This is a genomic window from Derxia lacustris, from assembly GCF_002105195.1.
Taxonomy (GTDB): Bacteria; Pseudomonadota; Gammaproteobacteria; order Burkholderiales; family Burkholderiaceae_E; genus Derxia; species Derxia lacustris.
The window spans coordinates 112,213-227,555 of sequence record NZ_MUHU01000025.1; the positions used below are offsets into that span (position 1 = coordinate 112,213).

Consider the following 115,343-nt stretch of genomic DNA (forward strand, 5'->3'; position numbering starts at 1 on the left):
GCACTCACGCCACGATCGCCGCGATGTCGATGGGCGTGCCGGTCATCTCGATCGCTTATTCAGTCAAAGCAAAAGGTCTTAACAAGGACTTGTTTGGCGACACGCGCTACGTGCTAGAGACTCCGAAAGTAAGCAAAGACAGTTTGTGTGACGCACTCGCGCTTCTTGAGCAAGACGAGTCGATCATCAAATCTTGTCTTGCAGACCGCATCCCCGTCTGGCGCAAGAATGCCTTTGGCTCGATTGATGCGCTGCAGCAGGTACTGGCGGTCACGGCCTGATTCCGTCGACGAAGCGCACTCAAAGGTAAGGACCATGGTCCGTGTAAGCGTCATCATCAAGGCCCTGAACGAGGAGAAGGGCATCGCGCGCGCGATCGAGAGCGCGCTGAAGGCCGTCGCCCCGCTCGGTGGCGAGGTCATCCTCGCGGACTCGCTTTCCACCGACCGGACCGTGGAAATCGCCTCGCGCTACCCGATCCGCATCGTCCAGCTCGAATCGCCCGCCGACCGCTCCTGCGGCGTGGGCGCGCAGCTGGGCTATCAGTACGCGCGCGGCGAATTCGTCTACATCCTCGACGGGGACATGGTGATGAAGCCCGACTTCCTCGTGAAGGCGGTGGCCGCCATGGCCGACCGGCCCGAGGTGGCGGGCGTGGGCGGGCTGGTGGTCGAGTGCAATACCGAGAGCCTCGAATTCCTGGCGCGCAAGAAGCGCGCGCCCAAGAACATGTCGCCCGGCGAAGTCGACCGGCTCGACATGGGCGGCCTGTACCGCCGCAGCGCGCTGGAGCGCGTCGGCTACATGACCAACCGCCATCTGCATTCCTACGAAGAGCTGGAACTCGGCGTGCGGCTGCGCGCGCGCGGCTATCGGCTGATGCGCATCGATGTGGAAGCGGTCGACCATTACGGCCATTCCACGCCGGCCTTCCAGCTGCTGCTGCGGCGCTGGCGCACCAACTACATCTGCGGGCTGGGCGAGCTGGTGCGCAGCTCGCTGGGCCAGCCGCATCTGCCGCTGATCCTGCGCGAGCTGCGCGAGCTGTGGCTCTACATCGGCGTGATCGGCTGGTGGGCGACGCTGGCGACGGTGCTGGCGCTGGGCGTGGCGCTGCCCGACGAGGCGGCGGCAATCTGCGCGGCCGCCTTCATCGCGCTGCTGGCCGCGCCGCTGCTGGCGATGACGGTGCGCAAGCGCTCGATCCACGAAGCCGCCTACTCGGTCGTGTCCTGGAGCTTCAACGCGGCCGGTCTGGTGAAGGGCTTCTTCACGCGGCCGCGCCCGGCGGCCGACGCGATTCCGGCGAGCGTGATCCGCGATTGAGCGGTGACGGCCAGCCGCGCCTTCGCGGGCTGGCTGCTGGCCGGCGCACTGCTGCCGGCGCCGGCGTTCTGCGCGGCCGCGTCGATGGCGGCTGACGCCGGCATGACCGCCCAAGCCATGCCCGCGACGCCCGAAGCTTCGGCCCTGGCCGGCATCGCCGCCGACTACTGGGACGCCCAGTTGCGCGAAGACCCGTTCTACGCCAGCAGCCTCGGCGACCACCGCTTCGACGACCGCGTGCCCGATGCCTCGCCCGCCGGCGTGGCCCGGCGCCGCGCCTTTGCCGCCGGCCTGCGCCAGCGCCTTGCCGCACTCGACCGCGCCGCGCTCGCGCCGGCCGACCGCATCAGCGTCGACGTGCTCGACACCGAACTCGGCCGCCGCGCCCGCCTCGACGCGCACTTTGCCGGCCTGCCCTTCGGCCCCGACGGGCTCGACGACTGGATGCCGTTCAAGCCGATGGAAGGCCCGCAGTTCGATCTGGCCCAGCTGGCACTCGCCACCGACCTGCCCGATGCCGCCGCCGCGCGCCGCTATATCGCGCGGCTCGCCGGCCTGCCCGGCTGGCTCGGCCAGCTGCGCGACCGTATGAGCGCCGCGCGCCGCGCCGGCTGGATGCCGCCCGCCGTCGCCATGACCGAGGTGCCGGCCCAGTTCGACCGCCACCTCGGCGCCGACCTCGATGCGCTGCCGCTGTTCGAGCCCTTCACGCGGCTGCCCGCCAGCCTGCCGCCGGCCGAGCGCGACGCCCTGCGCGCCGACGCCCGCCGCGTGCTCGCCAGCGCAGTCGTGCCCGCGCTGCGCAGCACGCAGACCTTTCTGCGCCGCGACTACCTGCCGCACGCCAGCCAGCGCAGCGGCGCCAGCGCCCTGCCCGGCGGCGCGCGCTACTACGCCGACCTCATCGCGCTCGAAACCACCACCGACTTCGCGCCCGAGGCCATCCGCGACCTCGGGCTGGCCGAAGTCGCGCGCATCGACGCCGCGATGAATGCGGTGCAGGCCCGGCTCGGCTTTGCCGGCAGCCGCGCCGACTTCGTGACCTGGCTGCGCGCCCGGCCCGACCAGCATTACGCGACGGCCGACGAACTGCTCGCCGGCTACCGCGACCTCGCCAAGCGCATCGATGCCGCACTCCCCAAGCTGTTTGCCGAGCTGCCGCGCCTGCCCTTCGGCATCCGCGCGATGGACCCGAGCGAAGGCGACAACGCCGAGCACTACACCGAAGGCAGCGCCGACGCGGGCCGCGCCGGCTTCTTCGAGGTGAATGCCAACAACCTCGACCGCCGGCCGCGCTACGACATGGAAGCGCTGCTGCTGCACGAGGCCGCGCCCGGCCATCACACGCAGATCGCCCGCGCGCAGGAACTGACGCAACTGCCCGAATTCCGCCGTCACGCCTGGTTTGGCGCTTACGGCGAGGGCTGGGCGCTGTACGCCGAAAGCCTGGGCGAGGAGCTGGGCCTGTACACCGACCCGGCGAGCCGCTTCGGGCGGCTGTCGGCCGAGATGTTCCGCGCCTGCCGGCTGGTGGTGGACACCGGGCTGCACGCCTTCGGCTGGACGCGGGAACAGGCCGCCGACTACCTCGTGGCCAACGCCGCCATCGACCGCGACGTGGCGCTGGCCGAGGTGGATCGCTACCTCACATGGCCGGCGCAGGCGCTCGACTACAAGCTCGGCGAGATCACGATCCAGCGGCTGCGCGCACGGGCGAGTGCGGAGCTGGGGCCGAAGTTCGATGTGCGGCGGTTTCACGGCGCCGTGCTGGATGAAGGCGCGCTGCCGCTTGCGGTGCTGGAGCGGCGGGTAGGGGCGTGGATCGAGGCGGAGCGGGCGCGCTAACCGGCATCGCAGCGCGCAAGGCGCCGCCGCAGTTCCGGGCTGGCCACCTCGTCGAGCCGGCGGAACGCCGACGCCACCTGATCGAGCGTGCTGCCCGCCACGCCCCATTCCTCGAAGCGCTGGCGCCATTCGCGCACGCCGCGATAGACGCGGTCCATGAGCGCCAGCGCCTCGCCTTCCGACGCCAGAAAGGCGCTGCAACCGCTGAGCGCGTTGTCCAGCGTGGCGGCACGCCCCTGCAAGCCGACGCCCAGATGCAGCTGGCGCTCGAAGGCCAGCGTCGGGCGCGGCAGCACGTCGTAGAGCGGACTCAGCCGCCAGCCGCGACCGACGGCATCCCACAGGAAGCCGTGATTGCGCAGATAGTCGTCGTCGTTGGTCACCAGCAGGTTGAAGACCATGCGCGCGAACAGCTCGTGGCAATCGGCCTTCAGACGGTCGAGCCGGCAATGACGGCGCATGGCCTGCGCCAGATCGAGATAGCTGCGAGCCTGCGATTCGGTCTCGTCGCAGCCGACCAGCGTCAGCCCACTGATGAAGGCCAGCCGGCGCTCGGCGCGATCCGGGCCGGCATCGGTCTGCGGATCGTCGTCCGACCACACGCGATCGAAACGCCGGATCAGCATCACCGGCCGCCCGCCGATGTCGCGCGTGCAGACCGGCGGCACGCTCAGCCCGCAGGCTTGGGCCAGCCGCAGCGTCGCCGCCTCCACGGTGGGAATGTCGAAGCGGTCGCCCCGGCTCGGGAACTTGGCCAGCCACAGCACGCCTTGCTCATCGCGCACCGTGACCTTGGGCCGCGCGCCGCCCAGGGCGGTGCCGCCGACGAAGATGGCTTCGAGCGCCGCCGGTACCGGCTCGCCGGCCTCGATGCGCTCGGCGGCTTCCAGCAGATAGTCGAGCGCTGCCCAGGACTGCGGCCCGGCGCTCTCGCCCTCGGCGAGGCCGGCGCGCACATCGAGCGCGCCCACCCGCTGCGAACCGGCATGCAACAGGTACTCGGACTCGGGCAGGCTGTTGGCCGGCCGCTTCAACTTGGCCTCGATGACGCGCCGGCCCCAGGCGTCGGGTGCGGCATCGCGGATGCCGCCGAACTGCGCCAGCCCGTTTGCCGGCACCACCTTGACGCCCGCCTGCCCCGCCGGACCGCCGAGCGCGAGGCTGACCGGATCGACTTCCAGCGCATTCGGTCGCGCGAGATAGCGCGTGCCATAGCCGAATTCCGACGCCCTGACTTCGGGGCCAGCCTCGTCGAGCGTGAGCAGACCGGCTGGCGCCCAGCCGTCGTCGAGATGGGCAAAGACCGCCAGCGTGCTGGTCTGGGTGCGGGTCGCCATCTCAGAAATCCAGGTCCTGCAGCTCCTTGCCGGACAGGCGGCGCACGCGCTCGGTGCGCTCGCGGCTGGCGAGCAGATGCAGCGACGGATCGGTTTCGCCAAGCAAGGCCAGCAGCGACACCCCGGGCGCGATGGCCGCGAGATAGCGCAGCACCTGCCCGATGGCCACGCCCGGATCGCCCTTCTCCAGCCGGTAGGCGGTGTTGCGCGACAGGCCGCTGCGCATGGCCGCGTCTTCCTGACGCAGCCGCCGCGCCTGCCGCAGCCGGGCCAGCGCCGCGCCAAGCTGCTGCGCTTCAAGCTGGAGTTCGGCCGGCAGCGTATCGACGTATTTCGTTCGCATGATCGTTAAATCGAGCGTTAAAGCGCTAGCGCTTGATTTAACGAGTGTCGAAGCTTGCCGTCGTCCGGTCAAGAAGCCTTACCCGCAAGCCCCGATGTGCCCGCAAGCCGTGCAGTACTCGCAGCCATCCTTCTTGATGAGCGCCGCATTGCCGCATTCCGGGCACACCTTTCCATGCATTGCCGGGCGTGATTCGGGCCGGGCCTGCTCGGCCTTGGCGGCGGCCACGTCGACCAGCCCGACCGGGTTCAGCGGCTGGCCGGTCTCGTCGAGGATGCCGAGCATCTTGTAGCGATGCAGGATCAGCGCGGCCACATAGGCCACGGTGCTCGGCCAGGTCTGCGAGCGCGGATGCTGGCCGGTATCGCCCGGCACGCGCGCCATGAAATCGCCGAGCGGCTCGGCGAACTTGAGCAGCTTGCGCAGCTTGAGGCCGATCCACGCCGGGTCGATCACATGCATGTCGATCGACAGCACCTTGCACAGCCCGTCGAGCGCGCGCGGATATTCGCCGGCGAGCCACATCGAGTACGGCCGGCGCAGGCCGTCGCCCAGATCCAGCTCCTTGAGGCCGAGCACGAAGTCGTCGCCGGTGGCGTCGTTGCGCACGTCGACGGTCCAGCTCAGCGTGCCTTCGGTGCCGGTCTTGGGCTCGCGCGCAAACATCAGCGCATCCATCAGCGGCGTGGGGCCGCCGGCGTCGTCCCAGGCGCGCAACTGCTCCAGCCGCCACTTGACCAGATGCGCGAAGCCGGCGACGAGGCTCGGCATGCGGCGCAGCTCTCCATCGGGCGGCACGGGCATCTCGAAATAGTCGTCGCCGCGCAGCCGCATCAGCGCCTCGACCTTGCGCCGCACCCAGGCGCGGTCCTGGCTGCGCAGATCGACCGACAACGTCTTGGCCAGCGCGCCGAGCGCACGCGGCTGCTCGCTGCCGTTGACCCACACCTCGAAGGGCTGGAGCGCCGAGCGCCCCTTCTTGAGATGGCTGACGAACACCGCGAACGCGCCCATCGGATGCTCGATGAACTCGCTGACCCAGCCTTCCGCGCCCTTGGGCAGATGCGGCCGGTCGGGCCATTGCAGCGTGCCGACGACATGCTTGTGCGGCACTTCCACGCGCAGCCGGCGGTCCACTTCGGCGGCGTAGGCGTAGGTGGCGGCGCCGCCCGGCGCGGGCGCGGTGCCGTGGGCGCCCGCGCCGATTTCGGGGAAGGCGGTCGTGCCGTCGCCGGGCAGGTCGAAGCCGGGCAGCAGCCCTTCGGCGCCGCCGGCGGCGGCATGCGCGGCGTCGGCCGGATGCGCGCCGGTCTGCGCCTCGGTCGCCAATGCGCTCGCCGCGCCAGCGCCGGCCGAGCCTGCCGTCGCACCGCCCGCCGCCTCGGCCGGCTTGGCCGGCGCATCGGCAATCAGCACCGCGCCGAGCACGCCATTCGGCCGGTAGGTGGTGATGCCCTTGAGCCGCCGCTTCCAGGCATCGAAGTACAGGCTCTTGAAGTCCTCGAACGGATAGTCCTCGGGCACGTTGACCGTCTTGCTGATGGCGGTGTCGATATAGGGCGCGACAGTGGCGACCATTTCAAGGTGGTCGGCGGCGCTCATTTCCAGCGCGGTGACGAACCACGGCGGCAGCGGCACGGGCTTGCCGTCGGCGCCGCCGTGCAGCGCCTGATACAGGCGGTAGGCGTGGTCCTCGACGCGGTACTCGCGCATCGAGTTGTCGGGCTCGCGCTTGCGCCGCGTGTACCACCAGGAGAACGGCGGCTCGATGCCGTTGCTGGCGTTGTCGGCGAAGGCCAGGCTGATGGTGCCGGTCGGCGCGATCGACAGCAGATGGCTGTTGCGCATGCCATGCTCGGCGATGGCGGCCTTCAGCTCGTCGGGCAGGCGCGCGGCGAAGTTGCGGCCGCCCAGATACTGCTCGGCGTCGAACTTGGGGAAGCGGCCCTTCTCCTTGGCCAGTTCCACGCTCGCGCCGTAGGCGGCGTCGCGCATGGCGATGGAAATGCGTTCGGCCATCGCCCGGCCCTCGGCCGAGTTGTAGGGCAGGCGCAGCATCGGCAGCGCATCGCCGAGGCCGGTGAAACCGAGGCCGACGCGGCGCTTGGCCTGGGCCTCGGCCTGCTGCTGCGGCAGCGGCCAGACGGTCGCGTCGAGCACGTTGTCGAGCATGCGGATCGCCACGCCCACCGTGTCGGCAAAGCGCTCGAAGTTGAAGCGCGCGAATTCGGTGAACGGGTTGTCGACGAAGCCGCAGAGGCTGATCGAGCCGAGGTCGCAGCAGCCGTAGTCGGGCAGCGGCTGTTCGCCGCAAGGATTGGTGCTCTCGATCCGCTCGCAGTACCAGAGGTTGTTGTCCTCGTTGATGCGGTCGAGAAACAGCACGCCCGGCTCGGCATGGTTGTAGGTGCTCTCCATGATCTGCGACCAGATCTCGCGCGCCTTGACGCGCCGGTACACGTACTGGCCGTCGGTGCGCTGCTCGGGCTGCTGGCCGGCCGGCACGCGCGGCGCGACGGCATGCACCAGCTCCCAGTCGCCATCCGCCTCGACCGCCTGCATGAAGCCGTCGGTCACGCCGACGCTCATGTTGAAGTTGGTCAGGCTGCCGTCGCGCTTGGCGTGGATGAAGTCGAGCACGTCGGGGTGATCGACGCGCAGCACGCCCATCTGGGCGCCGCGCCGCGAGCCGGCGCTTTCCACCGTGGAGCAGCTCTGGTCGAACACGCGCATGTAGCTGATCGGGCCGCTCGCCGCGCTCTGGGTGCCGGCCACAAAGGCGCCCTTGGGCCGGATGCGCGAGAAGTCGTAGCCCACGCCGCCGCCGCGCCGCATCGTCTCGGCCGCCTCGAGCAGCGCGCCGTAGATGCCCGGCTTGCCGTCCTTGACCGACGACACCGAATCGCCGACCGGCTGCACGAAGCAGTTGATGAGCGTGGCCTGCAACTCGGTGCCGGCAGCCGAGTTGATGCGCCCGCCCGGGATGAAGCCCTGCACCTGCGCCTGATAGAAGCGCTCCTCCCAGTCGCCCGGGCGGGCCTCCACGGCGGCCAGCGCGCGCGCCACGCGGCGGCGCACCTGCTGGATCGTGGTTTCGTCGTTCTTGGCGTACTTCTCGATCAGCACATCGCGGCTGACTTCCTGCGCCGGCAGCTCGACGGGCGTGTCGAACAGCGGGGCCTGGGCAAGCGCCCGGCGGGCGGTGGAAGCGGTCGGTGCGGGGTCGGTCAGTCGGGCGTCACTGAGCTTCATGGCGAGTCCGAAAGCGGGGGAAAGAGGCGGGAAATCCGGCAACCCGCCATGCTACCCGCCCGCCGCCACCAGCCCGCGCTTCACCCCACCGTCCGCACCGGCGGCGCGCCCGTCCGCCACCGCACCGGACACACAGCGCCATGACGCCGACGGCCGGCGGGCAAGGCAGTGCGAACCACCTCCCACGAGGTGACAAAATTCACGATGCTGCAAGAAATCGTCACCGCGCGGCAGGCGTCGGCAGGCCTGAAGACACTGGCGATCGCATCAGGACAGACCAAGAACATGAGTACTCCCCAGCGCGCGACCGCCGCCGTCGCCGCGCCCGCGCTAGCGGGCTTTTCCGTCGGCTACGCGGCCTGGCTCGACCTCATCCGAGGCGCGATGGCGCTGGTCGTGCTGGCACATCACGTGGCGATCCTCGCGCTCGGCGTGCCCGAGCATGCCGATGCCATCAGCTATGCCGAGTGGTACCAGCAGGCGATGGTGCTGTTCGCCAACGCGGGCCACGGCGCGGTGATGGTGTTCTTCGTGCTGAGCGGCTTTCTCGTCGGCGGGCCAATGCTGGCGCGCGAACGGGCGGGCAGTTTCTGCTGGCGCCGCTATCTGGCGGCGCGCATGGCCCGCATCCTGCCGGTATCGCTGCTGGCGACGCTGACGGCGCTGATGGCGGCCTGGGCGATCGGCGCGCTCCAGGCCGGCGATCCGGTGCTGTTTCGCGCCGACTTCTACTGGGGCATGGCGACCGCCGACGCCTTCGAACCGCTGCGCGTGCTGGCCCACCTCTTCCTGCTCCAGCCCTTCACCGAGCTGATGCCGACCAACGCGCCGCTGTGGAGCCTGCCGAACGAGTGGTGGTACTACCTCGTCTTCCCCTGCCTGGTGATCGGCGTGGGCCGGCGCCGCGTCGGCTGGCTGCTGCTGGCGCTGCTCGCGGGCTGGCTGATGCTGCGCACGCGCCAGCACTGGATGTTCGTCGGCCGCTTCGGCGTGTGGATGCTCGGCGCCTTCGCCCACGCGGCGGTGCTGAGGCTGGCGGCGCTGCCGGCGGTGCGCTCGCGCGGTTACTGGTCGACGCTGATCGGTGGCACGGCGGTGCTGCTCGCGGCGGGTCTCGCCTGGCTGCCGGCGCGCTGGGAGGACGGCTATCTGCGCACAGACCTGCTCACGGGTCTGGGCACGACGCTCGTGCTGCTGCTGCTCGCGCGCTTCGGCCGGCCGCTGTGGACGCCGGTCGCGCACGCGGCCGAGCGGCTCGCGAGCGTGAGCTTCTCGGTGTACGCCTTCCATGTGCCCTTGCTGCTCGTGCTGCTGACCGCGGTCGGCTACGGCGACCGTTACGTGGAGTTCGACGCGGCGGGCGTGGCCTTCGGCTTCTCGCTGATGGGCGTGCTCATCGCCGCCTGCCTCGGCTTCTGGGCCATCGGCGAACGTCACACGCCGCGCCTGCGGGTCTGGCTCGAAGGCCGGCTCGAACGGCTGTCGACGCGCATGCGCGCGTCGCTGGCGCGCGGCTGAAACCGGACGGTCGGGCGGCGCGGCCGCGCCGACCCCGCTGCTAGACTCGCCCGCACCCGCCACCGGCGCGGGCCGATGCGCGCGGCGCGTCGCCCGCGCCGGCGCGCATTCCCCGCCGCCCTCGCGCGGCGCGCCTGCTCCACCTCCGCAAGCCTCCCGCCATGACCACCGCGCTCAACATCGTCGTCCTCGCCGCAGGACGCGGTAAACGCATGCATTCCGACCTGCCGAAAGTGCTGCACGCACTCGCCGGCCGCCCGCTGCTGGGCCATGTGCTCGACACCGCGCGCAGCCTCGCGCCGAGCCGGCTGACGGTGGTGATCGGCCACGGCGGCGAGCGGGTGCGCGCGGCCTTCGACGGCGGCGCCGGCGATCCGGTGCCGATCCGCTGGGCGACCCAGGCAGAGCAGCTCGGCACTGGCCATGCCGTGATGCAGGCGCTGCCCGAACTCGACGACGCCGCGCCCACGCTCGTGCTGTACGGCGACGTGCCGCTGACGCGCCTGGCCACGCTGCAACGCCTGGTCGCGCTGGCCGGCGACAGCAAGCTCGCCATCCTCACCGCCCACCTCGGCGACCCGACCGGCTACGGCCGCATCGTGCGCGAGGGCGGCAGCATCGCCCGCATCGTCGAGCACAAGGACGCGAGCCCCGAGGAACGCGCGATCGCCGAGATCAACACCGGCGTGCTGGTGCTGCCCACGCCGTTCCTGCGCCGGGCGCTGGCCGCGCTGCGCAACGACAACGCCCAGGGCGAGTACTACCTGACCGACGTCATCGGCATCGCCGTGGCCGAGGGGCTGGCCATCGAATCGACCCAGCCCGACGACAACTGGGAGATCGAGGGCGTGAACTCGCGCGTGCAGCTCGCCACGCTGGAGCGCGTGCATCAGCACAACCTCGCCGCCGACCTGCTGGAGCGCGGCGTGGCGCTGGCCGATCCGGCGCGCATCGACATTCGCGGCACGCTGGTCTGCGGGCGCGATGTGTTCATCGACGTGGGCTGCGTGTTCGAGGGCGCGGTGAGCCTGGCCGACGGCGCGCGCGTGGGGCCGTATGCGGTACTGCGCAATGTGACGGTCGGCGCCGGCACGCGGGTGGATGCGTTCTGCCATCTGGAAGACGCGGCGGTCGGCGCGAGCGCGGTGATCGGGCCCTATGCGCGGCTGCGGCCCGGCACGCGGCTGAGCGACGAGGTTCACATCGGCAATTTCGTCGAGGTGAAGAACGGGCAGTTCGGGCGCGGCAGCAAGGCCAATCACCTGAGCTATGTCGGCGACGCGACCGTGGGCGAGCGGGTGAACATCGGCGCCGGGACGATCACCTGCAACTACGACGGGGCGAACAAGCACCGCACGGTGATCGAGGATGACGTGCATATCGGCAGCGATACGCAGCTGGTGGCGCCCGTGGTCGTGGGCGCGGGCGCGACGGTGGCGGCGGGGACGACGGTGTGGCGCGACACGCCGGCGAATGCGCTGATCCTCAACGGGAAGACGCAGGTGGCGCGGGAGGGGTGGCAGCGGCCGGTCAAGAAGAAGGGCTGAGGGCTTTGTGAGGGGTCCGGCGCGGGGTGGGGATGAGCGGGGCGCGGGGTGACTGGAGCGGCCTCGCGCATCGCGCGAGGCCGCTCCAGTCACCCCGCGCCCCGCTCATCCCCACCCCACCCCACCCCACCCCTCCGCGCTGCGTTGACGCCCATTGGGCCGCTGTGCGGCCCTCGGGCTCGTGCCACGCGTCGACTGATTGGTGGGTGGGTTGCTTGCTCACTCGCCTGAGCCTGACGTTGAGCCTGCTCTTCGCGACTGCGACTGCGACTGCGACTGCGACTGCGACTGCGACTGCGACTGCATTCAACAGTCCCGCACATCGCCCGAGCCCATGCAAGGGCCGCGCAGCGGCCCCATCAGCCGTCGAACCTTAACGTTGTCGCGGAGCGGGGAGGGGCGCGGGCGGGGCGTCTGGAGCGCCGAGCGTACGAGGTAGGCGCGGGAGAACGGCCGCAGGCCGTTCAGGCTTGCCTGTTTGAAGCCCGGCTACGCCGGGCTGAGTTGGCAAGCCGGGCCCGCGAGCTACCGAAGGCAGCGAGGGAAGCCTCGCGCACAGCGCGAGGCCGCTCCAGCCACCCCGCCCGCGCCCCTCCCCGCTCCGCGACACAACCCAAAAAATCAGACCGCCGCGCGCCGCCCCGAAGCCGCCGCCGGATACCGCTGCACGAACCACTCCGCCGACTGCCGCACGCCAATGTCGTCGCTGGTCCACCGCAGCCCCAGCAGCCGCGTCGCCTTGTCGGGGCACAGCACGATGTCCTGCTGCCACACCGCAAACACCGACGGCGGAATCGGCTCCGGCCAGCCCGCCACCTTCAGCCCGAGCTTCTTGAACACGATCTCGCCGATCTTCAGCGGCGGGCCGAACAGCTTGCTGTCGAAGCGCACGCGCCGCGCCGAAAGCCTTTGCAACGGCGTCGCGCCGATCGCCACCGCGAGCCGCGCGAAGAAGCGGTTCCAGGTATCCGGCCCCGGCGCCGCGAGGTTGAAGGCCTCGCCGATCGCCTCGCGCCGCGTGAGCGAAGCCAGCACCGCCGCGCACACGTCGTCCACATGCACGAGGTTGCAGATGCCATCGCCCAGCTCGCCGATGTCACCCAGGCGGCCCGCGCGCAGCCAGCGGCCGGTGCGGCCGATCCACAGCTCGCTGCCCGGCCCGTACACGATGCCCGGCCGCAGGATCACCACACGCCCGCCCTTGTTGTGGAAGTCGCGCGCCATCAGTTCGGCCTTGACCTTCACTTCGGAATACCAGCCGATGTCCGCCTTGAGTTCGTCGCTCTCGCGCACGAGGCCGGTCGATGAGCCGTACACGGCCATGGTGCTGAAGTGCACGACGATGGGCTTGTGCTTCGCCGCGAGCGCCGCGTCGAACAGCACCCGCGCGCCCGCCTCGATCGAATGCCCATCGCCCGCGACGCAGTTCACCACCGCGTCCACGTCGGCGAGCGCCGCCGCCACCTGGGCGGGGTCGGTCGCTTCGAGCGTGATCTGCCTGCTCACGCGCAGCGAGGCGCGCGGCCTGCGCACCGCCGCCACCACTTCCCATTGCGGCCCCTGGAGCCGCATCAGTTCGCACAGCCGGCTGCCGATGTAGCCGCTGGCGCCAATCACGAGAACCCGCATCTGTTCTGCTCCTTCGGCCCGGCGCGGCCTTGCGCGCGCGGGCATGTGCATGCGCCCGGCGCGAGGCGGCCGGGCGGTCGGGCCGGCGTCATGCGCCGGCCGTTGTTGATCAGGCCAGCGCGCCCTGCCCGCCCGGCAGCGCGCCGCGCGCAGCCACCGGCAGCTCCACCGGCGCGGCCGTGGCGCGCGCGGGCTGGCCGGCGAGGGTCGCGCCGGCAACGCCATGGCGCGCGCGCAGGTGATCGCCGAGCCGCAGCGCGAGCGCGATCACGGTCAGCGTCGGATTGGCCTGCGACGAGGTCGGGAACACGGCGGCACTCGCCACGAACAGCCCGTCCACGCCATGCACCTGACAGTTGGCATCGACCACGCTGCTGCGCGGATCGCTGCCCATGCGCGCGGTGCCGATGTGATGGCCGCCGTAGGCGCCATAGCGCATCACGTCGCGCTCGATGGTGGCGCGGTCATAGCTCAGTTCGCCCACGCCGGCGCGCCGCAGTTCCTCGCCGATCACGTCGAGCGACGTGCTCACGGTCTCGATGTCCTTCTGCGTGTAGCGCCAGTCGATGCTGAGCTGGGGCATGCCGAACACGTCGCGCTTGTCGGCCATGAGCTTCACGCGGCTGGCCGGCTGCGGTTCCTGCTCGCCATGCACTTCGAGGCTGAAGCGGTTGCTCTTGTTGCGCAGGATGACCGACGGAAACTTGCGCGTCGCCAGCGTGCGCTTGCGGATCCAGTGCGACAGAAAGCCGAGCGTGTCGACCGAGTCGAACAGGATGTTGCGGGCATGCGCGACATAGCGGCCGAGCGTGGCCTTGTCGCCGCCATGCAGTCGCTTGCTGTACTCGTAGCTGATGAAGAACTTGGCCATGTACAGACCCGACAGCACGCCGATGCGATGCGACGGATCGATGATGGTCGGGAAGTGCAGCCGCGCCACCAGATTGCCGACCTTGAGCCGGCGCTGCTCGTCGGGCACCAGCGCCATGCGGCGCCGGCAGTAGATGCCCTCGGGCGACAGCTCGTAGCCGTGGCGCACCTTGCTCGTCGGCCCGCTCACCTGAAGCTCGCCCACATTGCCGGCGATGTGGCACTGGTAGTAGCGGCCCACCACGTCATGCGCATTGCCGATGCCGTCGGCATGCACGGCGCGGCTGGCCAGCAGCAGGCGCGGCACTTCGAGCCCGCCGGTCGCCAGCACGATGGACTTGGCCTCGACGGTAAAGCGCTTGCCGGCCAACGTGGCCACCGCCACCGAGCGCGCCTGCGTGCCCTCGGCATTCAGGCCGATGTCGATCACGTTGGCATAGGTCAGCACGCGCAGCTTCTTGGCCGCCGCGAGCTTGTGGCGGTAGCGCGCGCCGAAGTTGGTCGGCAGCGAAAAGCGTTCGAGCGAGTCGGTCGTGACGCGCGCGCTGTAGAAGCCGGCGAACATCTCGGGCGGCTTGGGGCCGAAGGCGGTGGCGCCGTCGAAATCGTTCTCGCCGGTTTCGGCGAGGCGGGTCGCGCCTTCGTAGTAGGGCGCGACCGCGTCGTAGCCGATCGGCCAGCCGCTGTTGGCGATCCAGGGCCGGGCCTCGAAATCGATCGGGTCGAGCGGCATGCAGCGCCCGCCCCAGATGGTGGTCGAGCCGCCGAAGCGGCGCTGGCGGTACTTGTCGGGCGGCGAGTGCATCGCCTCGTCCACCGTCTCGCCGTTGTAGAGCGCCTGGGTCTCGGGCTCTTCCTTGTCGCCGCCCGACTCCAGCACGATCACGTCGAGACCGCTGTCGATGAGGCGCAGCGCCAGGCTGCTGCCGGCGGCACCGGTGCCGACGATGCACACGTCGGCGCGCAGCGTGCTGCCGTGGTTGAGGTCGTTTGCGTTGTCGATCAAGGCGGGCCTCAGACGGGAAGCGGCTCGGGCGGGAAGGCTTCCCGGTCGAAGTGGCGGCGGTAGATGGCGAGCAGGTTGCGGAAGAACACGCCCATCGCGTAGCGCTCCTCGTAGAGCGCGCGACCGGCCAGCGCCAGCCGCACGCGCTGGTCCGGATCGCCGATCAGGTCGGCCAGCGCGACGGCGATGCCGGCCACGTCGCCGGGCGTGACGAAGACCGCGTTGCGGCCATCGCTCAGCTCGTCGGGAATCTCGCCGACCGGCGTGCAGACGACGGCGGTGGTACGCGCCAGCGCCTCCAGAATCACCAGCGGCAGGCCTTCGTCATAGGACGGCAGCACCAGCATGTCGGCGGTGTCGAGCAGCGCGCCGGCCTGCTCCTGGTTGTGCCAGCCCGGAAAGCTCACCCGGTCCTGCAAGCCGCGTTCGGCCACGGCGGCGCGGTACTTGTCCACGTCGCCGCCGCCGGCAAAGGTGGCTTTCCAGTGCAGCTTTGCCAGCTCGGGCCGGGCCAGCGCATTGAGCAGGTCGGTCACGCCCTTGCGCTCCAGCAGATTGCCCAGAAAGACGATGTGCGGCGCGCCGTCATGCCGGCGCGGCTCGGGCCGCTGCGCCGGGCCGGGCACGCCGTTGATGAGGATGGTGATGCGCTTTTCCGGCACCTTGAGGTCGTCCATCACGAAGCGCTTGCCGGCCTTGCCGAGCACCACGATCTCGTCCGACACCGCAAACACATGGCGCAGCAGCGCCTGACCCCAGCCCGGCAGCCCGCGATAGAACAGATGCAGCTGGGCCGCATGCAGATGCAGCACCACCGGCAGCCCGAGGTGATGCGCCAGCAGGATGATGACGCCCTTGCGCACCACGCTCAGCCGCTCGGCCACGTTCACATGCACGCCGGCCACCTGACCGGTGATGCGGGCCCAGATCAGTTGCAGCAGCGCCTTGAGCAGCACCAGCGGCGTGAACCACACCCGCCCGCCGCCGCGCGAATCGAGGATGCGCAGCTCGGGCGAGCCGGGGTATTGATGCTGGGCCTGGATCAGGTAATCCATGACCTTGTACATGCCGCCGCCCATCGGGGCGAAGGGGCAGACGAGATAGATGAAGGGGCGTTTTCCGCCGGCGCTCATGGGCGTGTCGTCCGTCTAGGCAGTGGAGGGAAAGGGGCGGCGCAGTTCAGAGCCGGGGCGTGTCCGGCGCGGCGTTCGCATCGCTGCGCGCCACCGGCGGCTTGGTCGGCGGCTGGATCGGCGGCACCACCCGGCGCAGCTCGGCGCGGCGCGGCTCGACGATGCGGCGCAGCCAGTTGGTCAGTGGCTGCTCGACCAGCCTGTAGATCGCCACCGAGGCCAGCACGCTCACCACCGAGGCCGCCGTGACGGCCAGCGCCGGCGTGCGCGCACCCAGCTTGACGAACACCGCGCCGGCCGCCATCACGAAAGGATGGAACAGGTAGAGCGCGAACGACGCATCGCCGAGCGTGCGCAGCCAGCGCGGAATGCGGCTGCCGACCGTGCCCTCGATGGACGTGACGCCGAGCACCACCGCAAAGCCGGCCAGCCCATACATCAGGTTGTGCACGAAGTCGTCGGCAAAGAAGGCCGGCCAGGCACTCGCGCCCCAGAAGCCGAGCGCGATCACGGCCACGCCCGCCGGCAGCGGCAGCCGCCAGCCGCGCAGGCAGAGCTTGGCGATCAGCATGCCGGCCGAGAACTCGAACAGCAGCGGCGAGAACAGCCGGAAGAAGGTGACCGAGGCTTCGAGATCGAGCCCCTGGTTGAGCGCGTTGAACACGCCGAACAGCGCCACCGACGCCGCGATGCGCGGCCAGCCCAGCGCCAGCAGCGCCGAGAACACGAAGTAGAAGAAGAACTCGAACGACAGCGTCCAGCCCACGCCCAGCAGCGGGAAGGGCTCGCCGAAGGCATCGAGATGCGGGATCAGCAGATAGGACAGCGCCAGATGGCCGAAGCTCAGATCGGCATGCAGTGCGGCCGCCGGCACCGCCAGCACCGCCGCCAGCTTGAGCGTGGTGGCGATCCAGTACATCGGCAGGATGCGGATGACGCGGCGCTGCATGAAGCGCTTGAACACGCCGGGCTCGGGCTTCCAGTCGTGCGTGCTCAGCGCCATGACCACGCCGCTGATGACGAAGAAGATGTGCACGCCGAACGAGCCGTAGACCCAGTAGTCGTGGCGGCCGCCGGGCACGCCCAGGCGTTCGACGGCCATCTGCGTGCCGTGCATGGCAACCACCAGCATCGCCGCGACAAAGCGCAGGGCCTGGATGCCGACAAGGGTGGGAACGGAGGGCGCCCGGGCGGCGTTGGCAGCGGTCATTGGCGTAGTCGACGGAGAAAGGCAGGCGCACCGTCTTGTGCGATGTCTCGGAACATTGTGGGGTGCTGCACTGCAAGAAGGCGCCAGTCACAAACGCTGAGCGCCTTTCGGCCGACCAACGGATCGCAGCTCACGGCAGGCGGCCAAGAGCGAGTCTTGGCTCGAACTTGCTGCGGCGCACGCTGAAGAAACTGCGCAGGTTGCGCACATTGGCCTCCGCCGTGAAAACCGCATGAACCAGAGCGTGATACGCCGCCATGTCGGTCAATTGCACGATGAGCACGAAATCCGGCCCGGTGGTCACGCGATAGCACTGCTGAACCGCCGCCTCGTCGGCCACGCGGGCCTCGAAGGCGGCCCAGGCTTCGGGCGTCTGGCGGTCCAGCGTCACTTCAAGAATGGCGGTCAGGCCGGCGCCGAGCTTCTCGGCCGACAGCAGCGCCACGCGCCGCTCGATCACGCCCGCTTCCACCAGCCGGCGCACGCGGCGCAGGCAGGTGGGCGGCGACACATGAACCAGATCGGCCAGCGCCTGGTTGGTCAGGGCGCAATCGTCCTGAAGCAGATCGAGGATGCGCAGGTCGATGGCGTCCAGCGCGACGGCCGGAAGCTGCGGCGCGGCGGACGGCGACGGATCGGCACTGGCGCCGGCCGGCGCGGGCAAAGGGCTGTCGATGGGCGGCATGCGAAAGATTCTTTCGTCAGATTCAGATCGCGGAAGATTCTTTCATCTGCAAGCCGATTCAGAAAGCCTGTTTCAGGCAGCGCCGGCTAGCATCGTCCATCGCTTTTCAAACGGATGGAGTCGGTCATGTGCGGAATCGTCGGCGCGGTGGCGCAACGGGATGTGGTGCCCCTGCTGGTCGAGGGCCTGCGGCGGCTTGAGTACCGCGGCTACGACTCCTGCGGCGTGGCGGTGTATGCCGACGGCCAGCTCAGGCGCGCGCGCTCGGTGTCGCGCGTGGCCGAGCTGGACGAGCAGACCCGTGACCTGCACGCCTTCACCGGCATCGCGCACACGCGCTGGGCCACGCACGGCGCGCCGACGCAGGACAACGCCCATCCGCACTTCAGCAACGGCCCGCACGGCGCGCGGATTGCGCTGGTGCACAACGGGATCATCGAGAACCACGACGAGCTGCGCGCGCGCCTGAAGGCCGCCGGCTACCAGTTCGTGAGCCAGACCGATACCGAAGTCATCGTCCATCTGGTCGACAGCTATTACGACGGCGACCTGTTCGCCGCCGTGCAGCGCGCGGTGGGCGAGCTGACCGGCGCGTTTGCCATCGCCGTCATCTGCCGCGACGAGCCGCATCGCGTGGTCGGCGCGCGGCGCGGCTCGCCGCTGGTGGTGGGCCTGGGCAAGAACGAGAACTTTCTGGCCAGCGATGCGCTTGCGCTGGCCGGCACGACCGACCAGTTCATCTACGCCGAGGACGGCGACGTGATCGACGTGCAGCTCGGCCGCGTGTGGATCTTCGACGCCGAGGGCAAGGAAGTGCGGCGCGAGGTGCGCACCGTCGCCGCCTACACCGCCGCCGTGGAACTGGGCCCCTACCGCCACTACATGCAGAAGGAAATCTTCGAGCAGCCGCGCGCCATCAGCGACACGCTGCAAGCGGTGGAAGGCATCGGCCCCGAGCTGTACGGCATCGCCAAGAACAAGAGCCCGTTCCGCAGCCTGACGCGGGTGCTGATCCTGGCCTGCGGCACCAGCTACTACGCCGGCTGCGTGGCCAAGTACTGGATCGAATCCATCGCGCGCATTCCGTGCAACGTGGAAGTGGCGAGCGAATTCCGCTACCGCGATTCGGTGCCCGACCCGTCGACGCTGGTGGTCGTCATCTCGCAATCGGGCGAGACCGCCGACACGCTGGCCGCGCTGCGCGAGGCGCAATCGCTCGGCATGAAGCAGACGCTCGCCATCTGCAACGTGGCCACCAGCACCATGGTGCGCGAGACGACCTGGCAGTTCATCACCCGCGCCGGCGTGGAGATTGGCGTGGCCTCGACCAAGGCCTTCACCACGCAGCTGGTGGCGCTGTATCTGCTCACGCTGATGTTTGCCAAGAGCCGCAACCGCCTGAGCGACGAGGAGGAAGCCGAGGCGCTGAAGGCGCTGCGCCACCTGCCCGCCGCCGTGCAGAGCGTGCTGGCGCTGGAGCCGCAGATCATTGCCTGGGCCGAGCGCTTTGCGCGCAAGGAGAACGCGCTGTTCCTGGGGCGCGGCATGCACTACCCGATCGCGCTGGAAGGCGCGCTCAAGCTCAAGGAGATCAGCTACATCCACGCCGAGGCCTACCCGGCCGGCGAGCTGAAGCACGGCCCGCTCGCGCTGGTGACCGCCGCGATGCCGGTGGTGACCGTCGCGCCCAACGATGCGCTGGTCGAAAAGCTGAAAAGCAACATGCAGGAGGTGCGGGCGCGCGGCGGCGAGCTGTATGTGTTTGCCGATGCCGGCGCGCAGATCGAGCCGAGCGAGGGCGTGCATGTGATCCGCATGCCGGAGAACTACGGGGCGCTCAGCCCGATTCTTCATGTGGTGCCGTTGCAGCTGCTGGCGTATCACACGGCGACGGCTCGGGGGACGGATGTGGATAAGCCGCGGAATCTCGCCAAGAGCGTGACGGTGGAGTGAGGGTCGACAAAGTTTTCGATGATCAATACAAAGGACACTAAGAATGAAATCTGATTTTCAAGATGCCCACACTCGTCATACCCATGATGCAGGCCTGTTGTTTGAACAGAGCCGTTGGGCCAATGCAGATCATCTGTACGGCGTAGCAGCAGAATGCGGCCTCAAAGCATTGATGCAAGCATTCGGAATGGAAATAAATCCACAAACCGACGCGCCTGCAAAAAGAGAGGATCGGGACCATATCAATGCGATATGGGCGCGCTTTGAAAGCTATCGGACAGGCCATCACGCCGGAACTGAATATGCTCTATCATCAGAAAATCCCTTCGAAAACTGGACCATTTCACAGAGATATGCAGGACAAGCAAGTTTTAATGAAGCCATTGCAGCCACACACAAATCCGGTTGCAATAGTGTAGCCGAATTAGTAAAAAAAGCGCGTACCGAAGGACTGCTTCCATGACTACATTTGACCAAACACTGGAAATTGTGAGCAATGTATTTATTGCCCACAGCGACTGGATCAACACACTCCCGTGGATGCTAGTCAACCGCGACCTTTATGGCCGCATACGACTAATCATTCCAGAAGACGCGCAAGAAACATATGACAATGGAGCGCAATCAATCACTCAAGAAGCGGAGGCTGTTGCAAGCGAGCTATCTAATGCTCTCGGACCGCACGCATTTACTCCAAGCAACATGCTCCTATATGAAACGACGCTCGAACAGGCAAAGCAAAATGCAACTGTATTTCAATTAACCAGCTTTGCAAATGTGTGGGTCGCCGATCGACTAGCCACAGAAAGCTGCTGGGAAAAAATTGCCCCGATTTCAAATGGCGCACCTCGCATAGTATTCTATTCAATCAAAGGGGGAGTCGGGCGATCTACCGCCCTTTCTGCACTCGCATGGTCTTTAGCACAAGAAGGCAAGCGCGTTCTCATTGTAGACCTTGATTTGGAATCCCCTGGCCTTTCTACCTCTCTACTACCAGAAGATCGCCAACCTAAATTCGGGGTGACCGATTGGCTTCTCGAAGATCTCGTAGACAACACCGAGATTGTTATTGAATCCATGATCGCGACGAGCGACTTAGCCAGAGATGGCGAGATATTTGTCACACCAGCACATGGAGCAGAACCCGGGGATTACATTTCGAAGCTGGGCCGCATTTGGATGCCCAAAATCTCCAAAACTGGAAAAAAAGAAGGTTGGTCTGAACGTCTTAATCGCCTAATCAACGAACTGGAACTCAAGACAAATCCAGATGTAATCCTGCTTGACTCTCGCGCGGGAATCGATGAGGTGGCATCCACCTGCCTAACAGACTTGGGCGCAAAGCTTATTTTGTTATTTGCGGTGGACGGCAGTCAAACTTGGTCTGGCTATCAAATACTCTTCGAGCACTGGTTGCAACGAAATGCAGCAACCACCATACGCGAACGTCTACAGCTAGTTGGAGCACTTATCCCTGAGACAGAAGAAGTTGAGTATGTGATCGGCCTGCGGGAACATGCAGCAGATCTATTCTCATTGCTTTATGATGCCGTACCAGCAGGTGAACCGGCAGCTAACAGGTTTCATTTCGAAGAATCTGACCCGTATGCCCCTCATTCACCTTGGGAAATAAGATGGCACCGGAGCTTTGCTGCTCTAAGTTCGCTAGCCGGCCGACTTGCGGTGATTGACAAGCAATTGATTAATCAACTCTTCGGCGCCATTATCACCGGTGTGAATGACACCTTGGAACTGACCCCTCCCCATGACTGATGCTACTGCTGTTCGAAAGGCCATTCTCGACGCACCTCTCGAGACCAGCAATCACGGCGAAACCCCACAACCTGACACCATTTACGCGCCACTGTCTCATATGAAGGCGCTTCGATTAGACGCGCATGTCGTTGTTGGTGGCCGCGGCGTCGGCAAGTCTTTTTGGACAGCAGCACTTCAGTCTGACAGCCTTCGAAAAACTCTTCGATCGAGCCTGCGCGAGCTTGATAACGTTGTTATTCACACCGGATTTGCAAGCAAAGAATCCCCTGAATTTCCAAATGCAGATGCACTCGCCAAATCGCTTGCCGCCGGAACAGAGCCTTATGACATATGGCGAGCCGTTATTTTGCGCTGGGTCAGCAAGGTTTCCAACATATCAATTCCAATGGAAAATTGGAATGCCACTGTCACATGGCTAAAAGAAAAGCCAGAGGCCGCAGTCAATCTCATGCAGCAACCTCGATCTTGGCGAGGATTAATTATTTTTGACGCACTGGATCGCACCAGCGCCGATTGGCAACAAATGGACAACATCGTCAGGGGCTTATTGAGAGCTGTTCTGTGGCTTAAGACGCATCCTGGGTTGTATGCGAAAGTATTCTTGCGCGAAGACCAAGCTGAGAGAACCGTCTTCAATTTCCCAGACGCATCAAAATTGCTTGCAACCAAAGCAGAACTATCATGGGCAAGACACGATCTTCATGGACTACTCTGGCAACGATTGGCATCAGCACCTGACCCTGGGGGGCAAATAATCAGAGAGATTTGCTCCGCAAGCTTCTCCGATGGCCGATGGCAGCTTCCAGACGATATGAAGAGAGAGTCTGGCGCCCAAAAAATAGCTTTCGAAAAAATTGCGGGGCCATGGATGGGGCGAGACAGAAGACGCGGCATCCCTTATACGTGGTCAATCGGTCACCTAGCAGATGGGCGAGGCCAAACCTCGCCGCGATCTTTTCTTGCTGCGATCCGCCAGGCGGCAGAAGATTCCGAGGAACGCTATCCAAGCCATGAGTTCGCGCTACATTTTGAGAGCATTAAGAGAGGTATACAAAAGGCCTCAGACATACGGGTAGCAGAAGTCGCCGAGGATTATCCTTGGGTCACCGATATTTTGAATACACTGCGGGCGCTAAATGTGCCTTGCAACTACTCAGAACTGGTTACCCGCTGGTCGGAAAAGTTCCCTCACGGGCTCAGCAGCGCCGACTCGGACCGACTTCCGGCACAGCACACTGACAGAGGCTGGGATGGAATTCGGGACGACCTGCAACGACTGGGATTAATTGAGACAAAGAAGGATGGAAGAATTGACATGCCAGATTTATACCGAGTCGGATTCGGCCTGGGTCGAAAAGGCGGCGTTGCGCCTAAGGCGTGAAATATGAGCATCCCTTACGTTTGAGGCTGCATAAGAGCTTTATCAAGACCAAAGGTGATGCTCAACTCCTCAACCGAAGACAATCAACTCTTTCTAAGCCGTCATAGAGGTAGGTGTAATTAGTGGAGGCGTCATGATTTCAATAGCCTGTCTGCGTTCACCTACACCACTTAAAGTGGCCGAAGTCCGTGCCCTGACACTCCCATCTACAGCAGCATTGCATCGACCTCCACAAGATCGACGCTATCGGCACTGGCACCAGATCACGACTGACAGCGTTTTAACTGGCAATTGGCGCAGCCTATTCCGCATCCCGACTACCAACCGGTTACACGCTCTCATCAACCCCACTGCGAAGCTCAGATCCGCAATCTTCGCATCGCTAAAAGGCGCCTTCAGCGGCACGAAGTCCTCGCCGGGCGCATGCGTGCGCGCCACCGTCGGTGAGCGATTCGGCCAAGGCCAGCGCGGCACACTCGCGGCGCTGTGTTTACCGACGCGGCCACACAGATCGAATCGAGCGAAGGCGTGCATGTGATCCACATGCGGGTGCGCTGCGTCGCGCTCAGCCCAATCTTGCATGCGCTGTCGTTGCCGCCCATCCCCGCCGGCAAGCCCGACTATCCCGTTTTATCTCGATCTGGATAAAGCATCCCCATCAGAGACAAGAAGAGGCAATCGCCTGATCACGTACCACCGCGCCGACCTCGCGCAACAGTTCGTGCTGGCCTTGCAGGGCCGCTCCCTGCTCGGCGACGCGCACAACGGCCTGTTCCTCGCCGCGCCCCGCCGCACCGGCAAGAGCACCTTCCTGCAAGGCGATCTGGCGCCTGCCCTGCAACAGGCTGGCGTCGAGGTGGTGTACGTGGACCTCTGGGCCGACACCCGCCGCGACCCCGGCACCCTGATTGCCGAGGCCATCGCCCGGGCGCTGGAGGCGCATCTGGGGCTGGTGGCCCGGACGGCCAGAAAGGCCGGCCTGAAAGCCGTGAAGGTCGCCGGCGCGCTTGAAATCGACACCGGCAAGATCGGCCAGATCGACGGCCTGAACCTGGTGGACGCCCTGCGCAGCCTGCAACAGGCGGCGGGCAAGCCGGTGGCGCTGATCATCGACGAAGCCCAGCACGCTCTGACCAGCGAGGCGGGCGAGGCGGCGATGACGGCGCTCAAATCGGCGCGCGACCAGATGAATCAGCCGGGCCGGGTGAACCTGATGCTCGTGATGTCCGGCTCCGACCGCGACAAGCTGCTGCGTCTGGTGGTCAATGCGGGGGCGCCGTTCTATGGCTCGCAGATCCAGGCGCTGCCGCCGCTCGACACCGGTTTCATCGCCCACGTGGCCGGGCTGGTCGAGGCCCAGCGGCCCGATCTTGTGCCGGTGGACCGGGCGGCATTGCAGGAGGCGTTTGCCGCTTTCGGCCATCGGCCCCAGTTCTTCATGGCGGCGATGGGGGCGGTGCTCAGCCCCCTGTCGGGTCACAGCGGGCGCTTCGAGCCGGCGCTGCAACAGGCGGCGCGCGACCAGCAGGCCCAGGATGAAGCGCAGATGGAATCCGACTATCTGGGCCTCAAGCCGACCGAGCAGGTGCTGCTGTGGCGGATGCTCGACCAGGGGCCGCGCTTTCGCCCGTATGACGCCGAGGCGCTGCGCTTCTATCGTGACAAGCTGGGGCGCCCGGTGAGCGTGCAGCAGGCGCAGAAGGCGCTGGAATCGCTCCGGCAGCGCACGCCGGCCCTGGTGTGGAAATCGGCGCGCGGCGAGTACGCGGTCGAGGATGCGGCCATGCATCGCTGGTTTCAGGCGCGCCGGGATGCCGGGACGTGGCCGCCCGATCCGCAGCAAGGCAGGCTGCTGCCGGACGATGCGTGAGGCGCTGGCGGAATCGACCCGAGGTTCGGGGCGCTGGCGGCGAGCCGGCCAGCTATTGCCGCATCCCGATCGCCAGCCGGTTGAACGCACCCATCAGCGCGACCGCGAACGTGAGGTCCGCAATTTCCACATCGCTGAAATGCGCCTTCAGCGGCGCGAAGTCCTCGTCGGGCGCATGCGTGCGCGCCACGTCGGTGAGCGATTCGGCCCAGGCCAGCGCGGCGCGCTCGCGGTCGCTGAAATGCGCGCTCACGCGCCAGCCGGCCACGCCGTCGAGCTTGGGCGCGGGCATGCCGCCCTCGCGCAGCGCGGCGCTGTGCATTTCGAGGCAGAAGGCGCAGCCGTTGATCTGCGAGACGCGCAGGTACACCAACTCGACCAGCGGTCGGCCGAGGCTGCTGTGCGCGAGCGCCTTCTTGGTGGCGATGAAGCCCTGATAGGCCTCGGGCGAGAGGGTCGGATAAGGCAGGCGCAGCGCGGTCAAGGTGGTCTCCAAGGGCAGGCGCGGCGGCTTGCTGCGCTGCGGGCACTCTAGGAAGCTCATGTCCCGGCCGACAGGGCCAAGAAACGCACGAATGACCAGGACATGCCGATGCCACAGGCGCCACTCGCCCCCGCCGCCGGCGACGGGCCGATCCATCTGCGCCTTTGCCGGCGCATCCGCGAGGCGATCGCGGCCGGGCAGCTCGCGCCGGGCGCGCGTCTGCCGTCGGTGCGCAGCCTCGCGAGCGAACTGCACCTGTCGCGCGGCACGGTCGAGCTGGCCTATCAGGTGCTGGCGACGGAGGGCTTCGTCGCCGCGCGCGGGCCGGCGGGGAGCTTCGTGGCGCCGGGCGTGGCGGGTTGGGCGCGGGCCAATCGGGGCGCGGCGCGGGCGCCGGGGGCCATCGCCGCCCCCGGCGTGACGGCCACCGGCACGGCCCTCGACCCGACGCCGCCCGATGCGCCTGCCCCGGCTTCGCCGCTTCCGATCGCGCCCGCACCGGCTTCGCCGCGCCTGATCCCGTCCGTCGAGCCGCGCATCGAATCGGCCACGCTCCTGCCCTTCCAGCTCGGCCTGCCGGCGCTCGACGCCTTTCCGCGCAAGACCTGGGCGCGCATCGCCGGCCGGCAGGCGCGCGCGCTCGACGTCGCGGCCATGGGCCATCCCGATCCGGCCGGGCATGCGCCGCTGCGGCGCGCGATCGCCATCCACGCGGGCATCGCGCGCGGCATCGCCTGCGCGCCGGAGCAGGTGTTCGTGACGGCGGGCTATCGCGCCGCGCTCGACCTGGTCTGCCGGGCGCTGCTGCGGCCGGGCGAGGGCGGCTGGTTCGAGGACCCGGGCTATCCGTTCGCGCGGCGGCATCTGGAACTGGCCGGGCTGAAGCTCGCGCCGGTGCCGGTCGATGCCGAAGGGCTGGACGTGGCGGCCGGCGAGGCGCTGGCACCGCGCGCCCGCTTCGCGGTGGTGACGCCCGCGCACCAGAGCCCGACCGGCGTGGCGCTGAGCCTGCCGCGCCGACTCGCGCTGCTTGCCTGGGCGAGCCGCGCGGGCGCCTGGATCATCGAGGACGACTACGACAGCGAGTTCCGCTACCACGGCCGGCCGCTGCCGGCGCTCACCAGCCTCGACCGCGACGGGCGCGTGCTGTTCGCGGGCAGCTTCAGCAAGCTGCTGTTTCCGGGGCTGAGGCTGGCCTATCTCGTGGTGCCGGCGGCGGAGGTCGGGCGCTTCGCGGCGGCGGCGCAGACGCTGCACGGGCCGGGGCCGGTGGCGACGCAGGCGAGCGTGGCCGACTTCATGGCGCAAGGGCATTTCGCGCGGCATCTGCGGCGCATGCGGGCGCTGTACGCCGAGCGGCGCGGCTGGCTGGCCGAGGCGCTGGCTGAGGCTGAGGCGGTGGTGCCGGCGGACGAGCCCGCTTCGGCTGGCCCGGCGGTGCCGACCGACACGCCGGCGCCGACCGGTGGCCCGGGCTGGCGGGTGGCGCCGCAGGCGGGCGGGCTGCATCTGCTCGCGCGGCTGGCGGCGGGGCGGGACGACCGGCGCATCGCCGCCGAGGCAAGGGCGCGGGGGCTGGCGGTGCAGGCGCTGGGGGACTGGCGCGTGGGTACGGGCGACACGGACGACGGAAGCGGCGCCGAAGACGGCGGCCTGCTGCTCGGCTTCGCGAACTTCACGTCGGCGGAGGAAGCGCGGAAGTCGGTGGCGCGGCTGGCGGAGGTGGCGGGCCTGCGGTGATGCCACCCATCGCCATCTGCACGACCCTGCCGGGATCAGGGCACCACGTCGGCCGTCATGGCAGCATCCCCGCTCCTCCCCCGCTCCGTGCGAGAACATCCATGGCAGCCCGCACCAGCCTCACCCACCCGCTCCAGATCGCCGAAGTCCGCGCCTGCGCCGATCACGGCCGCATCGGCATCACCTTCTGCCCCGGCAAGCACGACAAGGCCGCCGCCACCGGCGCCTGGGCGCGCGATCTCGGCCTCGACCTCGACGTGATCGAGGCCTGGGGCGCGCGGCTCGTGCTCACGCTGGTCGAGCCGCACGAGCTGCTCGAACTGCGCGTGCCGCTGCTCGGCCAGGAAGTGCGCCGGCGCGGCCTCGACTGGCGCCATCTGCCGATCGCCGACTACGGCGTGCCGACCGAGCATTTCGAGCGCGACTGGCTCGTGCACGGCGCCCACATCCGCGCCCTGCTGCGCGCCGGCGACAGCATCGTCGTGCATTGCAAGGGCGGCCTCGGCCGCGCCGGGATGATGGCCGCGCGCCTGCTGGCCGAACTGGGCATGGAGCCCGAGCAGGCGATCCGCGCCGTGCGCCGCGCGCGCCACGGCGCGATAGAGACGCCGGGCCAGCTCGCCGTCGTGCGCCGCGCGCGGCCGCTGCCGTGAGCCGCGCGCCCGCTTCCACGCCGCGCGCGCCCGCCGCGCCGGCAGCCGCCACCGGCACGACAGCGCCCGCAACCGCGACGACGCCCACGTCGGCCATCGTCCCGCCGCCGCTCGACGCCACCCGCCTGCGCCGCGTCGGCCGCCAGCTCGGCAGCAATCCGGCCGCCGTGTTCGAGGCCGACGACGGCAGTCGCTACTACATCAAGACGCTCGACACGCCCGCCCACGCGCGCAACGAATGGCTCGCGGCCCAGCTCTACCGCCTTGCCGGCGCGCCGACGCTCGACTACGTGCAAACGCTTTCACCGGACGAGATCGCGACCGTGTTCGTGCCGCTCGACAAGAAGACGATCGCCCAGCTCGACGAGGCCGAGCGCCGCGAGGCGCAGCGCTGGCTCGGCGTGCACGCCTGGACCGCCAACTGGGACGCCGCCGGCTTCAATGGCGACAACCAGGGCGTCGCGGGCGGCCGCGTGCTCACGCTCGACGTCGGCGGCGCGCTCGAATTCCGCGCCCTCGGCGACCCGAAGGGCAGCGCCTTCGGCACCACGGTCGGCGAGCTGGACAGCCTGCGCGCCGATCCCGACAACCGCCGAGCGCGCGCCGGCTGTTCGGCGACATGAGCGAGGACGCGGTGCGCGCGGCGATTGCGGTGGTTGCGGCCATCGACGACGACGCGATCCGCGCGACCGTGCGCGATGCCGGCGGCAGCGCCGCGCTGGCCGAAAAGCTGGTGGCGCGCAAGGCGGACATGGCGCGGCGGCTATAACGTTCTGGTGGAATTCACCGGGTTCTCTAGCAAAATGGCAGCCCCGATAGCGAAATACGTCCGCCATGCCTGACTTTCCCATCGGTTTCCAGCGCCTCGCCGAGCGGTACGGCATCACCACCGTGCAGCCGCTTTTCACTCGCAGCCAGGTTGGCAAGCTGCGCCGACGCGAGCGGGTTGCGGGCCAGGAGCTGCTGACCTGGCCCGCGCAGTACGAGCCGGCGGACTCGTTTCGCGGTCATTTCGAGTTCGGGCTCAAGTACGAGCGGCTGAACTTCGAGTTCTTCTCGCGCCTGTTTGCCTGCGTCGATCCCGAGGAAGTCGCCGCCTGGGTGCGCGAGGCGCCGACCGGCAGCTATGCGCGCCGCACCGCCTTTTTCTACGAGTGGTTCACCGGCGGGCGCCTCGATGCACCGGACACGGCGCCCAATGTGCCGTACACCGATGCGATCGATGCCGGCGAGTACCTCACCGCGGCACGAGCCGATCTGGTGCGGCGCTGGCGCGTCAAGAACAACCTGCCCGGCCCGAGCGGGTTCTGCCCGATGGTCCATCTCGGCCCCGAACGTGAGCGCGGCTGGCTTTACGACGTGGCTGCCGGCGTGCGGCAGCTCGACGAGACCTACGGACCGGAACTGCTCCTGCGCAGCGCCGCCTGGCTGACCTTCAAGGAGTCGCGGTCAAGCTTCGCGATCGAGCACGAAGGCGACCGGAGCGACCGTGTCGGCCGCTTTGCGGCAGCCATCGCCGAGTTCAGCGGCCGCATGGACGATGTGCTGTCGCCTGCTAGCCTGCTCGTGCTGCAACGCGCCGTGCTCGGCGATGACGCCTTGCGGCTCGGCATTCGGCGCTCGCCGGTATTCGTGGGCCAGAACAGCTTCCGTGCCCAGATCGTCCATTACGTCGCACCATCGGAGGAACTGGTGGATGGCATGACACAGGCACTGCGCGAAGTCGAACGGCGCACGCGTGGCGCGAACACGGTCGCGCGTGCAGCGGCGGTGTCGTTCGCGTTCGTGTATCTGCATCCGCTCACCGACGGCAACGGGCGGATTCACCGCTTTCTCGTGAACCATCTGCTCGCCGCCGATGGCGCGGTACCGGCCAACATCATCGTGCCGGTGTCGGCAACCATCGCCGGCACGGCCAAGGGGAGCGCCGACTACGAGCAGGCGCTGGAAGTCTTCTCCCGGCCGTTCATGCGCCGTCATGCCGGCAGCTATCGCTTCGGGCAGCAGCGCATCTGCGCCGATGGCGTGCCGACCGATTTCGAGTTCACGCAAACCGCCGACGCCGAGCATGCGTGGCGCTATCCCGATCTGACCGAGCACGCCCGCTATCTGAGCGCGGTGCTGCGCCAGACGGTCGAGCACGAAATGGCGAACGAGGCGCTGGCATTGCGCCAGCACGACAGGGCACGGACAGCGATCAAGCAGCTGGTCGAAATGCCCGACGCGGATGCCGATCGCATCATCCGGTCGCTCAGACAGGAGAACTGGACCGTCAGCAACAAGCTGCGCCGAGCCTTGCCTGAGCTATTCGACTCGGGTGGCGCGCTGCATGCCCGTCAGGAAGCGATCGTTGCAGCGGTGCGCGCCGTGTTCGACGACGCTGCGCCAGACACGCAAGGCGGGCTGGAAGACGACGAGCCTCTGCCCTGATGCGAGCATGGCCGCGCACGAGTCGTGCGCGGCCATGCAAGCCTCGCTCAGACCGGCTTCGCGCCCGTCTTCACGATCGTGCCCACATGCTCGCCGCGCAGCGCAGCCGTCAGCCGGCCCGGCACCAGACCGTTGACGATCTGCACCCGCTCCAGATGGCGCGCATTGGCCATCACCTCGACCAGCACGCGGTCGAAGGGCAGCGTGCCGGTGTGCGAGGCCAGTTCGGCGGCGCTGGTCTCGGGCAGGAACTTCGCGCTGGCAGCGTCCGCGCCCTTGGGGTCGGTGGTGTACACGCCGTCCACGTCTTCCACGATGGTCAGGCCGGCCGCGCCGAGCGCGTCGGCGAGCAGGAAGGCGCCCACGTCGGCCCGGTGCGACGGAATGCGCGAGCCCGGGAATTCATGGTGGTGGTAGGGCGGGAAGGCGCTGCCCACCACGGCGCGCGCGGCGGCCAGGTGGATGGCGAGCTGGTTGGCGATGGTCGGATGCTCCACATACGAGACGCCTTCCGGTGCCAGCAGCGAGGCCAGGATGTGGCCGTTCTGGCCGGCTTCGCTCGCGGCCAGCGGCGCCAGCGAGCCGACCGGCAGGCCCAGGTCGAGGCCCACGCCGTACAGGTGGCGCGCGCGGATGCCGGCGCCGGTCAGGATGAGCATGCGGTGCTCGGGCAGCAGGCGGCGCAGCTCGTCGACGATGGGCAGGATGGCTTCGGCGCCGCGATCCATGATGGCGCGGCCGCCGATCTTGACGACCTGCAACCAGGGCAGCAGGCGGATCGGGCGACCGCCCGCGACCGGGCGGGTCAGGCTGCCGTCGAGCAGGGTCTGGCGCGCGAGCGGCGAGGCAACATGCTTGATGTCGTTGGTGGTGTCAGACATGGTCGGTCCTCAGCTCGCGGTGATGATGGTGCCCACATGCTCGCCGGCGAGCGCGCGGGTCAGATTGCCGGGCACGAGGCCGTTGACGACCTGCACTTCGCGCACATGCAGCGAGTTCTTGAGCAGGTCGAGCATCGGGAATTCGAGGATCGAGTCGTGCAGGCCCTTGGCCTTCATCTCGTCGACGCTGATCCTGGGGATGAAGGTCGCGTGCTTGTCGGTCTTGGGATTGCCGGTGAACAGGCCCTGCTCGTCCTTCACGTAGATCATGGCCTTGCAGCCGAACTGCTCGGCCACCAGGTAGCAGCCAGCGTCGGTGCGGTAGGGCGGGATCACGCCGTCGGCAGCCGGGCGCATCCACAGCTTGTAGGGCGGCATGCCGCTGAACACGACGGCATTCACTTCGGCCAGAAACAGCGGCACGGCCGACATGCCGGCGGCCTCGACCGCCGAGATGCCGTGCTTGGCCAGCAGCTGGCCCAGCATCGCAGCGTTCTGGTCGGCCACCGAGGCGCCCAGTTGCGACAGCACGCCGGCCGGCAGATTGAGGCCGGCGGCGATCGAGTACAGATGGCGCGCGCGGGTGCCGGCGCCGGTGCCGATCAGCATCTTGTGCTGCTTGCGCGCGGCGACGATCTCGTCGACCAGCGGATAGACGGCGGCGCGGCCGCGGTCGATGACGCTCTGGCCGCCGATCTTGATGACGGTGGCGTCCGGCAGGATGCGGTAATCGGCCGCTTGCGCCGCCTTGGCGAGCAGCTCCGGGTCGCTCAGCGAGCGCTGCATCAGGAGCGTTTCAAGCTCCGCGGTGGATTGGGTCATGGGGCGATCCTTTCGTTGATCTGACGCGAGGATAGCCGCTTGCGCCCAGGCTTGCCCACGGCAATTGCAGGCATTTATCGCTCAACATCAACTAACTGCCGCGATCTGCATCAGGTTGCCGTTCGCTGCAAGCGGTTTCACATCGCTTCGCCGCAGCGACTCGCAATCGGCTGCCTATCGGGTCGGCGAGCGCCGCATGCTTCTTGCCTGAGGACCGGCGCCCGGGCGCGGCGCGCGCGCAAGTGGCTGATCCGGCACGCGTTCTGGCGCGTTTGTCGGTGCCGCGCGCGACATTTGCGCCAAGCCGCCCGGGGCCGTCCAACCCGCACCTTCCAGGCTCCTCATGAACAAGATCGGCATCTTCTTCGGCACCGAGACCGGCACCACGCGCCTGATCGCCAAGAAAATCCACGCCCGGCTCGGCGACGAGCTGGCGGCCAAGCCCGTCAACGTCAACCGCATCGAGCCGGCCGACCTGCTGGCCTACGACGCGCTCATCCTCGGCTCGCCGAGCTATGGCGTGGGCCAGATTCCGGGCCACGCCGCCGGCTGCCTCGAATCGAACTGGGCCGAATTCCTGGCCAAGATGCCGGGCGGCACGCCGCTGGCGGGCAAGCGCGTGGCGCTGTTCGGCCTCGGCGCGCAGGAGCGCTACACCGAGCGCTTCGCGAGTTCGCTGCGCAAGCTGCACGACGTGCTGCTGGGCTACGGCGCCGAGATCGTCGGCGACTGGAGCACCGAGGGCTATACCTTCGAGCACTCGGCGTCGGTGATCGACGGGCGGTTTGTGGGGCTGGTGCTGGATCAGCGCACGCAGGGCATGCACACCGACGCGCGGCTCGACGCCTGGGTGGCGCAGGTCAGGCCGCTGCTGGTGGAGAAGATCGAGCAGGCCGCCTGAGCGGGCCGGTCAGCCCGCCGCCTCGTCGCCCATGCGGTCGAGGTTGGCGTTGAGCCGCTCCAGCAGCGTCATCAGCTGGGCGGTTTCCTCGGCGCTGAAGCCTTCCAGCGCCTCGCCGGTGCGCTTGTCCATGATCGCCTTGGCCTTGGGCATGCGCCGCGCGGCATCGGCCGTGAGCGAGATGAGCCGGCTGCGCTTGTCGGCCGGATCGGCCACCCGCTCCACCAGCCCGTCGCGCTCCATGCGCGCCAGCAACTGGGCCATGCTCGGCTGCTCCACGCGGGCGATGCGCGCCAGCTCGGCCTGCGACAGCGCCTTCTGGTGCTTGAGCGCCACCAGCACCGGAATCTGACCCGTCGCGAAACCCATCTCCCGCAGATCGCCATCGGCGATGCGCGTGAAGGCGCGCGCCGCGCGGCCGATGAGCTTCATGGGATTGGAGGGCAGGTGGTCGGTCATGATCGCCTTGACGTTGCATAGGTGACTATGCTTTTATGCATAGGAACCTATTCTATCGCCAAGGAGCACGGCCCATGTCCACGCAACCCAGCATCGCCATCGTCGGGGGCGGCCCCGGCGGCCTCGCGCTGGCCCGCATCCTTCATGTGGCCGGCATCGCCGCGACCGTGTTCGAGCGCGAATCCGGGCCGCTCGAACGGCCGCAGGGCGGCACGCTCGACCTGCACGAGGAATCGGGTCTGCTGGCCATCGAGCGCGCCGGGCTCGGTGCCGGCTTCAAGCGCATCGCACGCTACGAGGACCAGGGCACGCGCGTGCTCGACAAGTCGGCTCGCCTGCTGTTCGAGGATGCCGGCAGCGACGGCAACCGCCCCGAGGTGGACCGCACCGACCTGCGCGCGCTGCTGCTCGATTCGCTGCCGGCCCGCACGGTGCGCTGGGGCGCTGCGCTGGCCGATCTGCAAGCCGGGCCCGACAGCCGCTGGCATCTCGCGCTGACCGACGGCCACGCCGGCAGCTTCGATCTGGTGGTGGGCGCGGATGGCGCGGGGTCGCGGGTGCGGCCGCTGCTGTCGCCGTACCGGCCGCAGTACAGCGGGCTGACCTTCGTCGAGTTCGGCATCGACGATGTCGACGCGCGCCATCCGGCGCTGGCGCGGCTGGTGGGCCACGGCAAGATGGAAGCGCACGGCGACGGCATGGAGATCATTGCGCAGCGCAACGGCCATGCGCACATCCGCGGCTACGCCATCTTCCGCGTGCCGGCCGACTGGGCCGAAAGGCGCTTCGACTTCAGTTCGCCGGCGGCGGTGCGCGCCGGGCTGGTGGCGGAATTCGCGGGCTATGCCGATGCCATCACCGACCTGTTCCGCGCCGCCAACGACAGCTTTGCGGTGCGCCACATCTGCGCGCTGCCGGTCGGCCATCGCTGGGCAAGCCGGCGCGGGCTCACGCTGATTGGCGACGCCGCGCATCTGATGTCGCCGTTCGGCGGCGAGGGCGTGAACGCGGCCATGCTCGATGCCGCCGAGCTTGCGCGCGAGCTGATCGCGGGCGAGGACTGGGCCGAGGCGGTGGCGCGCTACGAGCGGGCGATGTTCGAGCGCGTCATGCCGGCAGCGGAGGGTTCGGCCGAAGGCGCGGCGACGCTGCTGTCGCACGAGAGCGCTGCGCTGGCGGTGGCTCAGGCGAGGAGTCATGTTCTGGCCGAGTGATGCGGGGCAGCTGGGGACGTCGCACCAGGATGGCGGCCTCTGGCGCCGATCCGGCTTGATCGGCGCGGCGGCAATCGGTGCAACGCCAGACGGCGCCCGGCTCAGTGATCGTGCTCTTCGCCCGCCGCCTCCACCCCCACCCGCGTCAGCGCCCCCTTCAGGAACCGCGCGATCGCATCGATCCCGGCCTCGGTCAGCCCGTGCCAGTCGCCCGGGCTGGACTGGCGCTGCACCGTCCAGCCCGCCTCGACGAGCAGCGCTGCGCTGGCCGCGACATCGGGCGTGCCGGCGGGTGCCGGATCGGCGCCTTCCACCAGCAGCAGCTCGGGCAGCGACTCGGCGCCAGCACCGACCGGCGGCGCCGGCACCGCACCCGCCACGCCACCGCCGATGGCGACCACCGCGCCCAGGCCGGGCCGGCTCAGCCCGGCGCGCAAGGCCACGGTGGCGCCGGCGCCAAAGCCGAGCAGCCCGAGCCGCTCGGCGCCCAATCCACGCTCGGCCAGCCAGCCGTCGGCGGCGGCCAGCACGGCGGCGGCGGCCGCGTCGAGCGCCGCCGGATCGGGCTGGCCGTCGGCATCGGCGCCAAACCAGTGCCGCGCGCGACCTTCGCCGAGCGGTGCATGCGGCGCGATGAATTCGGCCTTGAGCAGATTGGGCGCCCAGTCGAGCGCCAGCTCGACGACATGGTCGCCGTCGCTGCCGTGCTCATGCAGCAGCACGACGAGCCAGGCGGGCTTGCCGCAGGACAGCGGCGCGTGATTGGGGCCGGAAAGCGGAGCGGTCATGACTATCTCTCTTGGGGTTGGAGGAGCGGCCTCACTCTAGCCCCGACCGCGCGCTCAGCGCCTGAAGTAGCGCTCCGCCGGCGGTGCGTTGCCGGCCTGGTCGAGCGCGATGAACTCGGCCGCGTCGCGGTCGCCGCGCGCGCTGGCCCGGGCCAGCCAGTCGAGCCCGGCGGCGGCATCGCGCGCCACGCCGAGGCCGTAATAGAGCACCAGCCCGTAATAGAACATCCCGTTCGCGGCATAGCCTCGGCGCTGCCGGTGGCGATGCGATGGAAGATTTCCGCCGCCTTGGCCGGGTCGCGCGCCAGATGGCCGGCGCCCACCTCGTAGTACACGGCGAGCGACAGCAGGCTGAAGTTGTCGCCGCGCTTCGCGCAGTCCTCGTAGATGTAGATGGCCGAATCGTGGTCGCCCGAGCTTTGCGCCACATGCCCGACCATGCAGCGCATCGGATGCTTCGGGTTGTCGTCGTAGAAGCGGCGGTAGTTCAGGTCGCCCACGGCGCCGCCGTCCTCGCCGTCGGCACTGGCAAGACTGCTGGCCGAGCCTGCCGCGGCGACGACCGGGCGGGCCGTGGACTTCCGCTGCACCGGCGCCCGGGCCGGGCCGGCATGGGCTGCGGGCCGCGCGGCCGCCGGCGCCGGTACTGACGGCGGTGCCGGCTCGGGCGCCGGCAGCAGCCGCAGCGCGAGCCGGGCCGGCGGCTCGGGCGCAGGCGGCGCCGTCGGGCGCGCCGGCAGCCAGACCAGCAAGGCCGCATGCAGCGCCACCGACAGCGCGAGCGCGAGCGCGCGCCCGGCCTCGCCGCCCGGCAGCGACAGGCGCGGCATGCCGCGCAGCGCAAGACCCGAATCGCCCACGGCGCGGGCGCTACTTGGCCGGCGCCGCTTCGCCGAGCGCGGTGCGCAGGCCGTCGAAGCCGGCGGTGTAGATGCCGGCGATGATTTCGCGCGCCTTCTTGTCGTCGACATCGGCGGCGCTCTTGGCGCGCAGGAAGTCGCCGGTCCACACCACGCGCGAACCGCTGCCGTCGGCCACCACCTTGAGCGTGGAGACGTAGTCGGTCACCGGCAGCGGCCAGTCGACGACGCGGTAGCGCATCGAATGCGCGCTGGCGTCGTAGTCGAGCAGCTCCTCCACCAGCTTGGCGCCGTCCTTGGTGGTGATGGAGCGCACCGCGCCCTTGCGGTTGTTGCTGCCCTTGGTGATCTCGGTGCTCGCGACGACCGGATGCCACTTGGCCAGCCCGTCGAAGCTGCCGAGCACCGCCCACACCTTGCTCACCGGCGCGGCCAGCTTCACCGACTCCTCCACATGCAGCTTGGGCTCGGCGGCGGCCGGCACGGCGGCCAGGGCGCCGGCCACGGCGGCAGCGCAGACCAGGGTGCGCCGGAGCGCGGAAGCAGAGCGGCTTGCAGTCATCTCGATGTCTCCTCCGGCCTCATGGGGCCGTGGTTGTGGTGGGAAAGGCGGGTCCGCCTCAGCGCAGCACGCTGCTGGCATCGGCCTGGGAAATCAGTCGCGCCGCATCCTCGGGCAGCAGCAGACGCTGGCGCTGGAGCTGGCCGGCGGCCAGGCGCACCGCATGCACATAGCCGGCGTGATCGCCGTAGCGCTCCACCAGCGACAGGCGCGGATCGACATTCGCGGCGCGCTCGGCGGCCGTGGTGGCAAACGGGAAATAGCCGCCCTGCAGGCCGCACAGCTCGCCGTCGCCGAAGCCCGGCTTGCGCAGATTCCAGCCGGTGTGGGTGGCGAGCGGCGCCAGCAGGCTCACCGAGCGCACGCCGTCGACCTCGTTGCCGTCGGCATCGACGCGCGGCACCAGCAGCGTGGCGGCCGGGCCGGTCTCGCGCGGCGGCTCGACCGTGATGACACCGCTCTCGTCATCCACATCGAAGCGGTTGCCGAAGTGGAGCCGGCGCAGCCCGTTGATCTGCCCGGTAAAGCTCACGCCCGGGATCGCCGGCCAGCCGACCGAGGCCGCATCGGGCGCGACCAGACTGCCGGCGCGCACGCGCGGATAGCGGCTCGGCGGCGGCAGCGCCCGGCCGGCGACCCAGTCGTGCAACGCCACCAGCAAGGCGCGCTGGCCTTCCTGATACGAATTGGGATTGTTGGGATAGCGGCAATTGATTGCCTGACCGCCGCCCGGCACATGCTGGGTGCCGGCAAAGTGATATAGCCGCACATTGTCCGGCAGAGCCAGATCGTGCAATCCATTCCGGCTTGCCGTATTGAGCGACATTCGCCCCTGCCAATATTCGATCGAACTCACTGTCTGGACGATTTTCGGGCAGGTGGCGGTCTGCTTGCAGCGTTCCAGCAATCCGTCGGTTTCGCCGAATCGGGCGTTTTCTTCGCGGCCCCAGCTGAATGGCCCTTCGGCCGCCGGGTAATCGTGGTCTTCATGCTGGCCATAAGCCCGGCCGGGCTGGCCAAATCGCACATTCAGCGGAATCAATTCCGGCGCGATATGCGGATTCATTCCGTCGAAGACTCTCCGACCCGATTCGTCGGCATTGAATCCGAGATGCAGATAGGCGCGCATGAAGCGCCCCGCCTGCGAAAGTCCGTAGGCCAGCGTGGTGTCGATGCGATTGGCCAGCGGATTGGCATTGCCGTAATCGTCGGTGAGCGAATGGCGCAGGAAGGACACCAGATCGCGCGTCGCCGCAAAGCCGGCGCCGAGCACGCGCGGGTCGCGCGCGGTGTAGATCAGCTCGTACAGATAGTCGGGGTCGAAGCCGTCGCGCAGGCAGATCTTGCCGCTGTCGGGCGTGCCCGGAAACGCCGTCGCGAGGCAGTCGGCGAAGCGCCAGTCGGCCGCGTCCACCGGCTCGCGCGCATCGGTTTCATGGCGCCGGCGGGTCAGCGTGGCGCCGGCGGTGTCGAGCGTGACGCTCGGATAGCTGGCGTGCGTCATGCCGGTGAAGGAGCCGCTGCTCAGGTTGAGCGTGGCGCTGCGCGCGGTCACCAGAAACTCCGAGCGCACCCGGCCGGTGATGACGGCGCCGCCCGCGCCCTGCGCCAGTGGCGCGTCGAAGCGCAGCCGGTTGGGCGCGGCGAGCAGGTCGCCCTGCCAGCCGGCCCAGGCCACGGTGTAGCCGCGCGCCTGGAGAAAACCGTCGCCGGCGCCGTCGAGACTGGCGCCCGGATCGCTGGTGGACACCGCCGGCACGGTGCCGACGTTGAACGAGAAGTGCGCGTACTTGTTGCCGCGATTGGGCATGTCGAACAGCAGCGCGCCGTTGCCGCGCGCGGCGTCGCGCGGCCGCAGCAGATAGACATCCATCGCGTACTCGACCTGGCCGCGCGCATTGCGCGGCGCGAGTTCGAGGTCCTGGATCGCGCGGTTGGCCGGCAGGCGCGGATCGAGCTCGCCATACACGCGGCCGACGATGCGGTCGAACTTGCCGACCGTGCCGAAGCTGGCATCGCCGAAGGCGGGGCCGGTGACGAGATCGATGCGCGTGATGCGCGCCTCGACAGGCGGGCTCGCCACGAACGCCATTGCGGCGAACGCGAGCGCGCCCGTCACCCGGCGAACCAGGTTTGGGTGCATGTCTGTCTCCCTGACGGATATTTTTCTTCGAGCGGCAATCCGGTCCTCGTGGCGGGACCTGGGTGATTTGCCGCGTCAGTCTGGCGCAAGCTCCATGCCATTTGAATTCGGCCGCAATTCCTAGGGAATACGCGAATTGGAATTCGTCGGCTGCAACAGAAAAGCGTTCACCGACATTTCGCCGCCTGTTGCAGCCGGTGACACCTGCGCCGCGGTGAAGCAACCGCCGTTTCACCCCGCCAGCGAATGGCAATTCGTTTTTTGGGCGCTCATTCCCAGCAAGCGACGGTCAATTCAATTTGATGGCATGGCTGCTGCTTTGAATTGAATCAATCAGACGGCCGCATGCCGCTCATTCAAATGGATGATCCAATGAATGAACGGTTACTTTCAAATAGCGCCGCAATTCATTCCGCCCTCTCCTCCCCGGTTTTCATATCGACGCTGCCTGCGGCAATCCGCCCCGGGCAGCGCCGCATTTGCATTGGGAGATAACGCGTGACCGAATCCTGGAGCGCCATCGAGCGCCGCCTTGCCGAATTGCTGAGCGAAGTCACCGGCATTGCCGCCGACCTCTTTGCGGCCCAGGCCGAGTTCGACGAGCTGGGCATCGACTCGATCGCGATCAACCAGTTCAACGCCGCGCTCGCGCGCCATGTGCCGGGCGTGACGCGCACGCTGATGTTCGATTGCCACCGGCTCGCCGACATCCGCGCGCATCTCGAAAGGCATCACCGCGACGCGGCGCTGGCCGGATTGGCGCCCGCCGCGCCGGCCGCCGCGCAAACGCTTGCAGCGCCTTCCGACTGGCCGGTGCTGCGCCCGCGCACCCGCCCCACCGAGTCTCCCCGCCTGGCAGCCGCCCGCCTCTCCTCCACCTCGACCGACGACATCGCGATCGTCGGCCTGGCCGGGCGCTATCCGGGGGCCGACGACGTGGCCGCGTTCTGGCGCAACCTGGCCGCCGGCGTGAACAGCGTGCGCGAGGTGCCGGCCGCGCGCTGGTCGCTCGACGGCTTTTACGAGGCCGACGAGACCGCCGGCCAGCGCGGCCGCAGCTATTGCAAGTGGGGCGCCTTCCTCGACGACGTGGACGGCTTCGACGCCGACTTCTTCGGCATCGCGCCGCGCGAGGCCGAGACGATGGACCCGCAGGAGCGGCTGTTTCTCGAAGTGGCCTGGCAGGCGCTCGAGGACGCCGGCCTCGCGCTCTACCGCCATCGCGCCGGCGCGGATGCGCGCGACGGTTTTCCGGTGTCGGTCTACGTGGGCGTGACGACGCAAAGCCATGCGCTGGCCGGCGCGGCGCTGTGGCAGCGCGGCCAGCCGGTCTTCCCCACGTCGATGCCGTGGTCGGTGGCCAACCGCGTGTCCTTCCTGCTCAATCTGCGCGGGCCGAGCCTGCCGGTCGATACCGCCTGTTCGGCCTCGCTCACGGCGCTGCATCTGGCCTGCGAAGGCCTGCGGCGCGGCGAGGCCGAGATGGCGCTGGTCGGCGGCGTGAACGTCTATCTGCATCCGTCGAAATTCGTCTGGCTGTCGCAGCAACGCATGCTGACCGCCAGCGGCCAGTGCCATGCGTTCAGCGACGACGCCGACGGCTTCGTGCCCGGCGAGGGCGCGGGCGCGGTGGTGCTCAAGCCGCTCGCGGCGGCGCTGCGCGACGGCAACCGCATCCTCGGGCTGGTGCGCGCCACCGGCATCAACCACGGCGGCAAGGCCAACGGCTACACCGTGCCGACGCCGGCTGCGCAGGCGGCGCTGATCCGCGCCACGCTGGCCTCGGGCGACGTGGCACCGGCCAGCATCGGCTATGTCGAGGCGCACGGCACCGGCACCCGGCTCGGCGATCCGGTGGAAATCGACGGGCTGACGCGCGCGTTTGCCGAGTCGGCCGAGGCGCGCGGCGAGCCGCCGCTGCCGGCCGGCCACTGCGCCGTCGCGTCGACCAAGACCAACATCGGCCATCTCGAATCGGCCGCCGGCATCGCCGGGCTCACGCGAATCCTGTTGCAGCTCGATGCCGGGCGCTTCGCGCCGCTGCTCAACTTCCGCCGGCTCAATCCCAACATCGATCTGGCGCGCACGCCGTTCCGCGTGCAGACCGAGGCGGCCGACTGGCCGGCGCCGGCCGACGGCGGTCCGCGACGCGCGGCGCTCAGCTCCTTCGGCGCCGGGGGCGCGAATGCGCATGCGGTGGTGGAGGAGTACCGCGCGGCACCGGTAGCCGCCGCGCCGCTGGCGCTGGGGCTGTTTCCGCTGTCGGCGCGCACGCCGGCGGCGCTGGCGGCGCGCTGCGCCCAGCTGGTCGCCGAGATCGACGCCGGCCGCATCGACGATGCACGGCTGGCGGCGCTGGCGCGCACGCTCCAGCTCGCGCGCGAGCCGCTGCCGGCGCGCCTGATCGTGACCGCGCGCGACTGCGCCGGACTGCGCGCGGCGCTGCTCGCCGCGCCGGCCGCCACGCTGGTGCGGCGCGCGCAGCCGGGCCCGGCGGTGGCCGCACCGGCCGCCGAGGCCGAGACGATGGCAGCCTGGCTCGCCGGTTGCGCGGTGGACTGGGCCAGCTGGTGGGGCGAGTCGCGCCCGACGCTGCTGGCGCTGCCGCCCTATCCCTTCGAGCACCAGGACTGCTCGCTCGCGCGGCATCTGCTGGCCGAGCGCGCGGGCGCCGCGTTTGCGTGGAGCGGGCTGGCCGCGACGCCGGCGGAGCCCGCACCGGCGCCGGCGGCCGCGCGCTTCACCGTCGTCGCGCCCGACACCGTCGCCATCGCGCCGGCGGCCGACGCCTTCTTCCTCGCCGATCACCCGATCCACGGCGAGGCGGTGCTGCCGGCGACCGGCTGGCTCGAACTCGCGCGCGCCGGTGCCAGCCTCGCGCTGGGCCGGCCGGTCGGCGCGATCCGCAACGCGAGCTTCGGCCGCCCCTGGCGCGCCGGCCGCGATGGCGCCATCGCGCTGCATCTGGCGCCCGCCGACGCCGACGGCAGCGCCGGCTTCGAGCTGCGCTCGCAACCGCGCGACGGCGGCGCGCCGCTGCTGCATGCGCGCGGCCGGGTCGAGCCGGTCGGCGCCTCGGCGCAGGCACTGACCGAGGCGCTGCGCAACGCCGGCGGCGCGCCCGCCGGCAGCGCCGAGCGGCTCGATCACGCCACGCTCTACCGCCGCTTCGCCGACTGCGGCTTCGGCTACGGCCCGGCCTTTGCGCCGCTGCGCGAGCTGCGGCTCGACGACGCCAGCGCCGACGCCAGCCTGGGGCTCGCCGAGGCCGACTGGCAGCGCGGCGCCGGCTGCGGCTGGCATCCGGGCCTGCTCGACGCCTGCCTGCAAGCCATCGTGCCGCTGCTGCTGCGCCACGGCGCGCCGGCCGGCGCCACCTTCGTGCCCTTCGCCATCGGCGCGCTCGACATCGCTGGCGACCTGCGCAGCGCGCGCCGCCTGCTGCTGCGCAGCCGCACGCCGGGCCGCGACGCCGGCCTTGCGCATCACGACGCCTGGCTGCTCGATGCCGACGGCGCGGTGCTCGGCGCCATGCGCGACATCGTGCTCAGGCAGCTCGACGCGGGTACCGCCACGCCGGCCGTGCAAGCCTTTGCAGATGGCGCCGCGCCAGCGCCCGCCACCGCCGACCGCCTGCGCTGGATGCGCCCGGTCTGGCGCGCCCGGCCGCTCGCCGCCGAAAGCCTCGCCGCCGCCGTCGCGCCCCGGCTGATCGGCGCCGACGCCGGCTGGTCGGTCGCCTTCGCCGCCGCGCTCGCCGCCGAGGCCGCCGCGCCCGCCACCGATGCCAGCGCCCCGCTCATCGTCCTCGACGCCCTGCTCGCGCCGCCGCTCTCCGCTGCCGATCCCGACCTCACGGCCGCGCGCCGCCACGGCCTCGACGCGCTCTGGCGCGCCAGCCGCGCCGCACTTGCCGGCGCCGCCGGCAAGCCGCTGCGCATCGTCTTCGGCTACCGCGACGACGCCAGCCTGGTCGCCGAGGCCCATGCCGCCGTCATCGGCTTCGCGCGCAGCCTGCACCGCGAAAGCCCCGCCAGCGTCGTGCGCGTGGTCGGCCTGCCGGCCGCCTGGGCCGACGACCCGGCGCGCACCGCCCGCGCCCTGCTCGCCGAAAGCCGCGTGCTGGCCGACCGCCCGGCGCTGCTGCGCCTGCATGCCGACGGCCGGCGCGAGATCGAGGCACTCGAGCTCGTGCCCGGCACCGACGCGCTCGGCGACGCCGCCACCGCCGCGCCGGCACCGCTCGCGCGCGCCGGCGGCGTCTACCTCATCACCGGCGGCGCCGGCGGCCTCGGCCTCGACTTCGCCCGCCGGCTCGCCGCCTCGGCGCCCGGCATCGGCCTGCTGCTCTGCGGCCGGCGCCCGGCCGATGCCCGCATCGACGCCGCGCTCGACGGCCTGCGCGCGCTCGGCGCCCGCGCCCGCTACCGCGCCGCCGACATCGCCGACGCCGCGCAGCTGCGCGCCCTAGTGGCCGACGCCCGCGCGCTCGGCCCGCTGGCCGGCGTGCTGCACGCCGCCGGCACGCTGCGCGACGCCTTCGTGCTGCGCAAGGACCTCGCCGACCTCGACGCCGTCTGCCAGCCCAAGATGGACGCCGCCGTGGCGCTCGACCGCGAGCTGGCCGACGACCGGCTCGACTGGTTCGTGGCCTATTCGTCGCTGGCCGGCGTGCTCGGCAACCTCGGCCAGGCCGACTACGCCACCGCCAACGCCTTCCTCGACCGCTTCGCGCGCTGGCGCTGCGCCGAAGTGGCCGCCGGCCGCCGCCACGGCGCCACGCTGGCGCTGGCCTGGCCGCTCTGGCACGACGGCGGCATGCAGGTCGACGAGGCCACCCGCGCGCGCCACCGCGCGCTCGGCATCGCCACCGTCGGCCGCGACGACGGCGCGCGCCTGTTCGACGTGGCGCTGGCCGCCGCGCGCGACGGCCGCGCCGACGGCTGCGTGTTCCCGGCGCGGGTCGAGCCCTGGGCCGAGGCCGGACTGCTCGATGCCGGCGGGCCGGTGGTCGGCATGCCGCGCGCGGACGGCGCCGACCGGATCGCGCCCGCCACCGGCTGGCTCAAGCCCGCCATCGCAACCGCCCCGGTTGCGGCGCCCGCCACCGACTCCACCACGCTGCGCCACGCCCTGCTCGACCACCTGCGCGGCCTGCTCGCGCGCACCACCGGCCGCCCGGTCGAGCGGCTCGACAGCGCCGCCGCCTTCGCCGATCTCGGCCTCGACTCGGTGATGGTCATGGAGCTGAACGCCGCGCTCGACGCCGACTTCCGCGACCTGTCGCGCACGCTGTTCTTCGAGTGCGACAACCTCGACGAGGTGGCCGACCGCCTGCTCGCCGACCATGCGGACGAGGTGCGGCAAGGCTTCGCGCCGGCCGCCGCCGCGCCCGCGCCGACCGGCCGCGCTGCGGGCGCCGCAAGCGCCGAACCGACGCTCCCGGCCGCGCCAGCCGCAGCCGCAGCCGCAGCGCCCGCCATCGCAGCACTCGTCGCCGAGCCACCCGCCGCGCCCGCCACCAGCGCCGCGCCGTCCACCACCGCCCAACCCGCCCGCCACGCCGACATCGCGATCATCGGCGTCGCCGGCCGCTACCCCGGCGCAGCCACGCTCGCCGAGTTCTGGACCCTGCTCGCCGACGGCGTCGATGCCGTCACCGAGGTGCCGCCCGAGCCCTGGCCGCTGCCGCCGGCCGACCCGGTCGCGGGCCGCGCCAAGCGTGGCCACTCCGCCCCCTGGGGCCTCTCTCATGGCATCGACCGCTTCGATCCGCTGTTCTTCGGCATCGCCCCGCGCGAGGCCGAGCGCATGGACCCGCAGGAGCGCCTCTTTCTTGAAACCGCCTGGCATGCGGTCGAGAACGCCGGCCACACGCCGGCCTCGCTCCAGCAGCCGCTGGCCGGCGCCGCGCGCCAGCGCATCGGCGTCTACGCCGGCGCCATGTACAGCGAGTACCAGTTCCTCGGCGTGGAAGCGATGGCGCGCGGCGAGCGCGGCCTCGGCATGTCGTCGTTCGCGTCCATCGCCAACCGCGTCTCCTACTGCCTCGATTTCGACGGCCCGTCGATGGCGGTGGACACCATGTGCTCGTCCTCGCTGAGCGCCATCCATCTGGCCTGCGAGGCGATCCGCGCCGGCAGTTGCGACGCCGCCATCGCCGGCGGCGTGAACCTGTCGCTGCATCCCTACAAGTACCGCACGCTCAGCGAGCTGAAATTCGCCTCCACCGACGGCCGCTGCCGCAGCTTTGGCGAGGGCGGCGACGGCTATGTGCCCGGCGAAGGCGTGGGCGCGGTGGTGCTCAAGCCGCTCGACCGCGCACGCGCCGACGGCGACCGCGTGCTGGCCGTCATCAAGGGCAGCGCGGTCAACCACGGCGGCCGCAGCAACGGCTACACCGTGCCCAATCCCAATGCGCAGGGCCGGCTGGTCGGCGATGCGCTGGCCCGCGCCGGCGTCGATCCGCGCGCCGTCAACTACATCGAGGCCCACGGCACCGGCACGCCGCTCGGCGATCCGATCGAGGTGCGTGGCCTCGTGCAAGCCTTTGCAGGCGCCGGCGGCGACTGCGCGCTCGGCTCGCTCAAGAGCAACCTCGGCCATCTCGAATCGGCCGCCGGCATCGCCGCGCTGACCAAGGTGCTGCTGCAACTGGAGCACCGCACGCTGGTGCCCACGCTGCATGCCGACCGGCCCAATCCGGCGATCCGCTTCGCCGACACGCGCTTTCATGTGCAGACGGCGCTCGGCCACTGGCCCGCGCCGCTCGATGCCGACGGCCGGCCGCTGCCGCGTTGCGCCGGCATCAGCTCCTTCGGCGCCGGCGGCTCCAACGCCCACCTCGTGTTGCAGGAAGCCACCGAGGTGCCATCGCCGCCGGCCGCCGCGCCGGGCGCCCGGCTGTTCGTGTTCTCGGCCGGCAGCGCGGCGCAGTTGCGCCAGCAGGTCGCCGACTTCGCCGACTGGCTGCGGCCCCAGCCGCGCACGCCCGAACTCGACGCCGCCGCCCAGGTGCTGCGCGCCGGCCGCCTCGCGCGCCCGGTGCGGCTGGCGGTGGTGGCCGACGACGGCGCCGCGCTGCTCGCCGGCCTCGACGGCTGGCTCGGCGCGGGCGACGGCGCGACGGCGCCGGCCGGCGTCACGCTCGCCAGCGGCCAGGCCGAGGATGGTCGGCGCGCCGACGCCACGCTGCCGGCCGACATCGACGGCCTCGACGCCGCCGCGCTGACCCGCGCCGCGAACGCCTGGGTCGCCGGCCGGCTCGACTGGAGCGCGCCGCGCGCCGCCATCGCGCGGCTGGCGCTGCCGGGCACCCGCTTCGCGCGCCGCCGCTGCTGGATCGAGACCGTGCCCGACACGGCGCCTGCGGCCATCGCGCCGGCGGCACCCGCCGCGCAAGTCACCGCCGCACCAGCCACGTCGGCCGCCACGCCCGCGCCCGCCACCCCGTCCAGCCCCGCCGACATCCTGGCCCGCGTGCGCGCCGGCCAGCTCGATGCCGCCGAGGCCATGGCGCTGCTGCGCGCCAGCGTCGGCCAGCCCGCGCTCGCCTGAGCGCCGCCCGCCCCACCACAACAACCGACGCGGCCGCACGACCGGCCGCCACCTCAGGGAGGAAGACATGCAACAACCCTCACGCGTCTGCATCATCGGCGCCGGTGCCTCGGGCATCACCGTGGGCAAGACGCTCGCGCGCGCCGGCATCGACTTCGACATCGTCGATGCGGCCGAGGACTTCGGCGGCAACTGGCAGCCCTCGGGCCCGGCCTCCAAGGTCTATGAATCGACCCATCTCATCAGCTCGCGCAGCAACACCCAGTTCTCGGATGTGCCGATGGCCGCCGACTGGCCGGCCTATCCGCGCCACACGCTGTTCTGGCACTACCTCAAGCAGGTGGCCGCGCATTACGACCTGCAACGCCATGCGCGCTTCGGCGTGGCCGTCGAGCGCATGCAGGCCGCGCCCGGCGCCTGCAACGGCGCCGACGGCTGGCAGCTGCAACTCTCGGACGGCAGCGCGCCGGTGTACCGCGACGTGGTGGTCTGCAACGGCCTGCTGCGCAAGCCGCGCCGCATCGCCTATCCCGGCGAGTTCACCGGCCAGCAGCTGCACTCGGGCGACTACAAGACCGCGACGATGTTTCGCGGCAAGCGCGTGCTCGTCATCGGCGGCGGCAACTCGGGCTGCGACATCGCGGTGGACGCGGGCCAGAACGCCGTCGCAGCCTTCCACTCGACCCGGCGCGGCTATCACTACCTGCCCAAGTTCCTCGACGGCAAGCCGACCCAGGAATGGCTGATGAACGAGGCCAAGCGCTTCGATTCGCCGGCCGACTACTGGGCCCATGTGAAGGCCACCATCCGGCTCGCCGGCTTCGACGGCACCGCCTTCGGCCTGCCCGCGCCCGATCACGACATCGACCAGGCGCACCCGATCATGAATTCGCAGCTGCTCTATCACGTCGGCCACGGCGATGTCGTGCCCAAGCCCGACGTGGCGCGCTTCGACGGCGGCCGGGTGCATTTCACCGACGGCAGCAGCGCGGACATCGACGTGGTCGTGCATGCCACCGGCTTCGAGGTGTCGCTGCCCTTCCTCGACAAGTCGGTGGTGGACTGGACGCGCGGGCTGTCGGGCATCTTCTTGCACATGGTCCCGCCGAAGCACGACAACCTGCTGTTCTTCGGCTACCTCAACGCGCCCTCGGGCTACGGCAACGTGGCCAACACCACGGCGCGCTTCATCGACGGCTACTTCAAGGCACGCCAGCGCCAGTCGCGCGGCTGGCAGGTGCTGCAACAGCTCAAGTTGCGCTGGAACGAGCTGGACCTGGGCCAGGACCGCTACATGCGCACCGAGCGCCATGCCCATGAGTTCGACCTGTGGAAGTACCTCGCCACCGTCAACTTCCTCGCCGCCAAGCTCGCCGCCTGAACCGCCACCGGACCGCTGCCATGAACGAACTGATCGCCGACGGCGCCGCGCGCGCCGACCTCACCGCCCTTGAGGCGCTGCAACTGCTCGAACGCCTGACTGGCGGCGCCAGCCCGGCCGCGCAACCCGCCGCGCCGGCTGGCGCCGATGCGCTCGACGCCGCCGTCTGCCGCGTGCTCGCGCTGATGACCGCCGACGTGCTCAAGCTCGACCCGGCCGAAGTGCCGGCCGCGCGCCCGCTGGTGGAACTGGGCCTCGACTCGATCGGCGCCACCGACCTGATGGGCCGCTTCAACGAACGCTTCGGCCTCAACGTGCCGTCGACCGTGCTGTTCGAGTTCGACAACCTCGCCGATCTGGCGCGGCATGTGACGGCGAACCATGCGGCGGAGTTGCGGGCGCAGCTGGGGCTGGCGGTGGCCGCGCCGGTGGCGGCTGCGGCTGCGGCTGCGGTCGTCGCGCCGGCGATTGCCACGCCGGTGATTGCCCCGCCGACGATGGTCGCGCCGGCGAGCACGCTCGAAATGCTGGCGCCGGTGGCGCCGCCCGCCGCCGTGCCACTGGCCGCCGAGACGCCCGCTGCCGCATCGCCCGCAGCCCCGTCGGCCGCCGGCGCCGCACCGGCCACCGCCGCCGCCCCGCGCCGCCGCGAGGTGCAATCGCTGTGGGCCGAGATCGAAGCGCAACTCGACGCCCAGGCCACCCTCGCCGCAGCGGCCGCCTCGGCCGCCCCGGCCGCCGCCTTCTCCCCCGCGCCGCCCGCCGCCGCGCCCGTCGCGCCGGCCACCGACGCCGACCCCGCCTGGGCCGACTGCCAGCGCCACCTCGCGCGCCTGTTCGGTCGCGGCCGCGCGGTCGCCTTCCCGGGGCCGGCGCTGGCCGACGCCGCCCTGCCCGCGCTCGCCGGCCTCGGCGCCCATGCCGGGCTGCTGCTGCTGAGCGCCGCGCCCGGCCCCGGCGACCGGCTCGATCCGCATCACGAAAGCGCGCTCGAAACCCTGCTCGCGCGCGCCGGCGGCAGCGCCGCGCCGCTGTTCCTCACGCTCGATGTCGCGCAGCGCGGCGGCGGCACGCCGACCCATCTGCTGCGCGCCATCGAACGGCTGCGCGCGCGCGGCGCCCTGCTGCTCGGCCTGGCCGACGCCACGCTCGCCGATCCGGCCGCGCTCGCCGGGCTGGCGCGCGCGCTCGAACCCGACTACGCGCTGATCGGCGCCGCGCCCTTCGTCGCGCTGCACCTGAGCGCGCCGCTGCTGGCCTCGGCCGACGCCGCCGCGCTCGACCGCCATGCCGCGCGCTATCGCAACGACTACGCCGCCGCCGAACTGGCCGCGCGCCTCGCCGCGCTCGACACCGTCGCGGGGCAGCCGGCATGAGCGGCGCCACCGCTCCCGACCGGCCGGCCAGCGCTGCGCACGCCGCCATCGCCATCGTCGGCATGGCCGGCGCCATGCCCGGCTCGCACGACCTGGCCGCCTACTGGTCGCATCTGCTGGCCGGCGACGATCTCGTCACCGAGGTGCCGCCCGAGCGCTGGGACTGGCGCGACTTCGACGGCGATCCGCTCGGGCCGGCCAATGTCACCGCGTCGCGCTGGGGCGGCTTCGCGCCGCTGGTCGACGGCTTCGACGCCGCCTTCTTCGGCATCGCGCCGCGCGAGGCTGCGTCGATGGACCCGCAGCAGCGGCTCATGCTCACCGCCGCCTGGGAGGCGATCGAGAACGCCGGCGTCGCGCCGGCCACGCTCGCCGGCCGGCGCGTCGGCGTGTTCGTCGGCGCCAGCGGCAGCGACTGGAAGGGCGCGATCGAGCAGCCCGACCGCCCGCGCGAGCCGCATCAGGCCTCGGGCACGCACCAGACCATGCTGGCCAACCGCATCTCCTACTTCCTCGACCTGCGCGGCCCGAGCGAGACGCTGGACACCGCCTGTTCCAGCTCGCTGGTGGCGCTGCACCGCGCGGTGACGGCGCTGCGCAGCGGCGAGGCCGAGCTCTGCCTGGCCGGCGCGGTGAACCTGCTGCTCAACCCGGAGATGACGATCCAGTACGCCAAGGCCGGCATGCTCAGCCCCGACGGCCGCTGCCAGACCTTCGACGCCGGCGCCAACGGCTATGTGCGCTCCGAAGGCTGGGGCTGCGTGCTGCTCAAGCCGCTGGCGCAGGCGCTGGCCGACGGCGACACCGTGCATGCGGTGATCCGCGGCAGCGCGGTCAACCACGGCGGCCGCGCCAATTCGCTGACCGCGCCCAATCCGCGCGCCCAGACCGCGCTGGTGGCCGACGCGGTCGCCAACGCCGGCGTGGCGGTCGATTCGATCGGCTATGTGGAAGCCCACGGCACCGGCACCGCGCTCGGCGATCCAATCGAGATCAATGCGCTCAAGGCGGCCTGGCGCCAGCTCGGCGCCGGCCCCGAGGCGCGCTGCGCGCTCGGCGCGGTCAAGAGCAACGTGGGCCATCTCGAAGCCGCCGCCGGCATGGCCGGGCTGTTCAAGCTGGTGTTTGCCATGCAGGCGCGCCGGCTGCCGGGCAACCTGCATCACCGCAGCACCAATCCGCACATCGACCTGGCCGGCTCGCCGTTCGAGCTGGTCACGGCAGGCCGCGCCTGGACGCCGCCTGAAGATGCCGACGGAATGCCGCTTCCGCTGCGCGCCGGCATCAGCTCCTTCGGCTTCGGCGGCGTCAATGCGCATCTGGTGCTCGAACAGGCGCCGCCGGCCGTCGCCGCCACGCCCGATGGCGACCCCGCGCTGGTCCTGCTGTCCGCGCCCGATGCCGAGCGGCTGCGCGACGCGGCGCAGGCCCTGCTCGACTGGCTCGCGCCCGGGCGCGGCGGCCGCGCGGCGACGGCGGCCCGGCTGCTCGATCAGCTGCGCGCGGCGCAGGCCCAGCGCGCCGGCTGCGCGCCGGCCGCGCTCGACCCGGCGCGCGATTTCGGCGCGCTGGGCATCAGCCCGGCCGGCATGGCGCGGCTGGTCGCGCAGGTGGCCGAAGCCACCGGCACCGCGCTGCGGCTCGCCGATCTGGGGCCGGCGCGCAACCTCGACGAAGCGGCGCAGGCGCTGGCCGCGCGCGTGCTGGCCCAGCCCGCGCTGCCCGGCGACGGCGGCATGCTGACGCGGCGCCTGCCCGATCCGGCCGGGCTCGGTACGCAGGCCGCGCTGCACGACATCGCATACACGCTCCAGACCGGGCGCCAGCTGTTCGACGAGCGGCTCGCCATCGTCGCCAGCTCGCGCGAGGAACTGATCGCCGCGCTCGACGCGCATGTCGGCGCGCGGACGGCAGATGGCGCCGGCTGGAGCGCGGCCGGCAATCCGCGCCGCAAGCCGGCCGATGCGGCGACCGGCGCCAGTGCTGCCGACCCTGGAAGCGCCGCCGCCACGCTGCGCGAACTGGCCCAGCGCTGGCTCGCCGAGCGCCGGCTGCGCATCGACTGGAACGCGCTGCACGCCGGCCGCACGCGGCGCCGGCTGCCGCTGCCCGGCACGCCGCTGCGGCTGGTCATGCTCGCGCGGCCGGTGGGCGACGGCCATCTGCGCCGGCCGCCCGCGCCCAGGTCCGCCGACTGCGCGCTGCTCGGCACCAACGTCTCGGGGCTCGACGGCCTCGGCTTTGCGCGCCGGCTGGTCGCGGGCGCCGCGCCCTGGCTCGCCGGCCGGCCGGCCGATGCCGCATTGCAGGCCCGGCGCGGCCTGCTGCTGCTCGACGCCGCCCTCGGCGCGGCGCGGCGGCTCGGCGGCGCCGGCAGCCTGACCGCGCGCGACGCGGTCTGGGCCGCGCCCGCCGACCTCGCGCCCGGCGCCTGCCTGCGCACCACGCTCGCCGGCGCGCGCGCCGCGACGACGGTCGAGATCGCGCTCGACGACGGCCCGGTGCTGTTCCAGGCCGAGCTGACGGTCGAGCCCGGCGCCGACTCGACGCCGGCCGCCGCCAGCCTGCTGCCGGTCGATGCGCTCGCCGCCGCCTTCGCCGCGCTCGGCCTCGGCGGCGCGCTGCCGTTCCGGCTCGATGGCGCCTGGGTCGCACCCGACGCGCACGGCGACGTCCGGCCGCAGTTGCAGCGCCGCCCGGGCGCCGCGCCCTGCTTCGACGTGCAGGCGCGCGACGCCGCCGGCCGGCTCGTGCTGCGGCTCGACGGGCTGGAGCTGCGCCCGGCGGCTGGCAGCGCCGCGCCCCACGCCGGCCCGGCTGCGACGGCGGTCGCGTCCGCTGCGCCCGCCGCACCCGTCGCACCCGCCGCGCTCGTTGCGCCGACCGCCGCCAACGCCGAAGCCCCGACCGCCCTCGCCCATCCGGTCTGGATCGACGCCGGCCCCATCGCCGACGGCACGCCCGCGCCCGCCGGCAGCCTGCTCGTCTTCGACGCCGACGGCCGGCTCGCGCGCGACCTCGCCGCCAGCCCCGGCGCGCCCTGCGTGATCGCGCGCCTGCCCGACGCCTTCGAGGACTGGGCCGCGCTGCTTGGCGGCTTTCCGGCCGATGCGCCGCCGCGCCTAGTCGTCGACACCGCAGCGTTCGCCACCGGCGGCAGCGGCAGCGCCCCGGCGCCCACCGCCACGCTCGCCGCCGCCTGCGGCCTGCTCGACTGGCTGCGCAACCTCGCCCGCGCGCTTGCCGGCCAACCCGCCGGCGCCGCGCTCGACCTGCTGCTGGTCAGCCGCCGCGACGATCCCGCGCTGGCCGCCGCGCTGCGCGGCTTCGCGCTCGGCCTGGCCGACGAATCGGGCCGGCTTGCATTGCGCGTGCTCGATGCCGACGCGCCCGCCGGCGCCGCCCTGCCCGCCGCCGACCTGCTCGCCGAACTGGCCCGGCCCGCCGCCACCGCCCCCCGCAGCGCCACCGCCCAGCCCGACGCCCTGCGCCACCGCGACGGCCGGCGCCAGCACCGCATCTGGCGCGGCAGCGCCGTGCCCGCCAGCCCGCCCGCGCCGCCGCTGCGGCCCGGCGCCATCCTGCTCACCGGCGGGCTCGGCGGCCTCGGCCGGCAACTCGCGCTGCACCTGGGCGCGCGCGGCCATGCCATCGAAACCTGCGGCCGCTCGCCGGCCGACCCGGCCACGCTGCGCGCGCTGGCCGACGCCGGCATCGCGCTGCGCCATCACGCGCTCGACATCGCCGACGCCGACGCGGTCGCCGCGCTGCTCGCCGAGCTGGCCGCGCGCCACGGCCGCGTTGCCGGCATCGTCCACGGCGCCGGCGTGCTGCGCGACGACCGCTTCGCGCGCCAGGCCAGCGCCGACGCGCGCGCCGTGCTGCATCCCAAGCTGGCCGGCGCGCTGACGCTCGACCGCGCCAGCGCCGCGCTCGATCTCGACTTCTTCGCCGTGTTCGGCTCGGTGGTCGGCGTGCGCGGCAATGCCGGCCAGACCGCCTACGCCTTCGCCAACGGCTGGCTCGACGGCTTTGCGCAGGCGCGCGCCGACGCGGTCGCCGCCGGCCGGCGCCACGGCATCAGCCTGGCCATCGACTGGCCCTGGTGGGCCGACGGCGGCATGCCGATGAGCGAGTCGCAGCAGGCGCATTTCCTCGACCGCCACGGCCTGCTGCCGCTGCCGGCCGCGCGCGGCCTCGCCGCCTTCGACGCCGCGCTGGCCGCCGGCCACGCCCAGGCGCTGGTGCTGCACGGCCCGGCCGCCGCGCCCTTCGCATCGCCCTCCGCCAACCGCCTCGACGAGGAAGCACTGTCATGACCACGCTGCTCTTTCCGGGCCAGGGCTCGCAATTCAAGGGCATGGGCGCCGAGCTGTTCGACGCCTATCCCGACGCCGTCGCGCAAGCCGACGCCGTCCTCGGCTGGTCGCTGCGCGAGTTGTGCCTCGACGATCCGCGCCGCCAGCTCAACGACACGCGCTTCACCCAGCCGGCGCTGTACGCGGTGAGCGTGCTGGCGCTGCGGCGCCATCTCGACAGCGGCGGCGCGCCGCCCGACCGCGTGGCCGGCCACAGCCTCGGCGAGTACGCCGCGCTGCATGCGGCCGGCGTGTTCGACTTCGAGACCGGGCTGCGGCTGGTGCAGCGGCGCGGCGCGCTGATGTCGGCCGTGACCGGCGGCGCGATGTGCGCCGTCATCGGCCTGGACCGCGCGGCGGTCGAGGCCATCGTCGCCGAGCAGGCGCTCGACCTCGATCTGGCCAATCACAACAGCCCGAAGCAGCTGGTGCTGGCCGGCAGCGTGGCCGGCATCGAGCGCTTCGAGACGCTGGTGAAGGCCGGCGTCGCGCCGGGCGCGCGCTGCGTGCGGCTGCGCGTGAGCGGCGCCTTTCATTCGCGCGCGATGGCGCCAGTGGCCGGGCAGTTCGCGCCGGCGCTGGCGGCGGCAAGTCTTGCCGCACCGCGCATCGAGGTGGTGGCGAATTGCAGCGCGCGGCCGTATGGCGCGGGCGACATCGCGGCCAACCTCGCGCGCCAGCTGCATGCGCCGGTGCGCTGGGTCGAGACGGTCGAGTACCTGCTCGACGCCGGCGAGACGGTGTTCCACGAGATCGGGCCGGGCGAGGTGCTAACGCGGCTGCTGGCGGAGGTGCGCGCGGGGTGGCGGGGGGCTTCGGCTTCGGCACAGCCTGCGACGGCCGCCGCGCCGGTGCCGGCGCCGAGCCAGCCGCTGCCACCGCCGACACCGACCGCAGCAGCCCCCGCAGCCAGCGCGCCCGCCATGCCGCAACCCGAGCCCGGCCCCTTCGAGCGCGCCTGGCGCTGCCGCAGCCCGCTCGTCGCAGGCGGCCTCGGCGGCGACGTGGCACCGGCGCAGATGCTCGCCGGCCTGCTCGCCGCCGGCTGCCTCGCCTTCGCCGGCAGCGCCGGGGTCGAGCCCGGGCTGCTCGCCGTGCGCCTGCGCGCCACGCGCTCGCTCGCGGGCACCGCCGCGCCGGGCCGGCTCGGGCTCAACCTCGTCTGCGACGGCAGCGATCCGGCGCGCGAGGCCGCGCTCTGGCGCGTGGCGGCCGAGACCGGCATCGACGCCATCGAGCTGGCCGGCGCGCCCGAAATCACGCCCGAGCTGCTGGCCTGGCGTGCCGCCGGCCTGCCCGCCGACGGCGGCCCGAGCCGGCACCAGCTGCTCGTCAAGCTGCGCGATGCCGACACGGCGCGCACCTTCCTCGCGCCGCCCACGCCGGCCCAGCTCGACCGCGCCGGGCTGCCGGCCGCCGCCCGCGCCGCGCTGGCCGGCGCGCCGCTCGCCGATGCCATCTGCCTCGACCGCTCCGACTGGCGCGCCGCGCCGGCCGACCGCGCCGACGCCAGCCTCGCGCGGCTGATCGCATTGCGCGACGACGCCGTCGCCGCCGGCCGGCCGCGCATCGCGCTCGGGCTGGCCGGCGGCATCGCCACGCCGGCCGATCTGGCCGCCGCGCGCGCCCTCGGCGCCGACTTCGCGCTGCTCGGCTCGGCGCTGCAATGGACCGCCGACGCCGGCCTGCCCGCGCCGCTGCGCGAGCGTCTGGCCGCCGCCGATGCCGCCTTCGTGCTGCGGCCCGATCCGCATCTGCCGGCCTACGGCCTCGAGACCGTGGTGCTGCGCCCCGACCCCGCCGACCCGGCCGCGCCGCTGTCGCCCTGCGGCCCGGCCGCGCGCGAGGCCGCGCGCTGGTGGGCCGCGCATGCCGCACGCGCCGGCGCCGCGCCGGCCACGCCCACCGCCGGCGAGCTGCTGCAAGCGCTCGCCGCCGCCTGACCTTTCACCTCAACAAGGAGACGACATGAACCAGCACGATTCCATCCGCGACAAGCTCAAGGACTTTGTCGCGCGCGAGGCCGACCTGGCCGGCGACGACATCGACGACGACGCCAACCTCGGCGACTACGGCGTCGATTCGAGCGCCGCCGTCGCGCTCATCGGCGAGATGGAAGACGCCTACGGCGTCGAGCTGTCGCCGACGCTCATCTACGAGCACCCGACGCTCGATGCGCTGGCCGACGCCATCGGCCAGTCCGTCGCCGACGCGCGCAAGGACGACGCGGCCGCCGCATGACGCCGCTCGCCCGCGCCTGCTGCGCCGTGCCGCACACCGCGCCGCCGCCCGCCCTGCGCGACGGCTGGCTGGTGGCCGGCGTGTTCGCCGTCGGCACCGACGCCTTCATGCTGCCCGGCCTGCTGCCGGCCATCGCCGCCGACCTGGGCCTCGATCTGGCCGAGGCGGGCCGGCTCGCGGCCGGCTACGGGCTGGCCTATGCCGTCGGCGCGCCGCTGCTGGCGGTGGCGACGGCACGCTGCGCGCGGCGGCCGGTGCTGCTCGGCGCGCTCGGCGCCTTTGCGCTGGCCGGGCTGGGCGCGGCGCTGGCCGACGGCCCGGCCGCGCTGCTGGCGGCACGGCTGCTGCTGGCGCTGGCGGCGGCCTGCTATTTCCCGGCCGCCAGCGCCTGCGCGGTGGCGGCCAGCCCGGCGGCGTTGCGCGGCCGGGCGCTCACGCGCGTGTACGGCGGCATGACGCTGGCGCTGGTGGCCGGCGTGCCGCTCGCCACCGCGCTGGCGGCGCAGTTCGGCTGGCGCGCGGCGTTTGCGGCCACGGTGCTGCCGGCGCTGGCCGCCGCCGCCGGCATGGCGTGGCAGCTGCGCGCGCCGCCGCCCGATGCCGGCGCGCCCGGCCTCGCGGCACGGCTGCGGCCGCTCGGCGATGGCGCGGTGCTCGGCACGCTGCTGGTCACGCTGGCCGGCGTGGGCGGCAGCTTTGCGGTCTACACCTATCTGGCCGCCACGCTCGGCGCCATCGATGCCGACCTGCCGGGCTGGCTCGGCGCGCTGCTGCTGGTGTTCGGTCTGGCCGGCGCGGCGGGCAACCGGCTGGCCGGCCGCCTGGTCGATGGCGGCCGCGCCGCGCTGGCGACGGTCGCAAGCCTCGGCGGCAAGGCGCTGGCGTTCGCGCTGCTGGCACTGCTGGCGCAGGGCGCGGACGGCGCGGCGGCGGGCGAGCCGGTTGCGCTGGCCGCCGTCGCGGTCGTCGCGCTCTACGGCTTCGCTGGCTGGATGTTTCCGCCGCTGCAACAGGCGCGGCTCGCGCGGCTGGCGCCCGGCGCGCTGGCCACGGCGCTGTCGCTCAATGCCAGCGCGCTCTATCTCGGCATGGCCGGCGGCGCGCTGCTCGGCGGCCAGGCGCTCGAACGCTGGGGCGCCGGCCGGCTCGGCTGGGTCGGCGCCGGCGTCGAGCTGCTGGCGCTGGTCCTGCTCGCAACACTTCCGCGCCCCGCTTCCGCTGCCCGATGACCGCGCCCGACCATCCCCATCTCGTCCTGCCCCGGCCGCGCCCCGATGCGCGGCTGCGGCTGTTCCTGTTCCATCACGCGGGCGGCTCGCATCTGGTGTTCCGCGACTGGGCCGCGCGCCTGCCCGACGACTGGGAGGTCTGCCTGCTGGCCTATCCGGGCCGGCTGCGGCTGCACCGCCTGCCGCTGCCGCCCAGCCTTGCCGAGCTGGCCGCGCTGCTGCGGCCGGCGCTGGACGGGCGGCTCGACCGGCCGTTCGCCTTCTTCGGCCACAGCATGGGCGCGCTGGTCGCCTACCAGCTCACGCTCGAACTGCTGCGCGACGGCGCGCCGCTGCCGGCCTGGCTCGGGCTGTCGGGCTTCGAGGCGCCGAACCGCGCGCCGAAGAAGACGCGCGAACGCTCGCTGCACCGCTTCGACGACGCCGGCCTGCGCCGCGAACTCGCCGCGCTCGGCGGCACGCCGGCCGGCTTTCTGGACGACGAGGCCAACTGGCAGGCGGTGGCGCGGCTGATCCGCGCCGACCTGGCGCTGTTCGAGACCTGGCGCGCCGATCCGCTCGCGCCCACGCTGCCGATGCCGGTGTCGGCCTTTGTCGGCGCGCAGGACCGGCTGGTGACCGAGGAGGGCGTGACGCACTGGGCCTATTTCACGCAGCGCTGGCTCGGCCATCGGCGCTACGAGGGCGATCACTTCTACTTCGCGGCCGACCCGGCGCCGCTGCTGGCGGCGCTGCAAGCCGACGTGGCCCGGGCGCTTGCCTGACGTCGGACGGCAGCGGCGCCGTCATCGCCCTGCCTTGCAGCCTGCGGACCATGCGCGACCCCCACTCCGGACTCCGCCCATGCGCCCGACCCGTCTCGCCCTCGCCGCCGCGCTCGCGCTCGGCAGTTTCTGCACCCTGCCCGCGCAGGCCGTCGATCTGATCGCCATCGGCAAGCTGTCGGCCACCGCCACCGACTTCTCGGGCCAGACCGGCACGCTCGAAAACGGCGCGCGCGGCGACCTGTTCGGCGGCGTCGGCTCGGGCCTGGCCTGGGTCGGCGGCAGCCGCTTTCTGGCCCTGCCCGACCGCGGCCCCAACGCCGTCGACTGGAACGCCAGCGTCGACAACACCACCAGCTACATCCCGCGCTTCCACACGCTCGACCTGGTGCTGACCCAGCGCGCCGACGCCGCCACCGGCCTGCCGTTCACGCTCACGCCCAGCCTCGTGGGCACCACGCTGCTGTACAGCCGCACGCCACTCAAGTACGGCGGCACGGTCGGCGGCCATGCCGCCACGCCCACCAAGAACGACGCCACCCACTACTACCTGAGCGGCCGCTCCGACAACTTCGACCCGGCGACCACCTCGGCCAGCACCGCCGACGCGCGCTTCGATCCCGAAGGCATCCGCGTGTCGCGCAACGGCAGCACGGTCTACATCTCGGACGAGTACGGCCCCTACATCTATCAATTCGACCGCGCGACCGGCGGCCGTGGCCGCACCGTGACGCTGCCGGCCAACTTCGCCATCGCCAGCAAGTCGGCCGTGGGCGCGACCGAAATCGCCGCCAACGCCACCGGCCGCGTGACCAACAAGGGCATGGAAGGCCTCGCCATCTCGCCCGACGGCCGCGTGCTGTTCGGCTTCATGCAGAGCCCGCTCGCGCAGGACGGCGGCGACGGCGGCCGCGCCAACCGCATCATCCGCATCGACATCGCCAGCGGCGCGAGCAAGCAGTTCGTCTACGACAACTTCCTGGCCGACAAGAACAAGGCCTACAACTCCAGCGAAGTGCTGGCGCTCAACGACCATGAGCTGCTGGTGCTGGAGCGCGACGGCAAGGGTCTGGGCGACGACAGCAAGGCCGACGTCAAGCGCATCTACAAGGTCGATACCGCCGGCGCCGCCGACGTGAGCAACCTGACCGGCGCCGCCAACCTGCTGCCGCTGGCCATGCCCAAGACGCTGTTCCTCGACATCGCCGCCAAGCTGCTCGCCGCCGGCCTCAAGAACACCGCCATCCCGGCCAAGCTCGAAGGCATGACCTTCGGCGCCGACGTGGTGATCGGCGGCAAGGTCAAGCACACGCTCTATGTCGGCAACGACAACGACTTTCTGGCGGTGACGCCGGGCGGCCTGAGCAACCCCAACCAGTGGTTCGTCTTCGCCTTCGACGACGCCGATCTCGGCGGCTCGGTCTTCGTCAACCAGACCTTCGGGAACTGATCGCCATGAACTTCAAGCATCTCGTCATCGCCCTGGCCGGCTGCGCCTGCATCGGCAGCGCCCAGGCCGCCTTCACCGGCAGCAGCGCGCCGGGCAACTGGACGCTCGGCAATACCAACGGCGGCAACGGCAGCGCCAGCAACGACGGCAGCACGCTCACGCTCAGCTCGGCCAATTTCGCCGACTTCGACGCCGCGCCGCTCGACGGCAGCACGACCAGCTACGGCATCAGCTTCGCGCACGCCGGCACGGTCAGCTTCGACTGGAGCTATCTCACCGCCGACGAAGGCGGATCGAGCTACGACCGCTTCGGCTATGTGCTCGACGGCACGGCCTACCAGCTGAGCAGCGACGGCCTGTGGGACGCGCAGAGCGGCCACGCGAGCTTTGCGGTCGCGGCCGGCAGCCATTTCGCGTTCACGATGAACAGCGATGCGATCTGGGGCGGCGCCGTCGCCACGGTCAGCAACTTCAGCGCGATCAGCGCCGTGCCCGAAGCCGATCCGCTGGCGATGCTGGCGCTCGGCCTGCCGCTCGCGGTGCTGGCGGCGCGCCGCCGTCGCGCGGCCTGATGCACGCGCCGGGCTGCATCGTGGCGCGCCTGGCGCGCGGCCGCGCCTGAGCCGCGCCGTCATGGCCGCCGGCGCGCCCGCTGCCAGCTATGGCAGCGACGATCACGGGCTGATCTGCGGCTGGCATTTCCGGCCCGGTCGGCCGGCCACGGCGGTCGACTCGGCCAGCGCGGCGGTGGCGCTGCTGGCGGCGTTCGAGGCGGCGGGCGGCATGGCGGACAGCCAGCCCGGCGGCAGCGACGCGGCTGGCGGCCGGCCCGACGGCGCCGACGTCACCGGCTTTCTGTGGCTGCACTTCAACCTCAGCCACGCCGGCGCCGAGCCCTGGATGCGCGCCCACACCGGGCTGGAAGAGAACTTCTTCGACGAGCTGCACTCCGGCTCGCGCACCACCCGCATCGAGCGCGACGGCGAACGGCTGTTCGGCGTGATGAACGACGTGGTGTTCGACTTCGCCTTCGATGCCGGCGATGTGGCCACGCTCTGGCTGAGCCTGGGGCCACGGCTGTTCGTGAGCGCGCGGCGCCATCCGCTGCGCGCCATCGACCGGCTGCGCATGGCGGTGCGCCACGGCGCGGCGCCGGCGTCCACGGTCGAGCTGCTCGACCATCTGCTGCACGATCAGGCCGACGAGCTGCAAGCCATCGTGCGGCAGGTGGTCGAGCGCGCCGATCTGATGGAAGACGACCTGCTGGCCGGCCGCCATGAGCGTCATCTGCCCGAGCTGCCGCGCCTGCGCCGGCTGATGGCGCGGCTGCAACGCCTCCTCGCCCCCGAGCCGAGCGCGCTGATGCGCATGCTGGCGCGGCCGCCGGCCTGGGTCGCGCCCGACGACATCGCCCAGCTGCAAGCCGCGACCGAGGACTTTGCCCTGGTGCTGCGCGACATCGCCGGCGTGCAGGAGCGCATCAAGCTGATGCAGGACGAGGCCTCGGCACGCATGGCCGAGGAGAGCAACCGCACCCTGTTCACGCTCACGCTGGTGACGGTGCTGGCGCTGCCGATCAACCTGGTGTCGGGCATGTTCGGCATGAACGTCGGCGGCATTCCGCTGGGGGAGAACGATCACGGCTTCTGGATCATGGCCGCGATCATCGGCGCGCTGACCGGCGCGATCGCCTGGGTGGTGGCGTCGCGGCTGCGGCGCCGGGGCTGAGGCGCAGGGCGGCGGCGGCTTGAGGCCGGCGCCTTGAGGCCAGCGCCGCTGCGGCGTCAGCCTTCGCCGGCCTCGCGCTGGCGCCGCATCTCTTCCTCGCGCTTGGCGTCCTCGATCACGCCGAGCACATCGCGCAGATTCACCGGGCGATGGTCGGCGCGGAAGCGGCCGGTCAGCGGCGTGTCGGGCGTGAGATGGCCGTGCTCGTACAGCGCCCAGATCTCGTTGCCGTAGTCGCTCGCCAGCAGCTCGGGCGCGAAGCGGCCGAAGAAGTCGCGCAGGTTGTCCACGTCGCGCAGCAGCATGCGTTTGGCGTGGTTGTTGCCGGCCGCATCCACCGCCTGCGGCAGGTCGATGATGACCGGGCCGTCGCCGGCCAGCAGGATGTTGAATTCGGACAGGTCGCCATGCACGACGCCGGCGCAGAGCATGCGCACGGCCTCCTTCACCAGCGTGGCGTGATGGCGCCGCGCCTGCTCGGGCGAGAACTGCACATCGTTGAGGCGCGGCGCGGCATTGCCGTCGGCGTCGGTCACCAGTTCCATCAGCAGCACGCCGTCGTGGAACAGATGCGGCTTGGGCACGCGCACGCCGGCAGCGGCAAGGCGGAACAGCGCATCGACCTCGGCGTTCTGCCAGGCCTCCTCGCGCGCCTCGCGCCCGAAGCGCGTGCCCTTGGCCATCGCGCGCGCCTGCCGGCTGTTCTTGACCTTGCGGTTCTCGGTGTAGTCGACGGCCTGGCGGAAGCTGCGCGCCGTGGCCTCCTTGTAGACCTTGGCGCAGCGGACTTCCTCGCCGCAGCGCACGACATACACGGTGGCTTCCTTGCCGCTCATGAGCTGGCGCACGACGGAGTCGACGAGGCCTTCTTCGATGACGGAAAGCAGTCTCTTGGGTGGTTTCATCGCCGCATGATGCACGGGAAGCGCGGCGTCACGGCAGGCGGCCGACAGTCAGCGCCGCGCCGCCCGGCTCACAGAAACATCCCGCCCGACGCCTCCACCCGCTGGCCGTTGATCCAGCCCGCGTCATCCGACAGCAGCGCGCAGACCGCGCCGCCAATGTCGTCGGGCAGGCCGACGCGGCCGAGCGCGGTCTGCGCCGCGATGTGGGCATTCATCTGCGGGTTGTCGCGCACCGCGCCGCCGCCGAAGTCGGTCTCGATGGCGCCGGGCGCGAGCGTGTTGACGGCGATGCCGCGCGGGCCCAGTTCGCGGGCCAGATAGCGCGTCAGCACTTCCACGCCGCCCTTCATCGCCGCATAGGCCGCAAAGCCCGGCAGCGCAAAGCGCGTGAGCCCGGTCGACACATTGAGGATGCGGCCGCCGTCGGCGATCAGCGGCAGCAGCGCCTGGGTGAGGAAGAAGGGGCCCTTGAGCTGAATCTTCATCAGCTCGTCGAACTGCGCCTCGGTGGTTTCGGCGAAGGTCGCGTTTATGCCGATGCCGGCGTTGTTGAGCAGCCAGTCGAAGCGCTCGCGGCCAAAGCGGTCGGCGAGCGCGGTCTTCAGGCCGGCGGCAAAGGCCGCGAAGCTGGCGCTGTCGGCCACGTCGAGCGGCAGGGCCAGGGCGCGCCGGCCGAGCGCCTCGATGGCGCGCACCACGGCGTCGGCCTCGTCGGCGCGGCTGCGGTAGGTAACGACCACATCGGCGCCGTGCGCGGCGAGGGCCAGTGCGGCATTGCGGCCCAGGCCGCGACTGCCGCCGGTGACGAGGGCGATCTTGCTGTTCATGGCGGTCACTCCAGACAGGATCCGCTGGGTTGCATTGCCGGAAGCGGCCTCGGCGGCCAGCGGCCCGCGCGATGAAAACCAGTCTATTGTTGGCTAACAGACGAATAAACCCGTCGCAGGCGAATAGACTGTTCAACACCCAAGAACAATTCGGAGCCCGCCCATGGATCAGCTCGACGCAATGCGCATCTACACGCGGGTGGCCGAACTGGCCAGCTTCACCGACGCCGCCACCCGGCTGGCGCTGCCCAAGGCCACGATTTCGACCGCCGTGCAAAAGCTCGAAGCCCAGCTCGGCACGCGCCTGCTGCATCGCACCACGCGGCGCGTGCAGATGACCCAGGACGGCCAGGTGTTCTACGAGCGCTGCAAGGATTTGCTGGCCGACATGGATGAGCTGAACGGCCTGTTCCAGCCCGAGGCGGCCCGGCTCGACGGCCGGCTGCGGGTCGACATGCCGGTCGGCGTGGCGCGCGATCTGGTGCTGCCGGCGCTGCCCGATTTTCTGGCCGCGCATCCGGCCATCGAGCTGGAGCTGAGCGCGACCGACCGCCGCGTGGACCTGGTGCGCGAGGGCTTCGACTGCGTGCTGCGCGTCGGCGCGCTCGATGAATCGAGTCTGGTGGCGCGGCCGCTCGGGCGCTGGCCGCTTGGCAATTTCGCGAGCCCCGATTACGTCGCGCGCCACGGCCGGCCCGAGTCGCCGGCCGATCTGGCGCGGCATCGGCTCATCCACTACCAGCCGCTGCTCGGCGCGCGCACGCCGGGCTTCGAGTATGTGGATGGCGACGGCGCGACCCAGTTCGTCGCCATGCCCGGCGCGCTGGCCGTCAACAGCAGCGAGTGCTACACGGCGGCCTGTCTGGCCGGGCTGGGCATCGTGCAGTCGCCGGCGTCGGCGCTGCGGCCGCTGGTGGACGCGGGCCGGCTGGTCGAGCTGCTGCCCGAGCATCGCGCCGCGCCGATGCCGGTGCAGCTGCTGTTCGCCCACCGGCGCCATCTGCCGCGCCGGGTGCGGGTGTTCATGGACTGGATCGAGGCGCTGCTGGCGCCGCAGCTGATCTAGCCGGCGGTTGTGGCCGCGCCCGCCCGGCGGCAGGCTTGGCGCCTTCGCCCACCGCCGCAAGGAAGACCGCATGCCCACGCTCCATCCCCTGCTCGGCACCGCCCTGCCCATCGTGCAGGCGCCCATGGCCGGCGCCCAGACCGCCCGGCTCGCGCTCGCGGTCGGCGCGGCCGGCGGCCTCGGCTCGCTGCCCACGGCCGCGCTCGACGCCGCCCGGCTGCGCGACGAACTCGCGCTGCTGCGCGCCAGCAGCCTGCCGTTCAACGTCAACTTCTTCTGCCACACGCCGCCCGCGGCCGATGCCGCGCGCGAGGCGGCCTGGCAGGCGCGGCTGGCGCCGTTTGCGCGCGAGCTGGGCCTGGACCCAGCCGCGCTGCCGTCCGGCCCCGGGCGCCAGCCGTTCACGCCGGCGCTGGCCGAGCTGGTCGAGCCGTTCGCGCCGCCGGTGGTGAGCTTTCATTTCGGGCTGCCGGCGCCCGAGCTGCTGGCGCGCGTCAAGCGCTGGGGCGCCCGGGTGCTGGCCTCGGCCACCACGGTCGACGAGGCGCGCTGGCTCGAAGCGCACGGTGCCGACGGCGTGATCGCGCAGGGGCTGGAGGCCGGCGGCCATCGCGGCCACTTTCTGAGCGCCGATCTGGCGCGCCAGCCGGGGCTGTTCGCGCTGCTGCCGGCGGTGGTCGATGCGGTGCGGCTGCCGGTGATCGCCGCCGGCGGCATTGCCGATGCGCGCGGCGTGCGCGCGGCGCTGGCGCTCGGCGCGAGCGCGGTGCAGGTCGGCACCGCCTATCTGCTCTGCCCCGAGGCCGATACCGGGCCGCTGCATCGCGCCGCGCTGGCCGGGCCCGACGCCGCGCACACCGCGCTGACCGACGTGTTCACCGGCCGGCCGGCGCGCGGCATCGTCAACCGCGCCATGCGCGAGCTGGGCCCGCTGTGCGCCGACGCGCCGGCATTTCCGCTCGCCGCCGCCGCGCTCGGCCCGCTGCGCGCAGCCGCCGAGGCGCTGGGCCGCGCCGACTTCACGCCGCTATGGGCCGGGCAGAACGCCGCCGGCTGCCGCGAGATGGGCGCCGCCGAACTCACGCGTGCGCTGGCCGCCGGGCTCGACTGAGCCGGGCTGCATCTGGAAACACACTTCAGCCGGCGTTCAGCCGGCACGGCGCGCGCCGGACTAGGCTAGGCCGGTCATCACTGCCCGGGCCTGACCATCGTGAATCTCCGTCTTACGCAAACCACCGGCCGCCGCGCCTTTCTGCGCGCCGGGCTGGCCGGCGCCGGCGCACTGGCGCTGACGCGCGCCCTGCCCGCAGCGCAGGCCGCCGACCTTGCCAGCGCCAATCCGGCCATCGGCGAGGACACCCATGTGCTCGCCCGGCTGGCCTTCGGCCCGGCCGCGCCCGACCGCGCCCGGCTGCGCAGCCTCGGCATCGACGGCTGGATCGCCGAGCAGCTCACGCCCGAGCGCATCGCGCTGCCGGCCGATCTGCAAGCCGATCTCGATGCGCTGCCCACGCAGAAGCTGTCGCAGTACGGGCTGCTGACGCGCTACCGCGAGTCGCTCGCCGCCGGCAAGAAGGACGACGCCGGCAAGGCGCTGCGGCGCGAGCTGGTGCAGACCGTGGCGCTGGAGGACGGCCAGGCCCGGCTGCTGCGCGCGCTGCGCAGCCCGCGCCAGCTGGAGGAGGTGATGACCGAGTTCTGGTTCAACCACTTCAACGTGTTTGCCGACAAGGGGCCGATCAAGCTGCTGGCCGGCAATTACGAGCGCGAGGCGATCCGGCCGCATGCCTTCGGCCGCTTCCGCGACCTGCTCGGCGCCACCGCGCGCCATCCGGCGATGCTGTTCTATCTCGACAACTGGATCTCGGTGGCGGCGGGCAAGACCCTGCCCGGCGGCCGCAACTCCGGCCTCAACGAGAACTACGCGCGCGAGCTGATGGAGCTGCACACGCTCGGCGTGGACGGCGGCTACAGCCAGAAGGACGTGACCGAGCTGGCGCGCATGCTGACCGGCTGGACCTACAACGCGCAGAAGGACGCGCCCTCGGTGTTCGGCTTCGATCCCAAACGGCATGACGACGAGCCCAAGGTCTGGCTCGGCCAGACGATTGCGCCGGCCGGCGAGGCCGAGGGCGAGCGCGCGCTCGACACCCTGGCGCGCCATCCGGCCACGGCGAAGCACATCGGCTTCAAGCTGGCCCAGACCTTCGTCGCCGACGCGCCGCCGCCGGCGCTGGTCGACCGGCTGGCGCGCCGCTTCGGCGACACCGATGGCGACATCCGCGAAGTGCTGCGCACGCTGTTCGCCAGCGCCGAGTTCCGCGCGCCGGCGGTGCGCGGCGCCAAGTTCAAGACGCCCTACCGGCAGGTGGTGAGCGCGGTGCGCGTGGCCGGCATCGCGGTGGAAAACGCGCTGCCGCTGCGCGCGGTGCTGACCCAGGCCGGCATGCCGCTGTACGGCTGCGTCACGCCCGACGGCTGGCACGACACCGAGGAGGCCTGGCTCAATCCCGACGCCGTCGCGCGCCGGGTCAACTTCGCCAGCACGCTGGCGGCCGGCCGGCTGCCGCTCGGCAGGCCCTTCGAGGCGCTGGTGGAAGCGCCGGTGCCCGACCGGGCGATGGCCGAGGATGCGGCGCCGGCCCGGCCCACGCCGGTGCGCGCCGAGCCGCTCGACGCCGCCGCGCTGCTCGCCACGCTCGGCGACGCGATCTCGCCGCGCACCCGCGACGCGGTGCAGCAGGCGCGGCCCGAACTGCGCGCCGCGCTGGTGCTCGGCAGCCCGGACTTCATGCGCCACTGAGGGCGCGCCAACGCCACCGACAGCGCGCCAACCCGCGCCGCCCCGTACATCGCCCACCGCGCCGCCGCATCCGCCGCGCCAGCCCACATCGCGCCGCCCATGGCGGCGGCGCCCATCGTTTCGCAGGAGGTTCCATGCACCGTCGCAACTTGCTCAAGGCCGTGGCGCTCGCCGCCGGCGGCCTCGCCCTGCCCGTGGGCCGCAGCGCCTGGGCGCTGATGCCGCCGGCCGGCCGCGCCAGTGCCGCCGCGGTCGATGCCGCCGCCAGCGGCGCCGGTCGCGACGACAGCGCGCCGCGCCTGGTCGTGGTGTTTCTGCGCGGCGCGATCGACGGGCTCAGCATCGTCGCGCCGCATGCCGAGCCGAGCTATGCGGCGCGCCGGCCGACCATCGCGCTGGCCGCGCCCGGCAAGGATGGCGGCGCGCTCGACCTCGACGGCCGCTTCGGCCTGCATCCGGCGCTGTCGATGCTGCTGCCGCTGTGGCAGTCGGGCACGCTCGGCTTCGTCCACGCCAGCGGCTCGCCCGATGCCACGCGCTCGCATTTCGACGCCCAGTTCTTCATGGAATCGGGCACGCCGGGGCGCAAGTCGACCGCCGACGGCTGGCTCAACCGGCTGCTTGGCGGACTGCCGGCCACGGCCGAGCAACGCGCCGCGCCGGTACGCGCGGTGAGCATCGGCCAGTCGCTGCCGCAGATCTGGGCCGGCCGCGAGACCGTGGCCAACATCGCCAGCGGCCGCAGCGCCACCGCGCCCAGCGTGCTCGACCGGCCGGCCGTGGCCGAAGCCTTCGACCGCCTGTATGCCGGCGACGATGCGCTCGGCCGCGCCTACCGCAAGGGCCAGGACGCGCGCCAGGAGCTGCTCGACCTGAACGACGCCGCCAGCGTCGACCGCGAGATGAAGGCCGCCAGCAATGGCGCGCCGCTGCCGGCCGGCTTCAGCGAGGACTGCCGGCGCCTGGGCCAGATGATGCGCAAGGACGCGCGGGTGCAGCTCGGTTTCATGGCCGTGGGCGGCTGGGACACCCATACCGGCGAAGGCGCGGCGACCGGCCATCTGGCGGCGCGACTGGCCCAGCTGGGCAAGGGCCTGGCCACGCTGCCCGAGGCGCTCGGCCCGGCCTGGGCCAATACCGTGGTGGTGGTGATGTCGGAATTCGGCCGCACCGCCGCCGAGAACGGCAATCGCGGCACCGACCACGGCCACGGCAATGCGATGTGGCTGCTCGGCGGCCCGGTGGCCGGCGGCAAGGTGCACGGCCGCTGGCCCGGGCTGGACGACAGCGCGCTCTACGAGGGCCGCGATCTGGCCATCACCACCGACTTCCGCGACGTGTATGCCGCGCTGGCCGAGCGCCATCTGCGCCTGCCGTCGGCGCGGCTGGCCGAGGTGTTTCCGGATTTCCGGCCGGGGGATGGGGTCGGGAAGGGCGTGCTGCGCGGGTGAGGTGGCGAAACCATCGGCGCATCCTCGGCGGTCGGGCCATCATCCGGCCTTGACCGCGCCGCCGGCGCTGCCCGTCACGCCGCTCACCACAGAGGAAGCGCATGAAATTCGGCTACACCATCGTCTACGTCAGCTCGGTCGCCGATGCGCTCGCGTTCTATGAAGCGGCCTTCGGCTTCAGCCGGCGCTTCCTGCACGAGTCCGGCAGCTATGGCGAGCTCGACACCGGCGCCACCACGCTGGCGTTTGCCGCGCACGAGCTCGGCGCCGCCCACTTCCCGGCCGGCTATCGCAAGGTCGACGACGGCGGCACGCCGCTCGGCATCGAGCTGGGCCTTGTCTGCGCCGACGTGCCGGCCGCCTTCGACCGCGCGGTCGCCGCCGGCGCCGAGCCGCTGGTGGCGCCGGCCGCGATGCCCTGGGGCCAGACCGTGGCCTGGGTGCGCGGCAAGGACGGCACGCTGGTCGAGCTGTGCACGGCAATCGGCTGACATGGCGCGCCGCCCACCGCAAGACCGCAACACAGCCTCGCTAGCCTCGGGCGCCCGCCTCCACCCTTTGCACTGCCGCCCATGACACGCATCGAGGTCCAGCTCGAACTGCATTACGAGGTCGATGCCTTCGGCGCCGATTTCGTGTTCAACCTGCATGCCGCCTTCACGCCGCAGCAGGCGGTGTGGAACGAGCGGCTCACGCTGAACCAGCCGGTGCCCACGCTGCTGCATGCCGATCCGGCCACCGGCACCCGCTTTCTGCGCCTGAGCGCGCTGCCCGGCCCGCTCACGCTCGGCTACAGCGCCGCCATCGAGCTGACGCACTTCTTCGCCGATCCGCTGCTGCTGACCGAGCAGCCGGTGCCGGCGCTGCCGCCCGAGGTGCTGCCCTATGTCTTCCCGAGCCGCTATTGCGAGTCGGACCGGCTGGTCAAGTTCGCCATCGCCGAGTTCGGCCATCTGCCGCGCGGCCACGGCCGGGCCCAGGCCATCTGCGACTGGGTGCGCGGCCATGTGACCTATGCCGCCAACACCACCGACACCAACACCTCGGCCGCCAACACCCTGCTCGACCGCGTCGGCGTGTGCCGCGATTTCGCGCATCTGATGATTGCGCTGTGCCGCGCGGTCAACCTGCCGGCGCGCTTTGCGACCGGCACCGATTACGGCGCCATGCCCGCCAACGGCCGGCTCGATTTCCACGCTTACGTTGAGGTGTGGCTCGGCGACCGCTGGTATCTGTTCGATCCGGCCGGCACCGCGATTCCGATGGCGCTGATCCGCTTCGGCACCGGCCGCGATGCGGCCGACGTGGCCTTCGCGACCATCTTCGGCAACGTGATCTCGCGCGCGCCCGATGTGCGCGCCGTCGCCATCGAGGACCTGGATCGCGGCGTGACCCTGCCCTGGCATTGCTGGCAGGCGCTCAGCACCGACGCCGGGCCGGGCCGGCGCTACTGAACGCCGCCGCGCGTCAGATCTTGAGTTCCCAGCGCACCGACACCACCGGATTGGTCCGCTGCGTGGTGCTCGTGGTCTGGGTGATGCCCGAGGCGGCGACGATGCTGCCGCCGCTCAGGTAGTCGCGGCCCGACACGTTGCTGGCCGCCAGCCGCAGCTGCGAGGCCGGCGTGAAGGCCCAGACGCCGAACACGTCCACGCCGATCTTGGTGCCGCTGCGGCTTTCCTGCGTGGGCGAGGTCTGCACCACGGTCACCGGCGTCCAGGTGACGCCGCTGCCCAGCGTGAGCGGCAGGCCGGCCACCTTGCCGTCGGCGCTCAGGCTGCCCTGGGCCTTGGGCTGCTGGTCGAGCCGGTTGTCCGGGCCCGGAATGCCGTCCACATGCGAGCGGTAGAAGCTGACGCTCGCCTTCAGGTTGACCGGCGTGGCGCCGGTCCACAGCTCGTCGGTGCTGGCGCGCGCCTCCAGCTCGATGCCGCGCGTGACCGCATCGCCGACGTTCTCGGGCCGCGTGAACCAGCGCGGCGTGTCCGACCACGGCACGCTGCCGAAGCTCGTCACCGAGCGGATCAGGTCGGTGATGCGGCGCTGGAAGAAGCCGATGCTGGTCACGCCGCGCCGGCCGATGTAGTGCTCGTAGGCCAGGTCGATGCCGGTGGCGAGTTCTGGCTTGAGATCGGGATTGCCGACGCTGTCGGCATTGCTCGGATCGTTGGGCCGCACCGACAGCGTGGGCAGGCCCGACAGCTGGCCGAGCTGCGGCGCCTTGTAGCTGCGCGTGAGGCTCAGGCGCACCTGGTCGCGCGTCGATTCATCGGGCTTCCAGGCCACATGGAACAGCGGCGACCAGACCGAGCTGGTGTTGTCGCTCTGGCTGCCGGCGGTGCGGCTGGTGGTGGCGATCTGCTCCCAGCGCAGCCCGGCATAGGCCGACCAGGCCGGCGAGAACTCCCATTCATCCTGGGCCCAGCCGGCCAGGGTGCGGATGGTGGAATCGGTCTCGGTGCCAAAGCCGGCCAGCTGCGACACGCCGTTTTCGACCGAAGTCTTGGTCTGGCCGCGCTTGGCGCGTTCCACTTCCCAGCCAGCCACGAGGCTGTGGCCGCTCTCCAGCGGCAGGCTGACCTTGCCCTTGTTGTTGATCGTGCGGTCGGTGCTGCGGTTGTCGGTATCGAGCGTGCGGCTCTGGCTGCCGTTGGCGCCGAACTCGTCGCGCGCCGCCTTGTTGCGGTTCTCCGAGCCGCCCAGGCTCAGATCGAGCTGGAGCCGCGCGCCATCGTCATTGAGCCGGTGCTGCCATTGCGCGCTGATGCGGCCGTTGGCATCGCTGTTGTCGCCGTCGGTATGGCTGGTCGCGTAGGGCGCGGTGCCGAGCGGCTGAGTGAGCTGGCTGCGCGTGTCGGTCGTGCCACGCAGCGCGAACAGGAAGGGCATGAGCACGAACTGGTCGCCGCCGGCCAGCCGCCATTGCACGCGCGAGCCCAGATGCAGGCCCTGGCGCTCGCCGATGGAACGCGCGGTCTCGTTGCGGTCGGCCAGCAAGGCGCCGCTCGCGGTGTCGAAGGTCTGCGTGCGGGTCGAGGTCTCGGTGAGCTGGTCGGAATGGAACACCGAGGTCGAGAAGTTGTAGGCGTTGCCGTCGCCGAAGCGGTCGTTGCGCGTCAGCGAGGCGCGCGGCGAGAAGCGGCCGTGCTCGACCGAGGTTTCGAGCTTGACCTCGGTGCTGCTCAGGTTGAGCGCCTCGCGCAGCACGATGTTGATGACGCCGGCGATGGCGCGGGTGCCGAACTCGGCGGTCGGCGCCTTCATGATCTCGATGCGCTCGATCTGCTCGGGCGAGAGGGTGTCGATCGAGAAGCCCGGCGGGATGCGCTCGCCGTTGATGAGCACCATCGTGTAGCCGTTGCCGAGGCCGCGCATGCGCACATCGCCGCCCGGGCGCCCGGGCGGGCCGCCGAGCGTCACGCCGGGCAGGCGCCGCAGCACGTCGCCCACGTTGCTGTCGCCGAACTGGTTGATCTCGTCGCGGCCGATGACGGTCTTGGGCGCGGTCGACAGGCGCCGCGCATCGACCTCGCTGCGCTGGCCGCCGGTGATCTGCACCGTGTCGAGCGTGAGGTTGCCGGGCTTGGCGGCGCTGGCCGGGCGCGCGGCGTCGGCGGGCTTGGCGGCGGGATCGGCCGGCACGGCGGCCTGCTGGGCCAGCAGCGCGGGCGAGGCAAAGGCCAGCACAAGCGCCAGGGCAAGGCGCGACGGACGCGGCGCGCGAGCGCCGGCAGGGCAAGGAAGGGAGGGCATGGGGGTTCTGCGCGCGGAAGGCTATCGGTCCCGTACTCCGTACGGGTGTTGGGCGCGCGCGAGTTTGCCGCAGTGCGGGGCAGGTTTTGCGCCGGCGGCGCAGGAAGTTTTCCCGGCTGCCTGCTTTGGGCGGCGACGCCGTTGGCTATGGGCGGCGCCGACGTTGCGGCAATGCGTCAGTGGCCACTGCGCCGCCCGGCCCGGGCTCAACGATTCACATCCACCACCACGCGGCCGCGCAGCTTGCCGGCCATGATCTGCGCGGCGCTATCGATGACTTCGCCGAGCCCGATCTCGCGCGCGATCGCGCCGAGCCTGGCCGGATCGAGGTCGCGCGCGAGCCGGTCCCAGGCCGCGATGCGATCGGCCCTGGGCCGCATCACGCTGTCGATGCCGGCCAGCGTGACGCCGCGCAGGATGAAGGGCATGACGGTGGCCGGCAGATCGGCGCCGCCGGCCAGTCCGCAGGCCGCCACCGTGCCGCCGTACCGGGTGCTGGCGAGCACGTTGGCCAGCACATGGCTGCCCACCACGTCGACCGCGCCGGCCCAGCGCTCGCGCGCCAGCGGCTTGCCCGGCGCGGCAAAGTCGGCGCGCACCAGCACCTCGCGCGCGCCGAGCGCCTTGAGGTAGTCGGCCTCCTCGGGCCGGCCGCTCACGGCCACCACGTCATAGCCGAGCTTGCCCAGCAGCGCGACCGCCACGCTGCCCACGCCGCCGGCCGCGCCGGTCACCAGCACCTCGCCGCTGGCCGGCACGACGCCGTGCTGTTCCAGCGCCAGCACGCAGAGCATCGCGGTATAGCCGGCGGTGCCGATCTCCATCGCCTGCCGCGCGGTAAAGCCGGCCGGCAGCGGAATGAGCCAGTCGCCCTTGAGCCGCGCGGTCTGCGCCAGCGCGCCCCAGTGGCCCTCGCCCACGCCCCAGCCGTTGAGCAGCACCGCATCGCCGGGCGCGAAGTCGGGATGGCTGCTGATCTCGACCGTGCCGGCCAGATCGATGCCCGGCACCATCGGGAACTTGCGCACCACCGGCCCCTTGCCAGTGATGGCGAGCGCGTCCTTGTAGTTGAGCGTGGAGTAGGCCACGCGCACGGTCACGTCGCCGTCGGGCAGGCGGGCCGGGTCGATGTCCTGCAGCGCGGCGCGATAGCCGGCGTCGTCCTTCTCGATGAGGATGGCTTTCATGAGGTCTCCTTGGGGGCGGGATGGGGCTCAGGCCGGCTTGCGCCGCTTTGGTGACGGCTTTCTGCAAAGGCTTGCAACATAGCCGTCGATGAACAGGTCGAGCGCGTCGGGACCGCGCTCCAGCCGGGCGCGCAGCACCGCGCCTTCCCAGCCGATCCAGAACAGCCGGGCGGCGCGCTCGCAGTCGGTGGCGGGCGCGATCTCGCCGGCCGCCACGGCGGCGCGCAGGCAGTCGGCCACGCGCGCTTCCCAGTCGGCAAACACCGCCAGCAGCCGGGCCCGAAAGCCTTCGGGCAGCGCCGACATCTCCTGGCCCAGGTTGCCGACCAGGCAGCCGCGGCGCCAGTCGTGGCGCGCCATGCCGGCGGTGGCATCGGCGGCAAAGGCGCGCAGCCGAGCCAGCGGCGAGGGCTCGTCGACAGCCAGCAGATGGCGATCAAGCTTGCGCGCGAAGTAGCCGGCATAGCGCTCGACCAGCGCCGCGCCGAAGGCTTCCTTGCTCGGGAACCAGTGATAGAACGAGCCCTTGGGCACGCCGGCGGCACGCAGGATTTCGTCGATGCCGGTGGCGGCGAAGCCCTTCTCGGTGAGCGCCGCCACGCCGGCGCGCAGCAGCGCCTCGCGGGTGGCGTCGGGCGCGAGCGCATTGCGGGCGGGGCGGCCGCGCCGGCGCGCGGTGGTGGATTCATCGGTCATGCGGCCGATATTAGACCGACCGGCTAGAAATACCCAAGCGCTCACTCCCCGGGCGCCGTGCATCGGTGGGCAATCGGTGGGAGGCCGGCTCGCAGGCTGCGCCCGGTCGATGCCGCTGGCACCGGCACAAAAGCCGCAGAACAAATGCTTCTTAAACCGGCATGCGGCACCAGTACACCCTCGGAGGGGACAAGCATGTCCATCAACAAACTGCTCGTTGCGGCCGGCATTGCCGGCTGCGCCTTCGTCGCCCAGCCGGCGGCGGCCACCAATGTGAGCATGGGCTGCGTCGAGCGCTACAGCGACGCCCAGGGCTTCACCAGCAAGGACGACGTCACGCTCACCTGCGACGCGGCCTCGGGCTTCTACGGCATGTTCAACCTGTTCGGCGGTCATGCCTTGCGGCGCTTCTGGCAGAACACGCTGGTCTGGCCGAGCGACTACCGCGAGGACAGCCTTGGCGGCAGCGACAGCGTCGAGGCCGACTGGTCGAGCGCCGACCTGCAAGTGTTCTCGGGCCACGGCAGCTGCCAGAACCCGCCGGTCGCGTCCTCGCCCGACTTCATCGTGACGGCCAAGAACGGCATCGGCCGCAATGCCAACTTCGTGAACATCGGCAGCTCGCTGCGGCTGGGCGAATTCCCGGGCTCGGGCGTGTTCGGCTCCAACGGCAATCTCAATGCGCTGATGCTCAACGCCAGCTGCCCGATGGATCTGGTGTCGCTCACGACCCAATGGTGGCCGGTGTTCCAGGGCCTGCATGTGGCCATGGGCCATGCCGGCGACGTGAACCACGACAACCTCGACAGCGCGACCAAGCTGCCGACGGTCGGCATGTGGCTCGGCATGCTCGGCGGCCCGTTCGGCAATGTGAGCTACCGCCAGGCCTGGATGAGCGCCGGCCTGATCGATGTGCAGAGCGGCGTGTGCGCGGTGATCGCCGGCACCGGCCGCACCGAGGCCGAGGCGGTGCAGCGGCGCGATGCCGAAACGCCCACGCAACGCCTGGCCGATGCCCTGCCCGCGAGCTGGATCGCCTGGCGCTGGGTCTGCAATTGAACGCCGCCCGTCAACCCGCCAAGGAAACCGCCATGAACATCCTCAAGCCGGGCGTGCTGCTGATCGCCGCCGCCCTCACGATGCAAGCCTTTGCACAAGTGCCGGGCGTGCCCGCGCCCAAGCCGCGCGAAGTGAGCCTGACCGAGCGCAGCGACCTGGCGCGCAGCATTGCCGCGCGCTTTGGCCGCAACCTGCCGACCGATACCAGCTATCAGGCCGCCGGCCCATTCCGCATCGCGTCGAACAAGCAGTTCAGCTATCTCGAACGCAGCGACAACCCGACCAGCAGCGCCATCGAGCTGCCCGACTACGGCCTTGGTACCAAGCCGCTCGACCCGGCCGCCAACAGCCGCGACGTGCTGCTGCCGCGCGCCCTTACCGTGCTCAAGAAGGCCGGCTATCCGGTCGACGAACTGAGCTTCGCCAACTTCCAGGACGAGTACATCGGCGCCGGCCAGCCGCAGCTGCTGCCCAAGGACTTCGATCCGCGCAAGGACGCGCTGCTGGTGGCGCGCAGCCTGCGCTTCGAGCGCATCTCGGCCGGCCTGCCGGTGTTCGGCTCGGAAGTGCTGGTGGGGCTGCTGCCCGACGGCAGCATCGGCCGGCTGCGCTATCACGCGCCGCCGCTCGATCCGGTCGCGCTCAAGGCCGCCAGCGAGCTGGCCCGGCAGGTCGCCGCCGGCGGCTGGAAGCTGCCGCCCGAGCTCGACGCCGACGGCATCAAGGTGCTCGACCTGCGCGCCGGCCTCGGCGTGTCGAGCTTTGCGAGCGTGCAGCCGCGCTCGGCGCCGGTGGTGCGCGTGACCTTCCGGCGCATCGGCAGCGACGCCAGCCTGCCCCTGCAAAGCACCCGCGCCGCCTACTACGACGCCAAGGGCGTGGAAGTGGTGCTCGACGATGTGATCGCCACGCCGCCGACCGCCGCCACGCTCAAGACCGGGCGCTGACCGCCGCAACCCGCGCGCTGAACCCGCCGCCCCGGCGCGCGGTCGAAGCGCGCATGAAACCCTCCAGCCGCTTCGCCCTGCCCTTCGCGCCCACCGACGCCGCCCTCGCCGAGCGCATCGCCGCCGTGGACGTGCGCGGCTATGCCCGCACCCGCAACCATCTGGGCGGCGCGGTCACGCGGCTGGGGCCATGGATCGCCCACGGCTTTGTCGACCTGCCGGCGCTGCGCGATCACCTGGCCGCCTGCAACGGCCTGGGCGACGACGACAAGCTGCTGTGGCAGCTGGGCTGGCGTGAGTTCTTCGCCGACAGCGCCGAGCGACTCGGCGAGGCGCTGTTTGCCGACCGGCGCCCGGCCCTGCCCGGCGTGCGCTACCGCCCCACGCTGCCGGCCGATCTGCGCTGCGGCCGCACCGGCGTCGCCGCCATCGACCGCGCCGTCGCCCAGTTGCACCGCTGCGGCTGGCTGCACAACCATGCGCGGCTGTGGCTGGCGAGCTATGCGGTGCATGTGCGCCATGTGCACTGGCGCGCCGGCGCCGACTGGCTCTACGGCCATCTGCTCGACGGCGACCTGGCCAGCAATCACCTGAGCTGGCAATGGGTCGCCGGCACCTTTGCCAGCAAGCCCTATGTCTTCAACGCCGAGAACGTGGCGCGCTTCGCCCCGGCCGACTGGCACAGCGCCGGCAGCGTCATCGACCGCAGCTACGAGGCGATGGAGCAGCTGGCGCGCGGCCTGCTGCCGGCAAGCGGCCCGGGCGCCGGACCGGCCGCCGCCGACGGGCCGGCTGCCGCCGCCGACCGCAATCCAACCGCCGACGGCAGCGCCGCCGACAACCCCGACTCAGCCGACCCGCCGCTGCTGCCCGCGCCGCCCGATGCGCTGCTCGCCGACTGGCTGCCGCTGCCCTGCTGGCGCTTCACCCGGCCCGCCGATCTGCCCGAACTCAGCGCCATGCTCGCCGCCGAGCCGGCGCGCCCGGTCGAGCTGGTCCATCCGTGGATGCTGCTGGCGCGGCCCGGCGAAGGCCCGGCGCTGGCCGCCACCGCCGATGCGCTGCCGCTGCCCGGCGCGCTGCGCATCGGCGTGATCCATCTGCCGTTTCACGCGCGCTTTCCGTGGTCGGCGCTGCGCTGGCGCTTCGTGCTGGCACGCATGAACGACATCTGCGACGTGGTGCTGCTCGGCGATCTGACCGCGCTGACGCCGCTGCTGCACGACCGCGCCCGGGTGGTCACGCGGCGCAGCGTCAATCCCGGCTACGACAGCGCGCTGGCGGCGCTGGCCACGCAGCTGCTGCCAGTGCCGCGCTGCTTCGGCCGGCCGGCCGGGCCGTGCGACTCGTTCAGCAAGTTCTGGAAGCAGGTCGGGCCGCAGCCGCTGCCGGCGCGCGGCTGGCATGCGGGCAGCTAAACCCGGGTGCTAGGCTCGCCCCGCTCGAAACAACGCAGACAACGACGGGAGTGCAGCCATGCTGATTACGCGGCTGGCATTGAAGAACTGGCGCAACTTCAAATCGGTGGACGTGCCGCTGCGCGAGCGGGTCTATGTCATCGGCCCCAACGCGTCGGGCAAGTCCAACCTGCTCGATGTGCTGCGCTTTCTGCGCGACATCGCCCGGCCCGAAGGCGGCGGTCTGCAACTGGCAGTGAAGGCGCGTGGCGGCATGACGCGGCTGCGCTGCCTGCTCGCGCGGCGCGATCCAGAGGTGGAAATCTGCATCGAACTAGCCGACCGCCCAGATCAGCCGGCGCGCTGGCGCTACACGCTTGCGTTCGGCAGCGAAGGCAAGGGCGCGCAGCGCGTGCTGGTCACACGCGAGAAGGCCGAGGCGCTCGACAGCGGGTATGTGCTGCTCAATCGCCCCGACGCCGCCGACAAGAAGGACGCCGCCCGCCTCACCCAGACCAGCCTCGAACAGGTCACGGCGAATCAGTCGTTCCGCGAAGTCGCCGAATTCTTCGCTGCGCTCACCTATCTGCATCTTGTGCCCCAGCTGCTCAAGCACACCGAGCTTGCGGGCGGCCAGATCGGCGGCGATCCCTTCGGCCAGTCCTTCCTGGAGCGCATCGCACGTACCACGCCGCGCACTCGCGATGCCCGGCTGCGCAAGATGGAAAGCGCGTTGCGCGCCTGCGTGCCCAACATGCGCCAGCTGCAATTCAAGCGCGACGAGGTGACTGGCCGGCCGCATCTCGAAGCGCTGTACGAACACTGGCGCCCTGATGCCGGCTGGCAGCGCGAGGACCAGTTCTCGGACGGCACGCTGCGGCTGCTGGGCATCATGTGGAGCCTGCTCGACGGCGATTCGCTGCTGCTGCTCGAAGAGCCCGAGCTGTCGCTCAACGAGCGCATCGTCCGGCAGATTCCGGGGCTGATCGTCGACATGCAGCGCAAGGCCAAGTACCGCCGGCAGGTGTTCATCACCACGCACAGCGCGGCCATGCTCGAACACTCGAGCGTCGATCCGCTCGACGTGCTGCGGCTCGATCCCACCGGCGACGGAAGCCAAGTGCGGCTTGCCACCGAGGAAGAGCGCGATCTGGTGCGCGCCGGCTACACGGTCAACGAGGCACTCGGGCCGAAGGGCGATCCGGCGCCGCCGGCCCAGCTCAGCATTTTCTGACGCCGATGACGGTCTATCTCTCGGTCGTCGTCGAGGACGAGTTGAGCGCGGCCGTGATGCGCCGGCTGGTTGCGCATGCAAGTCCGGCACTCGTCATCAAGCGCCTGCTGGTCAAGCGTGGCGTCGGCAACATCCGCGCCGAACTCGACGTGTATCGCAAGGCAGCGGCGGTGCTGCCGCATGTGGTGGTCGCCGATCTCGACAATGCCAAATGCGCGCCGACGGCCTTGCAGGCATGGCGGCTGGCCACGCGGCCCGCCGATCTGCTCATGCGCTTTGCCGTGCGCGAGACCGAAGCCTGGCTGCTCGGCGACCGCGCCGGCATCGCCGCATTGCTGGGTGTGCCCGAGCATCGCGTGCCGGCACAACCCGAGCAGGAAAGCGATCCCAAGGACTGCCTGCTCAAGCTCGCGGCGCGCGGCCGCAAGCAGGCGCGCAACCTGCTGCCGGAACGCGGATCGAGCTGCCCCATCGGGCCGCGCTACAACGAAACGCTGAGCGCCTTCGTGGCGAGCGACTGGGATGTCGATGCCGCCCGCGCGGCGGTCGACAGCCTCGCGCGCACCTGCCGCCGCTTGCACGAGCTGGCCGCTCGGCGCGCGCAAGGCGGCTAGTCCAGCCCCGCCTCGGCCACCGCCGCCTCCAGCGCATCGAGCAGCACCCGCGTCTTGGCCGGCATCAGCCGGCGCCCGGGCATCACCGCCCAGCAGGTGGTGCAAGGCAGCGTCCAGTCGGGCAGCAGCGGCTCCAGCCGGCGCTCGGCCAGCGCCGCGCGCGCCACCTGCACCGGCAGCGCGGCAATGCCCAGATCGGCGAGCGCGAAATCGAGCATGAGCAGCGGCGAATTGACCATCGCGCGCAGCTTGGGCAGGCCGTCCCAGCGCGCCGGCTCGGCGCCGTCGGCGGCCGGGCCGGTCAGCCGCCAGCCGGCCGGCTCGCCGGTGCGGCCGCGCAGCGCAATGCCGTCGTGCTGCGCCAGATCGGCCGGCTCGCGCGGCCGGCCGCGCAGCGCCACATACACCGGCGATGCGTAAAGCCCCCAGCCGTGGCCGAACAGCCGCCGCGCCACCAGCGTGGCGTCGTCGGGCAGCTCGCCCATGCGGATCGCCAGGTCGTAGCCCTCGGCGATCAGGTCGACGCGGCGCGCCGACATGTCCACGTCGAGCACGATTTCGGGATAGCGCTGGAGCAGCCCGGCCAGCACCCGGTCGAGCGCGATGCCAAAGCCCTCGGACGGCACCGAGATGCGCAGCCGCCCGCCCGGCCGCGCCTGCCGGTGCAGCGCCAGGTTGGCGGCGGCGTCGGCCTCGTCGGCGATCTGGCGCGCATGCACCAGCAGATTGGCGCCGAAGTCGGTGAGCGTGAGCCGGCGCGTGGTGCGCAGCAGCAGCCGCTCGCCGAGCGCCGTCTCAAGCTGGGTCAGCCGGCGTGACACCGTGCTTTTGGGGCAACCGAGCCGGTCGGCGGCGGCGGTGAGCGAGCCGGTCTCGATCACGCGGGCAAACAGCAGCAGGTCGTTCGGTTCGATGTCCATTGATCCATCAATGCAACAGTGTTGTGCTGCAAACTGGGTTTATAGCGCGGATTGCGATCAATACAGTTCACCCATCGACTCACCACCCGCCCAGAAAGGCCCGCCATGAAGATCCTGCAAATCCTGTCCAGCGTCCGTGCCGCCGATTCCAACTCCACGGTCGTCGCCAAGCGCATCGTCGACAAGCTGGTGGCCGCCAATCCGGGCGCCGAAGTGACGCTGCGCGACCTGGGCGCCCATTCGCCCGCGCTGCTCGATGGCGCCGCCGTCGGCGCGCTGTTCACGCCCGCCGACCAGCGCACGCCCGAGCAGGCCGCCCGCGTCGCCATCGACGATGCCTACATCGCCGAGATCCAGGCCGCCGACGTGGTGGTGCTGGGCGTGCCCATGTACAACCTGAATGTGCCGGCCCAGCTCAAGCTGTGGTTCGACGCCATCAGCCGCGCCCGCGTCACCTTCCACTACACCGCCAACGGCCCCGAAGGCCTGCTCACCGGCAAGAAGGTCTACGTGGCGTTTGCGCGCGGCGGCAAGTACCGCGACACCGCCTTCGACACGCAGACGCCCTATCTCAAGGTCGCGCTCGGCTTCCTCGGCATGAGCGATGTGCAGTTCGTCTACGCCGAAGGCTTTGCGATGGGCGCCGAGGCCGCGACCGCCGCCTTTGCCGACGCCGATGCGCAGATCGCCGCGCTGAATGTGAGCGCCGCATGAACGCCATCGCCCAGCCGCGCCGGGTCGAGCGCGTGGTGACCGGCCAGCGCACGTCGGATGGCGCCGGCGTCAAGCTCACCCGCGTCATCGACCACAAGCTGCAACGCCGGCTCGATCCGCTGCTGATGCTGGACAACTTCAGCAGCGATGCGCGCGACGACTACATCGCCGGCTTTCCCGACCATCCGCATCGCGGCTTCCAGACCGTGACCTACATGATCGCCGGCCGCATGCGCCACCGCGACAGCGCCGGCCACGAAGGCCTGCTGCGCAACGGCAGCGTGCAATGGATGAACGCCGGCAGCGGCCTGATCCACAGCGAAATGCCCGAGCAGGAGGAAGGCCGGATGGAAGGCTTCCAGCTCTGGATCAACCTGCCGGCGCAGCAAAAGATGAGCGCGCCGGCCTACCGCGACATCGATCCCGAAGACGTGCCCGAAGTGCATCTTGAAAACGGCGGCACGGTGCGGGTGATTGCCGGCAGCGCCGCCGGCGTGGCCGGCGCGGTGCAGGGCGAGTTCACCGAGCCGGTCTATCTCGATCTGCATCTGCCGGCCGGCGCGCAGTTCGCGCAGCCGCTGCCGGCCGGCCACAACGCGGTGCTGGCGGTGTATCGCGGCACGGCCGAGGTGGCCGGCACGGCGGTGGCGTCGGCGCACATGGCCATTCTGGCCAACGACGCCGCCAGCGACGGCGTGACCGTGGTCAACGCCGGCAGCGAGGAGCTGCGCGCCGTGCTCATCGCCGGCAAGCCGCTCAACGAGCCGATCGTGCAGTACGGCCCGTTCGTGATGAACACGCAGGAAGAAATCCTGCAAGCCATGGCCGACTACCGCGCCGGCAAGTTCAACGGCTGAAGCCGGCCGGCGCGGCGGCTTGCAAGCGCGCCGCGCCGGCCTGACCGGACGCGGCCGGCGCACTTGCCACCATGCGCAAACCCAAGCAGCGACGCCGGCCATGCTGCTGCAAGCCAAGCACGCCGGCGCCGGTTCTGGCTGCATTGCGACCGTCAAGCCCCTGAAACACCGTGGAACGGGAGTTGCCCGGGCACGCCTCAAGCGCGTGCCGGGTTTCGCCCGGCCGCATCCCGTTTCCAGTCCCGGCCCGAGGTCGCGTCATGTCCATCCGCTTCTCCGCTCTTCCGCTGTCCGTCGCCGCCGCTGCGGTGCTGTCGGCCTGCGCATCGCTGTCGCCCGTCTCGCTCGATACCGCCGCGCAGGCGCTCGATGCCAACGGCGTCGGCTCGATCGAATTTGCCGGCACCGGCCGCTGGTTCCAGTTTGGCCAGGCCCCCGCGCCCGGCGAAGCCTGGCCGCCGTTCGACGTGAGCCGCTATGTGGCCGACATCGACTACGCCAAGCAGGCCGCGCGGGTGCAGATCGTGCGCAGCCAGGTGGTGGAACTGCCGCGCGTGCGCCCGGCGCCGGTCGAGCAGCGCGCCGACCAGTACGTGCTCGGCAAGACGGCGTGGAACCGCGTCGCCACGGCCAATGCGGCGCCCGGCAACGCCACCGCCCAGCCCGCCGCCGTGATCGACCGTCAGGCCGAAATCTGGTCGACGCCGCAGGGCTTCATCAAGGCCGCCAAGGCCAATGGCGCGACGCTGACCGGCGGCTTCGGCGGCACCGAGGTGAGCTTCACCGTCGACGGCAAGTACAAGTACGTCGGCAAGCTCGATTCGCAAGGCCGCGTCGAGCGCATCCAGACCTGGACCGACACGCCGGTGCTCGGCGACACGCTGCTCGAAACCCGCTTCAGCGGCTACAAGGACTTCGGCGGCGTGGCCTTCCCCACGCGCATCGTGCGCAGCCAGGGCGGCTTCCCGGTGCTCGACCTGACGGTCACCGACGTCAAGCGCAATCCGGCGCTCAACTTCGAGGTGCCGGCCGAGGTCGCCAGCTTCAAGCCGGCGCCGATCAAGGTCGATGCGCAGAAGCTCGGCGACGGCGTCTGGTACCTGACCGGCGGCACGCATCACAGCGTGCTGGTCGAGGAGAAGGATTACCTGGTGCTGGTCGAGGCGCCGCTCAACGAGGATCGCTCGCTGGCGCTGATCGCCAAGGCCAAGGAGCTGGTGCCGAGCAAGTCGATCAAGTGCGTCATCAACACCCATGTGCACTTCGACCATTCGGGCGGCCTGCGCACCTTCGTGGCCGAGGGCGCGACCATCGTCACGCTCAAGGGCAACGAGAGCTATTACGAGAAGGCCTGGGCCGCGCCGCACACGCTGGTGCCCGACCGCCTCGCGCAATCGGGCAAGGCGCCCAAGTTCCAGACCGTGAGCGGCAAGTTCGAGTTCGGCGACCGCAAGGTCGAGGTGCACGAGATCGTCGGCTCGGGCCACAACGACGCCTTCGCGCTGGTCTGGCTACCCGAGTCGAAGGTGCTGGTCGAGGCCGATGCCTACACGCCGGTGGCCGCCGGCACGCCGGTGCCGCCGCCGGCCAATCCCTACACGGTCAATCTGGCCGACAACATCGCCCGCCTCAAGCTCGACGTGGGCCAGATCGCGGCGCTGCACGGTCCGCGCGTGACCACGCTGGCCGATCTGCGCGCGGCCGTCGCGCCCGGCACGAGCGCGGCACGATGAGCGGGCCGGCATTCACCGCCACGGCCGCCGCGCCGCCGGCCGGCGGCGCGGGCCGCAGGCCGGCCACGCAACCGGCAATGGCCAGCGCCCTGCCGCGCCGGCTCGCGCTGGCGCTGGCGTTCGCGCTGCTGCCGGCCGGACTGGCGCTGGCCGCCGATGCGCCGGCAACGGCTGTCGGCGCCGCGCCGCTGGTGCGCGGCCTGCCCGACTTCGCCGATCTGGTCGACCGCGTCGGCCCGGCGGTGGTCAACATCCGCACCGTCTCCGCGCCGCATGCCGGCGTGCCCGGCGGCGCCGATCTCGACGAGCTGCTGCGCAAGCATTTCGGCGCGCCCGAGGAAGCCGAGCCGGCCAAGCCCGCGCCGCGCGGCAAGACGCCGCCGCGCGCCGACAACAAGGGCAAGGCCGCGCCCGACGCCAAGCCCGACAGCAGGACGCCGGGCCCGCTCGCGCGCCCGGCGCCCGAGGCCGAGCGCCCGGGCGGGCCCCAGCCCGACGCCGACGAACCGCGCGCGCCGCGCGGCGTGGGCTCGGGCTTCATCGTCGGCAGCGAGGGCGAAATCCTGACCAATGCCCATGTCATCGCCGATGCCGAGGAAGTGATCGTGCGGCTGACCGACAGGCGCGAGTTCAAGGCCCGCGTCATCGGCACCGACAAGCGCACCGACGTCGCCCTGCTCAAGATCGAGGCCAGCGGCCTGCCGACGCTGGCCTTCGGCGATGCCGACCGGCTGCGCGTCGGCGAATGGGTCATCGCCATCGGCTCGCCCTTCGATCTGGCCAACACCGTCACCGCCGGCATCGTCAGCGCCAAGGCGCGCGAGACCGGCGAGCTGCTGCCCTTCATCCAGACCGACGTGGCGATCAACCCGGGCAATTCGGGCGGGCCGCTCATCAACCAGCGCGGCGAGGTGGTGGGCATCAACTCGCAGATCTTCAGCCGCTCGGGCGGCTATCAGGGCATCTCCTTCGCCATCCCGATCGAGGAAGCCGGCCGCGTCGCCGACCAGCTGCGCGAGCACGGCCGCGTGATCCGCAGCCGCATCGGCGTGCAGGTCGCCGAGGTCACGCCCGACGTGGCCGGCACGCTCGGCCTGCCGCGCGCCAGCGGCGCGCTGGTGCGCGGTGTCGAAGTGCAGAGCCCGGCCGACAACGGCGGCATCGTGCCCGGCGACGTGATCGTCGGCGTTGACGCCAAGACGGTGGACAAGTGGAACGACCTGCCGCGCATCGTCGGCGCGGGCGTGCCCGGCGGCCGCCACAAGGTCAGGCTGCTGCGCGCCGGCCAGCCGGTCGAAGTCACGGTGCGCTATGCCGAGCTCGAGCCGGAGAAGGTCGCCGCCGCGCCGGCAGCGCCGGCCAAGCCGGTGGTGGCGCCCGCCGAGCCGCCGCGCGATCTGGGCCTGACGGTGTCCGACATCACCGCCGCCGACCGGCGTGCGCTCCAGCTCGATCGCGGCGTGCAGATCACCGGCGTGGAAGGCCTCGCGGCGCGCGCCGGCCTGCGCACCGGCGACATCCTGCTGAGCCTGGGCGGCACCGGCATCCACGGCGCCGAACAGCTGCGCGCGGTGCTCGGCCGCATCGATACCGCCAAGCCGGTGGACGTGCTGCTGCGCCGTGAACAGTGGGTGCGCTGGTTCGTCATCAAGCCGCGCGGATGAAGCCAGCAGCCGGCACCTGAACCGCCGGCACGGCGGTTGATTTGCAGCAGCCGCGTGCCGCGCCGCTGCTGGCATGGCCGCAACTGTGCAGCCGGCAACACCCCTCGGGCCCGCCACGCGCAAGCGTGTAGCGGGCCTTTTTCGTCCGCCTGAAAAACCCGGTTTCCCCTGGGCAGGGCCGCGTTTTCGGTCACGTCCGGACGCATCTGTTGCGCCCTCGTTTCGGCATGGCATGCGCTTCGCTCAAAGAGGCGTTCTCCGTATGCCTTAGCCCTCAAAACAAAACGGAGGGGAAAACACATGAACCGACATCTCGACACCCGCCGGTCGCGCCCGTCCGCGACCCTGCGCGACGACGCGCGACTTTTCCGCCTCTCCCCGATTGCCGCCGTCGTCGCCGGCATGACCCTGCTGGCCTGCAATCCCTTGCATGCCGCCGAAGGCGATGCGCCCAAGGCCGAGGAAGCCCCGGCGCTCGACGCCGTGACCGTGCGCAGCCGCAACCGCATCGAGCGGCTGCAGGACGTGCCGCTGTCGGTCTCGGTGGTGCAGGGCCAGGAACTCGAACGCCTGAGCGCCTACGGCATCGACGCGATCACCAAGCGCGCCGCCAACGTGTCGTGGAACCTGGGCAACCAGCGCACCAGCAGCCTGTCGATCCGCGGCCTGGGCAAGATCGGCCAGACCGAGGCGCAGGACCCGAGCGTCGGCGTCATCGTCGACGGCGTGAACTTCGCCTACAACGCGCTCACCTCCAGCTTCGACTTCGTCGACGTGGACACGGTCGAAGTGACGCGCGGCCCGCAGGGCACGCTGCTGGGCAAGAACGCCAGCGTCGGCGTGGTCAACATCACCACGCGCCGGCCGTCGTTCACCGCCACCAGCGACTACTCGGTGCAGTTCAGCCAGAAGCAGGGCCTGCTCGCCACGGCGGCCGTCGGCGGCCCGGTGGTCGACGATCTGCTGGCCTGGCGCGGCACCTTCTCGGCCAATCGCCAGCAGGGCGACATCGTCAACCAGTACAACCGCGACATCACCTACACCAACACCGACCGCATCTCGGGTCGCGTGCAATTCCTGCTCACGCCCACGACCGACTTCAGCGCGCGCCTGGCCTTCGAGCTGCAACCGCGCGCCGGCGAGACCACCAACGGCCGCACGGTGTTCACGCCCACGCCCAAGACCTATTCCAACGGCAGCGCCAATACCGCCATCGACAACGGCACCCGCCTGTCGCGCCGCTGGTTCACGCAGAACACCGGCTATTCGCTCGGCGACTACTACGCCGAACTGAGCAACGACAACCAGCGTCCGCTGGTGACCGGCAGCCGCGGCACCTCGGCCGAGCTGAACTGGAAGCTGGCCGGCGGCCACACGCTGACGTCGATCACCGCGTACAAGGACTACCACTTCAACGCCGTCAACGACGAAGGCACGCCGTTCGACGTGATGCGCAATTCGGGCGGTTTCTGGAACGACTACCGCCAGCTGAGCCAGGAGCTGCGCATCTCGTCGAGCACCGGCGGCTTTGTGGACTATCAGGGCGGCATCTACCTGATGGACGTGAAGAACGTGGCGCAATACCAGCGCAGCTGGGGCAACGACGCCGGCGCCTGGTGGGCCAACAACGGTCAGTACAACCGCCTCGACGCCGACGGCGCGGGCCGGGCGCTGATGGTGGCTTCGCTGGCCAATCTGGGCATGTATTACAACTCGCCGGCCGGCGTGCAGAACATCCGCAACAAGAACGCGGCGATCTTCGCCCAGGCCAACTGGCATCTGAGCGAGCCGCTGACCGTCACCACCGGCCTGCGCTTCACGCGCGAGAACCGCAGCAACGAGAGCAGCAGCTACATCGTCAGCAACGGCAGCGCGCCCGAGCTGAATCCGTCGTCGGTCAACGGCGTGACGCTGGGCGGCTTCGACTCGTACTACAACACCGGCACCGCCTCGCGCTGGGTGCTCAACGGCAACGTGGTGCCGGCCGGTACCGCCGGTGCCACGCAAGTGGCCGCCGGCGCCGTGGCGCTGACCACCGACACGACCAACGCCGCCGCGCTGGCCGCCGCCAGCGCCCAGGCCGATGCCGCCGCCAAGAAGTACTTCAACGCCGCCAACTGGGCCGCGCTCACCGATGCGCAGAAGCGTCAGCTGGCCGATGCGCAATCGATCCGCAAGTCGCAGATCGGCGTGCTGTTCAACTCGACCGAAGCCAAGACCTTCAACTCGACCCAGCCCGCCCTGGTGCTGAGCCCGAGCTACAAGTTCAGCCGCGACCTGACCGGCTATGCGTCGTTCCAGCACGGTGAAAAGGCCGGCATCTCGCAGCTGGTGAACGGCGTGTCGACGCCGGTCAAGGCCGAGAAGACCGACTCGTACGAGCTGGGCCTGAAGTCGGTGCTGCTCGACCGCACGCTGGTGCTGAACGCCGACGTGTTCCTCAGCAACATCAAGGACTATCAGCAGTCGGTGCGCGTGGTCGACCAGTACACGACCGCGCTCAACAACGACGGCACCTTCTACTACACCTCGGCCACCGGCAACGTGCCCAAGGTGCAGGTCAAGGGGCTCGAGTTCGACGGCGTGTACGCGGGCATTCCGCGCACCACGCTGCGCTTCTCGGGCGCCTGGAACCGGGCCATCTACAAGTCGTTCACCAACGCTGCCCAGCCGGTGGAAAACGGCTACGCGGGCGCCGCGCCCTACCGCGATCTGAGCGGCAAGCAGCTTGCCGGCGCGCCGACCTTCAGCGCCAACATCGGTGCCGACTACCGCCAGGCCGCCTGGGGCGATCACGAGTTCCACACCAGCGCCAACGTGGCCTACACGTCGAGCTACAACTCGGACGTGGCGCTGTCGTCGTATGCGGTGATCCCGTCCAACTTCCTGGTCGATGCGGCGGTCGGCGTGGGCCATCGCAACAAGAGCTTCGACGTGAGCCTGGTGGTCAAGAACCTGCTCAACGACGACACCCCGCGCAGCAAGACCTGGAACAGCTATGTGCCGGCGATCCCGCGCGTGGTGGGCGTGCTGTTCACCAGCAAGCTGTGATGGCGTGAGCTAGATGGCGGGCCGGTGACACGGCCTGCCGCCAAGCGGTCGCGCCGATGCGGCCGTGCAGAAGGGGGGCGATGCCGCATGCGGCTCGCCCCCTTTTTTATCGGCTTTGCCGATGAATGATGGTTATCGGGTTTGGCGATAAACTGCATTTATCGAGTTTTCCGATGGATTTCGTCATGCGCCAGCGCCTCATCAACCCCAGCCAGGCCGGCCAGCTGCTGGCCGCCCGCCGCAAGTCGCTGCGGCTGCCGCAGGCGGGTCTCGCGGCCCAGCTCGGCATCAGCCAGAACCGGCTGTCCGAACTCGAAGCCAGCCCCGAGCGCATCACGCTCGACCGGCTGCTCATGCTCGCCAATGCGCTCGGGCTCGAATTCGTGTTGCAGGACAAGGGCAGCGACGATCCACCCGCGCGGCTGCGCCAGACCCCGCCGGAGTGGTGATGGCACGCCGCTCGCGCGAACGCGCCCTGGCGCTGTGGATGAACGGCACGCGCGTGGGCGAATGGCGGCTGCCAGCGCGCGGCCCGATGGAACTGCGCTACGACGACGACTGGCTGCGCTCGCCGGAAGCCCGACCGCTCTCGCTGTCGCTGCCGCTCAACTTCGACGGCGTGCCGCTGCGGGGCGCAGCGGTCGAGGCGTGGTTCGACAATCTGCTGCCCGACAGCGACGTCATCCGCAAACGCTTGCAAGGCCGCTTCGGCACCACGACGCAAGCCGCCTTCGACCTGCTCGAAGCCGTCGGCCGCGATTGCGTCGGCGCGCTGCAATTGCTGGCGCCCGACGCCGAACCGGCCGACCTGCGCTGCATCGATGCCGAACCGCTCGACGATGCCGGCGTGGCACGGCTGATCGGCGCCGCCATCACGCCCGGCAGCGCCTGGAGCATGGCCGGCGACGCCGACGATTTCCGCATTTCCATTGCCGGCGCGCAGGAGAAGACCGCCTTCACGCGGCACGACGGCCGCTGGTGTCGGCCGCGCGGCGCCACGCCCACGACCCACATCTTCAAGTTGCCGCTCGGGTTGGTCGGCAACCGTCGCGCCGACATGAACAGCTCGGTCGAAAACGAATGGCTGTGCTCGGAACTGCTGCGCGAATGCGGGCTCGACATCGCGCGCACCCGCATCGGCCAGTTCGAAGATCGCAAGGTGCTGATCGTGGAACGCTTCGACCGCAAGCTGGCGGCCAGCGGCGACCATTGGCTGCGCCTGCCGCAGGAAGATTTCTGTCAGGCCCTGGGCGTGCCCGGCATGCGCAAGTACGAAAGCGACGGCGGCCCGGGCATCGACGCGATTGCCGGCGTGCTGGCGTTCTCCGAGCAGCGCGCCGGCGATCTCGACAGCCTGCTGCGCGCGCAATTGCTGTTCTGGCTGCTGGCCGCAACCGATGGCCATGCCAAGAATTTCAGCATCGCCTTGCATGCCGGCGGGCGCTACCGCCTCACGCCGCTCTACGACGTGCTCTCGGCCTGGCCGGTGATCGGCAAGGGACCGAACCTGCTCGACTACCGCAAGCTCAAGCTGGCAATGGCGCTGCGCGGCAAGAACGCCCACGACAAGCTCGCCGAAATCCAGCGCCGGCATTTCGTGGACACCGCCGCGCGCTGTGGCCTGGGTCAGGCCGCGATGGAAGCCGCCATCGACGCGCTGGCCATCCGCCTGCCGGCCGCACTCGACGCCGTGGGCCAGCGTCTGCCCGACGGCTTTCCGCCGGCGGTGTTCAGCAGCATCGACGCCGGCGTGCGGCAATCGCTGGCGCGGTTGTAAACCGATTCGCCCGCACAAAAAACAAATCGGTCGCGTCGCCTGCCCGCGACGCGACCGACCGGCCTGCCAACCCCCGACTTCAGCGCGCGAACGCCACGTCGAGTGTCACCTGCACTTCATCCGCACCGCCCGCCGAGCACTTCATGCGCTTGATGGCGGCCTGCACGTACTTGTAATACTCCTTGGGACCCGAAACCGGCGTCGCCTCGACCACCTGACTGCCGCGCACCGTGATGCGGGTGCGCACCGTGCCGACCACGCCCACGCGGTCGAACGCGTCTTCGAGCGAGCTGGCCAGCACGCCCTGGTAACCCGGGCAGGCAAGGCTGATCTCCTGCTTGACCGGCTCGGGCTTGGCTTCGACCTTGGGCTCGGGCGGCGCGGGCGGTGCCGGCGGCGCGATGACGGCCGGCTCCTTGGGCGGCTGGGCCTGCACCGCGGCGATCACCGGCGCCTGCTGCACCACCGGCGCCACATCGGGCGGCGGCACATAGGCCGGCGGCGGCGGCGTCTTGACCTTGGGCGTCTCCTTGATCTTCTCGACCTTGGGCGGCGGCGGGGGCGGCGGCTGGTCCGGGATGATCGTCATCGTGATCGGCTTCTTCACGATCTCGATCGCCTGGCGCGCCAGCCCCGAGGCCAGGGCCCAGCCGAGCAGCAGGTGAACGGCGATGACCACCGCCAGCCCCACGCTGCGGTTGCCGGCGGGCGTCTTTCCGTAGGCCGCCGAGCGCGGCAGCGTGGCGGCTGCACGGGCGCTCTGCGGGATGACATTGGGCAAGGCATTCGCACTCATGGAGTCCTCACTGATCGATGAACTGCTCGCTGCCGATCACGCCGAGCTTTTGCAGCCCCGCCTGATTGACCGCGATCATCACGTCGGCAAACACGTCGTACTTCGATCCCTTGTCGGGGCGCACATGAATCTCGGGCTGCTCCGCCTGACCTGCGGCGGCGGCCAGCTTGGCCTTGAGGTCGCCCTGATCGGCCACCGGCAGACCGTTCCAGAACACGGTGCTGGCCGGATCGATGTCGATGCGCACCACCTCGGGCTTGAAGTCGCTCGGCGGCGGATTGCCGACCGGCAGATTCAGATTCACCGAATGCAGCTGGATCGGGATGGTGATGATGAGCATCACCAGCAGCACCAGCATCACGTCGATGAGCGGCGTGGTGTTGATGTCGGCCACGGGAAGGTCGTCGACGATCTCGCGGCGCTTCTTGCGCAGTCTGCTCATGGCGTCATCCCTTCGGCGGCGGTTCGGTGATGAAGCCCACCTTCAGGATGCCGGCGCGCTGGCAGGCATAGAGGATGCGGCCCACGGCGGCGTAATCGCTCTTCGAGTCGCCACGCACATGCACTTCGGGCTGCGGATCCTGCACCGCCACCTTCTTGAGCTTCTCGACCAGCGCATCGGTGCTTTCCACCTTGCCGTCGAACCAGAAGATGCCGCCCTGAGTGTCGACCGACAGCACGATGTCCTGCGGCTTGCTTTCGCGGATCTCGTTGCGCTTCTTCGGCAGCTCGACCGGCACCGAGTAGTTGGCCACCGGAATCGTGATGAGGAAGATGATGAGCAGCACCAGCATCACGTCCACGAGCGGCGTGGTGTTGATGGCCGATACCACCTCGTCCTCGCCGCCACCGGCGGCGGGAATGTTCATTGCCATGACTGGCTCCTTCGGCGCCGCGCGGGGCTCAGGCGGGCTGGAGCTGGCCGTTGTGCGGCACGGCGGCAGACGAGGAAGACGGATTGGATTGCTGGGCCACGGCGCCGCTCAGCAGCACCGAATGCAGTTCGCCCGAGAAGTCGCGCACATCGTCGAGCGCGGCCACGTTGCGACGCAGCAGCCAGTTGTAGCCGAGCACCGCCGGCACCGCGACCGCCAGACCGATGGCGGTCATGATGAGCGCCTCGCCCACCGGACCGGCGACCTTGTCGATGCTGGCCTGACCGGCCACGCCGATGGCGGTGAGCGCGTGATAGATGCCCCAGACCGTGCCGAACAGACCCACGAACGGCGAGGTGGAACCGACCGTGGCGAGGAAGCTCAGGCCGGCGCCCAGGCGGCGCTGCACGCGCTCGGTGGCGCGGTGGATCGAGAGGTCGACCCAGTCGTTGAAGTCGACATGCGCATGCAGGCCGCTGTGGCGCTGGGTGGCTTCGAGGCCGGCTTCGGCGATGAAGCGGAACGGGCTCGATTCGGCCAGCTTGCCGGCGCCGGCCTGCACCGTGCCGGCATTCCAGAAGTCGCGCGCGGCGGCCTTGCCATGCCGCCCGATGCGGGTCTGCTCAAGCAGCTTGGTGATGATGACGTACCAGCTGCCGGCGCTCATGACGGCCAGGATGCTGAGCACCGCCTTGGCGACGAAGTCGCTCTGGGTCCAGAGCGCGCCGATGCCGTAGGGGTTGTCTACCTGCACCGGAGCGGCGGTCTGGGCCTGGGCCAGCGAGGCGAAGGCGAGGAGGGCGGCAGCACCACCGATGCGCCGGAAGGTGGAGAGGGTCGAGGGCTTCATCTTCATCTGCTTGTTGTCGTGTGAACGGACGAGGTCGCCACGGCGGGCCGGCATGGTCGGCGCGGCGCGATGGCCCTCGGAGACTGCTGCCCCCGACAGTCGGCCCCCGGCGATTGAAGATGCATTTGCCGTACAGCTAAATTGGCGGCGGCGGGCCCGGTTTTCGGACTGGCATCGAATCATCCCGGCGGATGTGTACTGCGAGGGAACGAGTGGCCAGTGTCGCGAGCGCACCCGGACCGGTAAAGAACGCGATTCGCAGATGAATATTCGGGATCGGGCGCGGGCTGCGTGTCAGGCCGCAGCAGCCTGCCCAACATGCAGCAGCACGGCTTCACCCCTGATCGATATGCAGCAGAGAGCTCGCCGGCGGCAGCTCAGCCGGCGACCCAGGCGGCGACGGCGGCCGGCGCGCGGAAGTCGCCGGCCGAGCGGGCCGCGTCGCCGCCGATGACGCCGCCGGCCAGCCGCGACAGATCGCTGCCCGGCCCCAGCTCCAGCGCGCGGTCGATGCCGGCTTCGGCCAGGGCGTCGTTGCAGATGTCCCAGCGCAGCGGCGCGGCGATCTGGGCCGCGAGCGTGTCGATGGCGGCGGCGCGGGTCTGCACGCGCCGGCCGTCGATGCCGGCCAGCACCGGGCAGCGCGGCGCGGCCAGCGCGCTGGATTCGAGCGCGGCGCGGAAGGCGGCGGCGGCCGGCGCCAGCCAGCGCGTGTGCGACGGCACGCCGACGCGCACCGGATGCAGATGGCCCGGCGGCAGACCCGGCGCGGCGAGCAGCGCGGCCAGCGCCGCCGGCGGCCCGCCGATGACCAGTTCGCCGCCCGGGCGGTGGATGGAAACGGCGGCGCCGGCCTCGGCGAGCGCGGCATGCAGCCGGGCCTCGCCAGCGCGGGCGCGCGGACCGCGCCACAGCAGCAGGCGCGGCGCGTCGGAGGCCGGTTCGAGCGCGGCGGCGGCTTCGTCCATGAAGCGCGCGCGCAGCCGCACCAGATGCAGCGTCTCGGCGGCATCGAGCGCGCCGGCGACGTGGTAGGCGACCAGCTCGCCGAGCGAATAGCCGGCCACCAGCGCCGGTGCCGGCAGCAGCGGGCCGAGCCGCGCCCACGCGGCAAGCTGGAAGAAGGCGATGGCGAACTGCGCCGGCCCGTTGCGGTAGAGCGCCGCCGCGTCGAGCCCGGCCCACCAGCGCGCCACGTCCTCGCCGAGCGCGGCGCTGGCGGCATCGCGCAGCGCCGCGAGGTCGGGCGCGGTCATCAGCGCGTCGAGCATGCCGGGCTGCTGGCCGGCCTGGCCGGGGCAGAGGATGGCGAGCCGGCTCATGGCTGGCCGTCGAGCGCCTCGACCACCAGCGTCGCGGCGACCAGATCGGCGCTGCCGCCCGGGCTGAGCCGGCGCGCGACGAAGTCTTCATGCAGCGCGCACAGGCGCGCGGTCCAGCCTTCGGCCAGCACGCCGCCGTCGGCCTCGAAGGCGAGCGCGGCGGCGCGTGCATGGGCCAGCCCGTCGGCGCCGCCGCGCCAGAGCAGATTGGTGTCGTCGAGCCGCGCCATCAGCGCCATCAGGCAGCCGACGACGGCGCGCTCGCCGTCCACGCCGGCGCCGCGCAGACGCCGCAGCGCCGGCAGGCCGACGCCGTGCACGGTCGGAAAGCCGGCCGCCGCCTCGGCGCGCGCGCCGCCGGCCGCATGCGCGCGGAACACCGCGTTGCCATGCGTGCCCGGCGCCTGCGCGCGCGCCGCGACGATGGCCGCGCCCCAGCGCCGCGCCACGATCCGTCCGCAGCCCTGCCCGCCCCAGCGCGCGGGTTGCGCCGCGCGCAGCCCGGCCGCCGCCGCCAGCAGGCCCAGGTTGAAGATGGCGCCGCGATGCGTGTTGACGCCGGCGGTCGCGGCGCGCATGCGCAGCTCGGCGTCGATGCCGATCTGCTGCAGGTCGGCGAGCGGCGCGTCGGCGGCGCCGGCCTCGGCCATCGCGGCGAAGGCGCCGTCGAGCGCGGTCACGCTGGCGAGGAAGGTGCGGATGTCCATGTCGCGGTGGCTGCCGGCGTCGCGCGGCGTGACCAGCCCGGGCTTGGGCCAGGCCAGCGCCTCGTCGCGCAGCGCGTGCAGGCAGAGCGCGTCGATGCGGCGCGCGAGCGTGGCGGCGCGCACCCCGGCGTGGCGAGCGGGCCGGATCGGCGCCGTGGGCGCGACGCGCGCGAGGGCCAGTGGCGGTGTCGGCTCAAGCGGCATGGCGTGCTCCGTCGACGGCGCCCGCGAGCCAGTCGTCGAACGCGATCAGCGCGACCGCCGTGTCCGACTTGGCGAGGCAGCTCGCCGCGCCGCCGCGTGCCAGCGCCGCAGCAGCCTCGCGCCAGGCCACGGCCCAGTCGCCGAGCCGCAGTTCGCCATCGAGCGGCAGCATGCGCGCGGCAACCGGCAGCCAGTCGAGCGCGCGGCGCAGCGCAGCCGCATCGGCGCAATCGACCACCAGGTCGATGTCGCTGTCGGGCCGCAGGCAGGGCTCGCCGGTGAAGTGCTGGTTGACCAGCGAGCCGCAGACGCCGACGCGCAGGCCCAGCGCCTCGGCCTCGGCATCGAGCCGCTTGAGCGCGGCGCGCCAGCCGGCCGGCGCGGCGTCGACCAGCTCGCGCGGGCGCGGCGGCTCGGCGTGCCACTGCACCGACTCGGGCGGGAAGGCCAGCGCCACGCGGCGCCGCGCGCCGGTGCCCGGCAGCGTGAAGCCGGCCGCGACACCGGCGGCCGGGTGGGCGCCCGGCATCTGGCGGCTCACGACCACCGGCCGGCCCTCGGCGATCCAGGCTTGCAGCGCATCCCGGTCGGCGGGCGCGGCGACGGCGGCGGCCGGGCCGTCGGTGCGCAGCCACACCAGATCGTGCCGGCGCCAGCGCTTCATGCGCGCGCCTCGCGCAGCACCTGCGCGGCCACGGCGGCGGCGAGCTTGCGTCCGCCGCGTTCGGCGCCGAGCGCGGCGCGTTCGTCCGCCGCATGCCCGTCGTCGGCCGCGAGCGCCTCGGCCAGCAGCGCCGGCCAGCCGGCCTCGGGCCAGATGTCGTGCACCGCGCCCATGCGCCAGTAGTTGTCGGCGCCCGGCGCGAACACCGGCGAGCTGAGTGCAAGGGCTTGCAGGTCTTCGAGCGGCAGCTTGGTCACGCGCGCCATCGCGCGCAGATCCATCACCCGCACCTGGGCGCCGGGCAGCGCGATCGCGCGGTCGGCCAGCAGCCCGAAGGCCAGAAAGCCGCCGCTGACCGCCTCGCCATGGATCAGCGCCAGCGTGCGGTGGCCGCGCCGCCGCGCCAGATCGACGCAGCGCGCGATGTGCGCGAAATAGCCGTTCACGCCCAGCAGCTCGTCATGCCGCGACAGCGCCTGACCCGAGGTGCTGGCGATGAAGACGATGGGCCGCGCCGCCTCGGCATCGGCGGCCATCGCGTCGAGCACCGCGCCGGCCACGCGCAGCGCCAGCGTCACATCCACCGCCGCGCGGTCCCAGGTGCCGATCACATGCACCGGGCCGGCATCGGTCTCGGCGCTGCCGCACACAAAGCTGCCTTCGACCGCGATGCGATGGCGCCCGGCGCCGAACAGCGCGTCGAACAGCGCCGGCGCATCGGCCGACTGATTGAGGTCGTCGCTCATGTCGCGCTCCCGTGGGCGCCGGCCTCGGCCAGCGCGCGTTCGAATTCGGCCGCCGCCAGCATCGGCACCCGCGCGGGTTCGGCAAAGCCGCGCGCGCGCCACACCTCGGCGCCGTCGCGGGTGTCGGCAAAGTGCGTGGCGCGCTCGGCCAGCGCCGCGTGCGCGCCGCGCAGCGCGGCCAGCTCGGCATCGGGCGCCGGCGCGCCGGGCCATGCCGCCAGCCAGTCGAGCGCCGCCGCGCGGAAGGCCGCCACGTCGTCTTCCACCAGCCGGTCGGCCTCGCCGAGCGCGCGGCGCAGCTTGCCGCCGGTCACGCGCCACACCAGGGCGCGGTCGCGCGAGTCGAACTCCTCCACGCCCTTCACCGTCTCGATCACCTCGGGGCCGGACAGGCTCAGCCGGCCTTCCTCCGACATCAGCACCGCGCTGCACAGCCGCGTGACGATGCCCATGCCGCCGAAGGCACCGCAGCTGCCGCCGACCAGCGCGATCACCGGCACGCCGGCCGCGCGCGCCGCCAGCAGCGCCCGCATCACCTCGGAGATGGCGATCAGCCCGGCATTGGCCTCGTGCAGCCGCACGCCGCCCGAATCGACCAGCAGCAGCACCGCCGCCGGCCGTTCGGCGCGCGCGCGGTCGAGCAGGCCGCGCAGCTTGGCGCCGTGCACCTCGCCGACCGCGCCGCCGTTGAAGCGGCCTTCCTGCGCCGCGATCAGCACCGGCCGGCCACCGAGCCGCGCCGCGCCGACCGCAATGCCATCGTCGAAGGACACGGGCGCGCCGAGCGCCGCCAGATGCGGGCTGGTGCGGCGCTCGGCCGGCCCGCAGAACTCGGCAAAGCTGGCGTCATCGACCAGCGCCGCGATGCGCGCGCGTGCCGTGGCCTCGTAATAGCTCGTGCGTCGCGGCGTCATGGCGCGCTCCTGAAAGCCTCGAAGGCCTGGCCGAGCCGCAGGCTCACCACCGCCGGCGTCGCGCCGGCATCGTTGATCGACAGGCGCAATCCGCCCACCGCATGGCGCGCCGCAAAGTCGGCCAGCACCGCGCGCCAGATGTCGCCGAAGCCCTCGGCCGAGGTCGCCACGGCAATGCTGCACAGCGCGGGCGCGCTGCCCGGCTCGACCAGCACTTCGAGGTTGCCCGAGGCCACCACGCCGCACAGCACGGCGCCGGCGCGGGCCGCGTCGGGTGCGTCGGGCGGCGCACCGGCACGCCAGTCGCGCGCGGCAAATTCCATCGTCATGTTTTCCATCGCGCTCACCAGTTGCGGAACTTCTTGGGCGGGTCGTACAGCCCGCCCGAGGCATGGACCAGGTCCTTGATGCTGCGGGCCGCGAGCAGGTCGCGGTTGGCGCGGCGGATGTCGATGCCCAGGTCCTCGGGCCGGCGGATCACGCCCCGGTCGCGCAGGTTTTCGACCGCCTGCCGGTCGCGCGCCAGACCCACCGGCGTGTAGCCGGCCACGCCACGGATCGCCTGCTCGCGCTCCTCGGGCGTGCGGCACAGCAGCAGGTTGGCGATGCCGTCCTCGGTGATCACATGGGTCAGGTCGTCGCCGTAGATCATCACCGGCGGCAGGTCCATGCCCGAGGCTTCGGCCAGCGCCCAGGCGTCGAGCGTCTCGACGAAGGTCGGCGCCATCTGCTCGCGGAAGGTTTCCACGGTCTGGATCACCAGCTTCTGGCCGCGCGGCATCGCGCCCGGCGCGCGGCCCTCGGCGCCGGCCTTGAGCCAGGTGGGGCTGGCATGGCGCCGGCCGCGCGCGTCGGCGCCCATGTTGGGCGCGCCGCCAAAGCCGGCGATGCGGCCCTTGGTGGCGGTGGAGCTGTTGCCCTGCAAGTCGATCTGCAAGGTCGAGCCGATGAAGCAGTCGCAGGCGTAATGGCCGGCCGCCTGACTCATCGCGCGGTTGCTGCGCAGGCTGCCGTCGGCGCCGACGAAGAAGATGTCGGGCCGCGCCGCGACGTAGTTCTCCATCCCCACTTCCGAGCCGAAGCAATGCACCGACTCGACCCAGCCCGCCTCGATGGCCGGAATGAGCGTGGGATGCGGATTGAGCGCCCAGTGGGTGCAGATCTTTCCGCGCAGCCCCAGCTCCTCGCCGTAGGTGGGCAGCAGCAGCTCGATGGCCGCCGTGTCGAAGCCGATGCCGTGGTTGAGCCGGCGGATGCCGTACTCGGCATACAGGTGGATCGCCATCATCGCGGTCAGCACCTGGGTCTCGGTGACGATGGCCGGATCGCGCGTGAACAGCGGCTCGACGTAATGCGGCGTCGGCGCCTGCACATGAAAGTTGACCCAGCCGGCCGGGATGTCCACGCGCGGCAGCGTGTCGACGATCTCGTTGACCTGGGCGATCACGATGCCGCCCTTGAAGGCCGTGGCCTCGACGATCACCGGCGTGTCCTCGGTGTTGGCGCCGGTGTAGAGGTTGCCCTCGCGGTCGGCCGCCTGCGCCGCGATCAGCGCCACGTTCGGCGTCAGGTCGACGAAGTAGCGCGCGAACAGTTCGAGGTAGGTGTGGATCGCGCCGATGGCGATCTGGCCGCTCTCCACCAGCCGCGCCAGCCGGCCGGCCTGCGGCCCGCTGAAGCTGAAGTCGATGCGGTCGACCTGGCCGCGCTCGATGATGTCCACATGCTCGGGCAGCGCCAGCACCGACTGCACCAGATGCAGCCCGCGCACCCGCTGCGGATCGGTCTGTACCAGCGCGCGGGCCAGAAAGTCGGCCTGCTTCTGGTTGTTGCCCTCGATGCAGAGCCGGTCGCCGGCGTCGATGACGGCTTCGAGCAGCGCCACGATGCGATCGGGCGGCACGTTGCGCGTGGGACTCACGGCGGCCGCGCGTTCGAGCGCGGCGGCACGCTTGCGGCCGAGCCGGTCCCAGCGGCCGGCCGTGCTGTCGGTGACGGTGTTCATGCTCAGCGTCCCGTCGCGCCCATGACCGCATCCGGCAGCGCCGTCGCAATCCCGGGGAAGAGGCAGAGCAGCAGCACCGCCACGAACATCAGCCCGAGGAAGGGCATCACGCCCCAGATCACGTCCTTGAGCGGAATGTCGGGCGCCACGTTCTTGATGACGAAGATGTTGAGCCCGACCGGCGGATGGATCAGGCCCATCTCCATCACGATGGTCATGAGCACGCCGAACCAGATGAGATCGAAGCCGGCGGCCTTGAGCGGCGGCAGCACGATGGGCGCGGTCATCAAAATGATCGACACCGGCGGCAGGAAGAAGCCCAGCACCACCACGAAGCCGAGGATGGTCGCCAGCAGCACCCAGCGCGACAAGTGCAGTTCCACGATCCATTCGGCCGCGCTCTGGCTGATGTGCAGATAGCTCATCACGTAGGAGTACAGCAGCGACATGCCGATGATGAACATCAGCATCGTCGACTCCTTGAGCGTGCTGGCGAGGATGGGCTTGACCTGGCTCGGCCGCCACACGCCGTAGATGACGGCGATGAGGCCCAGCGCCAGCAGCCCGCCCAGCCCGGCGGTTTCCGACGGCGTGGCGAAGCCGCCGTAGAGCGCCACCATCACGCCGATCAGCAGCACGATGAAGGGCAGCACGCGCGGCAGCATGCGGGTCTTGTCGGCCAGCGTGAAATGCTCTTCATGCAGATAGGCCGACTTGGCGCCGCCGCCCTCATAGACCTTGAGCGCCACCGCGTATTCGCGCCTGAACTTCCACGCCGCATAGCCCGAGAACAGCAGCACCAGCAGCACGCCCGGCCCGATGCCGGCGAGGAACAGCCGGCCCAGCGACTGCTCGGCCGCGACCGCGAACAGGATCATCACGATCGACGGCGGCAGCAAAATTCCGAGCGTGCCACCGGCCGCGATGATCCCGGCCGCAAAGCCCGGCGAATAGCCGCGCGCCCGCATCTCCGGAATGCCCGCGCTGCCGATGGCCGAGCAGGTAGCCGGGCTGGAACCGGCCATCGCCGCGAACAGCGCGCAGGCAAACACGTTGGCGATGCCGAGCCCGCCCGGCACCTTGTGCAGCCAGGCGTGGATGGCCGAGTACAGGTCGGCGCCGGCGCGGCTCTTGCCGATGGCCGCGCCCTTCAGGATGAACAGCGGGATCGCCAGCAGCGTGATGCTGGCCATTTCCTCGTAGACGTTCTGCGTCACCGTGTCGAGCGACGCCGCCGGCATGAAGAAGTACATGAACAGCACGGCGATGGCGCCGAGCGCAAAGGCGATGGGCATGCCCGAGAACATCAGCAGCAGCGTGCCGACGCCGTACATGGCCCCGATGGCGGCGGCGCTCATGCTCGCGGCTCCCGGTGGAAGTGCATGACCAGTTGCAGCAGCAGTTGCAGCGTGAGCAGCGTCATGCCGGCCGACATCAGGCCATAAGGGATCGCGAGCGGCGGCGCCCACGACGACGAGGTGGTCTGGCCGTCCACCCAAGCCTCGTGGAACAGCGTCCACGACTTCCACGTAAAGAAGGCGCAGAAGGCCGTCGAGACGATGTCGCAGAACACCTGGCGCGCCCGGTTGACCGCCGGCGGCAGCAGCCCCGCCACCGCCTCGATGCCGATGTGGCCGCGCTGGCTCTGCACATGGGCGCCGCACAGGAAGGTGGCGCCCACCAGCAGGAACACCGCCGCCTCGTCCTGCCAGTCGGTCGGGATGTGCAGGAAGTAGCGCAGCACCACGCTGCCGGTGAGGATGGCGCAGGCGGCCAGCAGCGCCAGCATCGACAGCAGCAGCACGCTGCGGTTGACGAAGCCGAGCGCGCGGCCGGCCAGCCCCAGGGCGCCGCGCACCGGCAGCACCGGCGCGGCCGGCGCGTGCCCTTCAAGCTCGAAGCCGTGGCTCATAGCGTCTTCTCCACCAGCTTGAGGATGCGGGCGCAGCCGTCGTTCTTGGCGGCGTAGTCCTTCCACGCCGTCTCGCGCGCGATGGCCTGCCACTTGGCCACGGTGGCGGCGCTCATGTCGCTGGCCTTGCCGCCGGCCTTTTCATAGACCTTGGCCACCTGCTCGTCGTCGGCCTTGGCGGCGTCGAGCGCGAACTTTTCCATCTCGGCGCCGACGGTCATGATCAGCTGCTGCTGGTCCTTCGGCAGCGCCTCGAACAGGCTGCGCGAAATCATCAGCGGCTCGAACATGAACCAGTAGGTGCGGCCGCGCCCGGTGGTGAGCTGCTTGGCGACTTCCTCCAGCCGGAACGAGATCAGGCTGGTGGAAGACGTCATGGCCGCGTCGAGCGCGCCGGTCTGCATCGCGGCATAGATCTCGTTCGACGGCAGCGACAGCACGGCGGCGCCGGCCTGCTTGAGCACCATGTCCATCTCGCGGCTGCCGCCGCGAACCTTCATTCCCTTGGCATCTTCTGGCTCGACGATGGCCTTGCCCCGGCTGGCGGTGCCGCCGGCCTGCCAGATCCAGCTCACCAGCAGCACGCCCTTGTCGGCCAGCACGTCGGCGAGCGCCTTGCCCACCTCGGCGCCCTTCCAGCCCATGCCCTGCTCGTAGGAGGTGACCACGCCCGGCATCAGGCCGATGTTCACCTCGGGCACCTCGCCGCCGGCATACGACAGCGGCACCAGCGACATGTCGAGCGCGCCCTTGCGCATGGCGCTGAACTGGGCGTTGGTCTTCATCAGCGACGAGCCCGGATAGACCGTGGCGCCGAGCGCGCCGCCCGAGCGCTTTTCCAGCTCGGCGGCGAACTTGCGGCAGAGCCGGTCGCGGAAGTCGCCCTCGGTGAGCGTGCCGCCCGGGAACTGGTGCGAGATCTTGAGATTGGTGGCGGCGAACGCGCGATTGCCCAGGACGGGCAATGCGAGCGCGCCGGCGGCGAGGCCTTGGACAAGGCTGCGGCGGTGGCGATTCATGGAGCGTCTCCTCTCCGGGGTGGGCGGCGGCGCCGGCGGCGCAAGGGCCGCGCGGTCAGCGCCAAACTGGGTGTTCATCGCAAGGAGGCTGAAACCCGGCTGCGTTTATGTATTCGCAAGCTCTCGTCTTGTATGCACGTTATTACCGCTTGAATGCATGAGTCAATCGGTACGTATAATTAACCCCGCGTTCTGCATGGAGGTGTCATGAGCAGCCAGCCACCGCGTCGCTCCGAGCAGTTGAGCGATGCCATCGAGGAATTGATCGTCACCGGCGCCTACGTGCCCGGCATGCGGCTCGACGAGCAGGAGCTGGCCGACCGCTTCGAGGTGTCGCGCACGCCGGTGCGCGAGGCGCTGATCCAGCTCGCGGCGATCGGCATGGTCGAGATCCGGCCGCGTCGTGGCGCCGTGGTGGCCGAGATCGGCTCCGACCGGCTGTGCGAGATGTTCGAGGTGATGGCCGAACTCGAAGCCATGTGCGGCCGGCTCGCCGCGCGCCGCATCGGCACCGCCGAGCAGCAGGCGCTGCGCGCCGCGCACGAGGCCTGCCAGGCCGCGCGCGATGCCGGCGACGCCGACCGCTACTACCAGCTCAACGAGGAATTCCACGCCCGCATCTATGCCGCCAGCCACAACGGCTTTCTGGAAGAGCAGGCGCTGACGCTGCACCGCCGGCTGCGGCCCTATCGCCGGCTGCAACTGCGGGTGCGCAACCGCATGAGCACCTCGTTCAGCGAGCACGGCGCGGTGGTCGACGCCATCCTCGCCGGCGACAGCGAAGGCGCGGCCGAGCAGCTGCGCAGCCACGTCATCGTGCAGGGCGAGCGCTTTGCCGATCTGGTGTCGTCGGTCGCGATGCTGGGCCGCGAGCGCGAGGCGCTGGCCGTCAACCAGCGCTGAGGCGCGCGCCACAGCGGCCGAAGAAACGCGGCTTTCCCACGTTGTTCGGCCGCTTGTCATCGGGACCAGCCCCTATCCTCGGCAAGGATCGGTGCGCCTTCGCGCATCGCGCACGCCGCAGGACGCCATGGAGGACCCCACCGACGCCGCCGGCTCGCTCGACCCCGCCGACTGGGGTGCCTTGCGCGAGCAGGGCCATCGCATGCTCGACGATCTCTTCGATCATCTCGAAGGGCTGCGCGCGCATCCGGTCTGGCAGCCGATCCCGGCCGAGCTGCGCGCCGGCTGGCGCGCGCCGCTGCCGCGCCAGCCGGCGCCGCTGGCCGAGGCGCATGCGCGCTTCATGGCCGAGGTGCTGCCGCATTCGGTCGGCAATGCGCATCCGCGCTTCATGGGCTGGGTGCAGGGCGGCGGCACCGCCGTGGGCATGCTGGCCGAGATGCTGGCCGCCGGCCTCAACGCCAATCTGGGCGGGCGCGACCAGATGCCGCTCGAAGTGGAAAAGCAGATCGTCGTCTGGATGCGCGAGCTGTTCGGCTTTCCGGCGACGGCGGGCGGGCTGTTCGTCACCGGCTCGTCGATGGCCAATTTCATCGGCGTGCTGGTCGCGCGCACCCGGGCGCTCGGCGAAGGCGCGCGCCGCCACGGCCTGCGCGACAGCGGCCATCGGCTGGTCGGCTATGCCGGCAGCAGCGCGCACGGCTGCCTCGCGCGCGCCTTCGACATGGCCGGCCTGGGCAGCGATGCGCTGCGCCGCGTGCCGGTCGACGCCAACCACCGCATCGACGTGGCCCAGCTCGCCGCGACCATCGCGATGGACCGCGCCGCCGGCCTGCAACCCTTCTTTGTGGCCGGCACCGCCGGCACGGTGGACGTGGGCGCCATCGATCCGCTGACCGAGCTGGCCGACCTGTGCGCACGCGCCGGACTGTGGTTCCACGTCGATGGCGCCTTCGGTGCGCTCGGCATGCTGGCGCCCGGCGTGGCGCCGCTGCTGGCCGGCATCGAGCGCGCCGACTCGATCGCGCTCGACTTCCACAAATGGGGCCAGGTGCCCTACGACGCCGGCTTCATCCTGGTCCGCGATCAGGACGACCAGCTCGCCGCCTTCGCCGCGCCGGCCGCCTATCTGGCGCGCGACACGCGCGGGCTGGCGGCCGGCTCGCCCTGGCCCTGCGATCTCGGGCCCGACCTGTCGCGCGGCTTTCGGGCGCTGAAGACCTGGTTCACCTTCGCCACCTACGGCACCGATGCCATCGGCGCGGCCATCGACCGCAGCTGCGCACTCGCGCGCGGGCTGGCCGAGCGCATCGCCGCCGAACCGGCGCTGGAGCTGCTGGCGCCGGTCGCGCTCAACATCGTCTGCTTCCGCCATCGCGGCGGCGCCGGCGATCCGCGCTTTGGCCGCCGCGCCGCCGACCGCGCCGCGCTCGACCGCTTCAACGCCGACCTGGTCGCCGACCTGCACGAAGCCGGCATCGCCGTGCCCTCCACCACCGTCATCGACGGCCGGCTCGCGATCCGCGCCGCCGTCGTCAACCACCGCACCGACGCCAGCGACCTTGCCGCGCTGGTCGATGCCGTACTCGCCCGCGCCGCCCTCCGGCTCGGCGCCGACAAGACCGCCTCATGAGCAGCAACAGCGCCGTTCCGGCCGCCCTCGCCCCTCCGCAATCCGTGCCCGCCCGCGCCGCCGACGACGGCAGCGGCCCCGGCCTCATGGGCCTCGCCCGCCTCATGCGGCTGGCCTTCGACAAGGCCGATCTCGTGCCGATCTCGCAGGCGCTGATCGCCCGCGCCAGCAGCGCCGAAAGCGATGCCGACGCGCTCATGGACCTGTCCACGCTGCTGCAACTGCAAGGGCTCGACGACCTCGGCCGCGCCACGCTGGCCCAGGCGCTGCAACTGCGCCGCGTGTACCGGCTGCCGGCCGCGCGCCCGCCCGCGCTGCAACTGCTGATGCTGATGGCGCCCGGCGAACTCATGGCCAATGCGCCGCTGCCCTTCCTGTTCGAGGACGGCGACGTGGCGCTGACCCAGCTCTACCTGATGCCCGGCGAGCCGATCCCGGCCGAGCTGCCGCCGCACGATCTGGCCTTTGTCGCCATCTCGGAGTCGGACGAGAACCGCGCCGTGCTGGCGCGCCTGGGGCGCGCCATCGCCGGCTGGCCGCGCCCGGTACTCAACCTGCCGGGCCGCATCGCGCTGACCGCGCGCGACCGCGCCTGCGAGCTGCTGGCCGACGTGCCCGGCCTGCGCATGCCGGCCACCGCGCGCGCGCCGCGCGCCGCGCTGCAAGCCATCGCCAACGGCCGCGCGCCGCTCGACCGGCTGCTGCGCGACGGCCCCTGGCCGCTGATCGTGCGGCCGGTCGATTCGCATGCCGGCCACGGCCTCGAAAAGATCGACGATGCGCGCGCGCTCGGCGCCTACCTGGCGCGCCAGCCGGAGCGCGAATTCTTCATCGCCCGCTTCATCGACTACCGCGATGCCGACGGCCTGTTCCGCAAGTTCCGCGTGGCCCTGGTCGATGGCGTGCCGCATGCCGGCCACATGGCCATCTCGGCCGACTGGATGATTCACTACCTCAACGCCGGCATGACCGACAGCGCCGCCAAGCGCGCCGAGGAAGAAGCCTTCATGCGCGACTTCGACAGCGGCTTTGCACGCCGCCATGCCGGCGCCTTGCAGGCCATCGCCCAGCGCTTCGGGCTCGACTGGCTGGTGGTCGATTGCGCCGAGACCGCCGCCGGCGAGCTGCTGGTGTTCGAGGTCGATCCGGGCGCGGTCGTGCATTCGATGGATCCGGTCGAACTCTTTCCCTACAAGCGCGCGCCGATGCAGCGCGTGTTCGCCGCCGTGCGTGCCCTGCTGGCGCGCCGGCTTGCCCAGGCCGCCGCGCCACCCGCATTCCATTCCTGAGGAAGGCCACCGCCATGCCGCCCGCGCTCACGTCCGCCGCCCGTCCGTCCGCCTTCATCCCCGGCGCCGCCGCGCCGGCCCGCAGCACGCTGCATGCGGTCACGCCCGCGCCGCCGCGCTTTGCGCTGCCCGGCATGCGCGCCGCCACCGCCCAGCTGCTCACCGAGGGCGGCGACGACCGCATCCGGCCCGACGCCTTCGGCTTCAACCGCTACGGCTGCGCCAGCCTGCCCGATGCCGGCATCGTCGAGCTGGGCTCGTCGACCGCATCGGCGCTGTCGCCGGCCGGCTTCGACGCCGCCGCGCGGCTGCTCGGCCGCCTCGCCGGCCGGCCCGAATCGCAGGCCGCCGAAGCCGGGCGCATCCGGCGCGAACTGCTCGCGCTGACCGGCGCCGAGCGCGTCGACGGCAGCGAAGCGGTGCTCGCCGCCTCGGGCACCGATGTGCATCTGATCGCCATCACCCTGGCCGCCGGCCCCGAGCGCGCGCCGGTGCAGGCGGTGATGGCCGACGGTGCCGAAACCGGCAGCGGCGTGCCGCTCGCGCTCGACGGCCGGCACTTCGGCAGCCTGAGCTGCCGGGGCACGCGCGTGGCGCGCGGCGAGCCGGTCGGCGCGCTGGCGGCGGTCGCCACGCCGCGCCAGATCGCGCTGCGCGAGGCCGACGGCCAGCCGCGCCCGGCCGACGCCGTCGATGCCGATTTCGAGGCCGCCGTCGACGCCGTCGTGCGCCAGGGCGAGCGCTGCCTGCTGGTGCTCACCGATGTGTCCAAGACCGGCCTGGTCGCGCCCTCGGCCGACTGCGCCGCGCGGCTGGCCGCGCGCTACGGCGCCCGCCTGACGGTGCTGGTCGACGGCTGCCAGTTCCGGCTCGCGCCGGGCACGGTGGCCGACCATCTGGCGCGCGGCTTTGCGGTCGCGGTCACCGGCTCCAAGTTCGTCGGCGGGCCGGCCTTCAGCGGCGCGCTGCTGCTGCCGGCCGAGCTGGCCCGGCGCGCGCGCGGCACGCCGCTCGATGAATTGCGCGGCTATTCGGGCCGCGCCGACTGGCCGCTGCACTGGCCCGGCGCCACCGCGCTCGACACCGGCGCCAATCCCGGCCTGCTGCTGCGCTGGGAGGCCGCGCTGGCCGAGCTGCGCCGGTTTGCCGCGCTGGCGCCGGGCGCCGCCGACGGCTTTCTGGCCGACTGGGGCGCCGCCGTGGCCGCGCGGCTGGCCGCCGGGCCGCAGCGGGTCGCGCTGGCCGTGCCGGCGCTTGCGCGCGGCCACGACTGGGATGCGCGCCAGACCGTCTTCCCCTTCATCCCGCTCGATGCGGCCGGCCGGCCGCTCGCGCCGGCGCAGGTGGCGCAGCTGCACCGCCAGCTCGCCGGGCTCGATCTCGACTTCGGCGCCGCGCCGGCATTGCGCGTGAGGCTGGGCCAGCCGGTCGCCGCCGGCCTGCGCGACGGCCTGCCGGCCAGCGCCCTGCGCATCTGCGCCAGCGCGCGACTGGTCAGCGATGCGCTCGCCAGCCCGGCCGCGCAGGCCGCCGTCATGCAGCAGACGCAGGCCGCGCTCGACCGGCTCGATGCGCTGCTGACCGCGCCGGCCTGAGCCCGGCCGCCCGGGCGCGGCACCGAACTTGCTCGGAGCGGCCGGTCGCCGGCGCCGTCCGGCCGCCTCCCGTGCGCATTGCCGCCGGAGCCGCGCCGCCGCGCCGGCCCGCGCCACCGCCGCAAGCCGCCCGCGCGGCAATGCGCATCAAGCCCTTTCGGAACTCTTGATGCCCGCCATTGCGCCCCCGGAAATCCTGCTGCTCGCCTTCAGCCGCCAGCTCGGCAGCGATTTCGCCCGCAGCGAAACCCGGCTCGACGACTTTCTGCGCCGCGAACTCGCGCCGGAAAAAAGCCGCGCCATTCTCGACCGGCTGCTGCATTCGATCCTGGCCGATCTCGAACTCGATTCGCCGGCCGCCGACAGCGCCATTGCCGTCGCCCAGCTGGCCGAATTGACCGAGCAATACGCCGCGCTCGAAAACTACGTTGCCACCGGCAGCGCCGGCCCGGCGCAAATCCTGTGGCAATTGGCCAGCCATCTGCTCGCGCCGCAATTGGGCCGCTGGCTTGGCCTGTGGGCCTTGCGCGCCCAATCCGATCCGAGCCTGCCCGACGGCTATCTGCAATATCTGCCGACCGCCGATCTCGGCGCCGATCCGCCGCATCTGAGCCTGCCGCTCGACAGCCGGCTCGACTGGCTCGACCAGGCACTCGACGGCGGCCTCGCGCGGCAATTCGGCAGCGCCGACGCATTCGCCGGCTGGCGCAATGGCGCAATCCCCGACGCCGCTGCAATTCGCGCGCAATTCACTGACGATCTCGAATTGCAATTCAAGCCGCAATTCGGCGCCACGCCGGCGCAATTGCGTCGGCATTTGCTGATCGCGCGCGCGGTGCAATCGGTCTACCTGAGCCTTGGCGCGGCGCTGCACGGCCCGGCCTTCGATCCGCTCGATGCCGACGGTCGCCGCAACAAGGCGCTGCAACTCTTCGATCTGGCCCGGCTGGCCGCCAATCTCACGCTGGTCGCCGCGCGCGATGCCGACAGCGTCGAGGCGCAGGACCAGGCCTTCGAGGCGCTGATTCCGCCGCATCTGCGCAGCGGCGCCTTTTTGGCCGTGCTGCCGTCGCAGGCGCGGCAGCTGGCACGCCTGCTGCCGCGCCTGCTCGAACACCAGCTCGGCGAGGCCACGGCCGACTCGCCGCTCGACGATCTGTTCGCCTACACGCCCTATGAACTGGCCCGGCTCACCCGCGCCGCGCTCGACCGGCTGGCCGGCCTGGCCGCGCGCGACCGGCTCGCCGACGCCACGCGCGCCAGCCTCCAGCGCAAGCCGCACTGGAATCGCGTGGCGCAAATCGGCGATTACGACCTGCTGCGCTCGCTGGCGCGCGAAAAGCCGCTGGCGCTTTCATTGCGCCAGATGCTGCTGCGCCGGCTGCAACAACTGGCCGATACGCCCCGGCGCCAATTCGACACGATTGCGCTCGAACTCGAACAATTGCTCGATGGCGAAGACCGCCGCGCCCGACCCGACGATGCCGCCGACAAGGTCGCGCAATTGCTCGAACGCGCGCGCGCCCATTCGCTCGCCGACGAATTTGCGCCGCAGATTCATTATTTTGCCGCGCTGCATGCAATTGCCGGCGGCGATCTGGCCGAAGCCAATCGCCAATTCGATGCCGCATTGCAGGCCACGCGCCAGCACGGCATTGGCCAATTGCGCCCGCTGATCGCCAACGACGCCTTTGCCACCCTGGTCGCCAATCCGCAGGAAGCCGGCCTGTCCATCGACCGGCATGTCCGGCGTTTCGAGCAGTTGCGGCATTTCGGGCTGTTCCGCAATACCGCGCCCGAGGAATTGCCGGGCTTTCAGCAATACGTGGCCGAGGCCGCCGACTATTTCCATGCCGATCTGGCCTGGCCGTATGCCGGCCCGGCGCGCCGCCGCGCCGATGCGCTGCCGTCCTGGCGCAAGCATTACGAGGCGGTGCTGGAGCTGGTGCTCGGCGGCAATCAGGCCGGGCTGCAACGCTGGCTCGACAAGCAGCACGCGCTGCACGACCGCGGCCTGCGCGATGTCCACGGCGACAGCTTTCTGCTGCATCTGCTCAAGCAGCGCTCGACGCTGGCGGCGGGTCTGGCTGCCGGCAGCCGCAGCGGCCGGCTCGCGCCGGCGCAGGAAAAAGCCCTGCGCGATTTCCTCGCGCACTGGCCGGCAAGCATCGGCACGCTGATCGCGCGCTGGCCAAAACTGGTCAATCTGGCCGATTTCCGCCAGCAGACGCCGCTGATGCTGGCCGCCGACGACGGCGATCTGGCCACCGTGCAGGCGCTGCTGGCGGCCGGCGCCGGCGCCCTGGCGCGCGACCACCTGGGCCGCAGCGCGCTGTTCGCCGCCATCCATGCGCGCTCGGCCGACTGCGTGCGCGTGCTGCTCGACCATGCGCCCGAGCTGGCCCGGCTCAGCGCGCATGACGACGCCAGCCCGCTGCATGCCGCCGTGCGCGTCGGCGCGCCGGCCATCGCCGCCGCCCTGCTCCAGGCCGCGCCCGAGCTGGAAGGCGCGGTCGACAGCACCGGCCGCACGCCGGCCGTGCTGCTGCGCGAACTGCTCCAGCCCGAGCTGGCGGCCAGCCATGCGCGCTACATGCAGGCCAACCGGCGCGCGGTGGGCGATGGCGCCGAGTTCGAGGCGCTGGCGGGGCTGTTGCTGGGCGGGGTGGCGCTGGCCGCCGACTGAGCCTGCAACGGCGGATACACGGGCCGTGCCCGCGCGCCGGCCCGCGCTGCTAGGCTGGCCCGGCCTCCTCGCCGACCAAAGCCGCTGCCATGACCCCGCTCTCCATCCTCGACCTCTGCCCCATCCCCGACGGCCAGACCGCCGCCGACGCCTTCCGACGCGCGGCCGAACTGGCGCAGCACGCCGAAGCGCTCGGCTATGCGCGCTACTGGGTCGCCGAGCATCACGGCATGCCCGGCATCGCCAGCGCCGCGACCGCCGTGGTCATCGGCCACATCGCGGCGGCCACCCGGCACATCCGCGTCGGCGCCGGCGGGATCATGCTGCCCAACCATTCGCCGCTGGTCGTGGCCGAGCAGTTCGGCACGCTCGAATCGCTGTTCCCGGGCCGCATCGATCTCGGCCTCGGTCGCGCGCCCGGCTCCGACCGCGAAACCGCGCGCGCCCTGCGCCGCGACCTGCTGGCCGACGCCGACGGCTTTCCGCGCGATGTGCTGGAGCTGCTCGACTGGTTCGAGCCGCATTCGCCCGAGCGCGGCAGCGTGCGCGCCGTGCCCGGCGAGGGGCTGGCGGTGCCGGTGTGGATCCTCGGGTCGAGCCTGTTCGGCGCCCAGCTCGCGGCCACGCTCGGCCTGCCGTATGCGTTCGCCTCGCACTTCGCGCCAGCGCAGATGATGGCGGCGGTCGCGCTGTACCGGCAGCGCTTCAAGCCGTCGGCGCGGCTGGCCAAACCGCATGTGATGCTCGGCTTCAGCGTGTTTGCCGCCGATACCGATGCCGAGGCGCGGCTGCTGGCCAGCTCGCAGCAGCAGGCCTTCGTCAATCTGCGCAGCGGCCGGCCGGGCAAGCTGCCGCTGCCGCGCGCCGGCTATGCGGAAAACCTCGCGCCGCAGCAGCGCGCCGTCATCGACGACGCCCTCGCCTGCACCGCCACCGGCACGCCCGAAGCGGTCGCCGCCGAGCTGCGCGCCTTCATCGAGCGCACCGGCGCCGACGAGGTGATGGTGGCGTCGGCCATTCACGATCAGGCCTCGCGGCTGCGCTCGTATTCGCTGCTGATGCAGGCGATGCAGGCCGGCGGCTGAGCGCCCTCCCCCCGGACGGCCGGCAAGCTCCCTCACGCAAGGAGACCCGCATGAACCGCCTCATCCCCACCGCGCTGCTGGCGCTCGGTCTTGCCGGCGCGGCCCTGCCGGCGCCGGCCGCCCAGATCGAGATCGACTTCGCCGGCACCGTCACCGGCTTGTACCCGCGCCTGCCGCCGACGCTGCCCAACGAAATGCCGTCGAGCTGGATCGGCCTCGGCATGCACGGCAGCGTCTCGATCGACCTCGATTCGCCCTGGGTCGACAACCGCAGCTGGGCCTATGGCGACGAGCTGGCCGACCTCGGCACGCGGCCGGCCGGCGCGCGCTACTGGCTGCAGGTGAGCCTGACCAATCCCGACGGCAGCCTGGTCGGCCTGCCAAGCCATCCGGCCGGCAACGAAAGTGCCTACGCCGATCTCGCCGACGGCAGTGGTGGCGCCGAGGAATTGCTGATCCAGCGCTTCGGTGCCGCCACGTCGGAACCGCTGTCGCAGGACCGCTTCTCGCTCTACCTGGTGGGCCCGGCCGGCCCGCTGCTCGACGGCACCACCTTCCGCAGCCTGCGCGGCATCGACATCGGCGGACTGGTCTACGACCGCCAGGGCGATGTGTACGGACGGACCGACGATGGCCGGCGGGTCGGCTATGCCTTCCACATCGATTCGATCAGCCTCACCAACAGCGCGCCGGTGCCCGAGCCGGCCGCGGGCCTCGCGTTCGGCGTCGGGCTCGGCCTGCTCGGCTGGCGCCGGCGCGCGCAGGCAGTCGCCGGCGCGCGCTAGCCGGCCACGCCGCTCAGATGTCGGCCTTCAGGCTCAGCATGAAATTGCGCCCCGGCTGATAGCTGTACTGGTCGAAGCGCGCGCCCTTGCTGCTGGCCGAAATCGCCGTCGCCGACTGGCCGTTGAACAGGTTGTAGACGCCCAGCTGCACCTTGGCATTGCGCAGGCCCGGCACATCGACCAGCACCCGGCCCGCCGCCAGATCGACCGTGTTGTAGGCCGCGATGCGGTATGCCGCCGGCTCGCCGTCCTTGGCGAACTGGCTGCCCACGCGCTTGCCCACCAGCGAGCCGTTCCACACGCCGTCGCCGTAGAACACGCCGCTGGCCGCCGTCATGCTCGGCGCCTTGGCCACTTGCAGGCCGCTGTCGTTGGCCTCGGCGCGGTTCACCGAGCCATTGCCGTGCAGCGAGAAGCCGCTGCCCGCGTAGTACGTGAGCTGGGCCTCGGCGCCCTTGTAGGTCACTCCACCCTGGTTGTAGTAGACGAGGTCGTTGCCGGTGCCGGTCGACGCGATCTTGTTGCTGAAGCTGATGCGGTACAGGTCGGCGTCGAAGGCAAACCGCTCCGACTTGTGCACCACGCCCAGTTGCAGATTGCGCGAGGTCTGCGGATCGATGCTGCTGCGCGACGGGTTGTTCACATAGAAGTACGACAGGTCGGGCACCAGCATGCCGCGCGCGGTCTGCGCGTACACCGACCATTCCCGCGCGAGCCGATAGTTGGCCGTGAGAAAGGGCAGCGTGGTCGTGTAGGTGTGCGAGTACTCCAGCGGCGTGCGCGTGGTCTGGTTCACGCGGGCGTCGATCGAGCGCTCGAAGTGGACGTACTTGTAGCCGGGCGTGACGGTCAGCGCCTCGGTCGCGCGCCATTCGAATTCGGCAAACGGCTGGACCTGCTTCCAGCCCGAGTCCTGGTCGTAGGCGATGTCCTTCGGCGCGCTGCTTTCCTTGGGGTTGGGAATGCCGCCCAGCGTCCAGTCGAGGTCGCGCGTGTTGCGCAGCGTGCTGGCGTGTTCCCACCACAGGCCGGTGCGCGCGGTGCCGGCCGCAAACGTCTTGCCCAGCACCAGGATGTCGCCGAACACGCGATAGGCGTTGAGCTTGCTGTAGCCCGGCACATCGGTGTTGCCGGTGGCGCCGGCCTTGGTGCCGTTGGCAGTCGCGCCCGAGGCGTCCTGGCCCGACAGCGTCTGGTTGTTGTAGGCGTAGGTGTAGAGCTTGTTGTCGAGCGCGAAGCCGTTGCCCAGGTCGCTGACCAGACCCAGATAGTCGAAGTCGGTGCGCTTGCGGACGTTGTTGTAGCCCCAGTAGTTCTGGCTCTTCGGGTCGGCATTCAGGCTGTAGCTCTTGCCGAACAGCGCTACCTGCTCCTGCGTCACGCCGGCCTTGTCGGGCGCGTTGTACTTCTCGTCCGAGCGCGCGGCGAACAGCGTGAGCGTGGTGCCCGGCACCAGCGGCAGCTGGGCCTTGAAGGTGACGTTGTCGCCGCCGAAGCCGCTCCAGGTCTGGCGCCCGTTGGTCTCCACATGCGAGACCTGGATCGACGCGGCGAGGTCGTGCGATTCCTTCAGCACGCCGGTGTTCACCTCGGCGCCGATCAGCCGCGTGTTCCACGAGCCATAGCTGGCGAAGGGGCTGAAGGTGGTGGTCTCCATCAGCTCGCGCGACACCAGGTTGACCGAGCCGCCGAAGGTGGCCTGGCCCAGGTTGCTGGCCGTGCCCGGGCCGCGTTCCACGCTGGCGCCGCCGATCACCGTGGCCGGGAAGTAGGCGTTGGAATGGTGAGTCGGGTTGTTGGTGTCGGCGAAGGGAATGCCGTCGAAGGTGACGTTGTATTCGCCATCCTGGAAGCCGCGCAGCGTGAGCTTGGATTCGCCCAGGCCCGGGCCGTTGGCGGCCACGCTGCCGCCCACGCTCGGCGCGATGCCGATGATGTTGGTGTAGTCGCCGGTCGGCGCGACGCTGTCCTCGATGTAGGCGCGGCTGATGATCGATTGCGGCTGCGTCGCCTTGAGCGAGGCGCTCGGCGCGCTGCGGCTGGCGAGCGTGGGCACGTCGTCGCGCAGGCCCTTGACGACGACGGTGTCGAGCACCGGCTCGGCGGCATAGGCCGACTGGATGGCGGCGGCGAGCAGGCCGAGGCGGACGGCGTGGCGAAGCGGGGCGGAGGTTTTCACGGGCGGAGGCGATCGGGGCTGGAAAGGCCGCGATGCTGTTTCCCGTCAATGTCCGCGGGGTGAATCCGGCGCGATTGCCGGCGCGCCAGCTTTCAGGGCGATTGCTCCGTCACGTTTGCTTGCGCTGTCATTGGCGTGTCGCGTCCGGCGCCGACGCGCGCGTGGCGGGATGCCGCTTGCGCCGGATCATGCCCAGCGCCAGCAGCAGGCCGCCGCCGAACGCCGCCGACGCCGCCGGCTCGGGCACGGCGGTGATGTAGCTGCGCGCGTAATCCACGCCCGACAGCGAGCTGACCGACCAGCCGGCCACCTCGGCGCCGTTCATGTACACGCCGGTGATGCCGCCCCATTCGATGCGCGACTGCGACAGGGCATTGCCGCCCTCGACCATGCTGCCGATGGTGGTGGCGGACAGGCCCAGCTCGGCGGTCCGGGCACCGCTGTAGAGCGGCATGTAGAAGGTGTACAGGTCGCTGTCGGCATAGCGGCGGTTGTCGCCATCGACGATGTTGTGGACCCGGCCGCAGACGCCGGCGGCATCGCAACTGACGTCCTCGCCGCTGTAGAACCGGAAGTCGTTGTTGGCGCGCCAGGAAAACGTCACGCTGGCCCCGGCCGAATCGCGGAGCGCGCCCGCGCCGACCGTGGGGTCGGTGTAGACGCGCAAGCGCACGCCGACGACGGCGCGCGCCTCGCCGATGAGGCCCGGCACGTCGAACAGCAGCTGGTCCCGCACATCGGCTGCGGCATGGCCGCTGGCGCCGCCTGGCGCCGTCCCGGTCGCCGCCAGCACCGACGTGGCCGTGCCGGGCGCGGTCACCAGACTGGCCCGCGTGTCGGCGCTCCAGCCCGCGCCGCTGTCGCCGATGTGGCCGTCCCAGCGCTCGGGCGTGTCGCTGCCCAGCAGGACCGACGTGGAATTGAAGCCATGACCCGAAACGTCGTAGGCGGTCAGATAGGCATTCCGGCCGTAGTAGCGGTCGACCCAGCTCGTGGGCGCGGCCAGCGCCGGCGCGGCCAGGCCAAGGCCGAGCAGCAGCGCCAGCGCTACGCGCGGCGGGCGGACGGAAACGGGTTGCGGCATCGTGATCTCCCTGCGGTCGTGGAACGACCGGCACGGCGGCGCCGGCCGGTGCGCGCAAGACTAGCCACGGCCGCGCCAGCCGCCACGGCTGTTGCAATCGGCCGCGCGGCGTTCAGCCGGCCCGATCCTTCAGCTCGACCACCCGCATCAGATTGGTCGTGCCCGACTCGCGGAACGGCAGCCCGGCCGAGATCACGATGAACTGCCCGGCGCGGCCGAAGCCCTGTTCCAGCACCGTGCGGCAGGCCAGCGTGCTCATCTGGCCCACGCGTTCCACCTCGGCGCACTTGACCGGATGCACGCCCCACACCAGCGCAAGGCGCCGCGCGGTGGCCTGATGCGGCGTCATGCCGACGATGGGCGCCTTGGGCCGCTCGCGCGCCATGCGGATCGCCGAGAAACCGCTGCTGGTGTAGGCCACGGTGGCGCAGGCGCCGAGCAGCGCCGTGGCCTGGCGCACCGCATAGCCGATGGCGTCGGCGGCGGTGGCCTTGGGCTCGGTGTGCGAGGTGTCGAGCACTTCGCGGTACCAGGGGTCGGCCTCGGTCTGCTCGATGATGCGATTCATCATCGCCACGGCTTCGGTCGGGTAGCGGCCGCTGGCCGATTCGGCCGACAGCATCACCGCATCGGCGCCGTCGTAGATGGCGGTCGCCACGTCCGAGGCTTCGGCGCGCGTGGGCACCGGCGCGGCGGTCATCGACTCCAGCATCTGCGTGGCGACGATCACCGG

General features: G+C 71.1%; 93 protein-coding genes (2 of these 93 only partly in view). 54 read left to right on the forward strand and 39 right to left on the reverse strand.

Annotated features, from left to right (window positions below; genetic code table 11):
* The 3 genes in view from B9P64_RS16570 to B9P64_RS16580 are tightly spaced (at most 34 nt apart) and all read left to right on the forward strand, a layout consistent with a single transcriptional unit that may run on beyond the window.
* Positions 1 to 281, forward strand: partial view of a polysaccharide pyruvyl transferase family protein gene (locus tag B9P64_RS16570; protein ID WP_085317132.1) — the 3' end only. Its footprint begins 958 nt before the window's first position; only the last 281 of its 1,239 coding nucleotides appear in the window; its start codon lies off the left edge, out of view; the stop codon is at positions 279 to 281.
* A gap of 34 nt (positions 282 to 315) precedes the next feature.
* Positions 316 to 1,326 (forward strand): glycosyltransferase family 2 protein, encoded by a 1,011-nt coding sequence (locus B9P64_RS16575; RefSeq protein ID WP_139826352.1) that lies wholly within the window; start codon positions 316 to 318, stop codon positions 1,324 to 1,326.
* A gap of 3 nt (positions 1,327 to 1,329) precedes the next feature.
* A complete protein-coding gene (locus B9P64_RS16580) occupies positions 1,330 to 3,171 on the forward strand; it encodes a DUF885 domain-containing protein (RefSeq protein ID WP_085317134.1) in 1,842 nt (613 codons plus the stop codon).
* On the opposite strand, the gene B9P64_RS16585 is transcribed toward B9P64_RS16580, so the two are convergent.
* From B9P64_RS16585 to B9P64_RS30640, 3 genes are all read right to left on the reverse strand, one after another.
* Positions 3,168 to 4,508: a type II toxin-antitoxin system HipA family toxin gene (locus B9P64_RS16585; protein WP_085317135.1), complete on the reverse strand. Its 1,341-nt coding sequence runs from the start codon at positions 4,506 to 4,508 to the stop codon at positions 3,168 to 3,170. The two genes, B9P64_RS16580 and B9P64_RS16585, sit on opposite strands and share 4 nt — an antisense overlap.
* Before the next feature lies 1 nt (position 4,509).
* A complete protein-coding gene (locus B9P64_RS16590; protein ID WP_085317136.1) occupies positions 4,510 to 4,851 on the reverse strand; it encodes a helix-turn-helix domain-containing protein in 342 nt (113 codons plus the stop codon).
* A gap of 78 nt (positions 4,852 to 4,929) precedes the next feature.
* Entirely contained in the window at positions 4,930 to 8,103 is a 3,174-nt protein-coding gene (locus B9P64_RS30640; protein WP_176256859.1) for an adenosylcobalamin-dependent ribonucleoside-diphosphate reductase, read from the reverse strand.
* Between the two features lie 285 nt (positions 8,104 to 8,388).
* Here B9P64_RS30640 and B9P64_RS16600 point away from each other — a divergent pair, with 285 nt between their 5' ends.
* Together B9P64_RS16600 and glmU are read left to right on the forward strand one after the other, a co-directional pair.
* Complete coding sequence (locus B9P64_RS16600; protein ID WP_169732538.1) at positions 8,389 to 9,621, forward strand: acyltransferase family protein; 1,233 nt, start codon at positions 8,389 to 8,391, stop codon at positions 9,619 to 9,621.
* A gap of 161 nt (positions 9,622 to 9,782) precedes the next feature.
* Positions 9,783 to 11,168, forward strand: a complete 1,386-nt coding sequence (glmU, locus tag B9P64_RS16605; RefSeq protein ID WP_085317137.1) for a bifunctional UDP-N-acetylglucosamine diphosphorylase/glucosamine-1-phosphate N-acetyltransferase GlmU — start codon at positions 9,783 to 9,785, stop codon at positions 11,166 to 11,168.
* 621 nt (positions 11,169 to 11,789) lie between these two features.
* Here glmU and B9P64_RS16615 read toward each other — a convergent pair.
* The 5 genes from B9P64_RS16615 to B9P64_RS16635 all read right to left on the reverse strand — a co-directional run bounded on the left by B9P64_RS16615 (position 11,790) and on the right by B9P64_RS16635 (position 17,701).
* Positions 11,790 to 12,797, reverse strand: coding sequence for an NAD-dependent epimerase/dehydratase family protein (locus B9P64_RS16615; protein WP_051378776.1), 1,008 nt, complete (start codon positions 12,795 to 12,797; stop codon positions 11,790 to 11,792).
* Positions 12,798 to 12,906: 109 nt separating this feature from the next.
* Entirely contained in the window at positions 12,907 to 14,673 is a 1,767-nt protein-coding gene (locus tag B9P64_RS16620; RefSeq protein ID WP_085317138.1) for a GMC oxidoreductase, read from the reverse strand.
* Positions 14,674 to 14,681: 8 nt separating this feature from the next.
* Positions 14,682 to 15,806 (reverse strand): glycosyltransferase family 4 protein, encoded by a 1,125-nt coding sequence (locus B9P64_RS16625; protein WP_085317139.1) that lies wholly within the window; start codon positions 15,804 to 15,806, stop codon positions 14,682 to 14,684.
* A gap of 46 nt (positions 15,807 to 15,852) precedes the next feature.
* Positions 15,853 to 17,016 (reverse strand): acyltransferase family protein, encoded by a 1,164-nt coding sequence (locus B9P64_RS16630; RefSeq protein ID WP_085317140.1) that lies wholly within the window; start codon positions 17,014 to 17,016, stop codon positions 15,853 to 15,855.
* A gap of 130 nt (positions 17,017 to 17,146) precedes the next feature.
* A complete protein-coding gene (locus B9P64_RS16635; protein ID WP_085317141.1) occupies positions 17,147 to 17,701 on the reverse strand; it encodes an Lrp/AsnC family transcriptional regulator in 555 nt (184 codons plus the stop codon).
* Between the two features lie 126 nt (positions 17,702 to 17,827).
* Here B9P64_RS16635 and glmS point away from each other — a divergent pair, with 126 nt between their 5' ends.
* The 5 genes from glmS to B9P64_RS16665 all read left to right on the forward strand — a co-directional run bounded on the left by glmS (position 17,828) and on the right by B9P64_RS16665 (position 24,681).
* Entirely contained in the window at positions 17,828 to 19,654 is a 1,827-nt protein-coding gene (glmS, locus tag B9P64_RS16640) for a glutamine--fructose-6-phosphate transaminase (isomerizing) (RefSeq protein ID WP_085317402.1), read from the forward strand.
* A gap of 43 nt (positions 19,655 to 19,697) precedes the next feature.
* Positions 19,698 to 20,117, forward strand: coding sequence for an SAM-dependent methyltransferase (locus B9P64_RS16645; RefSeq protein ID WP_084545118.1), 420 nt, complete (start codon positions 19,698 to 19,700; stop codon positions 20,115 to 20,117).
* Entirely contained in the window at positions 20,114 to 21,427 is a 1,314-nt protein-coding gene (locus B9P64_RS16650; protein WP_084545165.1) for a ParA family protein, read from the forward strand. Before B9P64_RS16645 ends, B9P64_RS16650 begins: the two co-directional genes overlap by 4 nt.
* Positions 21,420 to 22,811, forward strand: coding sequence for a hypothetical protein (locus tag B9P64_RS16655; RefSeq protein ID WP_084545166.1), 1,392 nt, complete (start codon positions 21,420 to 21,422; stop codon positions 22,809 to 22,811). The genes B9P64_RS16650 and B9P64_RS16655 overlap by 8 nt, the downstream gene beginning before the upstream one ends.
* 721 nt (positions 22,812 to 23,532) lie before the next feature.
* Positions 23,533 to 24,681, forward strand: coding sequence for an AAA family ATPase (locus B9P64_RS16665; RefSeq protein WP_235840020.1), 1,149 nt, complete (start codon positions 23,533 to 23,535; stop codon positions 24,679 to 24,681).
* A gap of 52 nt (positions 24,682 to 24,733) precedes the next feature.
* On the opposite strand, the gene B9P64_RS16670 is transcribed toward B9P64_RS16665, so the two are convergent.
* A complete protein-coding gene (locus B9P64_RS16670; RefSeq protein WP_028311943.1) occupies positions 24,734 to 25,165 on the reverse strand; it encodes a carboxymuconolactone decarboxylase family protein in 432 nt (143 codons plus the stop codon).
* 108 nt (positions 25,166 to 25,273) lie between these two features.
* On the opposite strand from B9P64_RS16670, the gene pdxR reads away from it, so the two are divergent.
* From pdxR to B9P64_RS16690, 5 genes are all read left to right on the forward strand, one after another.
* Positions 25,274 to 26,905, forward strand: a complete 1,632-nt coding sequence (gene pdxR, locus B9P64_RS16675) for a MocR-like pyridoxine biosynthesis transcription factor PdxR (RefSeq protein ID WP_028311944.1) — start codon at positions 25,274 to 25,276, stop codon at positions 26,903 to 26,905.
* A gap of 101 nt (positions 26,906 to 27,006) precedes the next feature.
* Positions 27,007 to 27,558 (forward strand): cyclin-dependent kinase inhibitor 3 family protein, encoded by a 552-nt coding sequence (locus tag B9P64_RS16680; RefSeq protein ID WP_028311945.1) that lies wholly within the window; start codon positions 27,007 to 27,009, stop codon positions 27,556 to 27,558.
* A complete protein-coding gene (locus tag B9P64_RS16685; RefSeq protein ID WP_217808699.1) occupies positions 27,555 to 28,181 on the forward strand; it encodes a hypothetical protein in 627 nt (208 codons plus the stop codon). Before B9P64_RS16680 ends, B9P64_RS16685 begins: the two co-directional genes overlap by 4 nt.
* Entirely contained in the window at positions 28,178 to 28,327 is a 150-nt protein-coding gene (locus B9P64_RS27045; protein ID WP_217808700.1) for a hypothetical protein, read from the forward strand. Before B9P64_RS16685 ends, B9P64_RS27045 begins: the two co-directional genes overlap by 4 nt.
* Positions 28,328 to 28,392: 65 nt before the next feature.
* On the forward strand, positions 28,393 to 29,988 hold the full coding sequence (locus tag B9P64_RS16690; RefSeq protein WP_085317142.1) for a Fic family protein: 1,596 nt from the start codon (positions 28,393 to 28,395) through the stop codon (positions 29,986 to 29,988).
* 47 nt (positions 29,989 to 30,035) lie between these two features.
* Here B9P64_RS16690 and B9P64_RS16695 read toward each other — a convergent pair whose 3' ends face one another.
* Positions 30,036 to 30,869 carry an amino acid kinase family protein gene (locus tag B9P64_RS16695; RefSeq protein ID WP_085317143.1) on the reverse strand — a complete coding sequence of 278 codons (834 nt, stop codon included), beginning with the start codon at positions 30,867 to 30,869 and terminating at the stop codon, positions 30,036 to 30,038.
* A 9-nt stretch (positions 30,870 to 30,878) separates the two neighbouring features.
* Positions 30,879 to 31,691 (reverse strand): amino acid kinase family protein, encoded by an 813-nt coding sequence (locus B9P64_RS16700; RefSeq protein WP_085317144.1) that lies wholly within the window; start codon positions 31,689 to 31,691, stop codon positions 30,879 to 30,881.
* Between the two features lie 343 nt (positions 31,692 to 32,034).
* Between B9P64_RS16700 and B9P64_RS16705 the strand changes: the two genes are divergently transcribed.
* Entirely contained in the window at positions 32,035 to 32,592 is a 558-nt protein-coding gene (locus tag B9P64_RS16705) for a flavodoxin (protein WP_085317145.1), read from the forward strand.
* Positions 32,593 to 32,601: 9 nt separating this feature from the next.
* Here the strand turns inward: B9P64_RS16705 and B9P64_RS16710 are convergent, their stop codons facing one another.
* On the reverse strand, positions 32,602 to 33,024 hold the full coding sequence (locus B9P64_RS16710) for a MarR family winged helix-turn-helix transcriptional regulator (protein ID WP_235840021.1): 423 nt from the start codon (positions 33,022 to 33,024) through the stop codon (positions 32,602 to 32,604).
* 101 nt (positions 33,025 to 33,125) lie between these two features.
* Between B9P64_RS16710 and B9P64_RS16715 the strand changes: the two genes are divergently transcribed.
* Positions 33,126 to 34,265, forward strand: coding sequence for an FAD-dependent oxidoreductase (locus tag B9P64_RS16715; RefSeq protein ID WP_085317147.1), 1,140 nt, complete (start codon positions 33,126 to 33,128; stop codon positions 34,263 to 34,265).
* A 101-nt stretch (positions 34,266 to 34,366) separates the two neighbouring features.
* Here B9P64_RS16715 and B9P64_RS16720 read toward each other — a convergent pair whose 3' ends face one another.
* Genes B9P64_RS16720 through B9P64_RS16730 form a run of 4 tightly spaced genes read right to left on the reverse strand, consistent with a single transcriptional unit; the run spans position 34,367 to position 38,618 of the window.
* A complete protein-coding gene (locus B9P64_RS16720) occupies positions 34,367 to 35,053 on the reverse strand; it encodes an alpha/beta hydrolase (protein WP_085317148.1) in 687 nt (228 codons plus the stop codon).
* Between the two features lie 2 nt (positions 35,054 to 35,055).
* Positions 35,056 to 35,913, reverse strand: coding sequence for an SEL1-like repeat protein (locus tag B9P64_RS24545; protein ID WP_139826353.1), 858 nt, complete (start codon positions 35,911 to 35,913; stop codon positions 35,056 to 35,058).
* A 10-nt stretch (positions 35,914 to 35,923) separates the two neighbouring features.
* Entirely contained in the window at positions 35,924 to 36,475 is a 552-nt protein-coding gene (locus B9P64_RS16725) for an SRPBCC family protein (RefSeq protein WP_176256860.1), read from the reverse strand.
* A 58-nt stretch (positions 36,476 to 36,533) separates the two neighbouring features.
* Positions 36,534 to 38,618: an alpha/beta hydrolase domain-containing protein gene (locus tag B9P64_RS16730; protein ID WP_139826354.1), complete on the reverse strand. Its 2,085-nt coding sequence runs from the start codon at positions 38,616 to 38,618 to the stop codon at positions 36,534 to 36,536.
* A gap of 136 nt (positions 38,619 to 38,754) precedes the next feature.
* On the opposite strand from B9P64_RS16730, the gene B9P64_RS24550 reads away from it, so the two are divergent.
* The 12 genes from B9P64_RS24550 to B9P64_RS16785 all read left to right on the forward strand — a co-directional run bounded on the left by B9P64_RS24550 (position 38,755) and on the right by B9P64_RS16785 (position 60,702).
* Complete coding sequence (locus B9P64_RS24550; protein ID WP_139826355.1) at positions 38,755 to 38,946, forward strand: hypothetical protein; 192 nt, start codon at positions 38,755 to 38,757, stop codon at positions 38,944 to 38,946.
* A 170-nt stretch (positions 38,947 to 39,116) separates the two neighbouring features.
* A complete protein-coding gene (locus B9P64_RS16735; protein ID WP_085317151.1) occupies positions 39,117 to 46,175 on the forward strand; it encodes an SDR family NAD(P)-dependent oxidoreductase in 7,059 nt (2,352 codons plus the stop codon).
* Positions 46,176 to 46,242: 67 nt separating this feature from the next.
* Positions 46,243 to 47,556 carry a flavin-containing monooxygenase gene (locus B9P64_RS16740; protein WP_085317152.1) on the forward strand — a complete coding sequence of 438 codons (1,314 nt, stop codon included), beginning with the start codon at positions 46,243 to 46,245 and terminating at the stop codon, positions 47,554 to 47,556.
* Positions 47,557 to 47,576: 20 nt separating this feature from the next.
* A complete protein-coding gene (locus B9P64_RS16745) occupies positions 47,577 to 48,932 on the forward strand; it encodes an acyl carrier protein (protein WP_085317153.1) in 1,356 nt (451 codons plus the stop codon).
* Positions 48,929 to 53,251 carry an SDR family NAD(P)-dependent oxidoreductase gene (locus B9P64_RS29100; protein WP_085317154.1) on the forward strand — a complete coding sequence of 1,441 codons (4,323 nt, stop codon included), beginning with the start codon at positions 48,929 to 48,931 and terminating at the stop codon, positions 53,249 to 53,251. The genes B9P64_RS16745 and B9P64_RS29100 overlap by 4 nt, the downstream gene beginning before the upstream one ends.
* Positions 53,248 to 55,233 (forward strand): ACP S-malonyltransferase, encoded by a 1,986-nt coding sequence (fabD, locus tag B9P64_RS16755; RefSeq protein WP_085317155.1) that lies wholly within the window; start codon positions 53,248 to 53,250, stop codon positions 55,231 to 55,233. The genes B9P64_RS29100 and fabD overlap by 4 nt, the downstream gene beginning before the upstream one ends.
* Before the next feature lie 25 nt (positions 55,234 to 55,258).
* On the forward strand, positions 55,259 to 55,531 hold the full coding sequence (locus B9P64_RS25760) for an acyl carrier protein (protein WP_176256861.1): 273 nt from the start codon (positions 55,259 to 55,261) through the stop codon (positions 55,529 to 55,531).
* Complete coding sequence (locus B9P64_RS16765) at positions 55,528 to 56,760, forward strand: MFS transporter (RefSeq protein ID WP_085317157.1); 1,233 nt, start codon at positions 55,528 to 55,530, stop codon at positions 56,758 to 56,760. Before B9P64_RS25760 ends, B9P64_RS16765 begins: the two co-directional genes overlap by 4 nt.
* The gene (locus B9P64_RS16770; RefSeq protein WP_085317158.1) at positions 56,757 to 57,524 is read left to right on the forward strand and encodes a thioesterase II family protein; all 768 of its coding nucleotides are present in this window, start codon (positions 56,757 to 56,759) and stop codon (positions 57,522 to 57,524) included. Before B9P64_RS16765 ends, B9P64_RS16770 begins: the two co-directional genes overlap by 4 nt.
* 79 nt (positions 57,525 to 57,603) lie before the next feature.
* Entirely contained in the window at positions 57,604 to 58,974 is a 1,371-nt protein-coding gene (locus tag B9P64_RS16775) for an esterase-like activity of phytase family protein (protein WP_085317159.1), read from the forward strand.
* A 5-nt stretch (positions 58,975 to 58,979) separates the two neighbouring features.
* Entirely contained in the window at positions 58,980 to 59,546 is a 567-nt protein-coding gene (locus B9P64_RS16780) for a hypothetical protein (RefSeq protein WP_085317160.1), read from the forward strand.
* Between the two features lie 61 nt (positions 59,547 to 59,607).
* Positions 59,608 to 60,702: a transporter gene (locus B9P64_RS16785; RefSeq protein ID WP_085317161.1), complete on the forward strand. Its 1,095-nt coding sequence runs from the start codon at positions 59,608 to 59,610 to the stop codon at positions 60,700 to 60,702.
* Positions 60,703 to 60,758: 56 nt separating this feature from the next.
* On the opposite strand, the gene B9P64_RS16790 is transcribed toward B9P64_RS16785, so the two are convergent.
* On the reverse strand, positions 60,759 to 61,607 hold the full coding sequence (locus B9P64_RS16790; protein WP_085317162.1) for a PA4780 family RIO1-like protein kinase: 849 nt from the start codon (positions 61,605 to 61,607) through the stop codon (positions 60,759 to 60,761).
* A 68-nt stretch (positions 61,608 to 61,675) separates the two neighbouring features.
* Positions 61,676 to 62,434, reverse strand: coding sequence for an SDR family NAD(P)-dependent oxidoreductase (locus B9P64_RS16795; RefSeq protein WP_085317404.1), 759 nt, complete (start codon positions 62,432 to 62,434; stop codon positions 61,676 to 61,678).
* A 163-nt stretch (positions 62,435 to 62,597) separates the two neighbouring features.
* On the opposite strand from B9P64_RS16795, the gene B9P64_RS16800 reads away from it, so the two are divergent.
* The 6 genes from B9P64_RS16800 (at position 62,598) to B9P64_RS16825 (ending at position 69,208) form a co-directional block, all read left to right on the forward strand.
* On the forward strand, positions 62,598 to 63,500 hold the full coding sequence (locus B9P64_RS16800) for a LysR family transcriptional regulator (RefSeq protein ID WP_085317163.1): 903 nt from the start codon (positions 62,598 to 62,600) through the stop codon (positions 63,498 to 63,500).
* A 70-nt stretch (positions 63,501 to 63,570) separates the two neighbouring features.
* Complete coding sequence (locus B9P64_RS16805) at positions 63,571 to 64,611, forward strand: NAD(P)H-dependent flavin oxidoreductase (RefSeq protein ID WP_085317164.1); 1,041 nt, start codon at positions 63,571 to 63,573, stop codon at positions 64,609 to 64,611.
* 99 nt (positions 64,612 to 64,710) lie between these two features.
* Positions 64,711 to 66,303: a DUF1800 domain-containing protein gene (locus tag B9P64_RS16810; protein ID WP_235840022.1), complete on the forward strand. Its 1,593-nt coding sequence runs from the start codon at positions 64,711 to 64,713 to the stop codon at positions 66,301 to 66,303.
* Positions 66,304 to 66,437: 134 nt separating this feature from the next.
* Positions 66,438 to 67,754, forward strand: a complete 1,317-nt coding sequence (locus tag B9P64_RS16815; RefSeq protein ID WP_085317165.1) for a DUF1501 domain-containing protein — start codon at positions 66,438 to 66,440, stop codon at positions 67,752 to 67,754.
* A gap of 101 nt (positions 67,755 to 67,855) precedes the next feature.
* Positions 67,856 to 68,245, forward strand: coding sequence for a VOC family protein (locus B9P64_RS16820; RefSeq protein WP_085317166.1), 390 nt, complete (start codon positions 67,856 to 67,858; stop codon positions 68,243 to 68,245).
* Positions 68,246 to 68,326: 81 nt separating this feature from the next.
* Positions 68,327 to 69,208, forward strand: coding sequence for a transglutaminase-like domain-containing protein (locus tag B9P64_RS16825; RefSeq protein WP_085317167.1), 882 nt, complete (start codon positions 68,327 to 68,329; stop codon positions 69,206 to 69,208).
* 13 nt (positions 69,209 to 69,221) lie between these two features.
* Here the strand turns inward: B9P64_RS16825 and B9P64_RS16830 are convergent, their stop codons facing one another.
* From B9P64_RS16830 to acuR, 3 genes are all read right to left on the reverse strand, one after another.
* Positions 69,222 to 71,507, reverse strand: a complete 2,286-nt coding sequence (locus B9P64_RS16830) for a TonB-dependent receptor plug domain-containing protein (RefSeq protein WP_085317168.1) — start codon at positions 71,505 to 71,507, stop codon at positions 69,222 to 69,224.
* 206 nt (positions 71,508 to 71,713) lie between these two features.
* Positions 71,714 to 72,694 (reverse strand): acrylyl-CoA reductase (NADPH), encoded by a 981-nt coding sequence (gene acuI, locus B9P64_RS16835; RefSeq protein WP_085317169.1) that lies wholly within the window; start codon positions 72,692 to 72,694, stop codon positions 71,714 to 71,716.
* 27 nt (positions 72,695 to 72,721) lie between these two features.
* Complete coding sequence (gene acuR / locus B9P64_RS16840; RefSeq protein WP_085317170.1) at positions 72,722 to 73,390, reverse strand: acrylate utilization transcriptional regulator AcuR; 669 nt, start codon at positions 73,388 to 73,390, stop codon at positions 72,722 to 72,724.
* 195 nt (positions 73,391 to 73,585) lie between these two features.
* Between acuR and B9P64_RS16845 the strand changes: the two genes are divergently transcribed.
* From B9P64_RS16845 to B9P64_RS16865, 5 genes are read left to right on the forward strand one after another with little or no spacing between them, the layout of a single operon-like run.
* Positions 73,586 to 74,449: a DUF6345 domain-containing protein gene (locus tag B9P64_RS16845; RefSeq protein ID WP_085317171.1), complete on the forward strand. Its 864-nt coding sequence runs from the start codon at positions 73,586 to 73,588 to the stop codon at positions 74,447 to 74,449.
* A gap of 32 nt (positions 74,450 to 74,481) precedes the next feature.
* Entirely contained in the window at positions 74,482 to 75,396 is a 915-nt protein-coding gene (locus B9P64_RS16850; RefSeq protein WP_085317172.1) for a hypothetical protein, read from the forward strand.
* 53 nt (positions 75,397 to 75,449) lie between these two features.
* Positions 75,450 to 76,814: an FAD-binding domain-containing protein gene (locus B9P64_RS16855; RefSeq protein ID WP_085317173.1), complete on the forward strand. Its 1,365-nt coding sequence runs from the start codon at positions 75,450 to 75,452 to the stop codon at positions 76,812 to 76,814.
* Between the two features lie 58 nt (positions 76,815 to 76,872).
* The gene (locus tag B9P64_RS16860; protein ID WP_085317174.1) at positions 76,873 to 78,027 is read left to right on the forward strand and encodes an AAA family ATPase; all 1,155 of its coding nucleotides are present in this window, start codon (positions 76,873 to 76,875) and stop codon (positions 78,025 to 78,027) included.
* A gap of 5 nt (positions 78,028 to 78,032) precedes the next feature.
* Complete coding sequence (locus tag B9P64_RS16865; RefSeq protein ID WP_085317175.1) at positions 78,033 to 78,641, forward strand: hypothetical protein; 609 nt, start codon at positions 78,033 to 78,035, stop codon at positions 78,639 to 78,641.
* Here B9P64_RS16865 and B9P64_RS16870 read toward each other — a convergent pair.
* Positions 78,638 to 79,561 carry a LysR family transcriptional regulator gene (locus B9P64_RS16870; RefSeq protein ID WP_085317176.1) on the reverse strand — a complete coding sequence of 308 codons (924 nt, stop codon included), beginning with the start codon at positions 79,559 to 79,561 and terminating at the stop codon, positions 78,638 to 78,640. The two genes, B9P64_RS16865 and B9P64_RS16870, sit on opposite strands and share 4 nt — an antisense overlap.
* Positions 79,562 to 79,666: 105 nt before the next feature.
* Here B9P64_RS16870 and B9P64_RS16875 point away from each other — a divergent pair, with 105 nt between their 5' ends.
* The 7 genes from B9P64_RS16875 to B9P64_RS16905 all read left to right on the forward strand — a co-directional run bounded on the left by B9P64_RS16875 (position 79,667) and on the right by B9P64_RS16905 (position 89,357).
* Positions 79,667 to 80,275, forward strand: coding sequence for an FMN-dependent NADH-azoreductase (locus B9P64_RS16875; RefSeq protein ID WP_085317177.1), 609 nt, complete (start codon positions 79,667 to 79,669; stop codon positions 80,273 to 80,275).
* Positions 80,272 to 81,132 (forward strand): pirin family protein, encoded by an 861-nt coding sequence (locus B9P64_RS16880; protein ID WP_085317178.1) that lies wholly within the window; start codon positions 80,272 to 80,274, stop codon positions 81,130 to 81,132. Before B9P64_RS16875 ends, B9P64_RS16880 begins: the two co-directional genes overlap by 4 nt.
* A 260-nt stretch (positions 81,133 to 81,392) precedes the next feature.
* Positions 81,393 to 82,865: an MBL fold metallo-hydrolase gene (locus B9P64_RS16885; protein WP_085317179.1), complete on the forward strand. Its 1,473-nt coding sequence runs from the start codon at positions 81,393 to 81,395 to the stop codon at positions 82,863 to 82,865.
* Positions 82,862 to 84,529, forward strand: coding sequence for a trypsin-like peptidase domain-containing protein (locus B9P64_RS16890; RefSeq protein ID WP_328589875.1), 1,668 nt, complete (start codon positions 82,862 to 82,864; stop codon positions 84,527 to 84,529). Before B9P64_RS16885 ends, B9P64_RS16890 begins: the two co-directional genes overlap by 4 nt.
* A 300-nt stretch (positions 84,530 to 84,829) precedes the next feature.
* On the forward strand, positions 84,830 to 87,580 hold the full coding sequence (locus B9P64_RS16895; RefSeq protein WP_085317180.1) for a TonB-dependent receptor: 2,751 nt from the start codon (positions 84,830 to 84,832) through the stop codon (positions 87,578 to 87,580).
* A gap of 185 nt (positions 87,581 to 87,765) precedes the next feature.
* Complete coding sequence (locus B9P64_RS16900; protein WP_085317410.1) at positions 87,766 to 88,029, forward strand: helix-turn-helix domain-containing protein; 264 nt, start codon at positions 87,766 to 87,768, stop codon at positions 88,027 to 88,029.
* The gene (locus B9P64_RS16905; RefSeq protein WP_085317181.1) at positions 88,029 to 89,357 is read left to right on the forward strand and encodes a type II toxin-antitoxin system HipA family toxin; all 1,329 of its coding nucleotides are present in this window, start codon (positions 88,029 to 88,031) and stop codon (positions 89,355 to 89,357) included. The genes B9P64_RS16900 and B9P64_RS16905 overlap by 1 nt, the downstream gene beginning before the upstream one ends.
* Positions 89,358 to 89,436: 79 nt before the next feature.
* On the opposite strand, the gene B9P64_RS16910 is transcribed toward B9P64_RS16905, so the two are convergent.
* The 14 genes from B9P64_RS16910 to dctP all read right to left on the reverse strand — a co-directional run bounded on the left by B9P64_RS16910 (position 89,437) and on the right by dctP (position 101,371).
* Complete coding sequence (locus B9P64_RS16910) at positions 89,437 to 90,153, reverse strand: hypothetical protein (protein WP_085317182.1); 717 nt, start codon at positions 90,151 to 90,153, stop codon at positions 89,437 to 89,439.
* A 7-nt stretch (positions 90,154 to 90,160) separates the two neighbouring features.
* The gene (locus tag B9P64_RS16915; RefSeq protein ID WP_085317183.1) at positions 90,161 to 90,595 is read right to left on the reverse strand and encodes an ExbD/TolR family protein; all 435 of its coding nucleotides are present in this window, start codon (positions 90,593 to 90,595) and stop codon (positions 90,161 to 90,163) included.
* Between the two features lie 4 nt (positions 90,596 to 90,599).
* Positions 90,600 to 91,028, reverse strand: coding sequence for an ExbD/TolR family protein (locus tag B9P64_RS16920; protein WP_085317184.1), 429 nt, complete (start codon positions 91,026 to 91,028; stop codon positions 90,600 to 90,602).
* A 28-nt stretch (positions 91,029 to 91,056) separates the two neighbouring features.
* Positions 91,057 to 91,878 (reverse strand): MotA/TolQ/ExbB proton channel family protein, encoded by an 822-nt coding sequence (locus tag B9P64_RS16925; protein ID WP_235840023.1) that lies wholly within the window; start codon positions 91,876 to 91,878, stop codon positions 91,057 to 91,059.
* 377 nt (positions 91,879 to 92,255) lie between these two features.
* Positions 92,256 to 93,200: an ACP S-malonyltransferase gene (locus tag B9P64_RS16930; RefSeq protein ID WP_085317185.1), complete on the reverse strand. Its 945-nt coding sequence runs from the start codon at positions 93,198 to 93,200 to the stop codon at positions 92,256 to 92,258.
* Complete coding sequence (gene mdcB / locus B9P64_RS16935) at positions 93,197 to 94,111, reverse strand: triphosphoribosyl-dephospho-CoA synthase MdcB (protein ID WP_085317186.1); 915 nt, start codon at positions 94,109 to 94,111, stop codon at positions 93,197 to 93,199. Before mdcB ends, B9P64_RS16930 begins: the two co-directional genes overlap by 4 nt.
* Positions 94,101 to 94,775, reverse strand: coding sequence for a malonate decarboxylase holo-[acyl-carrier-protein] synthase (gene mdcG, locus B9P64_RS16940; RefSeq protein WP_085317187.1), 675 nt, complete (start codon positions 94,773 to 94,775; stop codon positions 94,101 to 94,103). Before mdcG ends, mdcB begins: the two co-directional genes overlap by 11 nt.
* Positions 94,772 to 95,521, reverse strand: coding sequence for a biotin-independent malonate decarboxylase subunit gamma (mdcE, locus tag B9P64_RS16945; RefSeq protein WP_085317188.1), 750 nt, complete (start codon positions 95,519 to 95,521; stop codon positions 94,772 to 94,774). Before mdcE ends, mdcG begins: the two co-directional genes overlap by 4 nt.
* Positions 95,518 to 96,435 carry a biotin-independent malonate decarboxylase subunit beta gene (locus tag B9P64_RS16950; RefSeq protein ID WP_085317189.1) on the reverse strand — a complete coding sequence of 306 codons (918 nt, stop codon included), beginning with the start codon at positions 96,433 to 96,435 and terminating at the stop codon, positions 95,518 to 95,520. Before B9P64_RS16950 ends, mdcE begins: the two co-directional genes overlap by 4 nt.
* Positions 96,432 to 96,773 (reverse strand): malonate decarboxylase acyl carrier protein, encoded by a 342-nt coding sequence (gene mdcC / locus B9P64_RS16955; protein WP_407919690.1) that lies wholly within the window; start codon positions 96,771 to 96,773, stop codon positions 96,432 to 96,434. The genes B9P64_RS16950 and mdcC overlap by 4 nt, the downstream gene beginning before the upstream one ends.
* Positions 96,774 to 96,778: 5 nt before the next feature.
* A complete protein-coding gene (gene mdcA, locus B9P64_RS16960; RefSeq protein WP_085317190.1) occupies positions 96,779 to 98,440 on the reverse strand; it encodes a malonate decarboxylase subunit alpha in 1,662 nt (553 codons plus the stop codon).
* 2 nt (positions 98,441 to 98,442) lie between these two features.
* Positions 98,443 to 99,798, reverse strand: coding sequence for a TRAP transporter large permease (locus B9P64_RS16965; RefSeq protein WP_085317191.1), 1,356 nt, complete (start codon positions 99,796 to 99,798; stop codon positions 98,443 to 98,445).
* Positions 99,795 to 100,352: a TRAP transporter small permease gene (locus tag B9P64_RS16970; RefSeq protein WP_085317192.1), complete on the reverse strand. Its 558-nt coding sequence runs from the start codon at positions 100,350 to 100,352 to the stop codon at positions 99,795 to 99,797. The genes B9P64_RS16965 and B9P64_RS16970 overlap by 4 nt, the downstream gene beginning before the upstream one ends.
* The gene (gene dctP / locus B9P64_RS16975; protein WP_085317193.1) at positions 100,349 to 101,371 is read right to left on the reverse strand and encodes a TRAP transporter substrate-binding protein DctP; all 1,023 of its coding nucleotides are present in this window, start codon (positions 101,369 to 101,371) and stop codon (positions 100,349 to 100,351) included. Before dctP ends, B9P64_RS16970 begins: the two co-directional genes overlap by 4 nt.
* Before the next feature lie 207 nt (positions 101,372 to 101,578).
* Here dctP and B9P64_RS16980 point away from each other — a divergent pair, with 207 nt between their 5' ends.
* The 7 genes from B9P64_RS16980 to B9P64_RS17010 all read left to right on the forward strand — a co-directional run bounded on the left by B9P64_RS16980 (position 101,579) and on the right by B9P64_RS17010 (position 111,347).
* Positions 101,579 to 102,274, forward strand: a complete 696-nt coding sequence (locus B9P64_RS16980; RefSeq protein WP_085317194.1) for a GntR family transcriptional regulator — start codon at positions 101,579 to 101,581, stop codon at positions 102,272 to 102,274.
* Between the two features lie 127 nt (positions 102,275 to 102,401).
* Positions 102,402 to 103,907 carry a pyridoxal phosphate-dependent decarboxylase family protein gene (locus B9P64_RS16985; protein ID WP_085317195.1) on the forward strand — a complete coding sequence of 502 codons (1,506 nt, stop codon included), beginning with the start codon at positions 102,402 to 102,404 and terminating at the stop codon, positions 103,905 to 103,907.
* A complete protein-coding gene (locus B9P64_RS16990; protein WP_217808702.1) occupies positions 103,904 to 105,196 on the forward strand; it encodes an ATP-grasp domain-containing protein in 1,293 nt (430 codons plus the stop codon). The genes B9P64_RS16985 and B9P64_RS16990 overlap by 4 nt, the downstream gene beginning before the upstream one ends.
* A gap of 14 nt (positions 105,197 to 105,210) precedes the next feature.
* Entirely contained in the window at positions 105,211 to 106,791 is a 1,581-nt protein-coding gene (locus B9P64_RS16995) for a hypothetical protein (RefSeq protein WP_085317196.1), read from the forward strand.
* A gap of 169 nt (positions 106,792 to 106,960) precedes the next feature.
* Complete coding sequence (locus tag B9P64_RS28130) at positions 106,961 to 109,477, forward strand: ankyrin repeat domain-containing protein (protein ID WP_085317197.1); 2,517 nt, start codon at positions 106,961 to 106,963, stop codon at positions 109,475 to 109,477.
* 89 nt (positions 109,478 to 109,566) lie between these two features.
* On the forward strand, positions 109,567 to 110,562 hold the full coding sequence (locus B9P64_RS17005; protein WP_085317198.1) for an LLM class flavin-dependent oxidoreductase: 996 nt from the start codon (positions 109,567 to 109,569) through the stop codon (positions 110,560 to 110,562).
* A gap of 50 nt (positions 110,563 to 110,612) precedes the next feature.
* Positions 110,613 to 111,347, forward strand: coding sequence for a PEP-CTERM sorting domain-containing protein (locus B9P64_RS17010; RefSeq protein WP_085317199.1), 735 nt, complete (start codon positions 110,613 to 110,615; stop codon positions 111,345 to 111,347).
* Between the two features lie 13 nt (positions 111,348 to 111,360).
* On the opposite strand, the gene B9P64_RS17015 is transcribed toward B9P64_RS17010, so the two are convergent.
* The 3 genes from B9P64_RS17015 to pyk form a co-directional block, all read right to left on the reverse strand.
* On the reverse strand, positions 111,361 to 113,526 hold the full coding sequence (locus B9P64_RS17015) for a TonB-dependent receptor (protein ID WP_085317200.1): 2,166 nt from the start codon (positions 113,524 to 113,526) through the stop codon (positions 111,361 to 111,363).
* Positions 113,527 to 113,653: 127 nt separating this feature from the next.
* Complete coding sequence (locus B9P64_RS17020) at positions 113,654 to 114,610, reverse strand: PEP-CTERM sorting domain-containing protein (RefSeq protein WP_085317201.1); 957 nt, start codon at positions 114,608 to 114,610, stop codon at positions 113,654 to 113,656.
* A 112-nt stretch (positions 114,611 to 114,722) separates the two neighbouring features.
* A protein-coding gene (gene pyk / locus B9P64_RS17025; protein WP_085317202.1) for a pyruvate kinase crosses the window boundary here: on the reverse strand, positions 114,723 to 115,343 show its 3' end. 810 nt of this gene lie beyond the right edge of the window; the window shows 621 of its 1,431 coding nt (coding positions 811-1,431); its start codon lies beyond the right edge, outside the window — the gene reads right to left on this strand; its stop codon occupies positions 114,723 to 114,725.

Coding starts and splice junctions, on each gene's coding strand:
- B9P64_RS16575 (WP_139826352.1), top strand. CDS start 316: ATGGTCCGTGTAAGCGTCATCATCAAGGCCCTGAACGAGGAGAAGGGC.
- B9P64_RS16585 (WP_085317135.1), bottom strand. CDS start 4,508: ATGGCGACCCGCACCCAGACCAGCACGCTGGCGGTCTTTGCCCATCTC.
- B9P64_RS16590 (WP_085317136.1), bottom strand. CDS start 4,851: ATGCGAACGAAATACGTCGATACGCTGCCGGCCGAACTCCAGCTTGAA.
- B9P64_RS30640 (WP_176256859.1), bottom strand. CDS start 8,103: ATGAAGCTCAGTGACGCCCGACTGACCGACCCCGCACCGACCGCTTCC.
- B9P64_RS16600 (WP_169732538.1), top strand. CDS start 8,389: ATGAGTACTCCCCAGCGCGCGACCGCCGCCGTCGCCGCGCCCGCGCTA.
- glmU (WP_085317137.1), top strand. CDS start 9,783: ATGACCACCGCGCTCAACATCGTCGTCCTCGCCGCAGGACGCGGTAAA.
- B9P64_RS16615 (WP_051378776.1), bottom strand. CDS start 12,797: ATGCGGGTTCTCGTGATTGGCGCCAGCGGCTACATCGGCAGCCGGCTG.
- B9P64_RS16625 (WP_085317139.1), bottom strand. CDS start 15,806: ATGAGCGCCGGCGGAAAACGCCCCTTCATCTATCTCGTCTGCCCCTTC.
- B9P64_RS16630 (WP_085317140.1), bottom strand. CDS start 17,016: ATGACCGCTGCCAACGCCGCCCGGGCGCCCTCCGTTCCCACCCTTGTC.
- B9P64_RS16635 (WP_085317141.1), bottom strand. CDS start 17,701: ATGCCGCCCATCGACAGCCCTTTGCCCGCGCCGGCCGGCGCCAGTGCC.
- glmS (WP_085317402.1), top strand. CDS start 17,828: ATGTGCGGAATCGTCGGCGCGGTGGCGCAACGGGATGTGGTGCCCCTG.
- B9P64_RS16645 (WP_084545118.1), top strand. CDS start 19,698: ATGAAATCTGATTTTCAAGATGCCCACACTCGTCATACCCATGATGCA.
- B9P64_RS16650 (WP_084545165.1), top strand. CDS start 20,114: ATGACTACATTTGACCAAACACTGGAAATTGTGAGCAATGTATTTATT.
- B9P64_RS16655 (WP_084545166.1), top strand. CDS start 21,420: ATGACTGATGCTACTGCTGTTCGAAAGGCCATTCTCGACGCACCTCTC.
- pdxR (WP_028311944.1), top strand. CDS start 25,274: ATGCCACAGGCGCCACTCGCCCCCGCCGCCGGCGACGGGCCGATCCAT.
- B9P64_RS16680 (WP_028311945.1), top strand. CDS start 27,007: ATGGCAGCCCGCACCAGCCTCACCCACCCGCTCCAGATCGCCGAAGTC.
- B9P64_RS27045 (WP_217808700.1), top strand. CDS start 28,178: ATGAGCGAGGACGCGGTGCGCGCGGCGATTGCGGTGGTTGCGGCCATC.
- B9P64_RS16690 (WP_085317142.1), top strand. CDS start 28,393: ATGCCTGACTTTCCCATCGGTTTCCAGCGCCTCGCCGAGCGGTACGGC.
- B9P64_RS16695 (WP_085317143.1), bottom strand. CDS start 30,869: ATGTCTGACACCACCAACGACATCAAGCATGTTGCCTCGCCGCTCGCG.
- B9P64_RS16700 (WP_085317144.1), bottom strand. CDS start 31,691: ATGACCCAATCCACCGCGGAGCTTGAAACGCTCCTGATGCAGCGCTCG.
- B9P64_RS16705 (WP_085317145.1), top strand. CDS start 32,035: ATGAACAAGATCGGCATCTTCTTCGGCACCGAGACCGGCACCACGCGC.
- B9P64_RS16710 (WP_235840021.1), bottom strand. CDS start 33,024: ATGAAGCTCATCGGCCGCGCGGCGCGCGCCTTCACGCGCATCGCCGAT.
- B9P64_RS16715 (WP_085317147.1), top strand. CDS start 33,126: ATGTCCACGCAACCCAGCATCGCCATCGTCGGGGGCGGCCCCGGCGGC.
- B9P64_RS16720 (WP_085317148.1), bottom strand. CDS start 35,053: ATGACCGCTCCGCTTTCCGGCCCCAATCACGCGCCGCTGTCCTGCGGC.
- B9P64_RS16725 (WP_176256860.1), bottom strand. CDS start 36,475: ATGACTGCAAGCCGCTCTGCTTCCGCGCTCCGGCGCACCCTGGTCTGC.
- B9P64_RS16730 (WP_139826354.1), bottom strand. CDS start 38,618: ATGCACCCAAACCTGGTTCGCCGGGTGACGGGCGCGCTCGCGTTCGCC.
- B9P64_RS16740 (WP_085317152.1), top strand. CDS start 46,243: ATGCAACAACCCTCACGCGTCTGCATCATCGGCGCCGGTGCCTCGGGC.
- B9P64_RS16745 (WP_085317153.1), top strand. CDS start 47,577: ATGAACGAACTGATCGCCGACGGCGCCGCGCGCGCCGACCTCACCGCC.
- B9P64_RS29100 (WP_085317154.1), top strand. CDS start 48,929: ATGAGCGGCGCCACCGCTCCCGACCGGCCGGCCAGCGCTGCGCACGCC.
- fabD (WP_085317155.1), top strand. CDS start 53,248: ATGACCACGCTGCTCTTTCCGGGCCAGGGCTCGCAATTCAAGGGCATG.
- B9P64_RS25760 (WP_176256861.1), top strand. CDS start 55,259: ATGAACCAGCACGATTCCATCCGCGACAAGCTCAAGGACTTTGTCGCG.
- B9P64_RS16765 (WP_085317157.1), top strand. CDS start 55,528: ATGACGCCGCTCGCCCGCGCCTGCTGCGCCGTGCCGCACACCGCGCCG.
- B9P64_RS16770 (WP_085317158.1), top strand. CDS start 56,757: ATGACCGCGCCCGACCATCCCCATCTCGTCCTGCCCCGGCCGCGCCCC.
- B9P64_RS16775 (WP_085317159.1), top strand. CDS start 57,604: ATGCGCCCGACCCGTCTCGCCCTCGCCGCCGCGCTCGCGCTCGGCAGT.
- B9P64_RS16780 (WP_085317160.1), top strand. CDS start 58,980: ATGAACTTCAAGCATCTCGTCATCGCCCTGGCCGGCTGCGCCTGCATC.
- B9P64_RS16785 (WP_085317161.1), top strand. CDS start 59,608: ATGGCCGCCGGCGCGCCCGCTGCCAGCTATGGCAGCGACGATCACGGG.
- B9P64_RS16790 (WP_085317162.1), bottom strand. CDS start 61,607: ATGAAACCACCCAAGAGACTGCTTTCCGTCATCGAAGAAGGCCTCGTC.
- B9P64_RS16795 (WP_085317404.1), bottom strand. CDS start 62,434: ATGAACAGCAAGATCGCCCTCGTCACCGGCGGCAGTCGCGGCCTGGGC.
- B9P64_RS16800 (WP_085317163.1), top strand. CDS start 62,598: ATGGATCAGCTCGACGCAATGCGCATCTACACGCGGGTGGCCGAACTG.
- B9P64_RS16805 (WP_085317164.1), top strand. CDS start 63,571: ATGCCCACGCTCCATCCCCTGCTCGGCACCGCCCTGCCCATCGTGCAG.
- B9P64_RS16815 (WP_085317165.1), top strand. CDS start 66,438: ATGCACCGTCGCAACTTGCTCAAGGCCGTGGCGCTCGCCGCCGGCGGC.
- B9P64_RS16820 (WP_085317166.1), top strand. CDS start 67,856: ATGAAATTCGGCTACACCATCGTCTACGTCAGCTCGGTCGCCGATGCG.
- B9P64_RS16825 (WP_085317167.1), top strand. CDS start 68,327: ATGACACGCATCGAGGTCCAGCTCGAACTGCATTACGAGGTCGATGCC.
- B9P64_RS16830 (WP_085317168.1), bottom strand. CDS start 71,507: ATGCCCTCCCTTCCTTGCCCTGCCGGCGCTCGCGCGCCGCGTCCGTCG.
- acuI (WP_085317169.1), bottom strand. CDS start 72,694: ATGAAAGCCATCCTCATCGAGAAGGACGACGCCGGCTATCGCGCCGCG.
- acuR (WP_085317170.1), bottom strand. CDS start 73,390: ATGACCGATGAATCCACCACCGCGCGCCGGCGCGGCCGCCCCGCCCGC.
- B9P64_RS16845 (WP_085317171.1), top strand. CDS start 73,586: ATGTCCATCAACAAACTGCTCGTTGCGGCCGGCATTGCCGGCTGCGCC.
- B9P64_RS16850 (WP_085317172.1), top strand. CDS start 74,482: ATGAACATCCTCAAGCCGGGCGTGCTGCTGATCGCCGCCGCCCTCACG.
- B9P64_RS16855 (WP_085317173.1), top strand. CDS start 75,450: ATGAAACCCTCCAGCCGCTTCGCCCTGCCCTTCGCGCCCACCGACGCC.
- B9P64_RS16860 (WP_085317174.1), top strand. CDS start 76,873: ATGCTGATTACGCGGCTGGCATTGAAGAACTGGCGCAACTTCAAATCG.
- B9P64_RS16865 (WP_085317175.1), top strand. CDS start 78,033: ATGACGGTCTATCTCTCGGTCGTCGTCGAGGACGAGTTGAGCGCGGCC.
- B9P64_RS16870 (WP_085317176.1), bottom strand. CDS start 79,561: ATGGACATCGAACCGAACGACCTGCTGCTGTTTGCCCGCGTGATCGAG.
- B9P64_RS16875 (WP_085317177.1), top strand. CDS start 79,667: ATGAAGATCCTGCAAATCCTGTCCAGCGTCCGTGCCGCCGATTCCAAC.
- B9P64_RS16880 (WP_085317178.1), top strand. CDS start 80,272: ATGAACGCCATCGCCCAGCCGCGCCGGGTCGAGCGCGTGGTGACCGGC.
- B9P64_RS16885 (WP_085317179.1), top strand. CDS start 81,393: ATGTCCATCCGCTTCTCCGCTCTTCCGCTGTCCGTCGCCGCCGCTGCG.
- B9P64_RS16890 (WP_328589875.1), top strand. CDS start 82,862: ATGAGCGGGCCGGCATTCACCGCCACGGCCGCCGCGCCGCCGGCCGGC.
- B9P64_RS16895 (WP_085317180.1), top strand. CDS start 84,830: ATGAACCGACATCTCGACACCCGCCGGTCGCGCCCGTCCGCGACCCTG.
- B9P64_RS16900 (WP_085317410.1), top strand. CDS start 87,766: ATGCGCCAGCGCCTCATCAACCCCAGCCAGGCCGGCCAGCTGCTGGCC.
- B9P64_RS16905 (WP_085317181.1), top strand. CDS start 88,029: ATGGCACGCCGCTCGCGCGAACGCGCCCTGGCGCTGTGGATGAACGGC.
- B9P64_RS16910 (WP_085317182.1), bottom strand. CDS start 90,153: ATGAGTGCGAATGCCTTGCCCAATGTCATCCCGCAGAGCGCCCGTGCA.
- B9P64_RS16915 (WP_085317183.1), bottom strand. CDS start 90,595: ATGAGCAGACTGCGCAAGAAGCGCCGCGAGATCGTCGACGACCTTCCC.
- B9P64_RS16920 (WP_085317184.1), bottom strand. CDS start 91,028: ATGGCAATGAACATTCCCGCCGCCGGTGGCGGCGAGGACGAGGTGGTA.
- B9P64_RS16925 (WP_235840023.1), bottom strand. CDS start 91,878: ATGAAGCCCTCGACCCTCTCCACCTTCCGGCGCATCGGTGGTGCTGCC.
- B9P64_RS16930 (WP_085317185.1), bottom strand. CDS start 93,200: ATGAGCCGGCTCGCCATCCTCTGCCCCGGCCAGGCCGGCCAGCAGCCC.
- mdcB (WP_085317186.1), bottom strand. CDS start 94,111: ATGCCGCTTGAGCCGACACCGCCACTGGCCCTCGCGCGCGTCGCGCCC.
- mdcG (WP_085317187.1), bottom strand. CDS start 94,775: ATGAAGCGCTGGCGCCGGCACGATCTGGTGTGGCTGCGCACCGACGGC.
- mdcE (WP_085317188.1), bottom strand. CDS start 95,521: ATGAGCGACGACCTCAATCAGTCGGCCGATGCGCCGGCGCTGTTCGAC.
- B9P64_RS16950 (WP_085317189.1), bottom strand. CDS start 96,435: ATGACGCCGCGACGCACGAGCTATTACGAGGCCACGGCACGCGCGCGC.
- mdcC (WP_407919690.1), bottom strand. CDS start 96,773: ATGGAAAACATGACGATGGAATTTGCCGCGCGCGACTGGCGTGCCGGT.
- mdcA (WP_085317190.1), bottom strand. CDS start 98,440: ATGAACACCGTCACCGACAGCACGGCCGGCCGCTGGGACCGGCTCGGC.
- B9P64_RS16965 (WP_085317191.1), bottom strand. CDS start 99,798: ATGAGCGCCGCCGCCATCGGGGCCATGTACGGCGTCGGCACGCTGCTG.
- B9P64_RS16970 (WP_085317192.1), bottom strand. CDS start 100,352: ATGAGCCACGGCTTCGAGCTTGAAGGGCACGCGCCGGCCGCGCCGGTG.
- dctP (WP_085317193.1), bottom strand. CDS start 101,371: ATGAATCGCCACCGCCGCAGCCTTGTCCAAGGCCTCGCCGCCGGCGCG.
- B9P64_RS16980 (WP_085317194.1), top strand. CDS start 101,579: ATGAGCAGCCAGCCACCGCGTCGCTCCGAGCAGTTGAGCGATGCCATC.
- B9P64_RS16985 (WP_085317195.1), top strand. CDS start 102,402: ATGGAGGACCCCACCGACGCCGCCGGCTCGCTCGACCCCGCCGACTGG.
- B9P64_RS16990 (WP_217808702.1), top strand. CDS start 103,904: ATGAGCAGCAACAGCGCCGTTCCGGCCGCCCTCGCCCCTCCGCAATCC.
- B9P64_RS16995 (WP_085317196.1), top strand. CDS start 105,211: ATGCCGCCCGCGCTCACGTCCGCCGCCCGTCCGTCCGCCTTCATCCCC.
- B9P64_RS28130 (WP_085317197.1), top strand. CDS start 106,961: ATGCCCGCCATTGCGCCCCCGGAAATCCTGCTGCTCGCCTTCAGCCGC.
- B9P64_RS17005 (WP_085317198.1), top strand. CDS start 109,567: ATGACCCCGCTCTCCATCCTCGACCTCTGCCCCATCCCCGACGGCCAG.
- B9P64_RS17010 (WP_085317199.1), top strand. CDS start 110,613: ATGAACCGCCTCATCCCCACCGCGCTGCTGGCGCTCGGTCTTGCCGGC.
- B9P64_RS17020 (WP_085317201.1), bottom strand. CDS start 114,610: ATGCCGCAACCCGTTTCCGTCCGCCCGCCGCGCGTAGCGCTGGCGCTG.